Source organism: Janthinobacterium sp. GW823-FHT01H08 (assembly GCF_058797855.1).
Map to the genome: position 1 here is coordinate 741,368 of NZ_CM179504.1, position 113,310 is coordinate 854,677.

At 61.5% G+C, this 113,310-nt stretch carries 113 protein-coding genes, 1 tRNA gene and 1 pseudogene (2 of these 115 only partly in view); 97 read left to right on the forward strand and 18 right to left on the reverse strand.

All coding sequences use genetic code 11. The features are described 5' to 3' along the window. From rplB to dsbD, 26 genes are all read left to right on the forward strand, one after another. Nucleotides 1-805 carry the 3' portion of a 50S ribosomal protein L2 gene (gene rplB, locus AC3RCG_RS03235; RefSeq protein WP_034753198.1) on the forward strand. It extends 23 nt beyond the left edge of the window, so 805 of the gene's 828 nt are visible here — the last part of the coding sequence; the start codon falls outside the window, past its left edge; its stop codon occupies nt 803-805. A gap of 10 nt (nt 806-815) precedes the next feature. After that, nucleotides 816-1,091 carry a 30S ribosomal protein S19 gene (rpsS, locus tag AC3RCG_RS03240; RefSeq protein ID WP_008444295.1) on the forward strand — a complete coding sequence of 92 codons (276 nt, stop codon included), beginning with the start codon at nt 816-818 and terminating at the stop codon, nt 1,089-1,091. Continuing rightward, complete coding sequence (gene rplV, locus AC3RCG_RS03245) at nt 1,088-1,420, forward strand: 50S ribosomal protein L22 (protein ID WP_170840583.1); 333 nt, start codon at nt 1,088-1,090, stop codon at nt 1,418-1,420. Before rpsS ends, rplV begins: the two co-directional genes overlap by 4 nt. 9 nt (nt 1,421-1,429) lie before the next feature. After that, nucleotides 1,430-2,254 carry a 30S ribosomal protein S3 gene (rpsC, locus tag AC3RCG_RS03250; RefSeq protein ID WP_034753199.1) on the forward strand — a complete coding sequence of 275 codons (825 nt, stop codon included), beginning with the start codon at nt 1,430-1,432 and terminating at the stop codon, nt 2,252-2,254. Nucleotides 2,255-2,256: 2 nt separating this feature from the next. Beyond that, a complete protein-coding gene (rplP, locus tag AC3RCG_RS03255) occupies nt 2,257-2,676 on the forward strand; it encodes a 50S ribosomal protein L16 (RefSeq protein ID WP_034753201.1) in 420 nt (139 codons plus the stop codon). Nucleotides 2,677-2,688: 12 nt separating this feature from the next. Next, a complete protein-coding gene (gene rpmC / locus AC3RCG_RS03260) occupies nt 2,689-2,880 on the forward strand; it encodes a 50S ribosomal protein L29 (RefSeq protein ID WP_010394412.1) in 192 nt (63 codons plus the stop codon). After that, nucleotides 2,877-3,149 carry a 30S ribosomal protein S17 gene (rpsQ, locus tag AC3RCG_RS03265; protein ID WP_010394415.1) on the forward strand — a complete coding sequence of 91 codons (273 nt, stop codon included), beginning with the start codon at nt 2,877-2,879 and terminating at the stop codon, nt 3,147-3,149. The genes rpmC and rpsQ overlap by 4 nt, the downstream gene beginning before the upstream one ends. A 253-nt stretch (nt 3,150-3,402) precedes the next feature. After that, complete coding sequence (gene rplN / locus AC3RCG_RS03270) at nt 3,403-3,771, forward strand: 50S ribosomal protein L14 (RefSeq protein ID WP_008444317.1); 369 nt, start codon at nt 3,403-3,405, stop codon at nt 3,769-3,771. A gap of 9 nt (nt 3,772-3,780) precedes the next feature. Next, nucleotides 3,781-4,095, forward strand: a complete 315-nt coding sequence (rplX, locus tag AC3RCG_RS03275) for a 50S ribosomal protein L24 (protein WP_034753204.1) — start codon at nt 3,781-3,783, stop codon at nt 4,093-4,095. 6 nt (nt 4,096-4,101) lie between these two features. Beyond that, complete coding sequence (gene rplE / locus AC3RCG_RS03280; RefSeq protein ID WP_010394421.1) at nt 4,102-4,641, forward strand: 50S ribosomal protein L5; 540 nt, start codon at nt 4,102-4,104, stop codon at nt 4,639-4,641. Nucleotides 4,642-4,643: 2 nt separating this feature from the next. After that, entirely contained in the window at nt 4,644-4,949 is a 306-nt protein-coding gene (rpsN, locus tag AC3RCG_RS03285; RefSeq protein ID WP_010394423.1) for a 30S ribosomal protein S14, read from the forward strand. Between the two features lie 14 nt (nt 4,950-4,963). Then, a complete protein-coding gene (rpsH, locus tag AC3RCG_RS03290) occupies nt 4,964-5,359 on the forward strand; it encodes a 30S ribosomal protein S8 (protein ID WP_034753208.1) in 396 nt (131 codons plus the stop codon). A 10-nt stretch (nt 5,360-5,369) separates the two neighbouring features. Next, nucleotides 5,370-5,903: a 50S ribosomal protein L6 gene (gene rplF / locus AC3RCG_RS03295; RefSeq protein WP_065310145.1), complete on the forward strand. Its 534-nt coding sequence runs from the start codon at nt 5,370-5,372 to the stop codon at nt 5,901-5,903. Nucleotides 5,904-5,916: 13 nt separating this feature from the next. Further along, nucleotides 5,917-6,279, forward strand: a complete 363-nt coding sequence (rplR, locus tag AC3RCG_RS03300; protein WP_010394431.1) for a 50S ribosomal protein L18 — start codon at nt 5,917-5,919, stop codon at nt 6,277-6,279. Nucleotides 6,280-6,288: 9 nt separating this feature from the next. Beyond that, nucleotides 6,289-6,807 carry a 30S ribosomal protein S5 gene (rpsE, locus tag AC3RCG_RS03305; RefSeq protein WP_010394433.1) on the forward strand — a complete coding sequence of 173 codons (519 nt, stop codon included), beginning with the start codon at nt 6,289-6,291 and terminating at the stop codon, nt 6,805-6,807. 10 nt (nt 6,808-6,817) lie between these two features. Beyond that, nucleotides 6,818-6,997, forward strand: coding sequence for a 50S ribosomal protein L30 (gene rpmD / locus AC3RCG_RS03310; protein WP_010394435.1), 180 nt, complete (start codon nt 6,818-6,820; stop codon nt 6,995-6,997). A 30-nt stretch (nt 6,998-7,027) separates the two neighbouring features. After that, nucleotides 7,028-7,459 carry a 50S ribosomal protein L15 gene (rplO, locus tag AC3RCG_RS03315; protein WP_034753211.1) on the forward strand — a complete coding sequence of 144 codons (432 nt, stop codon included), beginning with the start codon at nt 7,028-7,030 and terminating at the stop codon, nt 7,457-7,459. A 32-nt stretch (nt 7,460-7,491) separates the two neighbouring features. Continuing rightward, a complete protein-coding gene (gene secY / locus AC3RCG_RS03320) occupies nt 7,492-8,826 on the forward strand; it encodes a preprotein translocase subunit SecY (protein WP_010394438.1) in 1,335 nt (444 codons plus the stop codon). Between the two features lie 18 nt (nt 8,827-8,844). Next, on the forward strand, nt 8,845-9,063 hold the full coding sequence (infA, locus tag AC3RCG_RS03325) for a translation initiation factor IF-1 (RefSeq protein WP_005663428.1): 219 nt from the start codon (nt 8,845-8,847) through the stop codon (nt 9,061-9,063). A gap of 42 nt (nt 9,064-9,105) precedes the next feature. After that, the gene (rpmJ, locus tag AC3RCG_RS03330; RefSeq protein ID WP_010394471.1) at nt 9,106-9,219 is read left to right on the forward strand and encodes a 50S ribosomal protein L36; all 114 of its coding nucleotides are present in this window, start codon (nt 9,106-9,108) and stop codon (nt 9,217-9,219) included. Nucleotides 9,220-9,233: 14 nt separating this feature from the next. Beyond that, nucleotides 9,234-9,599 carry a 30S ribosomal protein S13 gene (rpsM, locus tag AC3RCG_RS03335; RefSeq protein WP_046681666.1) on the forward strand — a complete coding sequence of 122 codons (366 nt, stop codon included), beginning with the start codon at nt 9,234-9,236 and terminating at the stop codon, nt 9,597-9,599. 17 nt (nt 9,600-9,616) lie between these two features. Next, on the forward strand, nt 9,617-10,021 hold the full coding sequence (gene rpsK, locus AC3RCG_RS03340) for a 30S ribosomal protein S11 (protein WP_010394475.1): 405 nt from the start codon (nt 9,617-9,619) through the stop codon (nt 10,019-10,021). A 258-nt stretch (nt 10,022-10,279) separates the two neighbouring features. Next, complete coding sequence (rpsD, locus tag AC3RCG_RS03345) at nt 10,280-10,903, forward strand: 30S ribosomal protein S4 (RefSeq protein ID WP_010394478.1); 624 nt, start codon at nt 10,280-10,282, stop codon at nt 10,901-10,903. 111 nt (nt 10,904-11,014) lie between these two features. Continuing rightward, a complete protein-coding gene (locus tag AC3RCG_RS03350) occupies nt 11,015-11,992 on the forward strand; it encodes a DNA-directed RNA polymerase subunit alpha (protein ID WP_008444343.1) in 978 nt (325 codons plus the stop codon). A gap of 133 nt (nt 11,993-12,125) precedes the next feature. Then, nucleotides 12,126-12,518 (forward strand): 50S ribosomal protein L17, encoded by a 393-nt coding sequence (gene rplQ, locus AC3RCG_RS03355; RefSeq protein ID WP_034753219.1) that lies wholly within the window; start codon nt 12,126-12,128, stop codon nt 12,516-12,518. A gap of 158 nt (nt 12,519-12,676) precedes the next feature. Beyond that, nucleotides 12,677-14,626, forward strand: a complete 1,950-nt coding sequence (gene dsbD / locus AC3RCG_RS03360) for a protein-disulfide reductase DsbD (RefSeq protein WP_492405547.1) — start codon at nt 12,677-12,679, stop codon at nt 14,624-14,626. A 110-nt stretch (nt 14,627-14,736) separates the two neighbouring features. On the opposite strand, the gene AC3RCG_RS03365 is transcribed toward dsbD, so the two are convergent. After that, entirely contained in the window at nt 14,737-15,270 is a 534-nt protein-coding gene (locus tag AC3RCG_RS03365) for a Spy/CpxP family protein refolding chaperone (protein ID WP_492405545.1), read from the reverse strand. 186 nt (nt 15,271-15,456) lie between these two features. Here AC3RCG_RS03365 and AC3RCG_RS03370 point away from each other — a divergent pair, with 186 nt between their 5' ends. The 5 genes from AC3RCG_RS03370 to AC3RCG_RS03390 all read left to right on the forward strand — a co-directional run bounded on the left by AC3RCG_RS03370 (nt 15,457) and on the right by AC3RCG_RS03390 (nt 23,074). After that, nucleotides 15,457-16,185 (forward strand): response regulator, encoded by a 729-nt coding sequence (locus AC3RCG_RS03370; RefSeq protein ID WP_034753223.1) that lies wholly within the window; start codon nt 15,457-15,459, stop codon nt 16,183-16,185. Next, entirely contained in the window at nt 16,182-17,540 is a 1,359-nt protein-coding gene (locus AC3RCG_RS03375) for an ATP-binding protein (RefSeq protein ID WP_070292329.1), read from the forward strand. The genes AC3RCG_RS03370 and AC3RCG_RS03375 overlap by 4 nt, the downstream gene beginning before the upstream one ends. An 87-nt stretch (nt 17,541-17,627) precedes the next feature. Further along, nucleotides 17,628-18,800 carry an efflux RND transporter periplasmic adaptor subunit gene (locus AC3RCG_RS03380; protein WP_070221701.1) on the forward strand — a complete coding sequence of 391 codons (1,173 nt, stop codon included), beginning with the start codon at nt 17,628-17,630 and terminating at the stop codon, nt 18,798-18,800. Then, nucleotides 18,797-21,907, forward strand: a complete 3,111-nt coding sequence (locus AC3RCG_RS03385; RefSeq protein ID WP_070292331.1) for an efflux RND transporter permease subunit — start codon at nt 18,797-18,799, stop codon at nt 21,905-21,907. Before AC3RCG_RS03380 ends, AC3RCG_RS03385 begins: the two co-directional genes overlap by 4 nt. Nucleotides 21,908-22,225: 318 nt before the next feature. Then, the gene (locus tag AC3RCG_RS03390) at nt 22,226-23,074 is read left to right on the forward strand and encodes a hypothetical protein (protein WP_086139055.1); all 849 of its coding nucleotides are present in this window, start codon (nt 22,226-22,228) and stop codon (nt 23,072-23,074) included. Nucleotides 23,075-23,150: 76 nt separating this feature from the next. On the opposite strand, the gene yihA is transcribed toward AC3RCG_RS03390, so the two are convergent. Next, the gene (yihA, locus tag AC3RCG_RS03395; RefSeq protein ID WP_070221698.1) at nt 23,151-23,888 is read right to left on the reverse strand and encodes a ribosome biogenesis GTP-binding protein YihA/YsxC; all 738 of its coding nucleotides are present in this window, start codon (nt 23,886-23,888) and stop codon (nt 23,151-23,153) included. Between the two features lie 186 nt (nt 23,889-24,074). Between yihA and AC3RCG_RS03400 the strand changes: the two genes are divergently transcribed. From AC3RCG_RS03400 to msrQ, 5 genes are all read left to right on the forward strand, one after another. Continuing rightward, nucleotides 24,075-24,746, forward strand: coding sequence for a c-type cytochrome (locus AC3RCG_RS03400; RefSeq protein WP_070221697.1), 672 nt, complete (start codon nt 24,075-24,077; stop codon nt 24,744-24,746). Between the two features lie 185 nt (nt 24,747-24,931). Further along, complete coding sequence (locus AC3RCG_RS03405) at nt 24,932-27,028, forward strand: cytochrome c biogenesis protein ResB (RefSeq protein ID WP_492405540.1); 2,097 nt, start codon at nt 24,932-24,934, stop codon at nt 27,026-27,028. A gap of 64 nt (nt 27,029-27,092) precedes the next feature. Beyond that, a complete protein-coding gene (gene ccsB, locus AC3RCG_RS03410; protein WP_492405571.1) occupies nt 27,093-28,244 on the forward strand; it encodes a c-type cytochrome biogenesis protein CcsB in 1,152 nt (383 codons plus the stop codon). 84 nt (nt 28,245-28,328) lie between these two features. After that, complete coding sequence (msrP, locus tag AC3RCG_RS03415) at nt 28,329-29,306, forward strand: protein-methionine-sulfoxide reductase catalytic subunit MsrP (RefSeq protein ID WP_070221694.1); 978 nt, start codon at nt 28,329-28,331, stop codon at nt 29,304-29,306. A gap of 9 nt (nt 29,307-29,315) precedes the next feature. Then, entirely contained in the window at nt 29,316-29,969 is a 654-nt protein-coding gene (gene msrQ, locus AC3RCG_RS03420) for a protein-methionine-sulfoxide reductase heme-binding subunit MsrQ (protein ID WP_070312498.1), read from the forward strand. Here the strand turns inward: msrQ and lptM are convergent. Beyond that, nucleotides 29,966-30,148: an LPS translocon maturation chaperone LptM gene (gene lptM, locus AC3RCG_RS03425; RefSeq protein WP_070221692.1), complete on the reverse strand. Its 183-nt coding sequence runs from the start codon at nt 30,146-30,148 to the stop codon at nt 29,966-29,968. The genes msrQ and lptM overlap by 4 nt on opposite strands. Nucleotides 30,149-30,188: 40 nt before the next feature. Here lptM and cyaY point away from each other — a divergent pair, with 40 nt between their 5' ends. After that, nucleotides 30,189-30,518: an iron donor protein CyaY gene (gene cyaY, locus AC3RCG_RS03430; RefSeq protein ID WP_070312499.1), complete on the forward strand. Its 330-nt coding sequence runs from the start codon at nt 30,189-30,191 to the stop codon at nt 30,516-30,518. Nucleotides 30,519-30,655: 137 nt separating this feature from the next. Here the strand turns inward: cyaY and AC3RCG_RS03435 are convergent, their stop codons facing one another. Beyond that, entirely contained in the window at nt 30,656-33,001 is a 2,346-nt protein-coding gene (locus tag AC3RCG_RS03435) for a penicillin-binding protein 1A (RefSeq protein ID WP_492405535.1), read from the reverse strand. A 300-nt stretch (nt 33,002-33,301) separates the two neighbouring features. Between AC3RCG_RS03435 and pilM the strand changes: the two genes are divergently transcribed. From pilM to AC3RCG_RS03490, 11 genes and pseudogenes are all read left to right on the forward strand, one after another. Continuing rightward, entirely contained in the window at nt 33,302-33,934 is a 633-nt protein-coding gene (gene pilM, locus AC3RCG_RS03440; protein ID WP_162995526.1) for a pilus assembly protein PilM, read from the forward strand. Nucleotides 33,935-33,939: 5 nt separating this feature from the next. Beyond that, nucleotides 33,940-34,506: a PilN domain-containing protein gene (locus AC3RCG_RS03445; RefSeq protein WP_162995527.1), complete on the forward strand. Its 567-nt coding sequence runs from the start codon at nt 33,940-33,942 to the stop codon at nt 34,504-34,506. Nucleotides 34,507-34,656: 150 nt separating this feature from the next. Further along, nucleotides 34,657-35,670 (forward strand): pilus assembly protein PilP, encoded by a 1,014-nt coding sequence (locus AC3RCG_RS03450; protein ID WP_492405532.1) that lies wholly within the window; start codon nt 34,657-34,659, stop codon nt 35,668-35,670. A gap of 92 nt (nt 35,671-35,762) precedes the next feature. Continuing rightward, a pseudogene (locus tag AC3RCG_RS03455) lies at nt 35,763-37,088 on the forward strand (type IV pilus secretin PilQ); the annotation flags it as partial. A 112-nt stretch (nt 37,089-37,200) separates the two neighbouring features. After that, nucleotides 37,201-39,411, forward strand: a complete 2,211-nt coding sequence (locus AC3RCG_RS03460) for an Ig-like domain-containing protein (protein ID WP_162995528.1) — start codon at nt 37,201-37,203, stop codon at nt 39,409-39,411. A gap of 102 nt (nt 39,412-39,513) precedes the next feature. Beyond that, nucleotides 39,514-41,133 carry a bifunctional shikimate kinase/3-dehydroquinate synthase AroKB gene (gene aroKB, locus AC3RCG_RS03465; protein ID WP_070292465.1) on the forward strand — a complete coding sequence of 540 codons (1,620 nt, stop codon included), beginning with the start codon at nt 39,514-39,516 and terminating at the stop codon, nt 41,131-41,133. A 2-nt stretch (nt 41,134-41,135) separates the two neighbouring features. Beyond that, entirely contained in the window at nt 41,136-42,287 is a 1,152-nt protein-coding gene (locus AC3RCG_RS03470) for a deoxyguanosinetriphosphate triphosphohydrolase (RefSeq protein WP_070312504.1), read from the forward strand. A 307-nt stretch (nt 42,288-42,594) separates the two neighbouring features. Further along, nucleotides 42,595-43,554: an IS110 family RNA-guided transposase gene (locus AC3RCG_RS03475; protein WP_083289991.1), complete on the forward strand. Its 960-nt coding sequence runs from the start codon at nt 42,595-42,597 to the stop codon at nt 43,552-43,554. A gap of 302 nt (nt 43,555-43,856) precedes the next feature. Further along, nucleotides 43,857-44,567, forward strand: a complete 711-nt coding sequence (gene dsrO / locus AC3RCG_RS03480; RefSeq protein ID WP_492404250.1) for a sulfate reduction electron transfer complex DsrMKJOP subunit DsrO — start codon at nt 43,857-43,859, stop codon at nt 44,565-44,567. 3 nt (nt 44,568-44,570) lie between these two features. After that, on the forward strand, nt 44,571-45,683 hold the full coding sequence (gene nrfD / locus AC3RCG_RS03485) for an NrfD/PsrC family molybdoenzyme membrane anchor subunit (protein ID WP_492404248.1): 1,113 nt from the start codon (nt 44,571-44,573) through the stop codon (nt 45,681-45,683). 10 nt (nt 45,684-45,693) lie between these two features. After that, nucleotides 45,694-48,915 carry a molybdopterin dinucleotide binding domain-containing protein gene (locus tag AC3RCG_RS03490; RefSeq protein ID WP_492404246.1) on the forward strand — a complete coding sequence of 1,074 codons (3,222 nt, stop codon included), beginning with the start codon at nt 45,694-45,696 and terminating at the stop codon, nt 48,913-48,915. Here the strand turns inward: AC3RCG_RS03490 and AC3RCG_RS03495 are convergent. From AC3RCG_RS03495 to mutM, 5 genes are read right to left on the reverse strand one after another with little or no spacing between them, the layout of a single operon-like run. Continuing rightward, entirely contained in the window at nt 48,912-49,526 is a 615-nt protein-coding gene (locus tag AC3RCG_RS03495; RefSeq protein WP_409027368.1) for a response regulator transcription factor, read from the reverse strand. The two genes, AC3RCG_RS03490 and AC3RCG_RS03495, sit on opposite strands and share 4 nt — an antisense overlap. Further along, a complete protein-coding gene (locus AC3RCG_RS03500; RefSeq protein ID WP_492404244.1) occupies nt 49,523-51,325 on the reverse strand; it encodes a sensor histidine kinase in 1,803 nt (600 codons plus the stop codon). The genes AC3RCG_RS03495 and AC3RCG_RS03500 overlap by 4 nt, the downstream gene beginning before the upstream one ends. Further along, nucleotides 51,325-52,488 (reverse strand): A/G-specific adenine glycosylase, encoded by a 1,164-nt coding sequence (mutY, locus tag AC3RCG_RS03505; RefSeq protein WP_492404242.1) that lies wholly within the window; start codon nt 52,486-52,488, stop codon nt 51,325-51,327. Before mutY ends, AC3RCG_RS03500 begins: the two co-directional genes overlap by 1 nt. Before the next feature lie 34 nt (nt 52,489-52,522). Continuing rightward, nucleotides 52,523-54,424 carry a dynamin family protein gene (locus tag AC3RCG_RS03510; protein WP_230506593.1) on the reverse strand — a complete coding sequence of 634 codons (1,902 nt, stop codon included), beginning with the start codon at nt 54,422-54,424 and terminating at the stop codon, nt 52,523-52,525. A gap of 22 nt (nt 54,425-54,446) precedes the next feature. Continuing rightward, entirely contained in the window at nt 54,447-55,283 is an 837-nt protein-coding gene (gene mutM, locus AC3RCG_RS03515) for a bifunctional DNA-formamidopyrimidine glycosylase/DNA-(apurinic or apyrimidinic site) lyase (RefSeq protein WP_070221676.1), read from the reverse strand. A 167-nt stretch (nt 55,284-55,450) separates the two neighbouring features. Here mutM and AC3RCG_RS03520 point away from each other — a divergent pair, with 167 nt between their 5' ends. From AC3RCG_RS03520 to pth, 7 genes are all read left to right on the forward strand, one after another. Beyond that, entirely contained in the window at nt 55,451-57,241 is a 1,791-nt protein-coding gene (locus tag AC3RCG_RS03520) for a tetratricopeptide repeat protein (protein WP_492404239.1), read from the forward strand. Nucleotides 57,242-57,302: 61 nt separating this feature from the next. Further along, entirely contained in the window at nt 57,303-57,953 is a 651-nt protein-coding gene (locus AC3RCG_RS03525) for an outer membrane lipoprotein LolB (protein WP_121668340.1), read from the forward strand. Continuing rightward, nucleotides 57,950-58,834: a 4-(cytidine 5'-diphospho)-2-C-methyl-D-erythritol kinase gene (gene ispE, locus AC3RCG_RS03530; protein ID WP_492404237.1), complete on the forward strand. Its 885-nt coding sequence runs from the start codon at nt 57,950-57,952 to the stop codon at nt 58,832-58,834. Before AC3RCG_RS03525 ends, ispE begins: the two co-directional genes overlap by 4 nt. A 78-nt stretch (nt 58,835-58,912) precedes the next feature. Then, a tRNA-Gln gene (locus tag AC3RCG_RS03535) sits at nt 58,913-58,989 on the forward strand. Nucleotides 58,990-59,139: 150 nt separating this feature from the next. Further along, complete coding sequence (locus AC3RCG_RS03540; protein ID WP_034753270.1) at nt 59,140-60,090, forward strand: ribose-phosphate pyrophosphokinase; 951 nt, start codon at nt 59,140-59,142, stop codon at nt 60,088-60,090. A gap of 165 nt (nt 60,091-60,255) precedes the next feature. Beyond that, a complete protein-coding gene (locus AC3RCG_RS03545; protein ID WP_070221672.1) occupies nt 60,256-60,864 on the forward strand; it encodes a 50S ribosomal protein L25/general stress protein Ctc in 609 nt (202 codons plus the stop codon). A gap of 115 nt (nt 60,865-60,979) precedes the next feature. Next, nucleotides 60,980-61,564 carry an aminoacyl-tRNA hydrolase gene (gene pth, locus AC3RCG_RS03550; protein ID WP_034753275.1) on the forward strand — a complete coding sequence of 195 codons (585 nt, stop codon included), beginning with the start codon at nt 60,980-60,982 and terminating at the stop codon, nt 61,562-61,564. Here pth and AC3RCG_RS03555 read toward each other — a convergent pair whose 3' ends face one another. Next, entirely contained in the window at nt 61,565-62,662 is a 1,098-nt protein-coding gene (locus tag AC3RCG_RS03555) for a serine hydrolase domain-containing protein (RefSeq protein ID WP_070312514.1), read from the reverse strand. Nucleotides 62,663-62,780: 118 nt separating this feature from the next. Here AC3RCG_RS03555 and AC3RCG_RS03560 point away from each other — a divergent pair, with 118 nt between their 5' ends. The 3 genes from AC3RCG_RS03560 (at nt 62,781) to ychF (ending at nt 64,832) form a co-directional block, all read left to right on the forward strand. Beyond that, on the forward strand, nt 62,781-63,356 hold the full coding sequence (locus AC3RCG_RS03560) for a DUF2975 domain-containing protein (RefSeq protein ID WP_121668342.1): 576 nt from the start codon (nt 62,781-62,783) through the stop codon (nt 63,354-63,356). Further along, on the forward strand, nt 63,356-63,589 hold the full coding sequence (locus AC3RCG_RS03565; RefSeq protein WP_034778346.1) for a helix-turn-helix domain-containing protein: 234 nt from the start codon (nt 63,356-63,358) through the stop codon (nt 63,587-63,589). Before AC3RCG_RS03560 ends, AC3RCG_RS03565 begins: the two co-directional genes overlap by 1 nt. 151 nt (nt 63,590-63,740) lie before the next feature. After that, nucleotides 63,741-64,832 (forward strand): redox-regulated ATPase YchF, encoded by a 1,092-nt coding sequence (gene ychF / locus AC3RCG_RS03570; RefSeq protein WP_071325626.1) that lies wholly within the window; start codon nt 63,741-63,743, stop codon nt 64,830-64,832. A 104-nt stretch (nt 64,833-64,936) separates the two neighbouring features. Here ychF and AC3RCG_RS03575 read toward each other — a convergent pair whose 3' ends face one another. Next, nucleotides 64,937-65,788, reverse strand: a complete 852-nt coding sequence (locus tag AC3RCG_RS03575; protein ID WP_492404232.1) for a MipA/OmpV family protein — start codon at nt 65,786-65,788, stop codon at nt 64,937-64,939. Then, on the reverse strand, nt 65,770-66,162 hold the full coding sequence (locus AC3RCG_RS03580; RefSeq protein ID WP_492404231.1) for a hypothetical protein: 393 nt from the start codon (nt 66,160-66,162) through the stop codon (nt 65,770-65,772). Before AC3RCG_RS03580 ends, AC3RCG_RS03575 begins: the two co-directional genes overlap by 19 nt. A 133-nt stretch (nt 66,163-66,295) precedes the next feature. Here AC3RCG_RS03580 and AC3RCG_RS03585 point away from each other — a divergent pair, with 133 nt between their 5' ends. The 3 genes from AC3RCG_RS03585 (at nt 66,296) to AC3RCG_RS03595 (ending at nt 69,564) form a co-directional block, all read left to right on the forward strand. Then, nucleotides 66,296-67,390, forward strand: a complete 1,095-nt coding sequence (locus tag AC3RCG_RS03585) for a type II asparaginase (protein ID WP_121668345.1) — start codon at nt 66,296-66,298, stop codon at nt 67,388-67,390. 130 nt (nt 67,391-67,520) lie between these two features. After that, nucleotides 67,521-68,372 carry an MOSC domain-containing protein gene (locus AC3RCG_RS03590; protein WP_070292352.1) on the forward strand — a complete coding sequence of 284 codons (852 nt, stop codon included), beginning with the start codon at nt 67,521-67,523 and terminating at the stop codon, nt 68,370-68,372. A 34-nt stretch (nt 68,373-68,406) separates the two neighbouring features. Beyond that, nucleotides 68,407-69,564, forward strand: a complete 1,158-nt coding sequence (locus tag AC3RCG_RS03595; protein WP_492404228.1) for a GGDEF domain-containing protein — start codon at nt 68,407-68,409, stop codon at nt 69,562-69,564. 14 nt (nt 69,565-69,578) lie between these two features. Here AC3RCG_RS03595 and AC3RCG_RS03600 read toward each other — a convergent pair whose 3' ends face one another. Beyond that, nucleotides 69,579-71,558: a monovalent cation:proton antiporter family protein gene (locus tag AC3RCG_RS03600; protein ID WP_070221655.1), complete on the reverse strand. Its 1,980-nt coding sequence runs from the start codon at nt 71,556-71,558 to the stop codon at nt 69,579-69,581. 84 nt (nt 71,559-71,642) lie between these two features. Between AC3RCG_RS03600 and AC3RCG_RS03605 the strand changes: the two genes are divergently transcribed. The 8 genes from AC3RCG_RS03605 to AC3RCG_RS03640 all read left to right on the forward strand — a co-directional run bounded on the left by AC3RCG_RS03605 (nt 71,643) and on the right by AC3RCG_RS03640 (nt 78,355). Then, nucleotides 71,643-72,677, forward strand: a complete 1,035-nt coding sequence (locus AC3RCG_RS03605; RefSeq protein WP_070292466.1) for a KpsF/GutQ family sugar-phosphate isomerase — start codon at nt 71,643-71,645, stop codon at nt 72,675-72,677. Beyond that, entirely contained in the window at nt 72,677-73,210 is a 534-nt protein-coding gene (locus AC3RCG_RS03610) for a KdsC family phosphatase (RefSeq protein WP_070221654.1), read from the forward strand. Before AC3RCG_RS03605 ends, AC3RCG_RS03610 begins: the two co-directional genes overlap by 1 nt. A 42-nt stretch (nt 73,211-73,252) precedes the next feature. After that, nucleotides 73,253-73,864: an LPS export ABC transporter periplasmic protein LptC gene (gene lptC / locus AC3RCG_RS03615; protein ID WP_070221653.1), complete on the forward strand. Its 612-nt coding sequence runs from the start codon at nt 73,253-73,255 to the stop codon at nt 73,862-73,864. Nucleotides 73,865-73,889: 25 nt separating this feature from the next. Beyond that, the gene (lptA, locus tag AC3RCG_RS03620) at nt 73,890-74,471 is read left to right on the forward strand and encodes a lipopolysaccharide transport periplasmic protein LptA (protein WP_070221652.1); all 582 of its coding nucleotides are present in this window, start codon (nt 73,890-73,892) and stop codon (nt 74,469-74,471) included. Then, entirely contained in the window at nt 74,471-75,226 is a 756-nt protein-coding gene (gene lptB / locus AC3RCG_RS03625) for an LPS export ABC transporter ATP-binding protein (RefSeq protein ID WP_034753325.1), read from the forward strand. Before lptA ends, lptB begins: the two co-directional genes overlap by 1 nt. Nucleotides 75,227-75,230: 4 nt before the next feature. Next, the gene (locus AC3RCG_RS03630; RefSeq protein ID WP_070221651.1) at nt 75,231-76,709 is read left to right on the forward strand and encodes an RNA polymerase factor sigma-54; all 1,479 of its coding nucleotides are present in this window, start codon (nt 75,231-75,233) and stop codon (nt 76,707-76,709) included. A gap of 69 nt (nt 76,710-76,778) precedes the next feature. Further along, nucleotides 76,779-77,138, forward strand: coding sequence for a ribosome hibernation-promoting factor, HPF/YfiA family (hpf, locus tag AC3RCG_RS03635; RefSeq protein WP_070221650.1), 360 nt, complete (start codon nt 76,779-76,781; stop codon nt 77,136-77,138). Nucleotides 77,139-77,269: 131 nt separating this feature from the next. Continuing rightward, entirely contained in the window at nt 77,270-78,355 is a 1,086-nt protein-coding gene (locus tag AC3RCG_RS03640) for an enoyl-CoA hydratase/isomerase family protein (protein WP_070221649.1), read from the forward strand. Here AC3RCG_RS03640 and rapZ read toward each other — a convergent pair whose 3' ends face one another. The 5 genes from rapZ to ilvA all read right to left on the reverse strand — a co-directional run bounded on the left by rapZ (nt 78,356) and on the right by ilvA (nt 83,695). Continuing rightward, nucleotides 78,356-79,219, reverse strand: coding sequence for an RNase adapter RapZ (gene rapZ, locus AC3RCG_RS03645; protein ID WP_070221648.1), 864 nt, complete (start codon nt 79,217-79,219; stop codon nt 78,356-78,358). 166 nt (nt 79,220-79,385) lie between these two features. Next, complete coding sequence (gene hprK, locus AC3RCG_RS03650) at nt 79,386-80,321, reverse strand: HPr(Ser) kinase/phosphatase (RefSeq protein ID WP_034753337.1); 936 nt, start codon at nt 80,319-80,321, stop codon at nt 79,386-79,388. 36 nt (nt 80,322-80,357) lie between these two features. Further along, nucleotides 80,358-80,840, reverse strand: coding sequence for a PTS sugar transporter subunit IIA (locus AC3RCG_RS03655; RefSeq protein WP_034753339.1), 483 nt, complete (start codon nt 80,838-80,840; stop codon nt 80,358-80,360). 343 nt (nt 80,841-81,183) lie between these two features. Then, on the reverse strand, nt 81,184-82,026 hold the full coding sequence (queF, locus tag AC3RCG_RS03660) for an NADPH-dependent 7-cyano-7-deazaguanine reductase QueF (RefSeq protein WP_070292357.1): 843 nt from the start codon (nt 82,024-82,026) through the stop codon (nt 81,184-81,186). Between the two features lie 130 nt (nt 82,027-82,156). Continuing rightward, the gene (gene ilvA, locus AC3RCG_RS03665; RefSeq protein WP_070221646.1) at nt 82,157-83,695 is read right to left on the reverse strand and encodes a threonine ammonia-lyase, biosynthetic; all 1,539 of its coding nucleotides are present in this window, start codon (nt 83,693-83,695) and stop codon (nt 82,157-82,159) included. A gap of 201 nt (nt 83,696-83,896) precedes the next feature. On the opposite strand from ilvA, the gene AC3RCG_RS03670 reads away from it, so the two are divergent. The 28 genes from AC3RCG_RS03670 to AC3RCG_RS03805 form a co-directional block, all read left to right on the forward strand. After that, nucleotides 83,897-84,388, forward strand: a complete 492-nt coding sequence (locus AC3RCG_RS03670; protein ID WP_492404220.1) for a YqaA family protein — start codon at nt 83,897-83,899, stop codon at nt 84,386-84,388. A 256-nt stretch (nt 84,389-84,644) separates the two neighbouring features. Beyond that, nucleotides 84,645-88,685, forward strand: a complete 4,041-nt coding sequence (locus AC3RCG_RS03675) for a DUF3683 domain-containing protein (protein WP_492404218.1) — start codon at nt 84,645-84,647, stop codon at nt 88,683-88,685. Next, the gene (locus AC3RCG_RS03680; RefSeq protein ID WP_492404216.1) at nt 88,682-89,134 is read left to right on the forward strand and encodes an HIT family protein; all 453 of its coding nucleotides are present in this window, start codon (nt 88,682-88,684) and stop codon (nt 89,132-89,134) included. Before AC3RCG_RS03675 ends, AC3RCG_RS03680 begins: the two co-directional genes overlap by 4 nt. Nucleotides 89,135-89,143: 9 nt before the next feature. Then, on the forward strand, nt 89,144-89,596 hold the full coding sequence (locus tag AC3RCG_RS03685; RefSeq protein WP_492404214.1) for a gamma-butyrobetaine hydroxylase family protein: 453 nt from the start codon (nt 89,144-89,146) through the stop codon (nt 89,594-89,596). Nucleotides 89,597-89,690: 94 nt separating this feature from the next. After that, nucleotides 89,691-90,035 (forward strand): YciI family protein, encoded by a 345-nt coding sequence (locus AC3RCG_RS03690; RefSeq protein WP_492404212.1) that lies wholly within the window; start codon nt 89,691-89,693, stop codon nt 90,033-90,035. 2 nt (nt 90,036-90,037) lie between these two features. Continuing rightward, nucleotides 90,038-91,279: an RNA polymerase sigma factor gene (locus tag AC3RCG_RS03695; RefSeq protein WP_492404210.1), complete on the forward strand. Its 1,242-nt coding sequence runs from the start codon at nt 90,038-90,040 to the stop codon at nt 91,277-91,279. 29 nt (nt 91,280-91,308) lie between these two features. Further along, nucleotides 91,309-92,043 carry a bifunctional demethylmenaquinone methyltransferase/2-methoxy-6-polyprenyl-1,4-benzoquinol methylase UbiE gene (gene ubiE, locus AC3RCG_RS03700; RefSeq protein WP_034753359.1) on the forward strand — a complete coding sequence of 245 codons (735 nt, stop codon included), beginning with the start codon at nt 91,309-91,311 and terminating at the stop codon, nt 92,041-92,043. Nucleotides 92,044-92,074: 31 nt separating this feature from the next. Next, a complete protein-coding gene (locus tag AC3RCG_RS03705) occupies nt 92,075-93,016 on the forward strand; it encodes a Tim44 domain-containing protein (RefSeq protein WP_492404208.1) in 942 nt (313 codons plus the stop codon). A 152-nt stretch (nt 93,017-93,168) separates the two neighbouring features. Next, nucleotides 93,169-93,807, forward strand: coding sequence for a ubiquinone biosynthesis accessory factor UbiJ (locus AC3RCG_RS03710; RefSeq protein ID WP_070292362.1), 639 nt, complete (start codon nt 93,169-93,171; stop codon nt 93,805-93,807). Next, nucleotides 93,804-95,375: a ubiquinone biosynthesis regulatory protein kinase UbiB gene (ubiB, locus tag AC3RCG_RS03715; RefSeq protein WP_070221638.1), complete on the forward strand. Its 1,572-nt coding sequence runs from the start codon at nt 93,804-93,806 to the stop codon at nt 95,373-95,375. The genes AC3RCG_RS03710 and ubiB overlap by 4 nt, the downstream gene beginning before the upstream one ends. Nucleotides 95,376-95,394: 19 nt before the next feature. Beyond that, the gene (locus AC3RCG_RS03720) at nt 95,395-95,997 is read left to right on the forward strand and encodes a methyltransferase (protein ID WP_492404206.1); all 603 of its coding nucleotides are present in this window, start codon (nt 95,395-95,397) and stop codon (nt 95,995-95,997) included. A gap of 80 nt (nt 95,998-96,077) precedes the next feature. Then, entirely contained in the window at nt 96,078-96,386 is a 309-nt protein-coding gene (locus tag AC3RCG_RS03725) for an FmdB family zinc ribbon protein (protein WP_070221636.1), read from the forward strand. Nucleotides 96,387-96,426: 40 nt separating this feature from the next. Next, nucleotides 96,427-97,068 (forward strand): DUF502 domain-containing protein, encoded by a 642-nt coding sequence (locus AC3RCG_RS03730; RefSeq protein ID WP_070292364.1) that lies wholly within the window; start codon nt 96,427-96,429, stop codon nt 97,066-97,068. 69 nt (nt 97,069-97,137) lie between these two features. Further along, nucleotides 97,138-98,934: an aspartate--tRNA ligase gene (gene aspS / locus AC3RCG_RS03735; protein WP_070221635.1), complete on the forward strand. Its 1,797-nt coding sequence runs from the start codon at nt 97,138-97,140 to the stop codon at nt 98,932-98,934. A gap of 84 nt (nt 98,935-99,018) precedes the next feature. Continuing rightward, entirely contained in the window at nt 99,019-99,483 is a 465-nt protein-coding gene (gene nudB, locus AC3RCG_RS03740; RefSeq protein WP_492404203.1) for a dihydroneopterin triphosphate diphosphatase, read from the forward strand. A 19-nt stretch (nt 99,484-99,502) separates the two neighbouring features. Continuing rightward, nucleotides 99,503-99,796, forward strand: a complete 294-nt coding sequence (locus AC3RCG_RS03745) for a hypothetical protein (protein WP_099409257.1) — start codon at nt 99,503-99,505, stop codon at nt 99,794-99,796. Between the two features lie 97 nt (nt 99,797-99,893). Continuing rightward, nucleotides 99,894-100,715: an endonuclease/exonuclease/phosphatase family protein gene (locus tag AC3RCG_RS03750; RefSeq protein WP_070221632.1), complete on the forward strand. Its 822-nt coding sequence runs from the start codon at nt 99,894-99,896 to the stop codon at nt 100,713-100,715. A 9-nt stretch (nt 100,716-100,724) separates the two neighbouring features. Then, nucleotides 100,725-101,888 (forward strand): cardiolipin synthase ClsB, encoded by a 1,164-nt coding sequence (clsB, locus tag AC3RCG_RS03755; RefSeq protein ID WP_492404201.1) that lies wholly within the window; start codon nt 100,725-100,727, stop codon nt 101,886-101,888. Beyond that, nucleotides 101,885-102,274 (forward strand): RNA-binding S4 domain-containing protein, encoded by a 390-nt coding sequence (locus AC3RCG_RS03760; protein WP_070312529.1) that lies wholly within the window; start codon nt 101,885-101,887, stop codon nt 102,272-102,274. The genes clsB and AC3RCG_RS03760 overlap by 4 nt, the downstream gene beginning before the upstream one ends. A 258-nt stretch (nt 102,275-102,532) precedes the next feature. After that, a complete protein-coding gene (locus AC3RCG_RS03765) occupies nt 102,533-103,135 on the forward strand; it encodes a TetR/AcrR family transcriptional regulator (RefSeq protein WP_070312530.1) in 603 nt (200 codons plus the stop codon). Between the two features lie 77 nt (nt 103,136-103,212). Beyond that, nucleotides 103,213-105,003, forward strand: a complete 1,791-nt coding sequence (locus tag AC3RCG_RS03770; protein ID WP_034753387.1) for an acyl-CoA dehydrogenase C-terminal domain-containing protein — start codon at nt 103,213-103,215, stop codon at nt 105,001-105,003. 14 nt (nt 105,004-105,017) lie between these two features. Next, complete coding sequence (locus AC3RCG_RS03775; protein WP_492404198.1) at nt 105,018-107,417, forward strand: 3-hydroxyacyl-CoA dehydrogenase/enoyl-CoA hydratase family protein; 2,400 nt, start codon at nt 105,018-105,020, stop codon at nt 107,415-107,417. A gap of 11 nt (nt 107,418-107,428) precedes the next feature. After that, a complete protein-coding gene (locus AC3RCG_RS03780; RefSeq protein WP_230506575.1) occupies nt 107,429-107,926 on the forward strand; it encodes a PaaI family thioesterase in 498 nt (165 codons plus the stop codon). 69 nt (nt 107,927-107,995) lie between these two features. Next, on the forward strand, nt 107,996-109,192 hold the full coding sequence (locus AC3RCG_RS03785; RefSeq protein ID WP_070221628.1) for an acetyl-CoA C-acyltransferase: 1,197 nt from the start codon (nt 107,996-107,998) through the stop codon (nt 109,190-109,192). Nucleotides 109,193-109,265: 73 nt separating this feature from the next. Further along, entirely contained in the window at nt 109,266-110,045 is a 780-nt protein-coding gene (locus tag AC3RCG_RS03790; protein WP_492404195.1) for an enoyl-CoA hydratase, read from the forward strand. 435 nt (nt 110,046-110,480) lie between these two features. Next, nucleotides 110,481-111,890 carry an HdeD family acid-resistance protein gene (locus tag AC3RCG_RS03795; RefSeq protein WP_492404193.1) on the forward strand — a complete coding sequence of 470 codons (1,410 nt, stop codon included), beginning with the start codon at nt 110,481-110,483 and terminating at the stop codon, nt 111,888-111,890. A gap of 66 nt (nt 111,891-111,956) precedes the next feature. Continuing rightward, nucleotides 111,957-112,559 (forward strand): TetR/AcrR family transcriptional regulator, encoded by a 603-nt coding sequence (locus AC3RCG_RS03800; RefSeq protein ID WP_070221625.1) that lies wholly within the window; start codon nt 111,957-111,959, stop codon nt 112,557-112,559. An 82-nt stretch (nt 112,560-112,641) separates the two neighbouring features. Further along, on the forward strand, nt 112,642-113,310 hold the 5' portion of the coding sequence (locus AC3RCG_RS03805; RefSeq protein ID WP_492404191.1) for an iron-containing alcohol dehydrogenase. It continues 495 nt past the right edge of the window; only the first 669 of its 1,164 coding nucleotides appear in the window; the start codon lies at nt 112,642-112,644; its stop codon lies beyond the right edge, outside the window.

A 113,310-nucleotide genomic window follows, 5' to 3' on the forward strand; every position in this document is an offset into this window, starting at 1 on the left:
AACCTCGCCAGGCCGTCGCGGCATGGTGAAGGTGGTGAATGCCGACCTGTACAAAGGTCGTCCGTTCGCTGCCCTGGTTGAAAAGAAATCCAAGACCGCTGGTCGTAACAACAACGGTCACATCACCACCCGTCATATCGGTGGTGGTCATAAGCAACACTACCGCTTGATCGACTTCAAGCGCACCAAAGATGGTATTCCAGCGAAAGTGGAACGTATCGAATACGATCCAAACCGCACCGCGAATATCGCTCTGTTGTGCTACGCCGACGGCGAACGTCACTACATCATCGCAACCAAAGGCATGGCCGTTGGCGACAGCGTGATGAACGGTTCGGAAGCACCGATCAAATCGGGTAACTGCTTGCCAATCCGTAACATCCCAGTCGGTACCGTGATGCATTGCGTCGAAATGCTGCCAGGTAAAGGTGCCCAAATGGCACGTACCGCCGGCGCTGGCGTTGTGCTGATGGCACGTGAAGGTACCTACGCTCAAGTGCGTCTGCGCTCGGGTGAAGTACGTCGCGTGCACATCGAGTGCCGTGCAACGGTTGGTGAAGTCGGCAATGCCGAGCATAGCCTGCGTAAAATCGGTAAAGCTGGTGCGATGCGCTGGCGCGGTGTTCGTCCTACCGTTCGCGGTGTGGTCATGAACCCGGTCGATCACCCGCACGGTGGTGGTGAAGGTAAAACAGCAGCTGGTCGTCATCCAGTTTCGCCATGGGGCCAACAGACCAAGGGTAAGAAGACACGCAGCAACAAGCGTACTACTTCCATGATCGTCTCGCGCCGCGGCAAGAAATAAGGGGTAGCACATGACACGTTCATTGAAAAAAGGGCCGTTCTGTGACGCCCACCTGGTGAAAAAAGTTGAAGCCGCACAAGCAGCCAAAGACAAAAAGCCAATCAAAACCTGGTCGCGTCGTTCGACAATCATGCCTGACTTCATCGGCCTGACGATCGCGGTGCATAACGGCAAGCTGCACGTGCCGGTTTATGTTTCCGAAAACATGGTTGGTCACAAGCTCGGCGAATTCGCACTGACCCGTACGTTCAAGGGCCATGCAGCTGACAAAAAGGCTAAGAAATAATGGAAACTAAAGCTATCCTCAAAGGTGTGCGCCTGTCGGACCAAAAGGGCCGCCTGGTTGCTGACCTGATCCGTGGCAAGAAAGTTGACGCTGCACTCAACATCTTGCAATTCAGCCCGAAAAAAGGTGCTGCGATCATCAAACGCGTTCTGGAATCCGCTATTGCGAATGCCGAGCACAATGATGGCGCGGACATCGACGAATTGTTCGTGAAAACGATCTACGTCGAAAAGGGCCCGGTCCTGAAGCGCTTCACCGCGCGTGCAAAAGGCCGTGGCGACCGTATTTCGAAACAATCCTGTCACGTTTACGTGACTGTCGGTAACTAAGGAGCCACGATGGGTCAGAAAATTCATCCAACCGGTTTCCGTCTGGCGGTCACCCGTAACTGGGCTTCGCGCTGGTATGCAGGCAACGGTAATTTCGCTGCCATGCTGAACGAAGACTTGAAAGCACGTGCTTACCTGAAAAAGAAACTGAAGAACGCTTCCGTTGGCCGCATCGTTATCGAGCGCCCAGCCAAGAACGCGCGCTTCACGATCTACAGCTCGCGTCCAGGCGTGGTCATTGGTAAAAAAGGCGAAGACATCGAAGTACTGAAGTCCGCGCTGACCAAGATCATGGGCGTGCCTGTTCACGTGAACATCGAAGAAATTCGCAAGCCAGAAATCGACTCGCAACTGATCGCCGATTCGATCGCTCAGCAGCTGGAAAAACGGATCATGTTCCGCCGCGCCATGAAGCGTGCCATGCAAAATGCAATGCGCCTGGGTGCTCTCGGTATCAAGATCATGTCGTCCGGCCGTCTGAACGGTATCGAAATCGCGCGTAAAGAGTGGTACCGCGAAGGCCGCGTGCCTCTGCATACCCTGCGCGCCGATATCGACTACGGTACCAGCGAAGCGTCGACCACCTACGGCATCATCGGTGTCAAGGTGTGGGTATACAAAGGTGACCGCGCGCCTAACGGCGATGCGCCAGTCATCGATACCCCAGCTGACGAGAAGAAAAGCCGCGGCCCACGCCGTGACGATGGCAAGCCAGCTGGCCGTCCACGTCCAGCCGGTGCCGGTGCGAAACCATCCACAGCACCAGGTGCACGTGTGCGTACCGCCGCTAAACCGGCCGCCGCAGCAGCACCAGCTGAGAAAGCAGGAGAATAATCATGCTGCAACCAGCACGCAGAAAGTATCGTAAAGAGCAGAAAGGCCGTAACACCGGTATTTCGCACAGCCGCGGCACCGCCGTGTCGTTTGGCGAATTCGGTCTGAAGGCAGTTGCGCGCGGTCGTATCACTGCGCGTCAAATTGAAGCGGCGCGTCGTGCAATGACGCGTCACATCAAGCGCGGTGGCCGTATCTGGATCCGTATTTTCCCGGACAAACCGATTTCGAACAAACCGGCTGAAGTCCGTATGGGTAACGGTAAAGGTAATCCTGAGTACTACGTCGCTGAAATTCAGCCAGGCAAAGTACTGTACGAAATGGATGGCGTTGATGAAGCGCTGGCACGGGAAGCATTCCGTCTTGCCGCCGCTAAACTGCCACTGGCGACGACGTTTGTCATCCGCCAAGTCGGCCAATAATTGGAGTTGTATATGAAAGCATCTGAACTCCGCGGCAAGGACCAGCCAGCTCTGCAAAAAGAGCTGAATGACCTGTTGAAGGCACAGTTCGGCCTGCGCATGCAAATCGCTACGCAGCAGCTGAGCAACACTTCGCAGCTCAAGAAGGTACGCCGCGATATCGCGCGTGTGAAGACGGTAATGAATCTGAAGGAAGCCAAATGAACGAACCAGTGAAACAGTCGCTCAAGCGCACGCTGATCGGTAAAGTGGTTTCGGACAAGATGGACAAGACCGTTACCGTTCTGATCGAGCGCCACGTAAAACATCCTTTGTATGGCAAGATCATCATGCGCTCGAACAAGTATCACGCGCATGACGAGACCAACCAAGTCAAGGCCGGTGACACGGTCGAGATCCAGGAAGGTCGCCCGATCTCCAAAACGAAGGCATGGACGGTGACACGTGTGGTTCAAGCCGCACCAACCGTTTAAATAAAAACCACCGTTTCGGCGGTGGCTTTTAATTAGTACTTGCAGGCCCGCAAATTGTATGTAATACTTGCGGGCTTCGTTCATGTAACGCCGCAAAGTGTCTGGCCACAGACAGTAGCATTCGCGGTCAGTTGATGTATGAAGGTCATGCACCCAAACAGTGAAGCCCAGCAGGGCGGCTCTGGCGGGACCAAGACTGACCGTGGGTCTACATTGTGTGGATTCTTCGGCTTAAGTTGGGAAAGAGAATACTATGATTCAAACTGAAAGCCGGCTCGAAGTGGCTGACAATACCGGTGCCAAAGAAGTAATGTGCATCAAGGTATTGGGCGGCTCCAAGCGCCGTTATGCTGGCATTGGCGATGTGATCAAGGTAACCGTTAAGGTTGCTGCGCCACGTGGCCGTGTCAAAAAAGGTGAAATTTATAACGCCGTGGTTGTGCGCACCGCTAAAGGTGTTCGCCGCCAAGACGGTTCCCTGGTGAAGTTCGACGGCAACGCCGCCGTTCTGTTGAACGCCAAGCTGGAACCGATCGGTACCCGTATTTTTGGACCTGTCACGCGCGAACTGCGCACTGAGAAGTTCATGAAAATCGTGTCCCTGGCACCGGAAGTCCTGTAAGGAGTCGTAATGGATAAGATTCGTAAAAACGACGAAGTCATCGTTCTGACCGGGAAAGACAAGGGCAAACGTGGTGTGGTACAGCAGCGTATCGATGCTGAACATATCGTGGTTGACGGCATTAACATCGCTAAAAAAGCGACTAAGCCAAACCCGATGACTGGCGTAACTGGTGGTATCGTCGATAAGACCATGCCAATTCACGTGTCCAACGTTGCATTGTTTAATGCAGCGACTGGCAAGGCAGATCGCGTGGGTTTCAAAGAAGTGGACGGCAAGAAAGTTCGCATCTTTAAATCCTCCGGCGAAGTAGTGAAGGCTTAAGAAATCATGGCACGTCTCCAAGAATTCTATAAAGAAAAAGTCGTTGCCGACCTGACCAGCAAGTTTGGTTACAAGTCGGTAATGGAAGTCCCACGCCTGACCAAGATCACCCTGAACATGGGTGTTGGTGAGGCTATCGCGGATAAAAAAGTTCTCGAGCACGCAGTTGCTGACTTGACCAAGATCGCCGGCCAGAAGCCAGTGACCACCAAGTCCCGCAAAGCGATCGCAGGCTTCAAAATCCGTGAAGGTTACCCGATCGGTACGATGGTCACCCTGCGCGGCGCTCGCATGTACGAGTTCCTGGATCGCTTCATTACCGTGGCTCTGCCGCGCGTACGCGATTTCCGTGGTGTGAACGGCCGTGCATTTGATGGTCGTGGCAACTACAACATCGGTGTCAAGGAACAGATCATTTTCCCTGAAATCGAATACGACAAGATTGACGCGTTGCGCGGTATGAATATCAGCATCACGACAACCGCTAAGACCGATGACGAAGCCAAAGCTTTGCTCGCCGCCTTTAAATTCCCTTTCAGGAACTGATCATGGCCAAACTGTCACTGATTAATCGTGAGATCAAGCGTGCTGACCTGGTGGCGAAATTCGCCCCTAAGCGCGAAGCTCTCAAGGCCATCGTCGATGACCAATCGAAATCGGAAGAAGAGCGCTACGAAGCTCGCCTGAAATTGCAGGCGCTGCCACGTAACTCGAACCCGACGCGTCAACGTAACCGTTGCGCCATCACTGGTCGTCCGCGCGGCACATTCCGTAAATTCGGTCTGGGTCGTATCAAGCTCCGTGAATTCGCCATGCGTGGTGAAATTCCGGGTATGACAAAAGCAAGCTGGTAATAGGAGAATATGCAATGAGTATGAGCGATCCTATCGCCGATATGCTGACCCGCATTCGCAATGCACAAGGCGTGCAAAAGACGACCGTGGCCATGCCATCGTCGAAAGTCAAAATTGCGATTGCCAGCGTCCTGAAGGACGAGGGTTACATTGAAGATTTCGCTGTTGCCGAAGCTGGTGGCAAAGCGGAACTGAAAATCGGTTTGAAGTATTATGTTGGCCGTCCCGTCATTGAGCGCTTGGAGCGCGTGTCCCGTCCGGGTCTGCGCGTCTACAAGGGTAAAGACGAGATCCCTGTTGTGATGAATGGCTTGGGTGTGGCGATCGTGTCGACTCCGCAAGGCGTCATGACTGACCGCAAAGCACGCGCTACCGGTGTCGGCGGCGAAGTTATTTGCTACGTGGCTTAAGGAGTTACACATGTCTCGAGTAGCTAAAATGCCTATCGTAGTGCCAGCTGGCGCCGAAGTCGCCATCTCCGCACAAGCGATCACCGTAAAAGGCCCGCTGGGCGTACTTTCCCAGGCCCTCACCGGCCAGGTTAAAGTGGAAAACAATGCAGGAACCCTGAGTTTCGACGTGGCGAACGACAGCCGCGAAGCCAATGCCATGTCCGGCACGCTGCGCGCACTGGTCAACAACATGGTTGTTGGCGTCACCAAGGGTTTCGAGAAAAAGCTGAACCTGGTAGGCGTGGGTTACAAGGCGCAAGCTCAAGGCGACAAGTTGAATCTGTCCCTGGGTTTCTCGCACCCTGTAGTGCATGACATGCCAGCCGGCGTTACCTGCGCAACACCAACCCCGACCGAGATCCTGATTAAAGGTATCGACCGTCAACAGGTTGGCCAGGTAGCCGCTGAAGTTCGTGCTTACCGCTCCCCTGAGCCTTACAAGGGCAAGGGCGTTCGCTATGCGGACGAAGTGGTTAAGCTTAAAGAAACCAAGAAGAAGTAATTAGGGGCTGACGATGGATAAGAAAGAATCACGGCTTCGCCGCGGACGCCAAACCCGCATCAAGATTGCGGAATTGAAAGTAAATCGCTTGTCGGTGCACCGCACCAACCTGCACATTTACGCCAACCTGATCAGCCCGGACGCTAAAGTTCTGGTTTCGGCCTCGACGGCTGAAGCGGAAGTTCGCGCTGAACTGGCAGGCCAATCCGGCAAAGGCGGCAATGCCGCTGCTGCAGCCTTGATCGGCAAGCGCGTCGCTGAAAAAGCGTTGAAAGCAGGGATTACCGAAGTTGCGTTTGACCGCTCCGGTTTCCGTTACCACGGCCGTGTGAAAGCGTTGGCAGAAGCCGCACGCGAAGCCGGTCTGAAGTTCTAAGGATCAATCATGGCAAAAATGCAAGCAAAAATGCAAAGCGACAAGCCGGATGATGGCATGCGCGAAAAAATGATCGCGATCAACCGCGTGACCAAAGTGGTCAAGGGTGGTCGTATCATGGGTTTCGCCGCGCTGACCGTAGTTGGTGATGGCGATGGCCGCGTCGGCATGGGCAAGGGCAAATCGAAAGAAGTGCCAGTTGGCGTGCAGAAGGCAATGGAAGAAGCCCGTCGCAACCTGATCAAAGTACCGCTCAAAAACGGCACCTTGCATCACACGGTTGTTGGTCGTCACGGCGCCTCCAAGGTCCTGATGAACCCAGCTAAGCCTGGTACTGGCGTTATCGCTGGTGGCGCAATGCGCGCTATCTTCGAAGTGATGGGCGTGACGGACGTGGTGGCGAAATCCACCGGTTCGAACAACCCATATAACCTGGTACGCGCTACGCTGGACGGCCTGTCGAAAATGAGCACTGCTTCCGATATCGCTGCCAAACGCGGCAAGTCGGTCGAAGACATTCTGGCTTAAGGTGGACAAAATGACAAACACAGTCAAAGTGCAATTGGTCAAGGGCTTGATCGGTACGCGCGAATCGCATCGCGCTACCGTGCGCGGTCTGGGTCTGCGTCGTGTAAATTCGGTTTCCGAATTGCAAGACACCCCATCCGTACGCGGCATGATCAATAAAGTATCGTATCTCGTTAAAGTTGTCGGGTAAGCCTTCGGGCTTACACGAACGGAGCAAATCATGGAATTGAATACTATTGCACCAGCCGAAGGCGCTAAGCACTACAAGCGTCGCGTCGGTCGCGGTATCGGCTCCGGCCTGGGTAAAACCTCGGGTCGTGGTCACAAAGGTCAGAAATCGCGTTCGGGCGGCTTTCATAAAGTCGGTTTCGAAGGCGGTCAGATGCCTCTGCAACGCCGTCTGCCTAAGCGCGGTTTCAAATCGATGCACGCAACCTTCAAAGCTGAAGTGCGCCTGTCCGATCTGAACAACCTGGCTGTTGGCGATGTCGACATTCTGGTCTTGAAGCAAGCTGGCGTTCTGGGCGTGTTGGCCCGTGACGTGCGCGTGATCTTGTCCGGCGAAATCACCAAAGCGGTGAATTTGAAGGGCTTGAAAGTGTCCGCTGGCGCGAAAGCCGCCATCGAAGCAGCCGGCGGCTCGGTAGCCTGAGTTGACCGCTAACAGCTTGATCGGAGCGAAAATTGGCGACTAATCCACAACTTGCTAAAAGTGCAGCGGCCGGTTTCCCTTGGGGACGGCTCTGGTTTTTGCTTGGCGCATTGGTGGTTTATCGTATCGGTGCTCACGTCCCGGTTCCCGGGATTGACCCGACACAATTAGCCTCGCTGTTCAAGGAGCACGAAGGCGGCGTCCTGGGCATGTTCAACATGTTCTCGGGCGGTGCCTTGTCTCGTTTTACAGTGTTTGCGCTGGGTATCATGCCTTATATCTCGGCCTCGATCATCATGCAATTGCTGTCGATCGTGTCACCGCAGATGGAAGCGTTGAAAAAAGAAGGCGAAGCAGGTCGTCGCAAGATCACCCAGTACACCCGGTATTTCACGGTTGCCCTGGCACTGTTCCAAGCGTTAGGCATTGCAGTCGCACTGGAGTCGCAAGCTGGTCTGGTGTTGGAACCTGGTCTTGCATTCCGCTTCGTGACGGTCGTCACTTTGTTGACCGGAACAATGTTTTTGATGTGGTTGGGTGAGCAAATTACCGAGCGTGGCTTGGGGAATGGCATCTCGATCATCATTTTTGCCGGGATTGCAGCAGGTCTGCCGTCGGCGTTGGGTGGCTTGTTCACTCAGGTGTCGAATGGTTCGATCGGCAGCTTCAGCGCGATTTTCATCGTGATTCTGGTAGCACTGGTAACGTACTTCGTTGTATTCGTCGAACGTGGTCAGCGCAAAATATTGGTCAATTACGCGAAGCGCCAGGTAGGCAACAAGATTTATGGCGGTCAAACCAGCCATTTGCCGTTGAAGCTGAACATGGCCGGCGTGATCCCGCCGATCTTTGCTTCTTCGATCATCTTGTTCCCGGCCACTATCGTGGACTGGTTTTCAAAGGGCGCCGACAACGCTAACCCTGCGGTGCGGTTCTTGAAAGATTTGGCAGCATCGATGGGGCCTGGTGAGCCTATCCATGCGCTGTTGTACGCAGTGGCGATCGTGTTTTTCTGTTTCTTCTATACAGCGCTGGTATTTAACAGCAAGGAAACAGCGGATAACTTGAAGAAAAGCGGTGCGTTCATTCCCGGGATCCGTCCAGGCGAGCAGACAGCCCGTTACATCGACAAGATCCTGACACGCTTGACACTTGCCGGCGCAGTCTACATCACCCTGGTGTGTTTATTGCCGGAATTTATGCAAGCCCAGTGGAAAGTACCATTCTATTTCGGCGGTACTTCTTTATTGATTATTGTAGTTGTCACCATGGATTTCATGGCGCAAGTACAGAACTACGTGATGTCGCAGCAATATGATTCGCTGCTGCGCAAAGCAAATTTCAAGGGCGGAATTCCGACGCGTTAAGCGCGGTAAACATACCGAATGGCAAAAGACGACGTCATACAGATGCAGGGCGAGATTCTTGAGAATCTCCCAAATGCAACATTTCGAGTGAAGCTGGAGAACGGACACGTGGTGCTCGGGCATATTTCAGGTAAAATGCGGATGAACTATATTCGCATTCTCCCTGGAGACAAGGTGACGGTGGAGTTAACGCCGTACGACCTGAGCCGAGCCCGCATTGTGTTCCGTACCAAGTAACACACTGAATCAAACCAAAGAAGCGAAAGAAAGAGCCCCAAAATGAAAGTTCTCGCATCAGTCAAGCGGATCTGCCGCAACTGCAAGATCATCAAGCGCAAAGGCGTAGTCCGCGTAATCTGCGTGGAACCACGTCACAAGCAGCGTCAAGGTTAATCGAGGAATAACAAATGGCACGTATTGCAGGGGTTAATATCCCAAATCATCAGCATACCGTTATCGGCCTGACGGCCATCTACGGTGTGGGCCGTCCACGCGCAGAGAAAATCTGTGCATCGACCGGTGTAGCAACCAACAAAAAGATCAAAGATCTGGATGACAGCGAACTGGAAAAGCTGCGCGATGAAGTAGGTAAATTCATCGTTGAAGGCGATCTGCGTCGTGAACTGTCCATGAACATCAAGCGTTTGATGGATCTGGGTTGCTACCGCGGCATGCGTCATCGTAAGGGTCTGCCTTGCCGTGGCCAGCGTACGCGTACGAACGCACGTACCCGCAAGGGACCGCGTAAAGCCGCTCAATCGCTGAAAAAATAATCCGCTAGGGAATAATTATGGCTAAGTCGCAAAATAACGCCGCATCAGCACGCGTGCGTAAAAAAGTTAAAAAGAACGTCGCTGAAGGCATCGCACATGTCCACGCATCGTTCAATAACACCATCATTACCATCACCGATCGTCAAGGCAATGCCTTGTCGTGGGCTACCTCCGGCGGTGCAGGCTTCAAGGGTTCGCGTAAATCGACCCCGTTCGCAGCGCAGGTCGCCGCGGAAGCCGCTGGTAAAGTGGCTGTAGAGTGTGGCGTCAAGAACCTGGAAGTACGTATCAAGGGCCCAGGTCCTGGTCGTGAATCCGCCGTTCGCGCGCTGAACAACCTGGGCATCAAGATCACCGAGATCCAGGACGTGACGCCGGTACCGCACAACGGTTGCCGTCCACCGAAACGTCGTCGTATCTAAGATAGTGTTGCAGAGGGCGCTTCGGCGCCAGCTGCTTTGCTGTCTGTTGTAACTCAGTACAGTTGTGTGAAAACGCTGGAGCAGGGAGCCGGAAACGGTTATACTGCCCGGCTGTTCTTGCCTGTCAAATTCTGTTTGACGGGTTTTTCGTTTTCAGCCACCGTCTGATTGAAACCAAATCAGACTAGCGCCTAACCGCATCAGTGTGTTTGATCATGCATGTGGCTGGGGCGTTATCATTTAAAAAAAGGAAGTATCGTGGCACGTTATATCGGACCTAAAGCAAAACTTTCCCGCCGTGAAGGTACAGACCTGTTCCTGAAGAGCGCCCGTCGCTCGCTGGACAGCAAGTGCAAACTGGACGTCAAGCCAGGCCAGCACGGTGTCAAATCCGGCGCCCGCACCTCGGACTACGGTAACCAACTGCGCGAAAAGCAAAAAGTCAAGCGCATGTACGGCGTGCTGGAACGTCAATTCCGCCGCTACTTCGCTGAAGCAGACCGTCGTAAAGGCAACACCGGCGAAACGCTGTTGAAGTTGCTGGAAACGCGTCTGGACAACGTTTGCTACCGCATGGGCTTTGGCTCGACCCGCGCTGAAGCGCGTCAATTGGTCAGCCACAAAGCGTTCACCGTGAACGGTATCGTTGTGAACATCGCTTCGTACGCAGTCAAAGTTGGCGACATCGTTGCTGTTCGTGAAAAATCGAAAAAGCAAGTGCGTATCGTTGAAGCACTGTCGCTGGCTGAACAAGTTGGTATGCCTAGCTGGGTTTCGGTTGATGCCAAGAAAATGGAAGGTACCTTCAAGTCCCTGCCAGAGCGTAACGAAATCGCTAACGACGTCAACGAATCGCTGATCGTCGAGCTGTACTCGCGTTAATAGTAGTCAGTAGCAAGATCTCCGCCCACTTTGCTTTTGTAAAGTGGGCGTTTCACTAATGCCATCAGCCTTATCGGTGTAATGAGCCGAGGGTATTGAAAAGGACATTTCATGCAAAACAGTTTGTTGAAGCCACGTATTATCGATGTTGAAGCTCTCGGTGCAGGTCACGCCAAGGTCGTGATGGAACCGTTCGAGCGCGGCTATGGCCACACATTGGGTAACGCGTTGCGCCGCGTTCTGCTGTCGTCGATGGTAGGCTACGCGCCGACCGAAGTGACGATCGCTGGCGTCGTCCACGAATATTCCTCCCTCGATGGCGTGCAAGAAGACGTCGTCGATCTGTTGCTGAACTTGAAGGGTGTGGTTTTCAAAGTCCACAACCGCGATTCGGTAACCCTGACCCTGAAAAAAGAAGGCGAAGGCGCGATCCTGGCCTCCGACATCGACCTGCCGCATGACGTCGAACTGATCAACCCTGACCACGTGATCGCCCACCTGACCGCTGGTGGCAAGCTGGACATGCAGATCAAGGTTGAAAAAGGCCGCGGCTACGTTCCTGGTAACGTGCGTCGCCTGTCGGAAGACACGAACAAGACCATCGGCCGCATCATTCTCGATGCATCGTTCTCGCCAGTGCGCCGCGTATCGTACTTCGTTGAATCGGCCCGCGTTGAACAGCGTACCGACCTGGACAAGCTGATCATCAACATCGAAACCAACGGCGTGATCTCGCCGGAAGAAGCGATCCGCCAGTCGGCCCGCGTCCTGGTGGATCAGTTGAATGTGTTCGCTGCCCTGGAAGGCACGGAAGCTGCCGCCGAAGCGCCATCGCGCGCTCCGCTGGTCGATCCTATCCTGTTGCGTCCAGTCGACGACCTGGAGTTGACCGTGCGTTCGGCAAACTGCCTGAAAGCGGAAAACATCTACTACATCGGCGACCTGATCCAACGTTCGGAAAACGAACTGCTGAAAACGCCAAATCTGGGCCGCAAGTCCCTGAACGAAATCAAGGAAGTGCTGGCATCGCGCGGCTTGACCTTGGGCATGAAGCTGGAAAACTGGCCGCCTGCCGGCCTGGAAAAGTAATTCGTAGTTGTAGCAAACTGCCTGGGACAGGTGTCCCAGGCTTTTATTTTGTAGTACCAAACCGGCCCGCGATGAAGCTTCTGCCTCATTGATCGAAGAGCTGGAATTTAAACACTCACCGAAAGGATTTATCATGCGTCACGGTCACGGCCTCCGTAAACTGAATCGTACCTCGTCCCACCGTCTGGCAATGTTGCGCAACATGACAGTATCGCTGCTGCGTCACGAAGCGATCAAAACCACCCTGCCAAAAGCAAAAGAACTGCGCCGCGTTGTCGAGCCAATTCTGACCCTGGGCAAAACCGACTCCCTGGCAAACAAGCGTCTGGCCTTCAACCGCCTGCGCGACCGTGAAATGGTCGTCAAACTGTTCGCTGAACTGGGCCCACGTTTCGCCAACCGTAACGGTGGTTATGTGCGTATCCTGAAAATGGGTTTCCGCGTCGGCGATAACGCTCCTATGGCGTTCGTTGAACTGATGGATCGTCCAGATACGACCGAAGCAGTTGAAGTTGCTGGCGAGTAATCCCAGTAATTGCATCTGAGAAAGCCAGGCCTAGCCTGGCTTTTTTGTTTTCTGCTGCAGCTATCCTTTCAGCGGTGTACTATTCTTCTTTCGCGCCGGCCCGGCACAAGCGCTGCCTGCTCCGCGCGTCCTCTGTCGAATGGTCGAAAAGGTAGTTCATGTCCCGTTTCCCCTCCAGCGCCTCCGCGCGCGCCGCTCCATTACATCAACTGCTGATCTGGCTTGCCGCCTGTTTACTGCTGGCCATGGCCGTCTTCGGCGCCAGTCATGCCCGCGCTGACGATGAGTTCCTCGATCCGGAACTGGCGTTCAAGTTTTCCGCCCGCATGCAGGATCCGTCCACCATCGCCGTCACCTACGTGATCGCCGACGGCTACTATATGTACCACGAGCGATTCAAGTTCGAGGCCGTGGGCGCCAAGCTGGGCACGCCCGTGTATCCGGCTGGCAAGGTCAAGTTTGACGACACCTTCCAGAAGAATGTGGAAACCTTCCGCAAGACCCTGACCATCACCATTCCCGTTGCGGCGGCCGGGGCGTTCACCCTGAAGGCGACGGGCCAGGGCTGCTCCGACAAGGGCCTGTGCTATGCGCCGCAGGATGCGACAGCCCAGCTGGTGGGCGGGGGCGGCGGCCAGAGCGTGGCGCCCGGCGCCGGCCTGCCGTCGAAATTCGCGTTGCCCGCCGCGCCCGCAGTCGACACGGCGGCCGTCAACGGTCCGCAGGCGCAGGCGTCGCCCGGCGTGTCCGTGCTGAGCATTCCCCAGGCCGATATTATCAGCACGCCAGAGCCGGTAGCGGCGGCGCCCGTGGCGGCAAGCGCCGCGCCCGCGCAAAGCGAGATGGGCAAGATCGAGGCGGCCCTGAAGGGCGGCAAGCTGCTCGTCATCGTGCCCCTGTTCATGCTGCTGGGCCTGGGGCTGGCGTTTACGCCGTGCGTGCTGCCGATGGTGCCGATTTTGTCGTCGATCATCATCGGCGATGGCGCCAAGGTCAGCCGCTCACGCGGCTTGCTGCTGTCGCTGACCTACGCGCTGGGCATGGCCATCGTCTACACGGCGCTGGGCGTGGCGGCTGGCCTGGCGGGTGAAGGCCTGGCGGCGCAACTGCAAAACCCGTGGGTGCTGGGCTTCTTTGCCTTGCTGATGGCGGGCCTGGCCTTGTCGATGTTCGGTTTTTATGAGCTGCAAGTGCCGGCTTTCCTGCAAGGCAAGCTGACGAGCGTATCGAACCAGCAATCGTCGGGCCGCCTGGCGGGCGTGTTCGTCATGGGCGCCATTTCCGCGCTGATCGTGGGGCCCTGCGTGGCCGCGCCGCTGGCAGGCGCCTTGCTGTACATTAGCCAGACGCGCGACGTCGTCATCGGCGGCAGCGCCCTGTTTGCCATGGCCGTGGGCATGAGCGTGCCGCTGCTGCTGGTGGGCGTGTCGGCCGGCACCTTGCTGCCGCGCGCCGGCGCGTGGATGGATGCCGTCAAACGCTTCTTTGGCGTGCTGCAGCTGGGCGTGGCCTGGTGGCTGGTCTCGCCCGTGCTGCCGGGCGCCGTGCAGATGCTGGGCTGGACGGTCTTGTTCGTCGGCTACGGCATGTATCTGCTGGTGGGCAAGAGCGGCGCGCAACACGCCTGGGTGGCCAAGGCCTTCGGCCTCGTGTTTGCCGTGCTGGGCGCGATGCAGCTGGTCGGCGTGGCCAGCGGTGGCCGCGATCCGCTGGCGCCGCTGGCACACCTCGGCGGTGGCCAGGTGCACGCGCAACCGTTTACGCGGGTAAAGACCGTGGCGCAGCTCGATGCGGCGCTGGCGCAGCTGGGTGGCAAGCCGGCCTTGCTGGACTTTTATGCGGACTGGTGCGTGTCGTGCATCGAGATGGAAAAACTGACGTTCGTCGACCCCGCCGTGCGCGCGAAGATGGGGCAAGCCGTGCTGCTGCAGGTGGACGTGACGGCCAATGACGCGGACGACAAGGCCATGCTGAAACGTTTTCAGCTGTTCGGCCCGCCGGGCATCATCATGTTCAACCCGCAGGGGCAGGAAATCGACCAGTCGCGCGTGATCGGCTTCCAGAACGCTGCCACCTTCCTGACTTCGTTGCGCAAGCTCGAGCAGTAGGAGGGGGGACGGGCAGGTCGGGTTAGCCCGTCAGGGCGTAACCCGACGCCACCGCATACGTCAACCATGTTGTCGGATGACGCGGCGTTGCCGCTAATCCGACCTACGATTTACCCTGCTTTCGGATGCTGCTGCATGCCATGGTGGCCACCGCGATGGCCGCCGTGCCGGCCGGCCGGCACGCTGTCATCAAACACTTTCTTTTGCTCCGGCGTCAGTGCGGCATAAAAGGTTTTCAACGAGGCCAGGCGGCTTTCCTGGTCTGCGATGCGTTCCTTCGACATGGCGATCCATTGTTCCATGCGCTCCGGCGCCGACAGCTTGGCCATCGCTTCGTGCCTGGCTTTCCAGTCGCCCATCGGCTTTTTCGGCGCATTGGCGGCCGTGAAGGTGGCCCAGGCCGGTTCCTGCGCAGCCGTCAGCTTCAGCTTGTCATGCAGGCGGGCCTGGTACTTGGCCATGCGTTCGGCCGGGTTGCCACCGCGGTGCTGGCCGCGCTGGCCTTCATGTTGCATCTTGGTGCTGGCCGCAGGCGCGCTGGCGGCCGCTTCCTGGGCGTGGACCGTCAGCGATGCCGCACCCATGCCGAGTACGCTCATGGCGATGATCAAATTCTTGCGCAAGGTTGTCATTGAGGCGTTCATCTGGATTCCTTTGTAAAAGTGAGGGATGTACATGTTGCTGCACATGAAGCCATGTTGGACTCGCCATGTTTCCCCGAAGTGTCCGCTGCCAGACAGTTTGTATCTATATGTTTCTTCGGGTCTTCTATATACAAGACGATACAAATGCGTTGTGCAAGGGCGGGGGAAGTGGGGATAATTCGTACCATGGAACCCACTTCTACAATTCTCATCGTCGACGACGACCGCGATATCCGCAGCTTGCTGGCGGACTACCTGGAAACGAACGCCTACCGCACCCTGGGCGCGGCGGATGGCACGGCCATGTGGAAAATCCTCGATGAAACGCGGCCCGATTTGATCGTGCTCGACTTGAACCTGCCCGGCGACGACGGCCTGACCCTGTGCCGCAAGCTGCGCGCGCAATCGACGGTGCCGGTGATCATGTTGACGGCGCGCAATGAGCCGCTGGACCGTATCCTGGGCCTGGAGATGGGCGCCGACGATTACTTGCCGAAACCGTTCGAGCCGCGCGAATTGCTGGCGCGCATACGCAGTGTCTTGCGCCGCAGCCATGCCATGCCGTCGAACGTCCCGTCGGACAAGGCGCAGCAAATCCGCTTTTCCGGCTGGACCCTCGACTTGACGGCGCGCCACCTGCTCAATCCCAGCGGCCTGGTGATCATGCTGTCGGGCGCGGAATTTCGCTTGCTGCGCGTGTTCCTCGAGCACCCGAACCGCGTGCTCAACCGCGACCAGCTGCTGAACCTGACGCAGGGCCGCGACGCAGACCCGTTCGACCGCTCGATCGATATCCAGATCAGCCGCCTGCGGCAAAAGCTCGGTGAAGATGCCCGCTTGCCGCAAATCATCAAGACCGTGCGCAACGGCGGCTACGTGCTGGCCGGCCAGGTCAATGTGGAGCCGCACGCGTGAAGGCCTTTCTGGGATCGATGACGGGCCGTGTCTTCATGTTTTTGCTGATCGGCATCGTCGCTTCGGCCGCGCTGACGCAGTGGCTGGCCGTGGGCGAACGCCAGCGCGCCATCGAGCAATACCGCGACTACCACGCCGTCGAGCGGGCCGAGCAGCTGGTGATGGCGGCCGACGTGGTGCCGCTGGCCTCGCGCGCCGCGTACCTGAAGGTGGCCAACAAGGGCAGCGTACGCCTGGAATTGCGTCCCGACGTCGAGCATGTGCCGGGCAAGCCGACGGAATTTTCCTCCGCCCTGCAAGCCAAATTGGGCGAAGGCTTCAAGGTCAGCGCGCTGGCCGAACGCCCGGAAGCCTGTGTCAAGCCGCGCCAGTCGCCGGGCATGTTTTCCGCCAAGCCATGGGGCGGTACCTGCGAAAACCTCGACGTGCGCATGCAGGATGGCCACGTGTTGCGCCTGATGGTCTTGCCGCCGCGCCAGCAGCCGCCGTTCAATGAACATAACGACTGGATGACCCTGCTGCCTTTCCTCATCAGCATCGCCATCCTCGCCTACCTGGTCACGCGCATGACCATGCGCCCGCTCAAGCAACTGGCGCAGGCGGCGAAAGACCTCGGTAACGACATCAACCATCCGCCGCTGACCCTGTCGGGCGCCAGCGAGATCCGCCAGGCCAGCGCAGCCTTCAATGCCATGCAGGCGCGTATCCGTCAGCATATTTCCCAGCGTACACAGATGCTCGCTGCCATCACGCACGACTTGCAGACGCCGCTGACGCGCTTGCGCCTGCGCCTGGAAAAAGTGGCCGATACGGAATTGTATGACCGCCTGGTGGGCGACCTGTCGGCCATGCAGAGCATGGTCAAGGAAGGGCTGGACCTGGCCCGTTCGATGGATAGCACGGAAGCGATGCAGGCGCTCGATCTCGATTCGCTGTTGGATAGCGTTTGCTCCGACGCGGCCGATGCGGGCCAGAATGTGACCCTGGCCGGGCAGGCCGGCATGGCCTTGATGGCGCGCCCGATCGCCATGCGGCGCTGCCTGGTGAACCTGATCGACAATGCCGTCAAATATGGCCAGTACGCGCAGGTGACCGTCGAGCGCATCGCCGGCGCGGCGCGCATCCGCATCCGCGATGGCGGGCCGGGGATTGCGCCAGATCAGCTGGCCAAGGTGTTCGAACCGTTTTATCGCATCGAGACCTCGCGTTCGCGCGAATCGGGCGGTACGGGCCTGGGCCTGACCATCGCGCGCAATATCGCCGAGCAGCACGGCGCCACGGTTTTGCTGGCCAATCACGTCGACGGTGGACTGGAAGTCACCCTCATCGTGCCAGAGTATTACGCAGGAAAGTGAGCATTTCCGTGCGACAATATTGTGCTTTAGGCTCCCTGGCACCTACATTCAACCTGCAGCCCCGCGCTGCGACAGCATGACAGAACAATGAAAAAGACTAGTCTGGCAATCCTCGTGGGTGCGGCCCTGTGTATCGGTGGCGGCATCTGGTATTTCAATCATCAGCCGGGCAAAACGGCCGCCGGGCAGGATGGCAAAGGGGGCAAGGGAGGACAGGCGCCGACGACGGTGAGCGTGGTCGCGCCGGTGCGCCAGGATGTGCCGATGCTGCTGCAAGCCAATGGCAGCGTGACGCCGATCAGCAGCGTCGACTTGCATCCGCAGACGACCAGCACGATTACCAAGGTGCACATCCGCGAAGGCCAGTTCGTCAAGCAGGGCGAGCTGATGTTTACGCTGGATGCGCGCAGCGAGCATGCGAACGTCGACAAGGCGCAGGCGCAGGTCTTGCGCGACCGCGCCTCGGTAGCCGATCTCGAACGCCAGCTCAAGCGCAACCAGGATTTGTTGAGCAAGAATTTCATCGCCCAGGGCGCCGTGGACACGCTGCAAAGCCAGCTCGACGCGGCACGCGCCTTGCTGGCCGCCGACCAGGCCGCCTTGCGCGCCGCCCAGGTCGACTCCAGCTACACCGTCCTGCGCGCGCCGCAGGCGGGCCGGGTGGGCGCCATCAATGTCTACGCGGGCAGCCTGGTGCAGCCGGCCACGTCGCTCACCAGCATCACCCAGCTCGACCCGATCGACGTGGTCTTCACCTTGCCGGAAAGCAGCCTGTCGGGCTTGCTGGCGGCGCAAAAGGCGGGTGAGGTACCCGTCACGGCCCTGTTGTCGGACGCGGGCGGCAAGCAGCTCGATGGCAAACTGAACTTTATCGACAATGCCGTCGACCCCGCTACGGGCGTCATCAAGGTCAAGGCGCGCTTCAACAATGGCGGCACCGACCTGTGGCCTGGCCAGTACGTGAATACGCAGCTGACCGTGCGCACGCTCAAGGATGCGCTGGTGATCCCGCAAAACGCCATCATCACGAGTACCGCCGGCACCTTCGTGTACTCGATGGAGGCGGACAACACGGCCAAGATGCGCAAGATTACCCGCGTGTATGCATTCGGACCGAGCGCCGTCGTCACCGGCCTGGCGGGCGATGAAAAAGTCATCGTCGACGGCAAGCAGAACTTGCGCCCGGGTAGCAAGGTGCGCCTGGCGGAAAAACACAAGGCTGCCGACGGCGCCGCCGCAGCGCAGGGCAAGCCAGCATGAACCTGTCCGAACTGAGCATCCGCCGCCCCGTCATGGTGGTGTTGCTGTCCCTCTCCATCATCCTGGCCGGCGTGCTGGCCTATCTGCAAATTCCCGTGGCGGCCTTGCCGAGCTACAACACGCCCGTCATCAACGTCAGCGCCGACCTGGCCGGCGCCAGCCCGGAAACCATGGCCTCGTCGGTGGCTTTGCCGCTGGAAAAACAGTTTTCCACCATTTCCGGCCTCAGTCTGATCACGTCCACGAGCACGCTGGGCAATACCTCGCTGACCCTGGAATTTGACGCCAGCATCAATGTCAACGAGGCGGCCGTCGACGTGCAGGCGGCCCTGCTGCGCGCACAGCGACAGTTGCCGACGGAAATGACGGATTTGCCGTCTTACCGCAAGGTCAATCCGGCCGATGCGCCGGTGCTGTTCATCCAGATGACGTCGCCCTCGCTGAACTTGTCGGATCTCAATGATTATGCGGAAAACCTGATCGCGCCCAGCCTGTCGACCCTGCCTGGCGTCGCCCAGGTCATCGTCAATGGCCAGAAACGCTTCGCCGTGCGCGTGCGCGCCCGTGCCGACCTGATGAATGCGCGCAACCTGACGATGGACGAGCTGGCTGTTGCTTTGCGCACCTCGAACACGAATTCCCCGCTGGGCATCCTTGACGGTCCGAGCCAGACCCTGACTATCCAGGGTAATCCACAAATGATGAAGGCGGCTGATTTTGCCGAACTGATCATCGCCAGCCGCAACGGCCAGCCCGTGCGCCTGAAAGACGTGGCCGAGGTGGAAGACAGCTTTCAATCGATCAAGTCCGTCGGCAGTTTCAACGGCGAGCGCTCGATCAGCCTGATGGTGCAGCGCCAGCCGGACGCCAACACCGTGCAAGTGGTCGACGGCGTGCGCCGTTTGCTGCCGGGCTTCAAGGAGCAATTGCCGCAGTCGATACAAATCAGCCTGGTCAACGACCGTTCGCTGTCGATCCGCGAAGCCATCCACGACGTCAATCTGACCCTGGCGCTGACGGTGGTGCTGGTGGTGCTGGTGATCTTTTTGTTCCTGCACCGCGCGGCCGCGACCTTCATTCCGGCCGTCACCATGCCGATCTCGCTGCTCGGTGCGCTGGCCCTGCTGTACTGGCTCGGCTACAGCCTCGACAACGTGTCCCTGCTGGGCATTACCCTGGCCGTGGGTCTCGTCGTCGACGATGCCATCGTGGTGCTGGAAAACATCGTGCGCCATATCGAGATGGGCAAGAAACCGATACGCGCGGCCCTGGAAGGGGCGAAAGAGATGGGCTTTACCATCATCTCGATTTCCGTCTCGCTGGTGGCCGTGTTCATCCCCATTTTCTTCATGCCGGGCGTGATCGGCTTGCTGTTCCACGAGTTCGCCGTCGTCGTCTCGCTGGCCGTGCTGGTGTCCGCCGTCGTGTCGCTGACCCTGGTGCCGATGCTGGCCAGCCGCTTCCTGCCGGCCGACTCGCGCGAGCACAATGACAGCGACCCCAGTCATGGCGAGAAAACCTTTATCGGCCGCCATTTCGAAGCCGGTTTCACGAAATTGCGCAACGGCTATGTGCATCTGCTCGACAAGGCTCTGGCGCACCGCAATGTGGTGCTGTTCGTTGCCGTGTGCACCTTTGCGCTGACGGTGCTGCTGTACGCGACCATTCCCAAAGGTTTCTTCCCCGAAGAAGACCTGGGCCAGATCCAGGTGAATACGGAAGCGTCGGAAGATATTTCGTCCGCGGCATTGCAGGACTTGCAAGCCCGCGTGGCGGCCGTGCTCAAGGCGGACCCAAGCGTGCAGGACGTGACGTCGTTCGTCGGCGGCGGCAACACGGGCCGCATGTTCATGGTCTTGAAACCGCGCAGCGAGCGCCCGAAAATGCCCGTGGTGCTGGAAAACCTGCGCCGCGCGGCGGGCACCGTGCCCGGCATGGCCGTGTATTTCCGGCCCGTGCAAAACTTGCAGCTGGGCGGGCGCCAGAGCAAGAGCCGCTACCAGTACACCTTGCAAAGCGTCAGTCCCGACGCCCTGAATGACTGGGCGGAAAAGTTCATTGCAGGCATGCGCACCGATCCCGCCTTCCGCGACGTCACCAGCGATTCGCAGATCAAGGGCTTGCAGGCATCGCTCCGGATCGACCGCGACAAGGCCAACCTGCTGGGCGTGCAGATGTCCGATATCCGCACGGCACTGTACAGCGCCTTTGGCGAGCGGCAAGTGTCGACCATCTATTCGTCGGCGGCCAGCTATTACGTGATCCTGGAAGCGGCCACGGCGGACCGCCAGTATGACGATGCGCTCACGCGCGTGTCCGTGCGCAGCAAGTCGGGCGAACTGGTGAAATTGTCGAGCATTGCCTACGTGGAACGCACGATCGGCCCCACCTCCGTCAACCACCAGGGGCAGCTGCAAGCCGTCACCATCGCCTTCAACCTGGCGCCGGACGTGCCGCTGGGGATCGCCACGGGCAAGATCGACGCAATGGCCAAGGACATGAGCTTGCCGGCCTCCATCATCACGCGCTACGGCGGCGACGCGGCCGTGTTCCAGAGCTCGCAATCGAGTCAGATCATCCTCATCATTGCCGCGCTGGGCGTGATCTATGTGCTGCTCGGCGTGCTGTATGAAAGCTATATCCACCCGCTCACCATCCTGGCCGGCTTGCCGTCGGCGGCCGTGGGCGCGCTGTTGACCTTGCGCCTGTTCGGCATGGACCTGACCATGATCGCCATCATCGGCATTTTGATGCTGATCGGTATCGTCAAGAAAAACGCCATCATGATGATCGACTTCGCCCTGCATGCGCAGCGCAACGAAGGGCTGGCGCCGGCAGAGGCCATCCGCCAGGCCTGCATCCTGCGTTTTCGTCCCATCATGATGACGACGGCGGCGGCCCTGATGGGCGCCTTGCCGATCGCTCTGGGCCTGGGCGCCGGCGCCGAGCTGCGCCAGCCGCTTGGGCTGGCCGTGGTCGGTGGCTTGTTGTTTTCACAAGTGATTACCCTGTTCATCACCCCCGTCATCTATTTATTCCTGGACAAGTACAGCGGCACGGGGCCGATGACGGACGAGCAACTGGTGGCGCTCGACAACAAGGCTTGAGCGCATGCGTGACTGATGACCCGTGACCGGCGCCCCATTTCTGCGTGAATGGGGCGCCGGTTTTGTATGGGCAGTGATACATACGGTAACAACCGTCAAGGGATGGCTCGGGTACTCTGGTCAGCGCTGCAAGGAATGTCGCTATCCTGTACGCTTCGGGTTGGAAAGGCCGAGGAAGTGTTCCCAAAAGCAAGGGACTCTGGCACTATGGCTGCCCTGTAATGTTATTTCTTCGCTACACAGAAAGCACGATTCATTTTGCATGACACGACCCATTTGTTGGCTGCCGATTCCGATGTTTGCCCCACCTGCGGGCAAGTGATCCAGCCACCTCCGGCCTACGGGTCCAAGACCAGCACCACGCGCAAGGTTGCGCTCGGCGTGTCGGTCTTGCTGCACGTGCTGCTGGCGGCCTATGTTCTGTTGCGCAGCGACACCATCGAAAAGATTCCGCCGCCGAAGAAGGAAAGCGCGATGGTCTACATCGCGCCGCTGAAGGACAAGCCGCAACCGAAGCCGCAGCCCAAGCCCACACCCAAGCCGAAGGACACGAAAGTGGCCAAGGTGAAACCGCCGCCGGCCCCGAGCAAGCGCGTGGTCACAAAAGACGTGCCGCGCGATAAACCGAAACTGGAAACCTACACGCCGCCGCTGGTGTCGAAAGTGCCGTTGCCGCCGCCGCCCGCTGAAGACATGAGTTCGATGATCGAGCAGCGCCGCAAGCAGCGCGAGGCGCAGAACCCCGCGCCGCCGGCCGAAGAAAGCGAAAACGACCGTGCCATGCGTGTTGCCAAGGCGAATATCGCCGGCGCGCAGGGACGCAATTCCGGCAGCGACCGCGAGGATTCGGGCGGCGTGTTTTCCATCGTCAACCAGACCTCGTTCAGTGCCGAAGTCAAGTTCAAGGGCTGGAACGGCAACTTCAAGCGCAACTGGCTGAAGCAGGAAAAAGTGGAATTGGGCAATGAGCCCGATATCGAAACGGCCATCATCAAGAAGATGATCCAGCTGATCCGTGCCGAAAAGCCCGGCGATTTCGTCTGGGAATCGCGGCGCCTGGGGCGTAACGTCAACCTCAGCGCCCGCGTGGAAGACACGGCCGAGTTGACTGCCTTCCTGCGCCAGGAATTCTTTTCCGAGAAGCGGCCAGGACCGGGACGGCGCTAGGCGCGCGGCGCCCGCGCAAGAAAAAAGGCTGCACCGTGTGAACGGGCAGCCTTTTTTTACGCAGCGTTGATGTCGATCAAGCCGGCTTGTCGGATTCCGGCTCGACGTCGTCTTCCATGTCGATCAGGTCGACCATCTGGGCCGCGCCATCTTCGCTGATGCCGGCCAGTTCCATGATCTTGTCGTTGGCTTCGTCGATGCCGACTCTTTTCAGGGCCGAGAACAGTTGCACGGTGAACGGGAAGCCGACGCCGTCTTCGTCCACATAGCTGTCGAGCTTGGCTTTCGCCTGGCGCAAGGCATTCACGGATTCATTGCGGTTCAGCTTATCGACTTTCGTCAGGATGCAGTGAATCGGTTTACCCGTCGGGGCGAACCATTCCAGCATCTGGATGTCCAGGTCGGTGAACGGGCGGCGCGAATCCATGATCAGGATCAAACCGGCCAATTGTTCGCGGCGCTGCACGTAGTCGCCCAGCAGGCGCTGCCAGTGCAATTTCGCCGAGCCCGATACTTCCGCGTAGCCGTAGCCCGGCAAGTCGACCAGCAGGCATTCGATCTCTTCGACGATGGTGGCATCCTTGCGGTGCTGCGCCACGTGGGCGCCGCCGATGGAGAAGTAGTTGATGTGCTGGGTACGGCCAGGTGTCTTGGAGGCGAACGCCAAGCCTTTCTGATTACACAAGATGTTGATGGCGGTCGATTTACCGGCATTGGAGCGGCCGGCAAAGGCGATTTCCGGCACCGTGGTATCGGGCAGGTCACGCAATTGGTTGACGGTCGTAAAGAAGCGGGCTTGCCAGAGTTTTGACATGGGAGTAGTAAAGCAACAAAAGGGAGCGATAAGGGAGCGATAACGCCAAGAAGCTATTGTACAATAAGGGGTTGTTTATTGTTGCCGGCGTAGCAGCGATGCGGCTTGCGGCCCTGAAAATAAAGCAAAAATCCACAGGGCGCGGCAATGTCCACCACTAATTTCTCACTGTCTCAGGGTGCCTGAATGAATCGTGCGTTTTCACCGTTGTTCAAATCCATGCTGCTCGCTTTGCTGGCTGTATCGGCAACTGCCTCCGCGGTCGAAGCACCAAAACCGGCCGTCAAGGCCGACGCTGCCAAGGGCGCTACCCTGTACGCCGATGGCGATGCGGCGCGCGGCTTGCCTGCCTGCGTCTCCTGCCATGGCGCGGCCGGCAATTCGACCATCACGGTCAATCCGAAGCTGGCCGGCCAGCACGAAAGCTATATCTACAAGCAACTGGTCGACTTCACCACGCCGGAACGCAACCAGCCCGTCATGACGACGTACGCGAAGATGCTCAGCGACGCCGACAAGAAGAATATCGCCGCCTACCTGGGCGCGCAGCTGTCCAAGCCGGGTGCCGCGAAAAACAAGGATACGATTGATTTGGGCAAGAAAATCTACCGTGGTGGCATTGCCTCCAAGCAAGTTGCCGCCTGCGCCAGCTGTCATGGTGCGACGGGCAATGGCATTCCCGTCCAGTATCCGCGCATCGCCGGCCAGCACCAGGATTACACGGTGGCCCAGCTGACGATGTTCCGCAGCACCAAGGCCGATGCCCGCAAGAACAGCGCGCAAATGCACACCATCGCCGCCCGCATGTCGGATGACGAAATCGCCGCCGTGGCCGACTATATCGCCGGCCTGAAGTAAGTTTTCATAGTGGCAAGAGATTGCCAGGCGCAGCAGCGCGCGTGAACAAGGGCGGCCGTTTCCACAGGCTGCCCTTTTTCATGGCAGGGGCCAAACAGGAGTATGCTGCCGCCTTGCGCGGAGAAACACTCTGCTCCATGCCTACATTTCCTTGAAGATTGCATATCCCGTATGAGTATCCACGTATGAGCACTGGCACGACCGGAATCGAGTTAAAGACCCAACGCCGCAGCCTGGCTGAATTCGTCGAGCTGGTCTCGTCGATGCGCTTTGCCATCAGCTTGCTGACCTTGATCGCCGTCGCCTCCATCATCGGCACCGTGCTCAAGCAAAACGAGCCCATGCCCAATTATGTCAACCAGTTCGGGCCGTTCTGGTTTGCCGTCTTCGACAAGCTGAGCCTGTATTCCGTGTATTCGGCCTGGTGGTTCCTCGTCATCATGGGTTTTCTGGTCGCCTCGACCTCGCTGTGCATCGTGCGCAATGCGCCGAAGATGCTCAAGGACATGCGCAGCTGGCGCGAAAACGTGCGCGAGCAATCGCTGCGCAATTTCCACCACAAGCTGGAATGGCAGGCGCCGCTGCCGCGCGCCGTGCTGGCGCAGCAGATGGTGATGCGCCTGAAAGACGCCGGCTACGGGGCCAAGGTGGTCGAGAAGGACAACGCCACCCTGGTGGCGGCCAAGCGGGGTGCGGCGAATAAATGGGGCTATATCTTTGCCCATGGCGCCATCGTCATCATCTGCGTGGGCGGCTTGCTCGATTCGGAAATGCCGATCCGCGTACAGCAATGGTTCTTTGGCAAGACGCCGTTTTCCGGCAGTGGCGTGATCGCCGACATTCCCGCCCAGCACCGTCTGAGCCTGTCGAATCCTACTTTCCGCGGCAACACCATGATCCCGGAAGGCTCGTCGAGCAACACGGCCATCATTCCCCAGGCCGATGGCGTGCTGATCCAGGATCTGCCCATCACCATCCTGCTGAAGAAATTCCACATCGATTTCTACAGCACGGGCATGCCCAAGCTGTTCGCCAGCGATGTCGTCATCACCGACCATGCAACGGGCGAGACGTTCCCTGCAACCATCAAGGTCAACCAGCCGCTTCTGTACAAGGGCCTGGCCCTGTACCAGTCCAGCTTTGAGGATGGCGGCAGCAAGCTCAAGTTGACCGGTTTTCCCATGACGGGCAAGACGACGAAACGCTTCGATATCGGCGGCGAAGTGGGCGGCAGCACGCCGCTCGAGCGCAGCGACGGCAATTCCTACACGGTGGAATGGTCGGGTTTCCGTCCGTTTAACGTGGAAAACCTCAGCGCGGGCCAGGACGTGCGCGCCGTCAACAAGGCGGAAAGTTTCAATGATAAATTCGCCGTCGGCCTCGATAAGCGCCTCGGATCGGCCGCGAAAAACGCCAACAACAAGGATCTCAAGAACGTGGGGCCGTCGGTGCAATACAAATTGCGCGACAAGACGGGACAGGCGCGCGAGTACCAGAACTATATGCAGCCCGTCACGGTCGATGGCACGACGGTGTTCCTGGCCGGCATGCGCGTCAACCCCAGCGACCCGTTCAGCTATCTGCGCATTCCCGCCGACGACAATGTCAGCGTGAATGAGTGGATGCGTTTGCGTGCCGCGCTGCAAGATCCAGCGCTGCGCCAGCAGGCCGCCGCCCGCTATGCGGCGCGCGCCATGCCGCAGGCGAACGCGGAAGCCTTGCGCGGCCAGTTGCAGGAATCGGCGGCGAAAAGCCTGGGCATTTTTGCCGGCAACGGGCAAGAGGGCGGTTTCCTCGCCATTTCTCGTTTCCTGGAGAAAATTCCTGCCGCCGAGCAAGAAAAAGCGGCCGATATCTTCATGAAAATCCTCAATGGCAGCCTGTGGGACTTGTGGCAGGCGGCACGCGCCCAGGATGGCTTGAAAGCCGTCGAGGCCGATGACAAGCACGGCCGCTTCCTGCAGCTGGCCACGAATGCGCTGTCCGACAGCTTCTTCTATGGCGCGCCCGTGTACCTGCAGCTTGACGACTTTACGGAAATCAAGGCCTCCGTGCTGCAGGTGACGCGTTCGCCGGGCAAGAGCGTGGTCTACCTCGGTTGCCTGTTCCTCGTGATCGGCGTATTTTCCATGTTTTATATCCGCGAGCGCCGCCTGTGGGTGTGGATCAAGGATGGCGAGGGCGGCAGCGAGGCCCTGATGGCCATGAGCACGCAACGCAAGACGCTGGATTTTGAAAAAGAATTTGAGAACTTGAAGGCAAAGCTGCCGCAATCGGCGTAAGCTGCGCTGAGTTGGATTGGCTGAGTTTCGGGACGCTTGCGCGTCGCCGGGAATGGAGAAAATGATGGAATTGGCAAACAAGCAAATATATACGCAGGAAGCAGGATTTTTCAAGCGCCTGAGCCTGATCGATTGGCTGTACGGCGCCGGCTTGCTGGCGGCTTCACTGTTCGGCCTGATGCGCTTTGGCGCCTTCATGGATATCTATGAAAAGGCCATCCTGCTGGCCGCGGCACCCACGTTCGCGTGGCTGGGCTGGTACTGGAAGCCCGTGCGCTGGCTGATCCCGCTGGCGGCCGTGCTGTCGCTGTTCGCCATCGAACTGTATAGCGGCCACCTGGAGATGGCGAACCAGAAATTTTTCCTGAAATACATCTTGTCGAGCCAATCGGCCATCCTGTGGATGGGCACCCTGTTCGTGCTGTCGACCCTGTTCTACTGGATCGGCCTGGTGGCGCGTTCGGAATTCGGTTCGTCCGTCGGCTCCCTGCTGTGCTGGGCCGGCGTGGTGCTGGGTCTGACGGGCATGCTGGTGCGCTGGTACGAGTCTTACCTGATCGGCGCCGACGTGGGCCACATTCCCGTGTCGAACCTGTATGAAGTGTTCATCCTGTTTTCCCTGATCACGGCCATGTTCTACCTGTATTACGAGCAGCATTATGCGACGCGCCAGCTGGGCGCCTTCGTCATGCTCGTCATTTCGGCGGCCGTCGTGTTCCTGATGTGGTACACGGTCACGCGCGACGCGGCGGAAATCCAGCCGCTGGTGCCGGCCTTGCAAAGCTGGTGGATGAAGATCCACGTACCGGCCAACTTCATCGGCTACGGCACGTTTGCCCTGTCGGCCATGGTGGCGGCGGCCTACCTGCTCAAGTCGAGCGGCTACCTGGTCGACCGCCTGCCGTCGCTGGAAGTGCTCGACGACGTCATGTACAAGGCCATTTCCGTCGGCTTCGCTTTCTTCACGGTAGCGACCATCCTGGGCGCCCTGTGGGCGGCCGAAGCGTGGGGCGGCTACTGGTCGTGGGACCCGAAGGAAACGTGGGCGCTGATCGTCTGGCTCAACTATGCAGCCTGGCTGCACATGCGATTGATGACGGGCTTGCGCGGCCGCGTCGCCTCGTTGTGGGCGCTGGTGGGCTTGCTGGTGACCACGTTTGCCTTCCTGGGCGTGAATATGTTCCTTTCAGGTCTGCACTCTTACGGCAAGCTGTAATTCATTTTTGCATGACAGAAGCGTCATGAACGGCCCGGAAAAACTGGTGTAAGGTATATCCAATCACCTTTTTCCGGAGCCGCCATGTTGATCAAGCGCAGTCCCAACGGCATTGAGTTGCCGTACTCTTCCGAAATCACGCCGCGCGCCGTGTTTGAATCGCGCCGCAGCTTCATCAAGCAAGTGGCGCTGGGCTCGATGTCCAGCGCGGCCTTGCTGGAAATGGCCAGCCGCGAAGCCTTCGCGCAAGGCACGAATCCCAAGCTGGCAGCCAAACTCAATCCCGCCTATTCGGCGCTGGACAAGCAGACGGCCTATAAAGACGCCACCAGCTACAACAATTTCTACGAATTCGGCACAGACAAGAGCGACCCTGCGCAAAACGCGGGCACCCTGCGCACGCGGCCGTGGACGGTCAGCATCGAAGGCGAAGTGAAAAAGCCGATGACGCTGGACCTCGATGCGTTGCTCAAGCTGGCGCCGCTGGAAGAGCGCGTCTACCGGCTGCGCTGCGTGGAAGGCTGGTCGATGGTGATCCCGTGGGTCGGTTATTCCTTTTCGGAAATCATCAAGAAGGTCGAGCCGACGGGCAATGCCAAGTACGTGGAATTCATCACCCTGGCCGACAAGAAGCAGATGCCGGGCGTGGGCAGCCGCGTACTGCAGTGGCCCTATACGGAAGGCTTGCGCATCGACGAAGCGAACCATCCGCTGGCGCTGCTGACCCTGGGCATGTACGGCGAAACCTTGCCGAACCAGAACGGCGCGCCCGTGCGCATGGTCTTGCCGTGGAAATATGGCTTTAAATCGGCCAAATCCATCGTCAAGATCCGTTTCGTCAAGGAACAGCCGCGCACGTCCTGGAATCTGTCGGCGCCGTCCGAATACGGTTTTTATTCGAACGTGAACCCGAACGTCGATCATCCGCGCTGGTCGCAGGCGTCCGAGCGGCGCATCGGCGAAGACGGTTTTCTCGCGCGCAAGCGCAAGACCCTGATGTTCAACGGCTACAACGATGTCGCTTCCTTGTACGCGGGCATGGATCTGAAGAAGTTCTTTTAAGGAAAGACCATGGCCCTCAATCCCTCGACCAGGCAGTTGTCGCTGCTGAAAAGCCTGATCTTTTTGCTGGCGCTGCTGCCGTTCGCACGCATGGTCTGGCTGACGTACACGGGGCAACTGGTGGAGCCGCTGGAATTCATCACGCGCGGCACGGGCGACTGGACCCTGTATTTCCTGTGCATCAGCCTGGCGGTGACGCCCTTGCGGCGCCTCACCCAATGGAATTGGCTGATCAAGCTGCGGCGCATGCTGGGCCTGTTTGCGTTTTTCTACGCGGCGCTGCACTTCACCACGTTTTTATGGTTCGATCACTTTTTCGATCTGCAGGAAATGTGGAAGGATGTGCTCAAGCGGCCGTTCATCACGGTGGGCTTTATTGCCTTTGTGTTGCTGATTCCGCTGGCCGTGACGAGCACGAACGGCATGGTCAAGCGCCTGGGCGGCAAGCGCTGGCAGTGGCTGCACCGGTTGATCTATGTGATCGCGCCGCTCGGCATCCTGCACTTCTGGTGGATGAAGGCGGGCAAGCACAATTTCGCGCAACCGATCCTGTTCGGCTCTATCGTCGCGCTACTGCTGTTAATCCGCGTGGTTTTTGCCTGGAATAAGCGTGTCAAAACTGCCAGGGCGGCGCATGCCGCCGCCCCGGTGCGCTCCGTTTAGGTCGCCGGCACGATGACGGGCGGCGGCGGCACGGGGGCCGGTTCGACGGGGCCTTTGGCCGGTGCGCCCTTGGCCGCTGGCGGCTTGGGCAGATACAGGGGGCCGGGCTGGCCGCAGCCGGCCAGGACGCTAGAAACCACAATGGCGATGCCGATATAAAACGCTGAGGATGACTTCACGATTAGAATCACGGTTTGATTAAGATCTTTGGAGTGTAGCATGAGCGAATCGGAATTCCTGGCCCTGGCCGAAGCCACCCTGACCCAGATCGAGGCGGCACTGGACCGGCTGAACGATGAAGACGTGCTCGACGTCGAATGCAGCCGCAGCGGCAATGTGCTGGAAATCGAATTCATCGACAACGGCACGAAAATCATCGTCAACAGCCAGGCTCCCATGCGCGAAATGTGGGTGGCCGCCCGTTCCGGCGGTTTTCATTACAAGCGCGTGGGCGACGAGTGGATCAACACGCGCGACGGCTCGGAACTGTTTACGGCCTTGTCCGGCATGGCCAGCGAGCAGGCGGGCGCACCGGTGGTATTGAAGTAATTGTTTTAGCCGCGCGCAATAAAAAGGGCAGCCTGCATGGGCTGCCCTTTTTGCTTGCGTAATCCGACAACATTTGGCGCCGGCGTGGTGTCGGGTGACGGCCTGCGGCCTAACCCGACCTACTCCATGCGCTGCCGTCAGAACAACTCGTTCTTCACGGCTTCTTTCGCCTTTTCTTCTTCCGGCGTACCGCGCGCCGCGCCTTCCAGGCTGCCGACGCCCGTGCCCGGCGGATTTTCCGCATAGTAGTACTCATCGCCCACGCGGATCAGGCCTTCCGGCACGGCGCGCTCCTCGACGGGAATGCTTTTCAGGGCTTTCGCCATGTAGCTGATCCAGATCGGCAAGGCCAGGCCGCCGCCCGTTTCCCGGTTGCCCAGGTTGCGCGGCTGGTCGTAGCCGATCCAGGCGATGCCCACCAGCTTGGCCTGGTAGCCGGCGAACCACGCATCGATGGAATCGTTGGTCGTGCCCGTCTTGCCGGCCAGGTCAGGGCGCTTCAGGGCCATGGCCTTGTTTGCCGTGCCGAAGCGTACGACGTCGTTGAGCATGCTATTCATCATGAAGGCATTGCGCTCGTCGATAACGCGGTTGGCTTCCTCGCCCGCCAGGTCCGGCTTGGCTTGCGACAGGACATTGCCGTCGCTGTCGGTCACCTTGGCGATCAGGTACGGGTTGATCTTGTAGCCGCCGTTGGCGAACACGGCGTAGGCGCCCGCCATCTGCAGGGGCGTCACGTTGCCGGCGCCCAGTGCCAGGGTCAGGTACGGCGGGTTCTTGTCCGCGTCAAAGCCGAAGCGCGTCGCGTATTCCTGGCCATACTTGGCGCCGATCTTGTGCAGGATGCGGATGGAAATCATGTTCTTCGATTTCATCAAGCCCTTGCGCATGGTCATCGGGCCATCGTATTTGCTGTCGTAGTTCTTCGGTTCCCACGCCTGGCCGCCCGTCTGGCCCGCGTCGAACGAGATGGGCGCATCGTTGATGATGGTGGCCGGCGACAGGCCCCGTTCCAGCGAGGCGGAATAGATGAAGGGCTTGAACGCGGAACCGGGCTGGCGCCACGCCTGCGTGACGTGGTTGAACTTGTTGCGGTTGTAATCGAAGCCGCCCACCATAGCGCGGATGGCGCCGTCCGTGGTGCTGGCCGAGATGAATGCCGATTGCACTTCCGGCATCTGCGTCAGGACCCAGGCGTTGTTTTCCTGCATGACGCGGATCACGGCGCCGCGCTTGATGCGGCGGTTCGGCGCCGCTTTTTCCGACAGCCAGGCCGCACCGAAGGTCAGGCCGGGGCCGGTAATGGTGATTTCCTCGCCGGCCGAGGTGACAGCCTGCAACGATTTGGGCGATGCTTGCAGCACCATGGCGGCGATGATGTCGTCGCTGTCCGGGTGGTCGGCCAGTTCCGTCTCGATCGCGTCATCGGCTTCGGCCTTGGTCTTCGGAATATCGATATACGCTTCCGGGCCGCGGTAGCCGTGGCGTTTTTCGTAATCCATGACGCCCTTGCGCAAGGCGATGTAGGCGGCGTCCTGGTCGGCCTTGGTGATGGTGGTGTAGACGTTCAGGCCGCGCGTATAGGTGTCTTCCTTGAATTGCTCGTAGACCAGCTGGCGCGCCATTTCCGACACGTATTCCGCGTGCACGCCGAAGGCGCTGCTGTCGGTTTTCACTTTCAGCTCTTCATTTTTCGCTTCTTCGTACTGCGCCGGCGTGATGTAGCCCAGCTGCGCCATGCGCTGCAGAATGTATTGCTGGCGCATGCGCGCGCGTTTCGGATTGACGACGGGATTGTAGGCGGACGGCGCTTTCGGCAAGCCGGCCAGCATGGCCGCTTCGGCCACGGTGAGGTCCTGGATATTCTTGCCGAAATAGATTTGCGCGGCCGAGGCGAAGCCGTAGGCGCGCTGTCCCAGATAAATTTGGTTCATATACACTTCGAGGATCTGGTCCTTGCTGAGGTTTTTCTCGATCTTCCATGCCAGCAAGACTTCATACGCCTTGCGTTTCAAGGTCTGTTCGCTGGACAGGAAGAAATTGCGCGCCACCTGCTGCGTGATGGTCGAGGCGCCTTGCTTGGCGCCGCCCGTCAGGTTGTGCAGGGCCGCACGGGTGATGCCCAGGTAATCGACGCCGCCATGCTCATAGAAGCGGTCATCTTCGATGGCCAGCACGGCTTTCTTCATGACATCGGGAATATCCTTGATGTGCACCATGTTGCGCCGTTCCTCGCCGAACTCGCCGATCAGCACACTGTCGGACGTGAACACGCGCAGCGGCATCTTGGGCTTGTAATCGGTCAAGGTATCGAGCGCCGGCAGGTTCGGATAGGCCATGGCCAGGCCGAAGACCACCAGCAACACGCCGACGATGCCCAGGCCCAGCAGCGATGCCAGGGCCATCAGCAGGAAACGTTTGGGTTTGCTGCCCTTGGTGGGCGGCTTCGAGCCAGCGGGGCCAGCGGATTTTGAAGATGTCATGCGTCGTATGTCTTTCGGTTAATTATGCCGGCCAATTATAAGCGAGCTTGCCGGGGTGGCAGCGCGCCGTGGCGCTTGCCGGGGGAGTGTTGAAACTTGCCGATACTCTATATAAGCGTGTATTGGCCCGCTGGCAACCAGGATTTGGTAACAATTATCCTGCGCCAGATCACGGCCCCGCCAGATAGGCGCCGCGCGCCGCAGACACCAGCGTGAAATCCGTTTACAAGCCAGCGCTGCCGGGACTAGGCTTGCGGATGGCAGGACTTCCTTCCACGCTGACGTTTCTCTATGAAAAACATGTCCATCAGCAGTCTTCTTGGCACCGGCTTGCTGGGCCTCGACATCGCGGACGACGCCGTGCGTGTGGTCGAGTTGATACGCCGGCGGGGAACACTGGCGTGCCGGCATTGCGGCAGCGCCGCGCTGGCGGCAGGAGTAATGCGTGAGGGCATGATCGAAGATCTGCAGGGCCTGGCTGCCGCCGTGCGCCTGGCATGCCGCGACAGTGGCAGCGGCTGCACGCGCGTGGCGCTGGCCATGCCGGCCACGGCCCTGATCACGCATGCGATCCGCCTGCCTGCCGGATTGCCGGAGGAACAACTGGAAATCCTCGTGGAACTGGAAGCGGGACAATACATGCCGTTTGCGCTGGAAGACGCCAACCTGGATTTTTTCATTCTCGGCCCTGCGCCGCCGCTTGCCGGCCAGACCGGCAGCGAGATCGACGTGCTGCTGGTGGCGGCGCGGCGCGCCAGCGTGCAGCGCCGTCTCGATGCGGCCAAGGCGGCCGGCTTGACGCCCGTCATTATGGATAGCGAGGCGCTTGCCTTGCAGGCGGCGCTCGCGCAGGGCGGCTGGCAAGCCTTGCCCGGCGGCGGCCTGAACTATCAACTGGCCTGGGGCCTGGCCATGCACCGGTACGCCCGATGAAGGCCGTGGCGGAAGTGCCATGCATCAATCTTTTGCCGTATCGCCAGGCGGCACGCCGCAGGCGTATTCAGCGGCTGCTGTGGCAATTGGCCGGCGGGGCGCTGTTGGGATTGCTGACGGCCTTGGCGGCGGGCGCCTGGCTGCAGCACCAGCTCGACGTGCAGTTGCACCGCCAGGAGGGCTGGCGCCATGCCATGCAGCAAGTCAATACGGTCCTTGTCACAGGCAAGCGCGTGCAGGGCGAGACGGCGGCCCTGCTGCTGCGCCAGCAAGCCATTGCTAGTCTGCAAGCGCAGCGCAATGCCTGGGTACGCATGCTGGCGGCCCTGGCCCAGGCGATGCCGTCTGGCGTCGCCCTGCACAGTGTGCGCCAGGAAACGGCGATGGTGCGCCTGCAAGGGCAGGCCGTTTCGCAGGAAAAGGTCGCGGCACTATTATTGGCGCTGGAGCAGGCCGCGCCCTGGTCCCGGCCGGAAGTGATGGAAGTGCGCGGCGCGGCCGATGGCGCCGTGGAATGGACGATACGGCTGGCTTTGGCACCCGCTGGACAATCTTGGAGCCTATCCCAGTAGGGAGCGTCTTTTGCAGGCAGCACATCAGGAGCGCGGACAAGGCGCGAGGAGGACGCGTGGCGAGCCACGCGACGACTCCCCGCTTCTGAGGGGCGCTTGCAAGAGATGTATTCATCTACTGGGATAGGCTCTTAGTCGTGGAGGTTGATCATGCTGAGCTTGAAGACCGCGTCACTGTGGCCGCTGCCGGCGCGCCTTGCTTGCGCTGCGCTGGCCGGCATGCTGGTGGCTGCCCTGCTGCATGCCACATGGCTCGATGGACTGATGGCTGCAGTGCGATTGGCGCACAGTGAGGAAGCCCGCTTGCGCGCCGATTATCTGGCGGCGCAGGCCAGGGCAAAGCAGTTGCCGCAGTGGCGTGCAGAGCAGCGTCAGGCCGGCGCCGAGTTGGCCCTGCTGGAACAGCAACTGCCTGACCAGCAGGCGATGGCGGCGCTGTTGACGGACATTAATGCCGCCGGCCGGTCGCGCGGGCTGCAATTTTCACTGTTCAAGCCGGGCGCGGCGCGGCCGCAAGCGCCGTATGTCGCCTTGCCGATCACGATACAGTTGCGTGGCGGCTACCACGCCATGGGCGCGCTGCTGGCAGACCTGGCGCGCCTGCCGCGCATCGTCACGGTGCATGCGCTGGCCTTGACCCTTGGCAAGGATCGCTTGCTGACCCTGGATGCCGTGCTGCAGGCGTATCGTTTGCCCGAAGCGGGGGAGCTGGCGGCGCAAGCGGCATTGCCTTCAAAGGGCAGTGCGCCGGCATGGCGCCAGCTTGCCGCTGTCGCGCCGCATCCCTACGAGGCGGCGGCCCTGGCCGATCCATTTAATGCCTTGCCGCCTGCGCCCGGACAGCGTGGGGGCGTGGCGGGGCCGGACCCGCGCCGCGTGCGCGAGCCGCTGGAAAGCGTGGCCTTGCCTGCCATCACCATGGTCGGCAGCGTGCAACAGGACGGGCGCCTGAACGCGCTGCTGCTGGCGGGCCAGCGCGTGTACCGGGTGGCCGTTGGCCAGTATCTGGGACAAGACCACGGTGTGGTGACGGGCATCAGTGAACAGGCCGTGCAGTACCGTGAATTGCTGCGCGAGGCAGATGGCCCCTGGCGCGAGCGGCGCGGCAGCCTGGCCTTGCAGGTGACAGGGGCGAAGGCCAGCCTGCCCGAGGCGGCGCCATGAGGCCGCTCCGCATGCTCGTGGCCGCCATGCTGTGTCTGCATGCCGGTGTCCTTGCCCAGGAGGCGGTGGTGCAGGTGACGGCGCCGCGTCTGTATGCGGGCGATAAAATCTCCGTCGATTTCCAGAACGTGGGCGTGCGCGCGGCCTTGCACATCCTGGCCGATGCGTCCGGGCAAAACATCATCGCCAGCGACAGCGTGGCGGGCAATGTAACCCTGCGCCTGCGCGACTTGCCGTGGGACCAGGCGCTCGACGTGCTGCTGCAGGCCAAGGGCCTGGACATGCGGCGCAATGGCAACGTGCTGTGGATCGCGCCGCGTGAGGAAATCCTCGCGCGCGAAAAACTGGAGCTCGAAACGCGCGCGCAGATCGCGGAACTCGAACCCTTGCAATCAAACATCTTCCAGCTCAATTACCAGAAGGCTGAAGCGTTCCGCGCCGTGTTCGGCCTGGACGCGGGGGAAGGGCGCAGCCGGCTGCTGTCGCGCCGTGGCAGCGTGCTGATCGAGCCGCGCACGAATCAGCTGTTCGTCACCGACGTGCCGGCGCGCCTGGAGCAGATCCGTCAGCTGATCGCCAAGACGGATATTCCAACCCGACAAGTCATGATCGAGGCGCGCATCGTCGAGGCGAACGACAGTTTCAGCCGCAACCTGGGCGCGCGCCTCGGTTTTACGGACCAGCGGCTGGCGGCGGGCCAGGTGCCCGGTTTTTCGCTGGGCGGCAGCGGACGCCGCGCGGCCATCGGCGGCACGTATCAGGGCGTGGGCGAGGCGACGGGGCAAACGGTGGCGGGCAGCGGCGCCTTCGTGCCGAACACGCAATTCGTCAACTTGCCGGCCGCCAGCATCAATGGCTTGCAGCCGGCCAGCTTCGCCCTGAGCCTGTTTTCGGCGGCCGCCAACCGCTTTCTGAACCTGGAGTTGTCCGCGCTGGAAGCGGACGGCAGGGGCAAGATCATTTCCAGCCCCCGCGTGGTGACGGCCGACAAGGTGCTGGCGCTGATCGAGCAGGGCATCGAACTGCCGTACCAGGTGGCCACCAGCAGCGGCGCCACGTCGATCACGTTTCGCAAGGCGAACCTGCGTCTGGAAGTGACGCCGCAAATCACGCCCGACGGCAACGTGGTGCTGGAAGTGGACGTCAACAAGGACAGTGTGGGCCAGGAAACCCGCTCCGGTTTCGCCATCGACACCAAGCACGTGCGCACGCAAGTGATGGTGGAAGATGGCGGAACCGTGGTGCTGGGCGGTATTTATCAGCAATCGGAGCGGGGTACGGACAGCAAGGTGCCGCTGCTGGGCGACATCCCCGTGTTTGGTGTTTTTTTCCGCAGCACGGGCCGCAGTCAAGAAAAAACGGAACTGATGGTGTTTATTACGCCGAAAATAGTGGCAGATCGGCCAGCAACACGTTAATGTCACATCTTTACGTTTAAGTAACAATGCAAACGAAAGCGGACTGATGGCGACTATGCGGAATTTTTCTTTTGGCAATACTTCTTGGAGTAGGGTATCGAATTGGCTGGTCATGCTGGCGCTGGGCTCCTTGCTGGCCGCCTGCGGCGGCGGCGGCGGTGATCCGACCCTCGATGGCGGCAGCAGCGGCGGCACGACGGGCGGCGTGGCCGCGACGGTCATGGTGAGCCTGTTGAACGCCGCTGGCCAGCCTAGCAATGCATTGAGCAGCACGACGCCGCTGACGGCCAAGGCGCTCGTCAACGATAAAAATGGCGTTCCTATCAGCAATGCCGTGGTCACGTTTTCGGCCGACCCCGCGCTGGTAACGTTGTCATCGACCAACGGCACGGCGCTGACCGACGCCAAGGGCTATGCCAGTATCACCGTCTCGGCCTTGAATGCGACGGTCACCGGTGCCGGCAAGCTGACGGCCACTGTCGCGGCAGGCACCGCTATGGTCACCGGCGACGCCAGTTATGAAATCAAAACGGCCCAGGCATCGGGCGCCAAAATGACACTGGCGCTGCTCAATGGCGGCAGCGCCAGTAACGCGCTGTCGAGCGCCATGCCGCTGACGGCCAAGGCGTTGGTGACCGATTTGAACGGAAAACCGATCAGCGACGTGTTGGTGGCATTCTCGACTGACAATACCATGGCAGTGATGTCGCCATCGGTAGGGACGGCACTGACCGATGCGACAGGTACGGCCAGCGTAACGCTGCGTCCTTTCAGTCTGTCGGCCAGCGGCGCCGCCACGTTGCGGGCGACCACGACGGCCAATGGTGCCGTTGCCAGCAGCCAGATCAATTATGTGCTGGGAGCCACCGACCTGAGTGCGGAGAACATGCGGTTTTCGCCCGCCAGCATCCCGGCCTATGGCACCACCAACGTCACGGTTGATGTCATGGCTGGCACCAGCCTGTACACAGGATCAGGCCAGACGGTAAATTTCAGTTCGACTTGCGTGCAGGCCGGCAAGGCTAGCGTGACCAGCGGCGTGCCGGTAGTCAATGGCAAGGCCACAGCTGTTTTCCGCGACCTGGGTTGCAATGACTACGATATGGTCAATGCCACAGTGGCGGGCAGCGCTTCCATGTATCACGCGACGCTGCCGATCGGCCGCGTCGCGCCGGCATCGGTACAATTTTCCAGCGTCAGTCCGGTAGGAAAATCGATCGTGATTCAAGGGCAGGGCGGCATAGCGCGCACGGAAATGGCTACGCTCACTTTCCGCGTATTCGATACTTTCAACAAACCTCTGGTCGGCCAGGAAGTGACGTTTTCGTTGTTGAACGGCCCTGGCATGACGCTCAATAAAGTGAAAGACACCACGGATGCCAATGGTGACGTCATCACCACCGTGAATTCCGGCAACACCCCGACCACCTTCCGTGTTAAGGCCAGCCTGGCCTCTGGCATTTCCACCTTGTCCGATTCCATCCTAGTAACGACGGGTTTGCCTGTGCAAACGGCGTTTTCGCTCAGCTCCGTCAAGTCTAGCGTGGAAGGCTGGTCGTATGACAGCCCCTTAGGCACCCCTGCCACGACCGTCACTATCTTGCTGGCAGACCAAGCGGGCAACCCTGTTCCTGACGGCACGCCGGTGGTATTTCAGAGCAATTTGGGCGCCATCGGCTCGTCCAGCATGGGCGGCTGCACTACCATGAATGGTGGCTGCTCGGTCGACTTCCGCAGCCAGAACCCGCGTGTGGCGACCAATCCACCTGTCACGCCCTGCAATGATGTCAGCAATGGCGGCACGGCCGACAGCCTGTGGCCCGGTCTTGCTACCGTCTGCGCCAGCACTTCGGACGGCAACAAGACGTTGTTCGCGAAGATCGCCATCTTCCTGAGCGGCAGCCGTCCCGAGAATGTCATGCTGTTCGATCAGTCGGCCCAGGTAAGCCTGGATCGCAGCACCTATGATCTTGGAAGCGTTTCAGCCGCTGCAGTGCGTCAATTCAGCTTGAGATTCAGCGATTTGCATCAAAACCCCATGCCCTCTGGGACCACGGTCGCGATTACGAATATGATCAATGGCGTTGGATCCATTACTCCGGACAGCATACAAAATATCTATCCGCACAACACGCTTGGCGTGGATGACCGTACCGGAGGCAACATTCAAGGTAACCAGGGAGGCCGGCATGCCGTTACAATTAACAGTCTGACGCCGACAAATTGTGTAGCGAATGTGGTCAGCACGTTTAATGTAACAGTGACGACGCCGCTGGGTAACGCCACCAGTTACCCGTTTAGACTGACATTCTCCTGTCCTTGACGTAAGGGGAAACGGGCGCCGTAGAGGCGGCGCCTGCTTATTTTCTGATTGATATAAAAAGTGTCCGAAATTTCCAACAGTAATATCTTTCTTGTCGGCCTCATGGGCGCAGGCAAAACCACGATCGGGCGCATCCTGGCCCGCAAGCTGGGCTTGCGCTTTGTCGATTCCGACCACGAAATCGAGGCACGCACGGGAGCGACCATCCCGTGGATCTTCGAGATCGAGGGCGAGGCCAGCTTTCGCCGGCGCGAGGCCGAGGTCATCCGCGACCTGAGCGCCCAGGAAGGGATCGTCATGGCCACGGGCGGCGGGGCGATCCTCAACGCCGACAGCCGCGCCTACCTGAAGGAGCGGGGCACGGTCGTGTACCTGCGCGCCAGCGTCAGCAACATCCTGGCGCGCACCAGCCACGACAAGAACCGCCCCCTGCTGCAGACGGCCGACCCGCGCAAGAAGCTGGAAGAATTGACGGCGCAACGTGAGCCCCATTACATGGAAGTGGCCGACATTGTGATCGACACGGGCCGTCCTAACGTACAATCGATGGTTCAGACCATCCTGATGCAGCTGGCCAGCCTCGAGTGCGAGGCCTCGCCCAACTGCGTCATTCATGCAGAGCCTTCGATGAACGAGCAATCCAAAATGTTGTTGAGCGTAGACCTCGACGAACGCAGTTATCCGATCGCCATCGGTCCCGGCCTGCTGGCCGACGCCGATGCGCTGCTGCGCCATATCAGCGGCCACAAGGTGGCCATCGTCACCAATACCACCGTCGCGCCCCTGTATCTGGGCCGCCTGCAGGCGGCGCTGGCCAGCGATGGCCGCGAAGTGATCTGCATCGTCCTGCCGGACGGCGAAGAATATAAAAACTGGGCCAGCCTGATGCAGATCTTCGATGCGCTGCTGGCCAATAAATGCGACCGCAAGACCACGCTGGTGGCGCTGGGCGGCGGCGTGATCGGCGACCTGACCGGCTACGCGGCGGCCAGCTACATGCGCGGCATCGGCTTCGTGCAGGTGCCGACCACCCTGCTGGCGCAGGTCGATTCTTCCGTCGGCGGCAAGACGGGCATCAACCACCCGCTGGGCAAGAACATGATCGGCGCCTTCTACCAGCCGCGCGCCGTGATCGCCGACACCTCGACCCTGGAAACCCTGCCGGCGCGCGAGCTGTCGGCGGGCCTGGCCGAAGTGATCAAGCATGGCGCCATCATCGATGCCGCGTTTTTCGACTGGATCGAAGCGAACATGGACAAGCTGATGGCGCGCGACAAGGGTGCGCTCGCCTATGCGATCGCCCGCTCGTGCGAAATCAAGGCCGACGTCGTGCGTCAGGACGAGCGCGAAGGCGGCTTGCGCGCCATCCTGAACTTCGGACACACCTTCGGCCACGCCATCGAGGCGGGCCTGGGCTACGGTCACTGGCTGCACGGCGAAGCCGTCGGCTGCGGCATGGTGATGGCGGCCGACCTGTCCTGCCGCATGGGCTATATCGACCAGGCGGCCGTCGAGCGCGTGCGCAAGCTCGTCGCCGCCGCCGGCCTGCCGGTGAAAGCGCCGGACCTCGGTGTCGAGCGCTGGCTGGAACTGATGGAAGTGGACAAGAAGAACGAGGGCGGCGCCATCAAGTTCATCCTGTTGAAACCCTTGGGCAGCCCGTGCATCACGTCCGCGCCGCACGAACTGGTGCTGGCCACCCTGGCCGCCGGAGTGCAATAGCCATGACGCCGGAAGACGCCCTCGCCCAAGGATGGCTAGCCCCCTATGCCGCCCATTCGGCACAGGGGCAGGGACGTCGCTTTGCCGAGGCGGCGCACGCCTCGCGCAGCCAGTTCCAGCGCGACCGCGACCGCATCATCCATTCCTCGGCTTTCCGCCGCCTCGAATACAAGACCCAGGTTTTCCTCAATCACGAGGGAGACCTGTTCCGCACGCGCCTCACGCACAGCCTGGAAGTGGCACAGGTGGGCCGCTCCATCGCGCGCAACCTGCGCCTGAACGAAGACCTGGTCGAAGCCATCGCGCTCGCGCATGACCTGGGCCACACGCCGTTCGGCCACGTGGGCCAGGACGTGCTCAACGAGTGCATGCAGGCGCACGGCGGCTTCGAGCACAACCTGCAAAGCCTGCGCGTGGTCGACACGCTGGAAGAGCACTACGGCGCCTTCGATGGCTTGAACCTGATGTTCGAGACGCGCGAAGGCATATTAAAACACTGCTCGCTCGCGCATGCGCGCGAACTGGGTCCCGTGGCGCAGCGCTTCATCGACCGCACGCAACCGACCCTGGAAGCGCAGCTGACCAACCTGGCCGATGAAATCGCCTACAACAGCCACGATATCGACGACGGCCTGCGCTCGGGCCTGATCACCATCGCCCAGCTGGAAGAAGTGGAATTCTTCGGCCGCCTGTGGCGCGACGTGCAGCAGGCGTTTCCCGGCCTGTCGGGCCGGCGCGCCATCTACGAAACCCTGCGCCGCCTGATCACGGCCCTGGCCGACGATCTGATCGTCACGTCGAATGCCCTGATCCTCGACGCCGCGCCGCGCGACGTCAGCGAAGTGCGCGCCAGTCCGCCGCTGATCCGTTTTTCGGACGCCATGCGCAAGGATGCGACGGAGCTGAAGCGCTTCCTGCGCGCGAACCTGTACCGCCACTACCAGGTCAACCGCATGCGCGTGAAGGCCAGCCGCATCGTGCGCGAACTGTACGACAGCTTCATGGCCGAACCGGCCCTGCTGCCGCCCGATTATCAGGTCAACGGCGATGATGTGACTAAGCAGGCGCGCAAGATCGCCGACTATATCGCCGGCATGACGGACCGCTACGCGATCCGCGAGCATCGCCGGCTGTATTCGCTCGACGAGCTGTAACGGTCACTGCGTGGACTGACATGCCCGCGCGACGCTTCATGTCGGGTTACGCCGTGCCGGCTAACCCGACCTTGTATTATTCCCCTCATGCCGTTCGTGGTATTGCGAACGGTATCGACCGCTGTCAAAATCTTGGTAGGCATATCAAGACCGGGTAACTGGATGCCGTATCCGCCCTTAGGCCCCGAGCCAGCTCCGTAGATCTCGCACCAGTTACCCATCCTCCATGTCAAGATCGGACAGTATCTTTGGCACCGGCATGCCGGTTAGCCCGCATTTGCAAGGTAGATCGCAAGAGGACCACAGCATGTTTAATTTAGGAATCGACGTTGCCAAGGCCAAGCTCGACTGCGCGCTGCGCCTGCCCAACGGCAAGCATCGTAACAAGGTTGTCGAGAACAACCGTCAAGGATTCACCGCGCTCCACGCATGGCTGCTGAAGCATGCTGCCGGCAGCCCCAGGGTGTGCATGGAAGCGACGGGCACGTATTGGGAAGGGGTTGCCGAATATCTCGCTGGACTTGGCATGGTGGTCAGTGTCATCAATCCAGCCCAGATCAAGGCCTTCAGCGCTTCACGCCTGGTGCGCACCAAGACCGACAAGGTCGACGCACAGCTGATCGCCGACTTCGCCCATGAACGCCAGCCAGAGCCCTGGCAGGCGCCATCGCCGGCCGAGCAATCGCTGCGCGCGCTGGTGCTGCGCCTCGATGCCTTGCAAGCGATGCGCCAGCAGGAAAGCAACCGGCTTGAAGTGGCGCGCGCGGCGGTACGCCAGGGTATCGAGGATCATATTGCCTGGCTCGACGCCGAGATCAAGGCGCTGATCCTGGCGATCCGCCGTCATATCGATGACGACCCGGATTTACGCGGCAAGCGCGAATTGCTCGATAGCATCCCTGGCCTGGGCGAGCGCACGATTCCCGTGCTGCTGTCCTACTACGCCAATCCTGAGCGCTTCGACAGCGCCAAGCAGGCGGTGGCGTTTGCGGGCCTCGATCCGCGCCAGCACGAGTCAGGTTCCAGCGTGCGTGGCAAGCCACGCATGTCGAAGGTCGGCCACAGTTTCCTGCGCAAGGCACTGTACATGCCGGCCATGGTGGCAGTGCATAAGACGCCTTGGGGCAAGCGCTTCGGTCAGCGTCTGCGTGACGCCGGCAAAGCGCCCAAGCTGATCATCGGCGCCATGATGCGCAAGCTGGTGCACGTGGCATTCGGCGTGCTCAGGTCGGGAAAAATATTTGATCCGGCCTTGCACGCCGCTTGACGGGGATAACAGTATCTACCGATGCAAGCGGTCATGGGGAATCTGACGTAGGTCGGATTAGCGCAGCGTAATCCGACATGTCTGCGCGATACCACGACACTTCATGCCAACAATGTTGTCGGATTACGCGCTGGCGCGCCTCGGCGGCCCCGCTAATCTGACCTACTCCGCATTGTCGATCCTGTCAATTGGCATGATCATCTAGGTCCCCGCACGATCACCCCAATATCCGTACGGCAACTTCTTTTCTATCATGGCAGCAAGTCAACAAGGGCTTGCCGCCCATCGTCAAGGAGAGTGTCATGATCGAATCGCGCCGCAGTTTCTTGCGCGCCTTGCCCGCCGTTACCATCGGGGCGGCCATCGCGCCGCTACCAGGCAAGGCCGCCACCAGGGGCGAAGGCGGCCAGCGCTGGGCGATGGTGGTCGATGTGCAGAAATGCATCGGCTGCCAGGCGTGCACCGTCTCCTGCATCATGGAAAACGCCGTGCCGGAAAACAGCTTTCGCACCGTCGTCTCGACCTATGAAGTCAAGGAAGAGAACCGCTGCGGCACCTACATGCTGCCGCGCCTGTGCAACCACTGCGCCAATCCTCCCTGCATCCCCGTCTGTCCCGTGGGCGCCACCTTCCAGCGCAAGGATGGCGTCGTCGTCGTCGACGGCAACCGCTGCGTGGGCTGCGCCTACTGCGTGCAGGCCTGCCCCTACGATGCGCGCTTCATCAACCACGAGACGGGCAAGGCCGACAAGTGCACGTTCTGCGCGCACAGGGTCGATGAAGGCCTGCTGCCGGCCTGCGTGGAAACCTGCGTGGGCGGCGCGCGCATCTTCGGCGACCTCAATGATCCGGACAGCATGGTGCATCAGCTGCTCAGCGAGAACAAGGTGAAGGTGCTCAAGCCTGAACAGGGTACCCAGCCCCACGTGTTTTACCTGGGACTGGACACGCGCTTCGCCGGCCACGTCGAGGGCGAAGCGACACTTTGGCAACCGAGCAAACACGGGAAATAAACCATGGACAGCCACATCACCGAAATTGTCAACGTCACGCGCGAAGCGGCATGGCTGCCGTGGGCGGTGCAGTATTTTTTCCTCATCGGCCTCAGTTACGGCAGCTTCATGCTGACCCTGCCGTACTTCGTCTTCGGTCGCAAGGCGTATGAACGCCTGGGGCGCATCGCGCTGCTCGCGTCCCTCGTCTGCGGCATGACGGCGCCCGTGGCGCTGCTGGCCGACTTGCACGGGCCGGGCCGCTTCTACCATTTCTACATTTACTTCCAGCCGCAGTCGTGGATGTCGTGGGGTTCGTTCTTCATTCCCCTGTATCTGGGCTGTCTGATGCTGTACGCGTGGCTGGCGCTGCGCGGGGACTTCGCCACGCGGGGGCAGGGTCGGGACCGCCTGGCCTTTGCCTATCGCCTGCTGGGACGTGGAGGCGCCGCATCGCGCCAGGCCATCATCACCGCCGCCGCCTTCACCTTGCTGGCCGCCTTCGTGGTGGGGCTGTACACGGGCATGGAAGTAATGGTGGTGCGCGCCCGTCCACTGTGGTTCACGCCGTTCCTGCCGGCGCAATTTGCCGCCACGGCCTTTGTCGGGGCGGTAGGCCTGGCGCTGTTGTTCAACCGTTTCCTGCCGGGCCGCGACATGGCGCTGGAAGTGTCCTTGAACCGCGCGCTGGCGCTGTCGCTGGCGCTGGTGCTGGCATTGGGCGGCGGCTGGCTGTTCGTCAGCCTGTCCGGCGTAAGCGCCAGCCACAGCATGGCCTTTACCCAGGTGGCGGGCATGCCGCAATGGCAGTTCACGGCAGTCTGGGCCGTGCTGTCGTCGATCGTGCCGATGGCCCTGGCCATCTGGCGTCCCGCCACGAGTGGCCTGGTCAACGGCCTGATCGCGCTGCACAGCGCCTGGATGATGCGCTGGACGATTTTCATCGGCGGGCAGAACATCCCGAAGACGGGCGCGGGCCTGTACGACTACCACCTGCCGATGGGGAACGACGGCTTGATGGGGATTATCGGCACGGCCGGCCTGTGGATCGCGCTGCTGTTGCTGATGCTGGAATTTTTGCCATGGGCTGGACGCGTCGTTGCTGCACGCAGCCGTCCCGCCATGGCCACGCACTGAGGAGTCAACAATGAACGATCAAATACACAACGACGACCGCAACGACGTCCCTGAAGACGAAAAAGAAAAACGCCGCAAGCTGCTGCGCTACGGCGCCATCGGCGGCGGGCTGGCCGCCTTTGCCTCCAGCTTTTCCACCACGGCCGGCCGCATGGTCGACCACGCGCTGGGCAAGGACAAACCCGTACAGCGCTTGCACGGCAATTCGCTGGCGCCCGAGTTTTCCGTCGACACGGCCACGGGCAAACTGACGGTCAATCCCGACCAGCAGGTCAGCTACACCATGTGCATGGGCTGCACCACGTTTTGCGGCGTGCGCGTGCGCCTGGATAAAAAAAGCGGCAAGGTGCTGCGCGTGGCGGGCAATCCGTACAGCCCCCTGTCGGCCGATCCGGCGCTGCCGTACCAGACCCCGATACGCGACAGCTTCATTTCCCTGTCGCGTTTCGAGGAAAAGGGCTTGAAGGGACGTTCCACCGCTTGCGGCCGCGGCAACGGCGTGCTGGAACAGATGGAGTCGCCTTTCCGCGTGCTGGCGCCCATGAAGCGCGTGGGACCGCGCGGCGGCGGCCAGTGGGAGCCGATCGCCTTCGACCAGTTGGTCAAGGAAGTGACGGAAGGCGGCGACCTGTTTGGCGAAGGCCACGTGCAGGGCTTGCGCGCCTTGCGCGAGCTGGAAAAACCGATCGATCCGGCGCAGCCGGAACTGGGTCCGCAAGTCAATCAGGTGGGCCTGATGTGCAGCACCGACGATGGCCGTCTGGCGTTCGGCACGCGTTTTTTCAAGCAGTCGTACGGCAGTCTGAACCTGGTCAACCACGGCTCGTATTGCGGCGGCGCCTACCGCAGCGGCTCGGGCGCCATGTTCGGCGACATGAAGAAAATGCCGCATGCGAAAGTGGACCTGGAAAACACGGAGTTCTGCATCTTCGTCGGCACGGCGCCCGGCAATGCGGGCAACCCGTTCAAGCGCCAGGGCACCTTGATCGCGAAAGCCCGTTCGGGCAAGCGCGATTTCAGCTACGTCGTCGTCGACCCCGTGCTGACGAATGCGGACAGCCTGGCCGCGGGCGACCGCAGCCGCTGGGTGCCGATCAAGCCGGGCACGGATGGCGCGCTGGCCATGGCCATGATCCGCTGGATCATCGAGCACGAACGCTATGACCGCAACTTCCTCGTGCAGCCGAACCTGAAGGTGGCGGAAGCGGCAGGCGAAGCCGCCTGGTGCAACGCCACGCATCTGATCATCAGCGAGAAGGGCCATCCGCGCGACGGCCGCTATCTGCGCGCGTCGGACATCGGCGCGGTGGAACTGGCGGAAGAGGAGCGCTACAAGGATGGTGACGCGTTCTGCGTGATCGACGCGGCCACGCAAGCGATCGTGCCGCACAATGCCGCCAAGGGCGAAGCGCGCCTGTTCTTCGACGGCCCGCTGGACGTGGCTGGCGCGCCGCTGCACCTGAAGACGGCCATGACGATGCTCAACGAAGAAGCGCAGCGCCACAGCATGGAGGACTATTCCAGCGCCTGCGGCATCCCGCTTGACATCATCGAAGGCCTGGCGCGGGAACTGACCAGCCACGGCAAGCGCGCCGCCGTCAATGCGCACGGCGGCATGATGTCGGGCGCAGGTTTCTATAACGCGTATGCGCTGGTCATGCTCAATACCCTGATCGGCAATTTGAACCGCAAGGGCGGCACCCTGATCAACGGCGGCAGCTTCAAGGATGCGGGCCCCGGCCCGCGCTACAACCTCGAAAGTTTCGACGGCGAGATCAAGGCGACGGGCATGCCGATCGGGCGCAATGTGCCGTATGAAAAAACCTCGGAATTCAAGCTGAAGAAGGAAGCGGGCAAGGCGTATCCGGCCAGGGCGCCGTGGTATCCGAACGCGCCCGCGCTGGCCACCGAATGGCTCACCAGCGCCATGAACGGCTATCCGTACACCCTGAAGGCGCTGATCCTGTGGAGCTGCAATCCCGTCTACGGCATCACGGGCTTGCGCGCGCAGATCGGCAAGGAGCTGGCCGATCCGAAGAAGATTCCCCTGATCGTCGCCATCGACCCCTTCATCAATGAAAGCTCGGCGTTTGCCGACTATCTGCTGCCCGATACCTTGCTGTATGAAAGCTGGGGCTGGGCCGGCGCCTGGGGCGGCATGCCCGTCAAAATGAGCACGGCGCGCTGGCCCGTGGTCGAGCCGCGCGTGCAAAAGACGCCGGACGGCCAGAGCATCTGCATGGAATCGTTCTTCATCGCGCTGGCCAAAACGATGGCCTTGCCAGGCTTCGGCACGGAAGCCCTGCAGGACATGGAGGGCCAGCGCTTCCCCCTGCAGCGCGCGGAAGACTGGTATCTGCGCGGCGGCGCCAACATCGCCTGGCAAGGCAAGACGGCCGTGCCGGAGGCGAGCGACGACGATATCGCGCTGTCCGGCGTGGCGCGCATCCGCCCCGAACTGGAGCGCACCCTGAAGCCGGAAGAGTGGCGCAAGGTGGCCTTCATGCTGGCGCGGGGAGGGCGCTACCAGAGCTATGGCGAGATGTTCGGCCTGCGCCTGCCGCCGCCAGCGAATGCCAAGGCATCGGCGGCTGCCGCACCGGTCGTCGACGAGACGCCGTATCCGCAGGACTGGTCCACGCACCGCTACCTGAAACCGATGATGCTGTACAACGAGGGCCTGGGCGTGAGCAAGAATAGCCTGAGCGGCAAGCGTTTCCCCGGTACGCCCGCCTGGAGGGTGGCGGCGTTTGCCGACGGCACACCCGTGCGCAAAACCTACCCTGCCAGCGAATGGCCGTTCGAGTTGATCAGTTTTAAATCGGCGCTGCAGAACTCGTACAGCATCGGTGCGCGGCGCTTGCGCGGCATCCATCCGGACAACCCGGTCGCCGTGCATCCCGACGATGCGGCGCGCCTGAAGCTGGAAAATGGCGACCAGATTTATCTGGAGACGCCGGGTGGCAAGGCCAGGGCCACGGTGATGCTGCGCCATGGCGTGCAGCGCGGCGTGATCGCCGTCGAACACGGTTTCGGTCACAAGGAACACGGCGCGCGCGCCCACCGCATCGGCAAGCTGCGCCAGCCCGACGAACCGGCCATCGGCGCGGGCATCAACCTGAACGACCTGGGGCTGACGGATCCGAGCCGCGGCGACAAGAACGTGTTCGTCGATCCCGTCTCGGGCACGTCGGTGCGGCAGGGGCTTCCTGCCCGCATCGTGCGGGCCTAGATTTGCCCACCCGCCATCAGCAGCCGGGCTACCTCGGCTGCTGAATGCAGGCCCAGTTTCTCCATCGCGTTATGGCGGTGCACCTGCACCGTCTTGTCGCTGATGCCCAGCTCGCGGGCGATGACTTTCGAGGCCTTGCCTTCGGCCATCAGCAGCGCCACTTCGCGCTCGCGCGCGGTGAGCCTGGCCAGCGCCGTTTGCGCCGTATTCGCGCTGGCGGCGCTGCGGCTTTCTTCCACGCTGCGGGCCACGGCCCGGCTGACGGCATCGAGCAGCACCTGGTCCTTGCACGGCTTTTCCAGAAAATCGCAGGCGCCCGCCTTCATCGTCTGCACGGCCATGGCCAGGTCACCGTGGCCGCTGAGGAAAATCACGGGCAGGGAGATCGCATGGCGCGACAGCTCCTGTTGCAGTTCCAGTCCGCTCATCAGCGGCATGCGCACGTCGAGCAGCAGGCAGCCCGGCACATGGCCCTCGTAGCGCTGCAGGAAGTCGCGCGCCGATTCGAACGTCTGCACTTGCCAGCCGGCCGAATCGAACAGATAGGCCAGCGAGCGGCGCATGGCGGCGTCGTCGTCGACGACAAAGATGATCGCATCGCTTTCGTTCATGGTGTTTCCTTATCTACTTCCATATGCGTATCTTCGGGCAGGCGGAACCAGACCGTCAAGCCTGGCGCATCGGCGTTGGCGTGGGCCGACAGGCTGCCGCCGAACGACTCGATGATGCTTTTGCTGAGGGACATGCCCAGCCCCAGGCCTTCGGCCTTGGTGGTAAAGAAGGGCTCGAACAGGCGCGCCATCTGCGCCGCATCGAGGCCGCAGCCGGCGTCGCGCACGGCCACCGTGCAGGCGCCGTTTTCGCGGTGCAGCAGCACGCCGATCGGGTGCTGCGGATGGTCGTTTTCCACCTGCGCGTCGAGCGCATTTTTCAATAAATTGAGCAGCACCTGCTGCACTTGCTGCGGGTCGGCCAGCACGCGCGGTGCAGCGCTGGCCGCCTCGTGACGCCAGCTGATGTTCGCTTGCGGATGGGCCGCGCGGAACAGCGATACCGCCTGCTCCACGGCGTCGGCCAGCGCGAAGGCCGTGCTGTGCGCGGGACGCTTTTGCGCCATCGCGCGGATGTGCCGGATGATGGCGCCCGCGCGCTCGCTTTGCGTGGCGATTTCCTGCGCGCCGTCGAGCAAGGGCGCCGCGTCGAGCCGTCCCGCCGTGATGCGGCGCGCCATGCCGCGCGCGAAATTGCCGATGGCCGCCAGCGGCTGGTTCAATTCGTGCGCGATGGCGCTGGCCATTTCGCCCAGGATGGCCAGGCGCGCCGTGTGGTCGAGCGTGGCCTGGCGCTGGCGCGCCTGTTCTTCCAGCGCGCGCTGCTGGTGCTGCGCCGCGCGCAATTGCTCCGTGCGCCGGCTGACCAGGTATTCCACGCGCACCGTATGCACGGCCCAGGCCACCAGCAAGGCCAGCACCAGCAGCATCCAGCCCCAGTAGCGGCGCAGGGCCGTCTCGAACGTCAGCTTGTTCAAATAGGCGTAGGGGCCGATGCGCAGTTCGCGGAACAGTTCATCGACGATCTGGTAATCGCTGGGCACCGTCCAGCTGTAGCCTTCGCTGGTGCGCGGCATGGCCAGCAGGGCCTGCGCCACTTTTTTTGCCAGCGGGGGCGGCGTCTGGCGCAGGGCCACGAAGGGCCAGTCCGGATACAGCCGCGACGAGCTGGCGCAGCGAAAACCGGGAATCGGACGCGTGGTGATGACGCGCAGTTCCTCGGCCCGCACTTCGCCGCGCGCCACCATCTGTTCCAGCAAACAGGTGCGCACGATGCCGGCGTCCATGCGGCCAGCACGCACGGCCTCGACGATCTGCTGCGAAGGAAAGCCGCTGTAGCGCAGGCTGGCAAAATCGTGCGCGGGATCGATGCCCGCTTCCTGCAGTTCGCGCGCGGCGATCTGGTAGCCGCCAAACGCGTCGGGCGCCACCGCCATCACGTTCTTGCCTGCCAGGTCGGCCAGGTCGTGCAGCGGCGACGCGCTGCGCACGACGATGGCCGAGCCGATGGCCTGGCGCGGCGAGTCCGTCCAAGGCGACTCCAGCGTGGCGATGCGGCTGGCGCCGTCGCTGTGTTCGAGCGCCACGTAGTGGCCGCTGCTGGTGATGGCAAAGGCGATGGCCTGCGACTGCACGGCGCGCGTCAATCCCGCCTGGTCGTAGTCGGCCAATGTAAAACGGATGCCGGGGATGCTGGCCTGCAGGTGGCGCGTCACGTACGACCAGTCCTGCTGCACGGCGTCGCCGCCCTTGTAGGCGAGCACGCCTATTCTCACCTCTGGTACCTCCGGCAGCGCGTCAGCCGCTTGCGCGCCGTGCAGGCACAGCGCCGCCAGCGCCAGTGCTACAAGCCTGCGCACTAGAACATGCTGCGCTGCGCCGCGCGCGCATCGCCGAACAGGTCCAGCAGCAGTTTCTTGATCGGTGCGGGCAGCGGCGCGTCCGCGATCTTCGCGCCGTCGTACCAGACGTGCGTGGACTCTCCGGCCAGCGCCAAACGGCGCGCCAGGGTGATGTGGCAGGGGACGATGTGCAGCTTGTAGTGGGTAAACCCGTGCACGATGGGCAGCAGCCGTTCCTGGGTCTCGATTTCGCCGAACGGCGCCACGGCGCGCGCCAGGGCCTGCTGGCTTATCTCGCGCGGTGCGACTTCATCGGCCAGCACGTGGCCATCGAGTTCCGGCAGCGACAGCAAGCCGCCCCAGATGCCCGAGCCGGGGCGCTGCTCCAGCAGCACCTGGCCGTCGTCGATGATGACGAGCATGACGGCATGTTTTTCCGGACTGGTTTTCTTCGGCTTGCGTACAGGTAAGTCTTTGACCCGATGGGTGGCGTAGGCCACGCAGCGCGGCTGCAGCGGACAGCGGCCGCAATCGGGGCTGCTGCGCGTGCACAGGGTGGCGCCGAAGTCCATCAAGCCCTGCGTGTAGGCTTCGATACCTGTTTCAGGCAGCAGCGCCTCGGCGCGGCGCCACATGGCTTCCTCGACCCGTTTTTCGCCGGGATAGGCGTCGATGCCGAAGGTGCGCGCAAACACGCGCTTGACGTTGCCGTCCATGATGGCCGCGCGCGTGCCGCTGGAAAACGCGGAAATGGCGGCCGCCGTCGAGCGGCCGATGCCGGGCAGCTCGGCCAGTAGCAGCGGGTCGCTGGGGAACACGCCGTCGTATTCGGCCACCACGCGCTGCGCGCACTTGTGCAGGTTGCGCGCCCGCGTGTAGTAACCGAGGCCGCTCCACTGCGCCATCACGTCTTCCACCGGGGCTGCGGCCAAATCGCGCAGGGTGGGGAAGCGTTCGAGGAAGCGCGCGTAGTAAGCGAGTACGGCGGTGACCTGCGTTTGCTGCAGCATGATTTCGGACAGCCAGATCAGGTAGGCGTCGCGCGTGTTTTGCCACGGCAGCGCATGGCGGCCATGCTGCTTTTGCCAGGCGATGACGGTGGCGGAAAAAGTCGGGTCGACGTAATCTTCCAAAGGTGCCGCGCCCGTGGCGGGCGAGAGCGGATGCAGCAGACGTTTCATGCAGGATTCCAGGGTTGTATTCAGTGCGTAGGGTTCATGCGGCGCTGGCCGTGCGCAAGGCGGCCAGCAATTGCGCCAGCTGCGCCTTGTCGCGTTCGAGCGCCGCCAGGCTCGCTTCGAAGCCGGCGATTTTCTGTTCCAGGCTGCCCGTGGCGTCGTGGATGCGCTGGATCGAGGCAAAGCGCAGTTTCAGCTGTTCCTTGTACTCGACGATCTGCGCTTCGAGCGGCGCCATGATGACCTTCAGCCAGGCGCTGGCGTCGTCGTTGGCGTTGGTGAAACTGCGGCGCACGCGCGAGGCGATGGTGTCGAAGAATTTTTCCATCAGCACGACGCGGCTGGTGGTCAGCAGGGTCGCCGTGCCGAACTGCTTATGGTAGACGGCTTCGATGTCGGCGATCTCCTGGCGGTAGCGGGCCAGCGAAAACGGCATCGGCAAGGCCAGCGCCAGGCCATGTTCGGAAGCGAATTTGCGGTACATCACGTTCATCATTTCCGTGATCTCGGCCGTCTTGCCTTCCGAACGGTCGAGGTTCTGGCCGATGCGCTCGAAATACTGGCGCACGGCTTCGCGCAGGCCCGTGAAAAAGCGGCTGCGCTGCATGGCGGCGCGCACGCCGTCGATATCGTCGCGCACGATGTCCATGCCCAGGCTCGTGTACAGCTCCGTCGACAGGCGGGTAAACACGGCGCGCGTCGCCTGCAGCTTGAACAGGCTGCTGTCGAATTCCTTCTTCTCGATGTCGATGCGCCGCATCATGTGGGCGATCACGCTCTGGTTCTTGCCGCGCAGGCTGTGCAGTTCGTGCAGTTGCTCGGCGATGCCGCGCGCGCGGGCCGCCGCCTGCACCTGCTGCGCCGCTTCGATGGCGTCCAGGTCGAACGCCAGCTGGCGCCGGATGATGTCCTTGCGCGCGGGGATCAGCTCCTCGAACAGGGCCGTCTCCAGCGCCTGCAGGCGGCTTTTTTCCAGCAGCGCCGCATCGTGGTTGATCTTGCCCACCAGGGCCTTTTGCGCCGAGACGGGGAATACCTGGCCCGCGTCCAGCGTCAACAGGTGCGCCACGCTGGCCTGCTGGCGTTCGATCGCCTGCGCCACCTCGGCATCGCCGCGCAATTCATCCCACATGCTGTCGATCTTGTTGAGCACCACCAGGCGTCCCGCGCCGGCGCCGATATGGTTGCGCCACACTTCGATGTCGCTGCGCGTGACGCCCGTGTCGGCCGCCAGGATGAACAGCACCGCGTGCGCATTCGGGATCAGGTTCAGGGTCAGTTCCGGCTCCGTGCCGATGGCGTTCAAGCCCGGCGTGTCGAGGATGACCAGGCCCTGTTTCAGCAGCGGATGGGGGAAGTTGATGATGGCGTGGCGCCACATGGAAATTTCCACCTGGCCGTCCTCGTCGAGCATGGCGGGAGCGTCCGCATCGCCGGCGTCATACAGGCCGTAGCGCGCCGCTTCTTCCACGCTGACTTTTTTCGTCAGGCTGACCTGGCGGATGGCTTCCTGCATGTCGTCGCCCGCTTCGATATTCAGGGGCAGGACGGTCCAGGCGGCGGGCAGTTCGCGGTAGTCGCTGGTCGACAGGTTCTGCGCGCGCGTCTCGATGGGCAGCAGCCGGATCGATGGCGGCCAGGCCGCGTCGTACAGCAGCTCGGTGGGGCACATGGTGGTACGGCCCGCGCCCGAGGGCAGGATGCGCTGGCCATAGCCGGCAAAGAAGATGGCGTTGATCAGCTCGGATTTGCCGCGCGAGAATTCCGCCACGAAGGCGACGGATAAACGGTCATCGAGCAGGCGGGAGCCACAGCGCGCCAGGCGCAGCGCGGAGGCGCCGTCGACCAGGCCCGCCGCGCTGGCGGCTTGCCGGTATGCCTGCAAGGCGGCCTGCACGTCCTGCCGCCATGCGCTGTATTGTTCCAGGTCTCTGACCATCTGGCTCCCTCTGTGAGTGTGCTTACTTTTGACAATTCACGCAGTAAAACGTGGAACGCTGTCCCTGCACGATTTGCCGGATCGGCGCGCCGCAGACGCGGCAGGGCTTGCCCGCGCGGTTGTACGTGAAATACGTCTGCTGGAAGTAGCCGGACTGGCCGTTCACGCCGATGAAGTCGCGCAGGGTGCTGCCGCCTTGCACGATGGCTTCGGCCAGCACGTCGCGGATCGCCTGCGCCAGTTTCTCGTAGCGGGCCAGGCCGATGCGCCGGGCCGGCGTCTTCGGGTTGATCCCCGCGCGGAACAGGCTTTCGGAACAATAGATATTGCCCACGCCGACGACGATGTCGCCCGCCATCAGCACCTGCTTGATGTTGGTGCCCTTGTTGCGCGTTTTTTCGAACAGCAGCTGGCCCGTGAAGCCGCCTTCGAGCGGCTCCGTGCCCAGCCCGCGCAGCAGCGCGTGGCCGTCCAGCGGGCCGTCGGCCTCGTCGTGCCACAGCACGGCGCCGAAGCGGCGCGGGTCCGTCATGCGCAGCACCTGGCTGCCGCCGTCCGCGTCCTCCACGACGAGGTCGAAATGGTCGTGCTTTTGCGCCTGCGTCCCCGTCGGCAGCACGCGCAGGTGGCCGGACATGCCCAGGTGGATGATCAGGGTGCCGTGGCGGAAGTGGATCAGCAGGTATTTGCCGCGCCGCCCCGTCAGGCCGATGGTTTGCCCCGACAATTGTTCGCCCAGGGCAGGAGGGAAGGGCCAGCGCAGGCCGTCGCGGCGCAGCACGACGGAGCGCACGGCGCGCCCTTCGAGGTGGGGCGCGACACCGCGCCGTGTGACTTCGACTTCTGGCAATTCTGGCATAGGGCTCGAATGGTTGAAAACCGGGTAAAAAACAGGCGGCTTGCCGGCTGAGGGCTGGCTCTGGCAGGCTACGCCGCCACGACGCATATATTTCGTTACATACGTGAAGTACGCGATAGCCGCGTTGGGCGTAGAATCAAACTTTGCCGTTTAGCCAGGATCAGCCTTTGAAAAACGCTTTCGCCATTGTAACCTTGTCCGCCCTGATGGCCACGCATGCCATGGCACAGACGCCTGTCGCCCCCGCCGATGCCGCGGCCAGCCCCTCTGCGTCTGCGCCCGCCGCGCCGCAGGAGCCGGACGCCAGCTCCAAGGAGGGGCCCGCCGGCGATGAGCTGCCGAAGGTCGAATTGAGCAGCGACTTGCTGTACAAGCTGACCAAGGCCGAGATGGAATTCAAGAGCGGCCAGTGGCAGGGGCCGTACGTGACGATGATGGTGGCGGCGCAGCAGACGCGCGATCCGCGCCTGGCGCGCCGTGCTTCCGAAATGGCGCTGGCCGCCAAGCAGGGCAGCGAGGCGCTGGCGGCCATCCGCCTGTGGCGCGAGCTGGCGCCAGACTCGGACGAGGCGACGCAGTTCTTCCTCGGCTTTGTCGTGTTGACGGACAAGATCGAAGAAGCGGAACCGATTTTCGCCGAACGCCTGGCCAATGCGCCGCAAGGCGCACGGGGCGTGGCCCTGTTCCAGATGCAGCAGATTTTGTCGCGCTCGAATGACAAGCTGTATGCCTATTCGATGGTGACGCGTTTGGTGCAGCCTTACCTGGACATGTTCGAAGCGCACCTGGTGCTGGCGCAGGGCGCCCTGTCGATCGGCGAGCGTGACCGTGCCATCGGCGAAGCGAACAAGGCGCTGGCGATCAAGCCAAACTCCGAGCTGGCCGTGCTGACCCTGGCGCAAGTGACGGGCGAACCCGAGGCGGCAGGCAAGGTGCTGGCCGCTTTCCTGCAAAAGAATCCGGATGCCGTCGAAGTGCGCGGCGCATACGCGCGCCTGCTGGTCGAACAGAAGCAGCTGGAACCGGCGCGCGAGCAGTTCCTGCTGCTGCTGAAAAGCGCGCCCGATAACGTGGGCGCCCTGTATGCGCTCGGCATCGTGGCGCTGCAGCTGGAAGACACCAAGGGCGCGGAGCAGTACTTCAAGCGCTTCCTGGCCGTGCTCGAAAAATCTCCCGGCGACACGCGCGATCCGTTCAAGGCCCTGATGATACTGTCGCAGATCGCCGAGACGCGCGGCGACACGGCGGGCGCCATCGCCTGGCTGGACAAGGTCGACAACAGCGCATCAAGCGGCTATGTCGAGGCGCGCTTGCGCCGCGCCCAGCTGATCGCCCGCGGCGGCAATCTCGATGCGGCGCGCAAGGCGCTGACGGAAATCGAAACGGACGATCCGGCAAGCCAGGCGCAGGTGCTGCTGGTCGACGCGCAATTCCTGCGCGACGCCGGCTATGTGCAAAGCGCCTACACGGTGCTGGAAAACGCCTTGCTGCGCTTCCCCGACAATCCGGAGCTGCTGTACGACTACGCCTTGCTGGCCGAGCGCATGGACAAATTCGAGCGGATGGAGGCCAGCCTGCGCCGCGTGATGGCGCTGGCGCCCGACAACCAGCACGCGTACAACGCGCTCGGTTATTCGCTGGCCGAACGGGGCCTGCGCCTCGAGGAAGCCCATGCGCTGATCGAAAAAGCCTTGCAGATGGCGCCGGGCGACCCGTTCATAATGGACAGCATGGGCTGGGTGCAATTCCGCATGGGTAACCTGGCCGCCGCGGAAAACGCGCTGCGCCGCGCCTATGCCGTGCGCAGCGATCCGGAAATCGCCGTCCACCTGGGCGAAGTGCTGTGGCAAAAGGGCGACAAGGCCGAAGCGCAAAAACTGTGGCGCGAGGCGCAAGGCAAGGACCCGAAAAACGAGGCGCTGAAAAGCACCTTGGCGCGCCTGAATGTCAGTTTGTGATTGAATCGATTATCTCAACTATAAAAAACCAGCGCCATGGCGCTGGTTTTTCCTTGTACCCATGTTAAAAAAACTGCTTCCCCTCACACTCGTCTGCCTGTCACTCTCGGCCTGCTCGACCCTGAGTTCCCCATTCTCGTCAGGCGCCGCGCCATCCGCCAACACCGTCGCGCCCTACCGCGAACAGGTGGAGCTGACGGGCCGCCTGAACGTCGTGTACCAGAAAGATGACAAGCCCGAATCGGCCACCGTCAATTTCAACTGGCAGCAGACGGCGCAGCGCACGGACGTGACCCTGTATTCGCCCGTCGGCAGCACGCTGGCGACGATTGCCGTCACGCCGCGCGAGGCCGTGCTGACGCAAAGCGGCAAGGCGCCGCGCAGCGCGCCCGATGTCGACACCCTGAGCGCGCAGATGCTGGGCTGGTCCTTGCCCGTGTCGGGCTTGCGCGACTGGCTGCAAGGGTATGCCGTGGGCGCCGACGGCAAGCGCTTCGTCGCTTCGCCGGCCAACGACAGTGTGACGACGAAAGACGGCTGGCGCTTGCGCTATGTGTCGTGGCAAGAAGTAGGGCAAAATGCGGCCGACAATACACCGGGCGCCTTGCCCCAACCGCGGCGTATCGATGCCGAACGCAATGCCAGCGCGCAGGCCGATGCCGTGTCGCTGCGCATCGTCCTCGATCCCGCCCCATCCGCACCAGCACCATGACATTGACTACCCTGAATAACTGCCCGGCTCCCGCCAAGCTGAACCTCTTTTTGCACGTCAACGGCCGCCGCGCCGATGGCTACCATCTGCTGCAGACAGTGTTCCAGTTGCTCGACCATGGTGACACCCTGCACTTCGCGCTGCGCGACGACACGGCGATTGTCCGCGTGACGGAGCTGGCCGGCGTGCCGCAGGAGCAGGACCTGATCATCCGCGCCGCCAGGCTGCTGCAGGCCGAAGTGCTGCGCCGCACGGGGGCCTTGCCGCGCGGCGTCGATATCGCCATCGACAAGGTGCTGCCCATGGGCGGCGGCTTGGGTGGCGGCTCGTCCGACGCGGCCACGGCGCTGATGGCGCTCAATCGCCTGTGGCAGGCCGGTTTGACGCGCGAGGAACTGATGGCGCTGGGCTTGCCGCTGGGCGCCGATATCCCGTTTTTCATCTTTGGCGAAAACGCCTTTGCCGAAGGCGTGGGCGAAGCCTTGCAGCCCGTCGCCACGCCCGCATGCTGGTATGTGGTGATCGAGCCGGGCGTGCAAGTGCCGACCGCCGCAATTTTTTGCGCGGAAGGCTTGACGAGAAATACCGAACCCGTCACAATAGCGGACTTTTCCAGGTACCTCGCAGAAGGAAACGATGCGGGCGGGTTTGGAAAGAATGATTTACAGCAAGTGGCATGCAGTCTTTTCAAGCCGGTAGCAGATGCGGTAGAATGGCTGGGTGCTTACGGTGAGGCCAGGATGACTGGTTCCGGTGCTTGTGTATTTAGTGCGTTTGGCAGTCAGGAAGAAGCGGATGCGGTGCTCAGCAATGTGCCACCAGTCTGGGGCGCCTGGAAGGCAAAAGCGCTGAATCGCCACCCGATGCTCACCATGTTGTAGAGAGTAAAAAAAGATTTTGCTTAGCGTCAAATAGTCGGTATAATACTGGCCAACATGACGGCAAGCAGTCAGTAACGTAGGGGAATCGCCAAGCTGGTTAAGGCACTGGATTTTGATTCCAGCATGCGAAGGTTCGAATCCTTCTTCCCCTGCCACCATTTCACCGTAGTCTGTCGATGCGAAGTTGGCGTCCAGTGCGGGAAAAAGCAGATGTGCCGCCACGCGGCATATTCTAAACAATGACTGACCGGGCCTATGCCCGGTTAGTGCTTTTCAAGACTTCTTTATCACCTCTTGGGACTCCCATGGCTTACGAAAACCTGATGGTTTTTACCGGCAACGCGAATCCAGCGTTGGCAGAGGGGGTCGCAAAAAACCTCGGCATTCCTCTCGGTAAAGCAAACGTTTCGAAATTCTCCGACGGCGAAGTAATGGTCGAGATTAACGAAAACGTACGCGGCAAGGATGTTTTTGTTTTGCAATCCACCTGTGCTCCAACCAACGACAGCCTGATGGAAATCATGCTGATGGTTGATGCCTTGAAACGTGCTTCCGCTGGCCGCATCACCGCCGCGATTCCTTACTTCGGCTACGCCCGTCAAGACCGCCGTCCACGCTCCGCGCGTGTGGCGATTTCGGCCAAGGTGGTGGCGAACATGCTGGAAGAAGCCGGTGTCGAGCGCGTCCTGATCATGGACTTGCACGCTGACCAGATTCAAGGTTTCTTCGATATCCCAGTCGATAATATTTACGCTTCGCCAATTTTGCTGGGCGACCTGCAAAAGAAAAACTACCAGGATCTGCTGGTGGTGTCGCCGGACGTCGGCGGTGTGGTACGTGCGCGCGCCCTGGCAAAACGCCTGGGCTGCGACCTGGCCATCATCGACAAGCGCCGTCCAAAAGCGAACGTGTCCGAAGTGATGAACATCATCGGTGAAGTCGAAGGCCGCAACTGCGTGATCATGGATGACATGGTCGACACGGCAGGCACCCTGACCAAGGCTGCCGAAGTGCTCAAAGAGCGCGGCGCGAAAAAAGTCGTGGCGTATTGCACGCACGCGGTGCTGTCGGGCCCGGCGATCGACCGTATTTCGGCCTCGCCGCTCGATGAGCTGGTCGTGACCGACACGATCCCCCTGTCCGAAGCGGCCCTGGCCTGCGGCAAGATCCGTCAATTGACGTGCGCGCCGCTGCTTGCCGAGACGTTCAAACGCATCATCAAGGGTGACTCCGTCATCTCGCTGTTCATCGATTAATTCGGTAAGAGCAGCAACAGACGTAATGCCTGCGGCGCGACCGGCTTTTGCCTGTTGCGCCGCAGTGTTTTAGTTTTCGGGGTGTTTACACCCATTTTCGAGGATTCCTGGTCGCGGGAGTCCTCATAACACAAGGCGCAAGCCTTGTTCTTCTTGGAGTTTCACATGAAAGTTATCGCATTTAAACGCGAATTGCAAGGTTCCGGAGCGAGCCGCCGCCTGCGCATTTCCGGCCAAACCCCTGGTATCGTCTACGGTGGCGCTGAAGCCCCGGTGCTGATCTCGCTGGATCACAACGCTCTCTACCACGCGTTGAAAAAAGAAGTGTTCCACTCGTCGATCCTGGATCTGGAAATCGACGGCGTTTCCCAGCAAGTTCTGTTGCGCGACTTCCAAGTCCACGCATACAAACAACTGGTTCTGCACGCTGACTTCCAGCGCGTTGACGCTAAGCAAGCTATCCACGTAAAAGTGGCGCTGCACTTCGTAAACGCTGACGTTTCCCCGGCAGTCAAACTGCACGGCGCGACCATCAGCCACGTAGCCAACGAAATCGAAGTTTCGTGCCTGCCAGGCCAACTGCCAGAATTCATCAACGTTGACCTGTCGAACATCGACGTCGGTCACTCGCTGCACGTTGGCGACCTGGTCCTGCCAGCTGGCGTGACCGCTGTCACCCACGGCGCCAACCTGACCATCGCTACCGCTTCGGTACCGGCTGGCCACGTTGCTGCTGAAGCTGAAGCCGCTGCTGCTGAAGCCGACAAGAAGTAATTTTGCCGCCGCAGCAATGCGGTAGTCGCAAGGAAAAACCCGCCAGGTTCGCCGCGCGGGTTTTTTTCTGCCTGTTTTCACCGATAATGCTTTCTTTTACATTGCAGACACAGCCATGCCCATACGCCTGATCGTCGGCCTCGGCAACCCGGGACCCGAATACGAACAAACCCGCCACAATGCCGGCTTCTGGCTGGTGGACAATCTTGCCAACAGCCTGCCCGGTACGCGCCTGCAGCGCGATTCGCGCTACAACGCCATGCTGGCGAAAACGTCGATTGGCGGCAACGAAGTCTGGCTGCTCGAACCGCTGACCTTCATGAACCGCTCGGGCCAGTCCGTGGGCGCGCTGGCGCGCTTTTTCAAGATCGCCGCCGATGAAGTGCTGGTCGTGCACGACGAACTCGATTTGATGCCCGGCATTGCGCGCCTGAAAAAGGGCGGCTCGGCCGGTGGCCACAATGGCTTGAAAGACATCACGGCCGCGCTGGGCACGCAGGATTACTGGCGCTTGCGCCTGGGCATCGGCCACCCGCGCACCCTGAGCCTGCAGCAGCAGGTGGCCGACTTCGTGCTGCACCGCCCGCGCCGCGAAGACCAGGAGCTGATCGAGCAGGCGATCGACAAATCCCTGCAGGTCATGCCGCAGATCGTCGAGGGCAAGTTCGAGGCGGCGACGATGAAGCTGCACACCGCGTAATTATTTTCCCGCCTTGCCGAAGCCGGCCATGATGGTTTTCGCCATCTGCTGCTGGCTGGCCTGGGCGCTGCTGCCGTCGCCCGCGTTGGCGGCGATCAGCAGGCCGTCGCCGCTGCCGGGCGCCAGCGCGATCAGCGCGTGCCAGTAGCCGTTCGAGCCCAGGTGGGTGAGTACACGCTGCGGCGCCTGGGGCGGGAAGTGCATCACGCCCCAGCCCAAGGCCGCATGCGTGTCGCCCTGCGCCGTGTGCAGCAAGACATACGTTTCCTTCTTGAGCAGCTTGCCCTTGCCCTGCTCGCCATGCAATTGATCGAGCGCAAACTTTGCCCAGTCGTGCATGCTCAGGTGAATTTCCCCATCGGGTGCCATCATCAGCGGATTGCTGGCCATCAAGCCGGCGATCGGCTTGCCTTCCTTGTGGCCCAGGTTCTGTCCGCGCACGGTGGGGCCGAAGGCGGCCCGCATGCCCAGCGGGCCGAACACTTCCGCCTGCATCAACTCCTCGTACGTCTTGCCCGTGACACGCTCGGCGATGGCGGCGGCGATCATGGCGCCGCTGTTCGAGTAATGCGATTCGCCGCGCGGCGCGGCCACGGGCGCGTCCGCCAGCGCGCGCTGCGCGTACTCCAGGCGCAGCAGCGGCAAGGGGCGCGTGTCCGTGTAGGTGGCATTGATCCATGTCTCGTCCGGATTGGGCGGCAGGCCGGCGCGGTGCGACAGCAGATCCATCAGGTTGACGTCGCGGTACTCGGCGCGCATGCCGGCACTCAGCGCGGGCAGCATGCTTGACAGCGGCGCGTCCCACGACAGCAGGCCCCGTTCCACCAGCCGCGCGATCAGGGTCACCGTCATGGCCTTGCCGTCGGAGCCGATATTCCACACGTCGTCGGCACGCACGGCGTCGTTGCCGTCATTGGCCCGCACGCCCGCCTGCGCCTGCGCCTCGATCTTGCCGTCGCGAATGACAAGGATCGCCATGGCCGGCACGCTCTTGTCGGCCAGCGCCTGTTGCAGCATGGCGTTCAAGTCATGGGCGCGGGCGGCGCCGCTGAGCAGCAAGGTGGTGCTGCAAACGAGTGCGGCAAGCAGGGTTTTCATGGAGTCTCCAGTCGATAGGGTGAGGTGAATATGTTAAAATGGTCGCAAAACATGATTTAATTATTGTTTTACGATAATTTATTCTAACCACACTTGACACTTTCGTATACTTTTAAAGATGAAAAAAAATCCAACGGGGCCGGCGGCGCTGAGCCGGCGCGTGCGCTACGGCGTTTCGGGATTCTTTGTGTTGTACCTGCTGCTGACGGTGCTGGGCTGGCTGGCGCCTGCGCCGGCCGCGCAAGGCAGCCTGGGCGGCGCCGGCATGTATGAACTGTTGCTGCAATTGCAGAGCCAGCCATTCGAGCGCCTGGCCGCCATGCCCCTGTGGCAGCGGGGACTGGGTCTGGCGCTGGCCTTGCCGGCCTTGTGCGTGCTGGGCGATGCCGTGCGCCAGCTGGCCCTGGTCTTGCGCCAGTTCGAACAGGGCGTGTATTTCACGCCGCAGGTGGCGCGGCACTTTCGCCGCTTTGCCGGCGGCTTGCTGCTGGGAACGGTACTGACTTTGCTGGAACCGACCGTGCGCGGCATGCTGTTTGGCTTGCTGGAAGAGGGAACGCGCCAGTTGCGCCTGGTTATCGACATCACGGGCGGCGACCTGTGGACCTTGCTGCTGTGTTCAGTTTTCTTTGCGCTGGCGCAAATCCTGCATGAAGGCCAGAGATTGGCCGATGAAAACAGCGGGTTCATCTGATGGGTATCGTCGTGCGCCTCGACCTGGTACTGGCCAGGAAAAAAGTGAAATCGAAGGAACTGGCTGCCTTTATCGGCATCACGGAGCAGAACCTGTCCCTTCTAAAATCGGGCAAGGTGCGCGGCGTGCGTTTCGATACCTTGTCGAAAATTTGCGAGATGCTCGAATGCCAGCCCGGCGACATCCTGGAATTCGATGCGTCGCAGCCGGATGACGGGGATGGCGACAGTTAAGGTCGCCAGGGCGGTTTTTTTGAAGAGTAGGGTGCATAGAGGTACAATTGACCCCTAGAGCATGAATACAGCAAGATTATCCAGAAAACGCCCGCAACGGCCGTTTTGCACCAGCCGCTTGCCGGCAATATTGATTATTTAAAGGTTTTCCATGAGTCTCCAATGCGGTATCGTCGGCTTGCCGAACGTCGGCAAGTCCACCCTGTTCAATGCACTGACGAAAGCCGGTATCCCGGCTGAAAACTATCCGTTCTGCACCATCGAGCCGAACGTCGGCGTCGTCGAAGTGCCGGATCCGCGCATGGATGCGCTGGCCGCCATCGTCAAGCCGGAACGCATGGTCAACGCCATCGTGGAATTCGTCGACATCGCCGGCCTGGTGGCCGGTGCATCGAAGGGCGAGGGCCTGGGCAACCAGTTCCTGTCGCACATCCGCGAAACGGACGCCATCGTCAACGTCGTGCGCTGCTTCGAAGATGACAACGTCATCCATGTGGCCGGCAAGATCAACCCGCTCGACGATATCGAAGTCATCCAGACCGAACTGGCGCTGGCCGACATGGGCACCGTGGAAAAAGCCATCCATCGCGAAAACAAGAAAGCCCGCTCGGGCGACAAGGACGCGGCCAAGCTGCTGGCCATCATGGAACGCATGATGCCGTACCTGAACGATGCCAAGCCCGTGCGCGCCATGGGCCTGGACGCCGACGAAATGGAACTGATCAAGCCTTTGTGCCTGATCACGGCCAAGCCGGCTATGTTCGTGGCCAACGTCTCCGACACGGGCTTCACGAATAACCCGCTGCTGGACCAGCTGACGGCGTATGCGCAATCGCAAAACGCCCCCATCGTCGCCATCTGCGCGGCGCTGGAAGCGGAAATCGCCGACCTGGACGACGCCGACAAGGGCGCCTTCCTGGCCGACATGGGCATGGAAGAGCCGGGCCTGGACCGCCTGATCCGCGCCGGCTACAAGCTGCTGGGTCTGCAAACCTACTTCACGGCGGGCGTGAAGGAAGTGCGCGCCTGGACCATCCCCGTGGGCGCCACGGCGCCACAGGCGGCCGGCGTGATCCACACCGACTTCGAACGCGGCTTCATCCGCGCGCAAACCATCGCCTATGACGACTTCATCGCCTACAAGGGCGAAGCGGGCGCCAAGGAAGCGGGCAAGATGCGCGCCGAAGGCAAGGAATACGTGGTCAAGGACGGCGACGTGCTGAACTTCCTGTTCAACGTCTAAATCCCGGCAGGTCCCGTACGGGGCGAACATGAACCCTGCAAGTCATTGATTTGCAGGGTTTTTTATTGCCCGGATGGCCAGCATGTCTGCCATCGGCTGGTTCTCTAATCGTCGTGGCCCCGTGCCAGGCTGTCTGAGCGCTGCCACGTCCACATCAGGCCGATGCCGGCCGAGGTGCCGCTGTTCTGGCGCAACAGGGGACTGGCGCGGTTGGCGGCGCCCGTGTAATTGTCGTAGCGTAAAAATGCAAAGGCGCGCCAGTCCCGGTGCAGCCGGTACGAACCGCCCAGGCCCAGGCGCGTGAGCATCAGCCCGCTTTTGGCCGCATACGCGGGGCGCCCATCGGTGGCAAACGCGGGGCTGACGCCATACAAGTAATCGTTGATGGCGGCATTGCCCAGCACGGCGCCGACGCTGGCATCGACATGCCATGCCTGCCGCTCGCCTTGCAGCGCGTACACGAGGCGCGGTTCGAACGTGGCGCCCTGGCGGCGCAGGCCGCCGCGCGCTTCGATGACGGCGCGCAAGGGTAGTTCCAGGCCAAGGCGGCTGTGCTGCGTCGGCTCGGCCAGCTTGATTTTCAGGCGCGGGCCAAATTCCACCAAGGTGCCCAGGTCGGGCATGCCGCGCCGGGCCGGCACGTCGCTGGAGCGGGCCGGCAAGGACAGGGCAAAACCGATATCGAAGTCGAGGCGATCCGTATCGAGCAGGCGCGCGCCCACGCCGGAACGGTCGGCGCGCAATACTTTCCCGCGATAAATCAGATAGGGCAGGACCAGGCTGCGCGTCGAGCGTTCGCTGGCGCCAGGATAGGCGGGCGTGACGGCCGTGCCGCCGAAGACGCCCGCTTCCCATAGGGGGAGCGCCGGCTCGGCTGCGCACGCGGACGCCATGCCGGTAAAGAGGGTGGATGCTGCCAGCAAGGTGCGCGCGACGTTCATGGGGGAACTGGGCAAGGTTTGCCGGCCTGTAGCGATGCCAGCGCCTTGTCGCTGAGGGCGCTCGATGTACGGGCCTGCTTTTCCAGCGCGTTAGCCTGGCGGAAATGAAATGCGGCCGCATCGTAGCGGCAGGCGGCGCTGGCGGCGCGTCCCGCTTCGTGGTGCAGCCGCGCCTGCCAAGCTGCATCGCCATGGCCCAGTTCGGCATTCTCGGCCGCGGCCGCGTAGTTGCGCATGGCTTGCACCCAGTCGCCCTGGCCAGCGGCTTCACGTCCCCACTGCTCCTGCTGCGCCGCCGCGCGCAGTTCGACCTGCGTGGAGCAGGCGCCCAGCGCCATCAGGACGAACGGCAGGACGAGGCAAGAGCGGAAGGACGGGAGTGTGGACATGGCGCCACTGTAGCGCATGGGAAGGCGCGCACGTTTGCGCAGAACGCGTCAATCGGGACTTTTTTGCCGCACTGATGACATATAATTTGCACACGACTTTGTTATCTTTGACACATCACCGAACAGGAGCACCATGTTTTCACGCAAATTCCATTCTTGTGCACAGCTGATGCTGGCCACCTTGCTGATGGGCTTTGTTGCCGCGTCCCCCGCACGCGCGCAGCAGGCGGCCGTCAAATTGCCGAATGTGGTGATCCTGGCCACGGGCGGCACCATCGCCGGCAGCGGCGCCGACAGCACCACCACCGTCGGCTACACCTCGGCCACCGTGGGCGTCGAGCGCCTGATCGCGGCCGTGCCGGAATTGAAGAAAGTGGCGAATGTGAAAGGCGAGCAAGTGTTCCAGATCGCCAGCGAAAGCATGGGCAACAGCCACTGGCTGGCCCTGGCCAAGCGCATCAACGTGCTGCTGGCCTCGAACGATGTCGATGGCGTGGTCGTCACGCACGGCACCGACACCATCGAGGAAACGGCGTATTTCCTGAACCTGACCGTGAAAAGCCACAAGCCGGTCGTGGTGGTGGGCGCCATGCGTCCCTCGACCGCCATCTCGGCTGACGGTCCCATCAACCTGTACAACGCCGTGATGCTGGCCGGCAGCAAGGAAGCCGTGGGCAAGGGCGTGCTGGTGGCCTTGAACGACCAGATCAACGCGGCGCGCGAAGTGACCAAGACAAACACGTCCACCACCGACACGTTCAAGTCGCCGGAACTGGGCATGCTCGGCTACATCCAGGGCAGCAAGCCTTTCTTCTATCGCCAGTCGACGCGCAAGCACACCCTGGAATCGGAATTTGACATCAGCAAGCTCGACGCTTTGCCCCAAGTGGACATCGTCTACGGCTATGCCAACATGAACCGTGTCGGCATGGACGCCTTCATTGCCGCCGGCGCCAAGGGCATCATCCACGCGGGCGTGGGCGATGGCAGCGTGGCCGCGCAAATGAAGCCGGCCCTGGTGGAAGCGCGCCAGAAGGGCGTGCTGATCGTGCGTTCGAGCCGCGTCGGCCAGGGCATCGTGGCGCGCAATGGCGAAGCCAACGACGATGAACTCGACAGTGTCGTATCCGACACCCTGAACCCGCAAAAAGCCCGCATCCTGCTGATGCTGGCCTTGACCAAAACCAACAGCACGCAAGAAATCCAGCGTATTTTCTACACGTATTGATCATGACCGCGCCAGATTCAGCCTCATTGGCTGAATCTGGCTGATTTACGCTTGCCCGCTTTGCTGCCATACTTCGCTTCTGAATAATTTCCTGGCAGAAGCAGCAACACTGTTCCTTCTCCCCCTGTCCATGGCTATCCTGTCCGACATCATCCTGTATCCGATCAAATCGTGCGCCGGCATCCATTTGCGCGAGGCGGTCCTGACGCGCTCAGGGCTGATGAGCGAGCACGTGTTCGACCGCGAATGGATGGTGGTGGACCCGCAGGGCCGCTTTCTGACCCAGCGCGAGCATCCGCGCATGGCGCTGATCGTGCCATCCATCAAGGCCAGCACGCTGGAATTGCGCGCGCCGGGCATGCTGCGCCTGGAAATCGAGCTGGGCTTGCCGCATCCGCAACTGGCACCGATGCTGGAGGTGCAGGTGTGGGACGATACCGTGCGCGCCTACGATTGCGACGAGGTGACGGCGACATGGTTTTCCCAGGCCATCGGCGTGCCGTGCCGCCTCGCGCGCTTTCACCCGGACGTGGTGCGCGCCACGAGCACCAAATGGACGGATGGCGTTGCCGCCTCGACCATGTTTGCCGACGGCTACCCGGTGCTGATCGCGGGTGCCGCCTCGCTGGCCGATGTCAACGACAAGCTGCGCGCCGCCGGCCGTGAACCGCTGCCGATGAACCGCTTCCGGCCCAACCTCGTCATCGGCGATATCGGCGCCTTCGAGGAAGACTACGCCGCGTTCCTGCAATTGGGCGCGACGACCTTGAAACCCGTCAAGCCGTGTTCGCGCTGCCCGATCCCGTCGGTGGACCAGGCCACGGGCGTGCCCGGCCCGGATCCGCTCGACGTCATGCATGGCTATCGCGCCAAGCCCGAACTCGACGGCGCCATCTGCTTCGGCATGAACGCCATCGTCACCGAAGGCGGTGATGAGCGTATCGTGGTGGGGCAGGACATCGGTTTCGAACTGGCATTTTAAGCATGGCGCCCGTACACAAGGGTTTAAGGTTTCTATGAATCAAGCAATACCGCCGGACCCGCGCATTGCCAGCCTCGAAGCCGAAAACCAGGCCTTGCGCGCGCGCATGGCTTTCCTGCTGGAACAGGTCGAGCGCAACCACGACATCATGTGCCGCCACCAGGCGTTCGACCTGGAAATCGTCAGCGCGTCCACGTTTCCCGAGTTGATCGGCACCATTTTCCGCACCTTGCCCGTGATTTCCGACCTCGACGGCGTCACCTTGAGCCTGCTCGACGAGGATGACGATATCGTGCTGGTGATGGAAAAGCTGGGCGTCGATTTCAGCGCCTTCCCACAGTTGCTGTTCGTGCATGCCGTGGCGGAGCTGGGGTTTACGTCGCCGGTGCCGGCGGCCGAGGGCGAAGCGGCCTTGCCGCCATCGCCGTTGCTCGGTGCCTTCGACGCGGCCGTGCATGGCCCGCGTTTTCCGCAGATCGCATCTCTGCGCAGCGTGGCGCTGGTGCCCTTGTTGCGCAACAAGCGCCTGATCGGCAGCCTGAACCTGGCCAGCAGCGACGTGACGCGCTTTACGCCCGCGCTGGGCACGGATTTCATCAAGCACATGGCGTCCATCATCGCCATTTGCCTGGAAAACGTGATCAGCAATGAAATGCTCAAATACATCGGCTTGACCGATTCCCTGACGGGCGTCTACAACCGCCGCTATATCGACCGCCGCCTGCTGGAAGAAATCGCCCGCGCGCGGCGCCAGAATTATTGCATCTCATGCATGTATATCGATATCGACCATTTCAAGCTGTTCAATGACAAGCATGGCCACCAGGGCGGCGATGAAGTGCTGCGCGAAGTGGCTACGCGCATCCGCACGGAATTGCGCCGCTCCGATGCGCTGGGCCGCTTCGGCGGCGAAGAATTCGTCGTGCTGCTGATCGACGCCGACCTCGACAGCGCAACGTTTGTTGCCGAACGCATCCGCGCCAGCATCGCCGGCACCATGTTCGACTTGCCGGGCAGCGCGCAAGCGTGGGTCAGCGTGTCGATCGGCGTGGCCAGTCTGGACGCGGACGCGGCGCTGCTGCCGATCGAAACGGTGGCGCAGCAACTGGTGGCGCACGCCGACCAGGCCCTGTACCAGGCCAAGGCCGATGGCCGCAACAAGGTCGTCAGCTGGCAGCCGCAGAGCAGCTGAGCAAGATCGGCTGATTATTTCAATAGCAAGGTTTCGGCTTTGGCCACGGCGTCGGCCGTGCCGCGCAGCACCACCACGTCGCCGCTGGCCAGCTGCGTCTCGGGGCTGACATCGAGGCTGCCGCGGCCGCGGCGGATGGCCGTCACAAACGCGCCGCAGCCGGCCACGTCGATCGCACTCAAGGGCAAGTCCACGCAATGCGCGCCTTCGCTGACGGTGACCGTATGCAGGCGCTCCAGTTCGGCATCGTCGCCCGCGTCGCTGGAACCGTGGAAGTAGCCGCGCAGGGACGCATAGCGCTCCTCGCGCGCCGCCTGCACCCGGTGCACCACGCGGCGCAGGGGCACGCCCATCATGATGAGCGCGTGCGAAGCGAGCATCAGGCTGCCTTCCATCAATTCCGGCACGACTTCGGCCGCACCCGCGCTTTTCAGCTGGTCGAGGTCGGTATCGTCGTGGCTGCGCACGATGACGGGCAAGGTCGGCGCCATTTCTTTGAGTAAATGTAATAACTTCAGTGCCGAGGGGGTATTCGCATACGTGATCACCACGGCGCTGGCCCGGTAGATGCCGGCCGCCACCAGGCTTTCACGCCGGCCCGCGTCGCCATATGAGACGTGGGCGCCGGCCAGCTGCGCTTCCTGTACCCGTTCCGGGTCCAGGTCCAGCGCGTGGTATTCGATCTTTTCCTCCGCCAGCAGGGTGGCCAGGCTTTGCCCGCTGCGCCCGAAACCGGCGATCAGCACGTGTTTCTGCGAAGCCATCGTGCGCGTGGCGATCTTCGTCAGGGCCAGCGATTGCATCATCCAGTCGTTGGCGGCCAATTTCATGACGATGGCGTCCGACTTGGCGATGAGGAAGGGCGCCACCAACATCGACAGCACCATCGAGGCCAGCACCACCTGTACGACGAACGGGTCCATCAGCTTGATGCCGCCGGCCAGATTCAGCAGCACGAAGCCGAACTCGCCCGCCTGCGCCAGCGCCAGGCCCGTGCGCAATGACACGCCCGTCGATGAGCCGAACAGCCGGGCCAGGCCCGCGATCAGGGTGAATTTCAGCAGCACGGGGCCGCACAGCAAGAGCAGGACGAGCCACCAGTTGTCGAGCACCACGCGGATATTGAGCAGCATGCCGACGGTGATGAAGAACAGGCCCAGCAGCACGTCGCGGAACGGTTTGATATCCTCTTCCACTTGGTGCTTGAATTCCGTTTCGGAAATGAGCATGCCGGCCACAAACGCCCCCAGGGCCAGCGACAGCCCGGCGCGCTCCGTGATCCAGGCCGCGCCCAGGGTGATCAGCAGCAGGTTGAGCATGAACAATTCTTGCGAGCGGCGCTTGGCGACGATGGTCAGCCAGCCGCGCACCATCTTCTGGCCGAGGAACAGCAGCAAGATCAGCACGACCAGGGCCTTGCCGCCGGCCCAGGCCAGGGTTTCGGCCAGGTTGTCCGAATCGCGCGTGAGGGCGGGAATCAGGATCAGCAGGGGCACGACGGCCAGGTCCTGGAACAGCAGGATGCCGATGATCTTGCGGCCGTGCTCGCTTTCGAGTTCCAGCCGCTCCGTGAGCATTTTCGAGACGATGGCCGTCGACGACATGGCCAGCGCGCCGCCCAGGGCGAATGCGGCTTGCCAGCTCAGGTGGATGTAGGCGGACAGGTAGCGCCCGACGAACCAGCCGAAGACGACGGTGGCGATGATGGTGGTGACCACCTGCGCCATGCCTAGGCCGAAAACGATGCGCCGCATGGCGAGGAACTTGGGCAAAGAAAACTCGAGCCCGATGGAAAACATCAGGAAGACGACGCCGAACTCGGCCAGGGTATGGCTGGCCTCGTTTTCCGCCGCCAGGCCCAGCGCATGGGGGCCGATGACGATGCCGACGGCCAGGTAGCCGAGCATGGGCGGCAAATGCAACATTCTGAAAGCGACCACGCCCAGCACGGCGCTGCCGAGTAACATCAGGGTCAGTTCAAGCGAGGAAAACATGGGTTGCCCGGTACGGTCAATGGAAATCGTTGTTTGTTGTGACTGGCAAGTTTTTTGCTTTCCTAATTCGTTTATACTTTGGGCATGAGTGTAACCCATGAAAAAACAATGCTGAAAGCTTTTGATCGAATTGACATGCAAGCGACGACCGAGCGCGCCGTCGCGCTGGCCCGCACCACCTTGCAGATCGAGTCCGACGCCATCAATGCGCTGCACGCGCGCCTGGCCACGGACGACAGCGTGGGCCGCGCCGTGGCGCTGCTGCTGCAGTGCAAGGGACGTGTCGTCGTCTCGGGCATCGGCAAGTCCGGCCATATCGCGCGCAAGATTGCCGCCACCCTCGCTTCCACCGGCACGCCGGCCCTGTTCGTGCATCCGGCCGAAGCGGCCCATGGCGACCTGGGCATGGTCACGTCGGACGATGCTTTTATTGCCATCTCGTACTCGGGCGAGTCGTCCGAACTGATGGCCATCATGCCCGTCGTCAAGCGCATGGGGGGCGTACTGATTTCCATGACGGGTAAACCGAATTCCAGCCTGGCCCAGCTGGCCGATGTGCACCTGGATATTTCTGTTGAAAAAGAGGCTTGTCCGCTGAATCTGGCGCCGACGGCCAGCACCACCGTCACCCTGGCTCTGGGCGATGCGATCGCCGTGGCCTTGCTCGACTTGCGCGGCTTCAAGGAAGAAGATTTCGCCCGCTCGCACCCGGGCGGCGCCCTGGGCCGCCGCCTGCTGACGCACGTGCATGACGTCATGCGCAGCGGCGAACGGGTGCCGAAAGTACCCGTGGACGCCTCGCTGCTGCAGGCGCTGGAAGAAATGACGAAGAAGGGCATGGGCATGACGGCCGTCGTCGATGCGGACAACCGCCCCGTGGGCGTGTTTACGGATGGCGACTTGCGCCGCATGTTCGAGCGCGTGCAGGACTTCACGCAAGTGGCGATCCGCGACGTCATGCATGCGCAGCCGCGCAGCATCGCGCCCGAACGCCTGGCTGTCGATGCCGTGGCCGTGATGGAACAGTTCCGCATCAACCAGATGCTGGTCGTCGATGCCGACGGCAAGCTGGTGGGCGCCCTGCATATCCATGATCTGACGCAAGCGAAGGTGATCTGATGGAGAGCGTAGCGGACAACCTGGCGCGCGCGGCCAAGGTCAAACTGATGATCTTTGACGTCGACGGCGTGCTTACCGACGGCAGCCTGCATTTCGGCCCCGATGGCGAAATGATGAAAACGTTTAATGTGTATGATGGCCTGGGCATCAAGCTGCTGCAGGAATCCGGTGTGCAGACGGCCATCATCAGCGCGCGCCGCTCGGCCATCACGGCACGCCGCGCGCAAGACCTGGGCATTACCCATGTGCACCAGGGTGGTCACGACAAGCTGACGCCGTTTCGCGAACTGCTGGCGCTGACGGGCTTGACGGAAGAGCAATGCGGCTACATCGGCGACGACGTCATCGATGCGCCCATCCTGCGTCGCGTGGGCTTTGCCGTCAGCGTGCCGGGCGGGCGTCCGGAAGCGCAGGGCCTGGCGCACCATGTGACGCAGGCTGGTGGCGGCCGCGGCGCGGTGCGCGAAATCTGCGAATTCCTGCTGCGCGCCCAGGACAACTATGCGCGCGTCATGGCGCCGTTCCTGGAGTGAGGTGCGCCTTGCCGCCAGTGACCTATGAAAGAGTGAAACCCTATGCGTAAGCCAGGAGGCGCCCATCGCTGGCGCATGATTTTTACCCTGCTGGGCGCGGTCGTCGTCGCGCTGGCCAGCTTTTGGCTGCTTGAAGTGATGAACAAGAATGGCCAGGACATCAAGGCCAGCAAGAATTTGGGTGAACCCGACTATTTCATCACCAATTTCAGCCTGGTGCGCATGGACTTGACGGGTAAGCCCAGCTATATCGTGTCGGGCAACAAGCTCACGCATTATCCGGCCGACGATTCGTCCGATATCGACCAGCCCTTCGTGCGCAAGCTGACGCCGGGCATGCCGCCGTTGAACATGAATGCGGAACTGGCGCATATCGACCAGGACAATACCCGGCTGCAACTGCACCGCAAGGTCGTGATCGACCGCGTGGCCAGTCCGAAGGCGCAGAACCTGACGGTCAGGACGGAAGCGCTGACGGTGTTTCCGGACGAAGAAAGAATGGAAACGGACGTGCCTGTCGATATCCTGACGGGCGCCTCGCGCATCAATGGTATCGGCATGAAGGCCAATAACGCCACCGGCGTGGTGGAAGTGCAGAATGCCTTGCGCATGGTCCTCCCGCCGAAACCGCGCCCGGCCGCGGCGGCAAAATGACAGAATGAAACAAGGAAACCATACTATGAAGAACATCTTGCTGTTGAGCGTATTTTCTCTGGCCCTCATGGGCGTGGCGCATGCCGAGAAGGCCGATTCCGAGAAGGAAGCCGTCATCACGGCGCGTAGCGGCCACGTCGATGACGTCAAGCAGATTCGTACCCTGACGGGCGACGTCGTGCTGGTCAAGGGCACGCTGACCATGAAGGCGGGCCGGGCCCTGATCACGGAAGACCCGCAAGGCTACCAGTTCATCACTTTCTGGGCCGATCCCGGCAAGCTGGCCACGTTCCGCCAGAAGCGCGATGGCGCCGGCGACCTGTGGGTCGAAGGCGAAGCGGAGCGCGTGGAATACGACAACAAGACGGAAGTGGTAAAGCTGTTTTCCAAGGCCAAGCTGACGCGCCTGGAGGGCACGAAAGTGACGGACGTGGCCAATGGCGCCTTCATCTCGTATGACAGCCGCAAGGAAGTATTCAAGATGGAAAATTCCGACAGCGGCACCAGCACCTCCGACGGCGGCAGCGTGCGCATGGTGATCCAGCCGAAGACCAAGGCGCCCGCGGCGGAGAAAGCGCCTGCCACACCTGTGCCAGGAACGAAATAATGGACAATACCCGTTGCGGCAGCACCCTGATCGTTCGCGGACTGCAGAAAACCTATGGCAAGCGGCAAGTCGTGCATGATGTCTCGCTGCAAGTCGAATGCGGCGAAGTGGTGGGGCTGCTGGGCCCGAACGGCGCCGGCAAGACCACCTCGTTCTACATGATCGTCGGCCTGGTGCCGTCGGACGGCGGCAGCATCGACATCAGCGGCGTGGACATTTCCAGCCTGCCGATCCACCGCCGCGCACAGATGGGCCTGTCGTATCTGCCGCAGGAGGCGTCCGTGTTCCGCAAGCTGACGGTGGAAGACAATATCCGCGCCGTGCTGGAAATCCAGACCGTCGAAGGCCGTCCTTTGAAGAAGGCCGAGATCGAGGAACGCCTGGATAAACTGCTGGCCGACTTGCAGATTGAAAAGTTGCGCGAGAACCAGGCGCTGTCCCTGTCGGGCGGCGAGCGCCGCCGCGTGGAAATCGCCCGCGCCCTGGCCACCGATCCCCGTTTCGTGCTGCTCGACGAACCGTTCGCCGGCGTCGATCCGATCGCCGTGATCGAGATCCAGCGCATCGTGCGCTTCTTGAAGGAGCGCAATATCGGCGTGCTGATCACCGATCATAATGTGCGCGAGACGCTGGGTATTTGCGACCGTGCCTACATCATCAACCAGGGCTCGGTACTGGCGTCGGGGCGCCCCGACGACATCATCGCGAACGAGTCGGTACGCCGGGTCTATCTGGGCGAACACTTCCGCATGTAAGCCAATGAAACAATCATTGCAGCTGCGCACTTCGCAGCATTTGGCACTGACGCCGCAGTTGCAGCAATCGATACGCCTGTTGCAATTGTCTACTCTGGAATTGCACCAGGAACTCGAGCAACTGTTGACGGACAATCCCTTGCTCGAGCGCCTCGACGATCCGCTCGACCGTTCGCTGCGCCTGCTGTCCGACGGGGCCTTGAGCTCCACGGCCGCGCCGGCCGAAGCGCCGCCCCAGCCGCCAGGCCAGGAGGCGCCCGCGGCGCCGGCCGAAGCGGAAACCTTTGACGGCGAGGCGGGCGAGGGCCCGGCCGCCGCGGATGGCGGCGACAGCGACTGGAGCGAAGCGAGCCGGGGCAAGGCGCCCGACGACGAAGATTCCCGCCCGCAACTGGAGGCCCATCACTGCACCCTGCGCGAACACCTGATGGAGCAGATGCGCGTGACGGTGCTCGAATTGCGCGACCGCGCGCTGGTCGAGCTGATCATCGACGCGCTCGACGACAATGGCTACCTGGAAGAGTCGCTCGACGACATCCTGGCGCGTCTGCCGGAAGAGCTGGAAATCGATGCCGACGAGATGCGCACGGCCTTGTCGCTGCTGCAAAGTTTCGATCCGCCCGGCGTGGGCGCGCGCAATGCGTCCGAATGCCTGGCGCTGCAAATCAAGCGCTTGCCGCACATTGCCATGGTGACGCGGCGCATGGCCCTCGTCATCGTGGAAAAGCACCTGGCCTGGTTTGCCCAGCGCGATTTCAACAAGCTGAAAAAAGCCCTCGATTGCGACGATGAAGACTTGCGTGAAGCGCAGACGGTAATTCGCCAGTGCAACCCGCATCCGGGCGCCGTGTTCGCTGCGGACGTGTCCGATTACGTGGTGCCCGACGTCGTCGTCAAGCGCGCGCGCAATGGCTGGCAAGTGACCCTGAACAACGACGTCATGCCGCGCCTGCGCGTCAACGCCATGTACGCCAACTTGCTCAAGCAGGGCAAGGGCGAGGGCGCCATGGGTGCACAGTTGCAGGAAGCCAAGTGGCTGATCAAGAATATGCGCCAGCGCTTCGACACGATTCTGCGCGTGGCGCAGGCGATAGTAGAAAGACAAAAGAACTTTTTCTCGCATGGGGCCGTTGCCATGCGCCCCCTTGTGCTCCGTGAAATAGCTGATACACTGGGTTTACACGAGAGTACTATCTCGCGGGTAACAACTCAAAAGTACATGCTGACCCCGCACGGCATGTTCGAGTTGAAATATTTCTTTGGTAGCCACGTCGCCACCGAAGCGGGGGGCGAAGCGTCATCGACGGCGATACGGGCATTGATCGTGCAACTGACAGGAGCAGAAGACCCTAAAAATCCTTTATCCGACAGTAAGATTGCGGACATGCTGGGGGAACAAGGCATGGTGATTGCGCGACGTACTGTTGCCAAATACCGGGAAGCGTTAAAAATTCCGCCAGTGAGCCTGCGTAAGTGTTTGTAAGTTTTTTTCGGTTCCTCTGCGGGCCGGATACGATGGACCGCACGAACCCGATCATCTTTAGGAGTGTGTATGAATCTCACCATCAGCGGACATCATCTCGAAGTGACACCAGCCATCCGTGAATACGTACAAACGAAGCTGGAGCGCGTGAAACGTCATTTCGATCAAGTTATCGATATCGCCGTGATTCTGACCGTGGATAACCTCAAAGAGAAAGAAAAACGTCAAAAGGCCGAAGTCAACCTGCGTCTGAGTGGCAAAACTGTCTATGTGGAAAGCCTGGCGCACGACCTGTATGCCGCGATCGATACCCTGATCGACAAGCTCGATAGGCAAGTGATGAAATACAAAACCAAAGTGCAAGGGCACGGTAAAGAGGCGATCAAGCATCTGCCAGACAGTTCGGAAGAAGAATTCGCCCCCGCCTAAGCGGCCCGCGACTTTCAACCGGCTGTGATCAACTAAGGGCGCACATTGCGCCCTTTTTTGCGTCCAGCGAAACGCAATGTTCGCCGCGCAGGCGCTAGAATGTTTGCACTTTCACTTCTTTCCTGCCTGCCATGAGCGACCTCGTCCAGATTTCCATCCGCCACCGCACGGGCCACATCGTGCTCGACCGTCCGAAAGCCTTGAATTCCCTGTCGCTGGAGATGGTGCGCGCCCTGAGCGCGGCCTTGCTGGCCTGGCGCGACGATCCGCAGGTGGACGCCGTCGTGATCCGCTCCAGCAGCGAAAAAGCCCTGTGCGCGGGTGGCGACATCCGTTTCTTTTACGACGCGGGCCTGGCCACGCCGCAGGGCGGCAGCGCCTTGCTGGAAGATTTCTTTACGGAAGAATATGCTTTAAATCATCTGATTCACTTCTACCCGAAACCGTATATCGCCGTCATGGATGGGGTGGTGATGGGCGGCGGCATGGGCGTGGCGCAAGCGGGGCCCGGCAACCGCCTGCGCATCGTCACGGGCCGCACGCGCATGGCTATGCCGGAAGTCAATATCGGCCTGTTCCCCGACGTGGGCGGCAGTTACTTTTTATCCCGTCTGGCGGGTCAGCTGGGCCTGTACCTGGGCTTGACGGGTTTGACGATCAACGCGGCCGACGCCCTGTACACGGGCCTGGCCGACGTGTATCTGCCCGAGGCGCAGATGGGGGCGCTGCTGGCCCTGTTCGAGTCCACGCCGGGCGAAGGCTTGCCGGTCGCCATCAAGGCGCTGGCGGCGCCTTTCCAGGCCGAGGCGGGCGCTTCCCCCCTGGCCACGGCGCGCGCGGCGCTGGACCGCCACTTCAGCGCGGGTTCGGTGGCCGCCATCATGGCCTCGCTGGCGCAGGATGACGGCGCGTTCGCGGCGAAGGCGCTGGCGGCCATGCGCCTGCGCTCGCCCTTGATGATGTCGGTGACCCTGGAGTTGCTGCAGCGGGGCGCCCACCTGGGCGTGGCCGATTGCCTGCGCATGGAGCGCACGGTGGTGCGCCACAATTTCGAACATGGCGAAGTGCTCGAGGGCGTGCGCGCGCTGGTGGTCGACAAGGACAATACCCCACGTTGGCAGCCTGCCAGCCTGGACGAGGTCGACGCGGCCATGGTGGCGCGCTTCTTTGCGCCCGTCTGGCCGGCGCAAGCCCATCCGCTGCGCCACCTCGACTGATTAAGAACGCTCGCGGTGGCGCAGCACGACTCTTTCTTTGGGGCCGAAATACTGCGCCAGCCGTTCCGCCATGTACACGGAGCGGTGCTGGCCGCCCGTGCAGCCCAGCGCCACCGTCAGGTAGCTGCGGTTGTCGGACTTGAACGACGGCAGCCATTTTTCGATGAAGGCGCGAATGTCGGCCAGCAGCTCCAGCGCGCTCGGTTGCGCGTCGAGGAAGGCGATCACGGGCGCGTCGCGGCCGTCGAGCGGGCGCAGGGCCAGGTCGTAATAGGGATTGGGCAAGGCCCGCACGTCGAAGACGAAATCGGCATCGAGCGGCACGCCCAGCTTGAAGGCGAACGATTCGAAGAACAGGGTCAGCGGCGCGCGCTCTGAGGCGACGATATCCTTGATCCACGCGCGCAGTTTGTTGGCGCTCAGTTCCGAGGTATCGATCACATGGCCCAGCTGTTCGATGGCCGACAGGCGTTCGCGTTCTTCCGAGATGCACTCGATCAGGGTGCGGCGGCTGGCCGGATTCTGGTTCGGACGCAACTCGTGCGACAGCGGATGGCTGCGCCGCGTTTCCGAGAAGCGCGCCACCAGCGAATGCGTGGTGGCTGTCAGGAACATGACCTTGACGTCATGCCCCTGGTCGCGCAACAGCGCGACATTGTGCGGCAAGCTGACGAGCGATTCGGCGCTGCGCGCATCGACGGCGACGGCCAGTTGCGGCGTGCCTTCGTCGAGCAAGGTTTGCACCAGGCTCGGCAGCAAGGCCGGCGGCAGGTTGTCGACGCAATAGTAGCCGGTATCTTCCAGCACATTGAGCGCGACGGATTTACCGGAGCCGGATATTCCGGTGATAAGGACGATATGCATAGCCCGATCATACAATAAAGACCGGCACCGCGCTCCCGATGCAATTATCTTTACAAATTATTGCAATTTGGGCTGTGATATTTCTTTGCTGCACGCGCCAACAATGCTGTCGGATTACGCGGGGCCTTGCCCCACCTCGGCGGCCCCGCTAATCCGACCTACGTTGTTAATCGCCGCTCATTGCCAAACGTTGCCGCTCCATGAACTCCTGCAAGGTATCGATGCCGCGCAGTTGCAGAATCGTGTTGCGCACGGCCGCTTCCAGCAGGACGGCGATGTTGCGGCCGGCGGCGACGGGGATGACGACCTTGCGCACGGGCAGACCGAGTACGTCTTCCGTGGGAAACAGGAAAGGCAGGCGCTCGACTTCCTCTTCCAGCGCGTTGCGGCGCACCAGATGGACGATCAGTTTCAGGCGCATCTTGCGGCGCACGGCCGTTTCGCCAAAGATGGCCTTGATGTCGAGCAAGCCCAGGCCCCGCACTTCCAGCAGGTTTTGCAGCAGGGGCGGGCAGCGGCCTTCGATCATGTTCGGCGCGATGCGCGAGAATTCGACGGCGTCGTCGGCCACCAGGCCGTGGCTGCGCGAAATCAGCTCCAGCCCCAGCTCGCTCTTGCCCAGGCCCGAATCGCCCGTGATCAGCACGCCCACGCCCAGCACGTCCATGAACACGCCATGCATGATGATGCGCTGCGCCAGTTTTTTCGACAGGTAGACGCGCAGAAAGTCGATCACTTGCGCGGCCGGCAGCGGGGTGGAGAACAGGGGGATGTTTTGCTCGTCGCAGATGGCGAGGATGTCGGGCGGCGTTTCCAGCCCTTGCGCGATGATCAGCGCGGGCGGACCGCCGGCGATCAGTTCGCCGATCACGTGGGTACGCGTGTTGACCTTCAGGCGCTGATAGTAGTTGATTTCCTGGTGACCGAAGACCTGGATGCGGCCCGGATGGATCAGGTTCAAGTGGCCTACCTGGTCGGCGGCCGACGAGACGTCGCCCGAGATCAGGCGCTCGCCGCCGGGGAAGCCGGCGAACCAGCCCAGTTGCAGACTTTCACGATTATCGTCGTACAGGCGTTGTATCGTCAGCGGCGTTTGCAACATGGCAGTCTTCTTCAGGAGTGGAGGAATACCTGAAGTTTAACCCGCCGCTTGCAGACTGGGTTGCCAATTGACGATGCGCGAATGCACGGATTTCGGTTCCGGATCCGTGGCCAATGCCGTACGGAAGGCGTCATCGGAAAACATTTCGGCGATTTCCGACAGGATTTCCAGATGTTGCTGGGTGACATGATCGGGAATCAGCAGGAAAAACAGCAGATTGACGGGCTTGCCATCGGGCGACTCGAACGGAATCGGTTCGGCCAGGCGCACGAAGGCGCCCAGCGGCGATTTCAAGGTCTTGCTGCCCTTGACTCTGCCATGCGGCACGGCCACGCCATGACCCAGACCCGTCGAGCCCAGACGTTCGCGGGCAAACAGATTGTCCGAGACGGTAGAGCGGGCGATGCCGTAATTGTTTTCGAAGATCAGGCCGGCTTGCTCGAAGGCGCGCTTCTTGCTGGAAACTTCCAGATCCAGCAGGACGTTTTCGAGGGATAATATTTTGCTAAGATTAGTCATGACACTCAATGAAATGGTGCAATGCGCAGAGGGCTTGCGAGCCGAATTATAGGCCTGTTTTCGCGGCCTGTAACGCCAATTCTCAACAGTATACGTCCGCTGCGGGCGCAGTGGGCGCTACAGCCAATGTGACCATCATTTTAGCAAAAAAATAACATCGGCGTGTATCGGCTATTTCTTGATTAAAAACACGCGGCGCGCCGGTTTTTCCGCCGCCGAATGCCGATTTTCCGATTTTTCAGCGTCTTTGACATGCTCTGCGGCACTACTGCAACGTTGTTTTAAAACACAGCCAACATTCCTGTTGGCATGGTTTTGGGGTGTTGCGCGGTGTTGCCTAGCGTTACTGGCGCGCGTTGCGCAGATTGCCCGGCATCGCTCCCGTGCTGAAGTTGCTGCGCCAGGGATTGATGTCGAGGCCGCCGCGGCGCGTATAGCGCGCATACACGGACAGTTTTTGCGGTTTGCACTGGCGCAAGATATCGACAAAGATGCGCTCCACGCATTGCTCGTGGAATTCATTGTGTTCGCGGAAACCGATCAGGTAGCGCAACAGGCTTTCCTGGTCGATCTGCGGCCCCGCATACGCGATCTGCACGCTGCCCCAGTCGGGCTGGCCCGTCACCAGGCAATTCGATTTGAGCAAATGTGACACCAGTTTTTCTTCCACGGGCGCCTCATCGAGCGCCGCCTTCAACAGCAGCGGCGAGGGCGTGTATTGCGTGATTTCCAGGTCCAGACGGTCGAGCAGCACGCCGTCGAACTCGCCCATTTTGAGCTTGCCGAAATCTTCCTGCAAAGTCAGTTCCACTTGCACGGGCGCGCCGAAACCGTTCGACAAATCCTGCTTGAGCACTGCCAGCAGGGCTTGCGGGCTGTCCAGCTTGGTCTGGTTGAACGAGTTCAGGTAGAGCTTGAACGATTTCGATTCGATGATGTTGGGCGAATCGGCCGGCGCGCTGACCTTGGCAATGGCCACCTGCGGCTTGCCGCGCTGGTTCAGCCACGACAGTTCGTAGGCGTTCCAGATATCGAGGCCGAAAAACGGTAATGTACCGTGCAGTTCCAGCTCGTCGCGCTTGCCCTGGCGCGGAATCGGAAACAGCAGTTCCGGCGCGTAATCGGTGCGGTAGGCGGAGCTTTTGCCCAGCGGGGATTGTTCGGCGAGGTCGTTGGTGGTGGTCATGGTGGCGTGGCTACAAATTCTGTGAAGGGTGAATGGTAGCTTATTTCAACCCAACGGCAAGGACCGGGGTCAGACCCGACGGGGGAATGCGCCCGGTGGGATGCATTCCGATCGCGAAGCGACTGACCTGTTATTGCCCGAGGAACAGCTTATACACGGGATTGCTGCTCTCATCCCAGTAACGATACCCGAGGGTATCGAGGAAGCGGGCGAATTCTCCCATTTCATCGGGCGGCACTTGCAGGCCGATCAGGATGCGGCCCACGTCGCCGCCCTGGCTGCGGTAATGGCACAGGGAAATATTCCAGTTCGGCGCCATGCTGTCGAGGAAGCGCATCAGCGCGCCCGGGCGTTCGGGGAATTCGAAGCGGTACAGCAGCTCGTCCTGCGCCAGCCGGCTCTTGCCGCCCACCAGGTGGCGGATGTGCGACTTGGCCAGTTCGTCGTGGGTCAGGTCGAGGGTCTTGAATTCGTGTTCCTCGAAGGTCTTCGCCAGCACGCTGGATTCATGCCTGTCGGCAATTTGAATGCCGACGAACACGTGCGCGGCTTTTTCATCGCTGATGCGGTAGTTAAATTCCGTCACGTTGCGCGCGCCAATGAGCGAACAGAAACGCTTGAAGCTGCCCCGCTGTTCGCGCATGGTAACGGCGAACACGGCTTCGCGGAATTCGCCCAGTTCGGCCCGTTCCGCCACGAAGCGCAGCCGGTCGAAATTCATGTTCGCGCCGCTGGCGATGGTGACCAGGGTTTCATTGTTGACGGGGTGCTTGGTCAGGCTGGCCCGTTCCACGTAGGCCTTGGCGCCGGCGATGGCCAAGGCGCCGGACGGCTCCAGAATACTGCGCGTATCCGTAAACACATCCTTGATGGCGGCGCAGATGGCGTCCGTGTCGACGGTGATGATTTCATCGACATACGCCTGCACCAGGCGGAAGGTTTCCTCGCCGGCCAGGCGCACGGCCGTGCCGTCGGCGAACAGGCCCACGTCGTTCAGGGTCACGCGTTCGCCTGCCTTCAGCGAGCGGGCCATGGCGTTCGAGTCGACGCTTTGCACGCCGATGATCTTGATGTCGGGGCGAATCTGTTTTACGTAGGCAGCAATGCCGGCGATCAGGCCGCCGCCGCCGATGGGGGCGAAGATGGCGTGGATGGGGCCGGCGTGCTGGCGCAGGATTTCCATGCCGATCGTGCCCTGGCCGGCGATCACGTCCGGGTCGTCGAACGGGTGCACGAAGGTCAGCTTCTGTTCCTTTTCCAGAGTCAGCGCATGGTTGTAGGCATCCGTGTACGACTCGCCGTGCAGCACCACTTCCACGTTCACGCCGCCGCGCCCCTTGACCGCCTCGACCTTCACCAGCGGCGTGGTAGTGGGCATGACGATGACGGCACGGCAACCCATGCGGGCGGCCGACAGGGCCACGCCCTGGGCATGGTTGCCGGCCGAGGCGCAAATCACGCCGCGCTTGCGTTCCGCTTCGCTGAGCTTGGACATCTTGTTATAGGCGCCGCGAATCTTGAAGCTGAACACGCTTTGCATGTCTTCGCGCTTGAAGTAAATCTGGTTGTTCAGGCGCTGCGACAGGGCAGGGGCCAGTTCCAGCGGCGTTTCGGTGGCGACGTCATAGACGCGGGCGGTCAGGATTTTCTTGAGGTAGTCGATGTTCATAGTCTGCAAGCAAGTGATTCTGGGCCAGAAAGGGTCTGGAGCGTGTCTGTCGATAGCGGCGGCGCGGCGGCGGATAGCCTGGCGACAATAATGCTCTGTGGAACTGCGGGCGGGTCTGCCTTTGCCAGCCGGCGCGATGTGTGCGGCGCCCAGGCTGCTCTTCATTATAATGGAGAGCCTTACCGCATCGCGAAGTGTTCCATGATCGAATCCGCAATCGCCTGGCTGCTGCAGCTGATCGCAGCACCGGAAGTCGGGCTGACATCGGTCTTTCTGATCAGCTTTATTTCCGCTACCCTCTTGCCGCTCGGCTCGGAGCCGGCCGTGTTTGCCGTGATCAAGGCCAATCCCGCGCTGTTCTGGGCCGCCATCGGCGTCGCCACCCTGGGCAATACCCTGGGCGGCATCGTCGACTACTGGATGGGCTACCGGGCCAAGCAGGCGTTCGCCAAGGAGCGCGATACGCGCTGGTTCCGCTGGCTGGCCCGCTATGGCGCCAAGACCATGCTGCTGGCCTGGCTGCCCCTCGTGGGCGATCCCCTGTGTACCCTGGCGGGCTGGCTCAAGTTGCCGTTCTGGCCCAGCGTGGCCTATATGGCCATCGGCAAGTGCGCACGCTACCTGACCATGACAGGCTTGCTGCTCTACGTCCCCGATGGTGTTTGGCACCAGATCGGCCAGATGCTGGCTTGAATGGGACGGCCTGCAACGCCAGTTTGCCCCATTTCGTGCAGTTCGATAGTTCGCAGCAGGGTCTGATTTTTGGTATTTTTTCGTTGAAAATTCGTGGAATCTGGTTTTTTATTCGGCAATGGAGGGCTTTTCCATATTTGCTATGGTGGCGGATGCGGTGCTTAAACCTTAGGCTGCCTAAGGCTGTTCCCGCATGGTGCGGCGCAATAAGATAAAATGGGTCTTTAGGGTCCAGTCCACATCGTCACCACACTCCATGAACGCTCCCGCACAAATCCAAGCTTTACTGGCAGAAACGCCGAATGGTCCCGCAGCAAGCCGCCTGCGCGAAATCCCGTATAACTACACGTCGTTTTCCGATCGCGAGATCGTCATACGCCTGTTGGGGGAGGACTCCTGGCGCCTGCTCGACGAGCTGCGCGGCGCCCGCCAGACGGGCCGTTCGGCCCGCATGCTGTACGAGGTGCTGGGCGATATCTGGGTCGTGCGCCGCAACCCCTATCTGCAGGATGACTTGCTCGACAATCCGAAGCGCCGCCAGGGCTTGATCGATGCCCTGCATCACCGCCTGGCCGAAGTCGACAAGCGCCGCCTGTCCATCGATGCGGCCGGCGGCGACGTGGCCGCCAGCGGCGAGACGCCGGAAGTGGCGCAGGCGCGCAGCCATAACGTCGAACTGCTGCTCAAGGCCGCCAGCAAGGCCGTGGCCGACTTTGGCGATGAATTCCGCAAGACCTACGACTTGCGCAAGCGCACGGTCAAGGTGCTGGGCCGCTACACGGAAAAACACAATGTGCGCTTCGACGGCATGACGCGCGTGTCGCACGTGACGGATGCCACCGACTGGCGCGTGGAATACCCGTTCGTCGTGCTCACGCCCGACACGGAAGAGGAAATGGCCGGCCTGGTCAAAGGCTGTATCGAGCTGGGGCTGACCATCATCCCGCGCGGCGGCGGCACCGGCTACACGGGCGGCGCGATTCCATTGACGCCGATGTCGGCCGTCATCAACACGGAAAAACTGATCACCCTGGGCGCCGTGGAAATGACGGTCTTGCCTGGCTTGACGCACGAATACGCGACGATCAATTCGGGCGCTGGCGTGATCACGAACAAGGTCTCGGAAGCGGCGGAGAAGGCCGGTTTCGTGTTTGCCGTCGACCCCACCTCCGCCCACGCCTCTTGCATCGGCGGCAACGTCGCCATGAATGCGGGCGGCAAGAAAGCCGTGCTGTGGGGCACGGCGCTCGACAACCTGGCCTCGTGGCGCATGGTCGACCCGAACGGCGACTGGCTCGACGTCACGCGCCTCGACCATAACCTGGGCAAGATCCACGATATCGCGCTGGCACGTTTCCAGCTGGAATGGCGTCACCCGAGCACGCGCGACGCGACAAAACCGAACGCGCCGTTCAAGACGGAAATCCTGGAAATTCCTGGCCGTAAATTCCGCAAGGAAGGCCTGGGCAAGGATGTGACGGACAAATTCCTCGCCGGCTTGCCGGGCATCCAGAAAGAAGGCTGCGACGGTCTCATTACGTCGGCGCGCTGGATTCTGCACAAGATGCCGAAGTTCGCCCGTACCGTCTGCCTGGAATTCTTCGGCCAGGCGCGCGACGCGATTCCGTCGATCGTGGAAATCAAGGATTACCTCGACGGCTTGCCGGCGAAAGGCGAGCAATACACGAGCATCCGCCTGGCGGGTCTCGAACACCTGGACGAGCGCTACCTGCGCGCCGTCGGCTACGCCACCAAGTCGAAGCGGGGCGTGCTGCCGAAGATGGCCCTGTTTGGCGACATCGTCGGCGACGATGAAAACGCCGTCGCGCAAGCGGCGTCGGAAGTGGTGCGCATCGCCAACACCCGCGTGGGTGAAGGTTTTGTGGCCGTCAGCCCCGAAGCGCGCAAGAAATTCTGGCTTGACCGCGCCCGCACGGCGGCGATCGCCAAGCATACCAATGCGTTCAAGATCAATGAAGACGTCGTCATTCCCCTGAACCGCATGGGCGAATACACGGATGGCATCGAACGCATCAATATCGAGCTGTCGATCAAGAACAAGCTGCAACTGGCGGACGCCCTCAGCGAATTCTTTGCCAAGGGTAACTTGCCAATCGGCAAGAGCGACGATGCGTCGGATGACCGCGTGGACGACGCTGAAATGCTGGGCGACCGCGCTGAGCAGGCGCAGCAGTTGCTGGCGCAAGTGACGGCGCGCTGGACCTATCTGCTGGCCCAGCTCGACCGTCCGCTGGTCGACGTGAAGGGCGAACTGGCCGAACTGGGCATGGAGCGTTTGCTGCCCGTGTTCGATGCGCGCCTGGAAACGCAGCCGAACGCCACCCTGTTCGACGTGGTACAGGACCGCACCGTGCGCATCACGTGGAAGCAGGAAATTCGCGCCCAGCTGCGCCAGATCTTCAACGGCGCCGCCTTTAAACTGATTCTCGACGAGGCCACGGCCATTCACGCGCGCATTTTGCGTAGCCGCGTGTTTGTCGCGCTGCACATGCATGCGGGCGACGGCAACGTGCACACGAACTTGCCCGTCAACTCGGACAACTACGAAATGCTGCAGGACGCCCACGAAGCCGTGGGCCGCATCATGATCCTGGCCCGCTCGCTCAATGGCGTCATTTCCGGCGAGCACGGTATCGGCATCACCAAGCTGGAATTTTTGACGGAAGAAGAGATCGGCGACTTCCGCAGCTACAAGCAGCGCATCGATCCGGAAGGCCGTTTCAACAAGGGCAAGCTGCTGAACCTGCCGGGCATGGGCGCCGACTTGCGCAATGCCTACACGCCATCGTTCGGCCTGATGGGCCATGAGTCGCTGATCATGCAGCAAAGCGATATCGGTGCCATCGCCGACAGCGTCAAGGATTGCTTGCGTTGCGGCAAGTGCAAACCCGTGTGCTCGACCCACGTGCCGCGCGCCAACTTGCTGTACTCGCCGCGCGACAAGATATTGGCGACCTCGTCCCTGATCGAAGCCTTCCTGTACGAAGAGCAGACGCGCCGCGGCATTTCCATCAAGCATTGGGAAGAGTTCGAGGACGTGGCCGACCACTGCACGGTCTGCCATAAATGCGTCACGCCTTGCCCCGTGAACATCGACTTCGGCGACGTGTCGATGAACATGCGCAATTTGCTGCGCAAGATGGACAAGAAGAGCTTTAATCCGGGCACCAAGGCGACGATGATGTTCCTCAACGCCACCGATCCCGTGACCATCAACGCCACGCGCAAGGTCATGATCGGCTGGGGTTACAAGGCGCAGCGCCTGGGCCACGATCTGTTGAAGAAATTTGCCAAGAAGCAAACCAAGGCGCCGCCGCCATCGACGGGCAAGCCGCCCGTCAAGGCGCAGGTGATCCACTTCATCAACAAGAAGATGCCGGGCAACCTGCCGAAGAAATCGGCGCGCGCGCTGCTCGACATCGAAGACGACAAGGTCATCCCGATCATCCGCAATCCGAAGACGACGACGGCCGATACGGAAGCCGTGTTCTACTTCCCCGGCTGCGGTTCGGAACGGCTGTTCTCGCAAGTGGGCCTGGCCACGCAGGCGATGCTGTGGGAAGTGGGCGTGCAGACGGTCTTGCCGCCTGGCTACCTGTGCTGCGGTTATCCGCAGCGGGGCGCGGGCGAGTTCGACAAGGCCGAGAAGATGATGACGGACAACCGCGTCCTGTTCCACCGCATGGCCAACACGCTCAATTACCTGGACATCAAGACGGTGCTGGTGTCGTGCGGCACCTGCTACGACCAGCTGGCCACCTACCAGTTCGAGAAGATTTTCCCTGGCTGCCGCATCATGGATATCCATGAGTATTTGCTGGAGAAAAACGTCAAGCTGGAAGGCGTGAACGGCACGCGCTATATGTACCACGAGCCATGCCACAATCCGATGAAGCTGCAGGAATCGGGCAAAACCATCAACTCCCTGATCAGCACGGTCGATAACGTGAAGATCGAGAAGAATGACCGTTGCTGCGGCGAATCGGGCTCGCTGGCCGTCACGCGCCCTGATATTTCCACGCAAGTGCGTTTCCGCAAGGAAGAAGAGATGGTCAAGGGCGCCGACAAGCTGCGCGGCGATGGGTTCACCGGCGACGTCAAAATCCTCACCAGCTGCCCGTCGTGCCTGCAAGGCTTGTCGCGCTACAATGACGATTCGGGCACGACGGCCGACTACATCGTCGTCGAGATCGCCAAACACTTGCTGGGAGAGAACTGGATGCCGGATTACGTGAAACGCGCCAATGACGGCGGCATCGAACGGGTGCTGGTGTGACGTCCTCGACCTGCGATCTGTGCAACTTGCTCGATGGCTTTGCCAAGAAGCAGGGCTGTGAGGTCTTGCTGTGGCGCAGCGAGCGCCTGTCCGTGGTGGCCGTCGACGACCCTGCCTACCCCGGGTTTTGCCGCGTGATCTGGAACAAGCACGTGAAGGAAATGACGGATTTGACGCCAGGCGAGCGCAATTATGTGATGGAAGTCGTGTGGCAAGTCGAGCTGGCCGTGCGCGAAGTGATGGCACCGGAAAAGGTCAATGTGGCCAGTTTCGGCAACATGACGCCGCATGTGCACTGGCACGTGATTCCCCGCTACCGTGACGACGCGCATTTCCCGCACCCCAGCTGGGCAGTCGTGCAGCGCGAGACGGCGCCCGAAGTACTGGCCGCGCGCCGCGCCCTGTTGCCGGCCTTGCGCGAGGCCATCATTCAACGTTTATCCGCATAAAGTATCGTCATGACCGAAAAAGCAGCAACACCCCAACCGACCGGCTTGACCGTGCACAACCAGTCGCGCGTGCTCGACGTGGCTTTCGACGATGGCAGCACATTTGCGCTGCCGTTCGAATACCTGCGCGTGTACTCGCCCTCGGCCGAAGTGCAGGGCCATGGCAAGGGCCAGGAAACCTTGCAATTAGGCAAACGCCTGGTCGGCATCACGGGCCTGGAACCGGTCGGCAACTACGCCGTGCAGCCTACCTTCAGCGACGGCCACAATTCCGGCCTGTACACCTGGGCTTATCTGTACAAGCTGGGCGCGGAACAAGCCACCTTGTGGCAAGCCTACCTTGACCAGCTGGCGGCGGCCGGTTACCCCGGCGACAGCGGCCGCGACGCCAAGGCCGACATGACCGTCAAGCAATCTTCCGGCGGCCACGTGCATGGACCCAGCTGCGGCCATAAGCATTAATTAAAAATAATGCGGTAATCTTGTCGGATTGCCGCCGCCCCATTCGTCGTATGAATGCCCGCGCTTGCGGGCATTTTTCTTTGGAGAAGAGACTATGGAATACATGATCCTGATCTACGCCGATGAATCCCGTTATGCATCCATGCCGGAAGGGCAGATGGCCAGCCTGATGGCAGACTTTGCCAGCTACACGCAGGCGCTGGAAGCGGCCGGCGTGCTGCGCGGCGGGGCCGAGCTGGCGCCGGTGGGCAGCGCCACCTGCGTGCGTGTGCAAAATGGCAAGCCCGTCATCACGGATGGGCCGTTCGCGGAAACCAAGGAGCAGCTGGGCGGCTACTATCTGCTGGACTGCGCCCACCTGGACGAAGCGCTGGCCTGGGCCGGGCGTTGTCCGGCGGCTTCCCTGGGCACGATCGAAGTGCGGCCCGTCACGGCTTGACCATGGCCGGCGACGCCGTTACGGCCGTCGAGCACGTCTTTCGCCAGGAAAAGGGCAGGGTGCTGGCCGGCCTGATGCGGCGTTTCGGCGACCTGGGCCTGGCGGAAGATGTGCTGCAGGAAGCGTGCCGCAAGGCCCTGGAACTGTGGCCGCGCACGGGCATCCCCGACAATCCTGCCGCCTGGCTCAGTGCCGTGGCGCGCAACGCGGCTCTCGACCACGTACGCCGGGTGGGCAAGAGCGTCAGCGATGCCGACGCCCAGCTGTCCTGCCTGCAGGCTGCCGTGGTGGAAGAAACGCAGGCCATCGAGGATGACCGCTTGCGCCTGCTGTTCATCTGCTGCCATCCCGCGCTGGCGCCCGAGGCGCAGGTGGCGCTGGCCCTGCGCACCCTGTGTGGCCTGTCCACAGGCGAGATCGCACGCGCCTTCGGCGTGGCGGAAACGGCCCTGTCGCAGCGCTTGTTGCGCGCCAAACGCAAGATCGCCGAAGCCCGTATCCCTTTCGAGTTACCGCCGGAACAAGAGCTGCAGCCGCGGCTGGCGCAAGTACTGCACGTGATTTACCTGGTGTTCAGCGAAGGCTATTGCGCCAGCGGCGGCGACACTTTGCTGCGCGCAGACCTGTGCGCGGAAGCGCTGCGCCTGGGGCGCCTGCTTGACAGCCTGCAGCCCGACCAGCCGGAAGTGCAGGGCCTATTGGCCCTGATGCTGCTGCAGGCGTCGCGCGGCCCGGCCCGCCTCTCGCCAGGCGGTGAACTGCTGACCCTGGAAGAGCAGGACCGGCGCCTGTGGGATGACGCCCTGATTGCCGAGGGGCTGGCCGTGCTGGCACTGGCCTTGCCGGCGCGCGCGCCAGGGGCGTATCAGCTGCAAGCCGCCATTGCCGCCTTGCACGCGCAAGCGCCCACGGCCAGCGGGACGGACTGGCGCCAGATCAGCGCCCTGTATGGCGCCTTGCTGCGGCACAAGCCGGAACCCATGATCTTGCTCAACGCCGTGATCGCCTGCGCCATGGCGCACGGCGCCGCACACGGGCTGGCCTGGCTGGCGCGGCTCGAAGCCGTTCCCAGCCTTGTCAACTCGCATTATCTGCACGCGGCCCGGGCCGACTTGCTGCGCCGCCAGGGCGACCGGCCGGGGGCGCTGGCGGCGTATGCGCGGGCGGCCATGCTGGCTGAGAATGCAGTGGAAAGGCAATACCTTCTCCGGCGTCACGGGGAAATGCGCCTGCCGCTTGTATAATGCTCCCAAGTTCAAACAGACTGCCTACCATGACCAATACGACCCATTTCGGATACAAAACAGTTGCAGAAGACGACAAAGTGCGCGAAGTCGCCAAGGTGTTCCATTCCGTCGCTGCCAAATACGACGTGATGAACGACTTGATGTCGGGCGGGCTGCACCGTCTGTGGAAGACGTTTACCATCGCCAACGCGGGCGTGCGCCCCGGTTTCAAGGTGCTCGACATCGCCGGCGGCACGGGCGACCTGTCGAAGGCGTTCGCCAAGCAGGCGGGTCCTACGGGCGAAGTCTGGCTGACCGATATCAATGAATCGATGTTGCGCGTGGGCCGCGACCGCCTCTTGAATCGCGGCTTGCTCACCCCCACCTTGTTGTGTGACGCGGAAAAACTGCCATTCCCCGATAATTATTTCGACCGCGTCAGCGTGGCCTTCGGCCTGCGCAACATGACGCACAAGGACGTGGCGCTGGCGGAAATGCGCCGCGTGCTGAAACCGGGCGGCAAGCTGCTGGTGCTGGAATTTTCCAAGGTGGCGGCACCGCTGCAAAAGCCGTACGACCTGTATTCGTTCTCGGTCTTGCCGTGGTTCGGCCAGAAAATCGCCGGCGACGCGGAAAGCTATCGCTACCTGGCCGAATCGATCCGCATGCACCCGGACCAGGAAACCTTGAAGACCATGATGGAAACGGCGGGCCTGGAACGCGTGCAGTACTACAATTTGACGGCAGGCATTGCCGCTTTGCACACAGGTATCAAGATGTAATGCATCAACGTTGGTGATTTTAGGAGATGGAATGAAATTGAAGAAATTTATGGTCGGCATGATGCTGGCCGCGGCCACGGTATCCATGCTGGGCGAGGCGCTGGCCCGTCCCATGGGCGGTGGCCGTTCGTTTGGCCGCCAGTCGCAAAACGTGGGCCGCCAGGCGCCCGCACCTGCGCCGACCCCGGCACCGGCCGCCGCGCCGCGCCAGGCGCAACCGGCTCCTGCCCCCGCACCGGCGCCTGCCGCCAAGGCACCGAGCCGCTGGAAGGGTTTGCTGGGCGGCGCCTTGCTGGGCCTGGGCCTGGGCGCCTTGCTGTCGCACTTTGGCCTGGGCGGCGCCCTGGCCAGCATGATCAGCACCCTGCTGATGGTGGCTTTGCTCGCTGGCGTGGCCTTCTTCATCTACCGCATGGTGCGCGGCAAGCGCGACAACAATACCAGCGGCAATGCACCGTTCGCCGGCTTCGGCAACCAGCCTGCGCCGGCCGGCAACGTGCCGGACATCGGCTCGCGCATCCCGCCGCTGCCGCCGCTGCAGCCCGTTTCGTCCGGCGTCGGCCTGGACAAGCCGGCACCGGCTGCCGCGCCATGGGGCGTACCAGGCGACTTCGACAAGGAAGCCTTCCTGCGCCACGCGAAAAGCAATTTCATTCGCCTGCAAGCGGCCTGGGACAAGGCCGACGTCAACGATATCCGCGAATTCACGTCGCCGGAAGTGTATGCGGAACTGCGCATGCAAATCCAGGAGCGGGGCGCGCAGCCGGACTTCACGGACGTCGTCACCATCGATGCCGAACTGCTCGGTATCGAGACGAGCGTCAACGATTACCTGGCCAGCGTCAAATTTACGGGCCTGATCCGTTCGGCGCCGGGCGCGGCAGCGGAACCGTTCGCGGAAGTGTGGAATATGTCGAAACCCGTCAGCGGCAACAGCGGCTGGGTCCTGGCAGGCATCCAGCAATTGAATTAATTGTCAAAACTTGCTGAATAATGGCTTAAGTTCATGCGGAATGCATGATGCTTGACAGATATTTCCTGCTGAACTGGTAAGATCGAAACCGCCCGCGTTGTTGTACGGGCGGTTTTTCATTTTTAGGGGCGCGTTTGGCGCGCAGGCACACGATGGCACCACTTTCCGATCTTTCCCTGATGACGCCCGTCATCGCCACTATCAACCATTTGCTGGCGCAAGAGCCGTGGGCGCGCCAGCAGCTGGCCGTGCACGCCGGCAAGCTGGCCTGCATCGACACGGGCGCCGTGGCCTTGCGCCTGCGCGTCGACAGCGCCGGCATGCTGGAGGCGGCACCGGCGGACGTAGTTGCCAATGTGACCATCCGCGTGAAATTGTCCGATGTGCCGCTGATCCTGCAAAACCGCGAGCGGGCGTTTTCCTACGTCAAGATCGAAGGCGATGCCGAGTTTGCCAATGCGATTTCGCAATTGAGCAAGGGTTTGCGCTGGGAAGCCGAGCACGACCTGGAAAAGGTCGTCGGCCCCATGCTGGCCACGCGCCTCGTTTCCGGTGCGAAAGATGCCGCCGCCTTTGTGCGCACGGGCCAGCAAAAGCTGGCGGAAAACGTGGCCGAATATTTTCTCGACGAACAGCCGATGCTGATCCGTCCTTCCACCCTGCAAGAGTATTCCGCTGGCGTGACGCGCGTGCGCGATGACGTCGAACGCCTGGCTAAGCGCCTTGCCCGGCTGGAAAAGGCGGCCGCCGCCGTCCAGCCGCAGTCCTCCTCACCGGATTTGTCTACATGATATTGAAATTCCTGCGCCTGTTTAAAATCATCCGTGTTTCCATCAAGTACGGTCTGGATGAGATAGCGATTTCTGGTCTGCAAGTTCCCCGCACCGCCAAATTGATCGACACCCTGATTTTCTGGCGCGACCTGTCGTCGCCGCGGGGCTTGCGCCTGCGCCTGGCGCTGGAAGAGCTGGGCCCGATTTTCGTCAAATTCGGCCAGGTGCTGTCGACCCGGCGCGATTTGATGCCGCCCGACATCGCCGAAGAACTGGCGCGCCTGCAAGACCGGGTGCCGCCGTTCGATTCCGACCTGGCCATCGCGCAAATCACCAAGTCGCTCGGTGCGCACCCGGATCAACTGTTTGCCCGCTTCGAGCGCGAGCCGGTGGCGTCCGCATCTATTGCCCAGGTGCACTTTGCCACTTTGAAAGACGGCCGCGAAGTGGCCGTGAAGGTCTTGCGTCCAGGCATGAAAAAGCTGATCGACGAAGATGTGGCCCTGATGCACATCGCCGCCGACTGGACCAGTCGCCTGTGGGCCGACAGCAAGCGCCTGAAGCCGAAAGAGGTGGTGGGCGAGTTCGACAAATACCTGCACGACGAGCTGGACCTGATGCGCGAGGCGGCCAACGCCAGCCAGCTGCGCCGCAACTTCGCCAACTCGGACTTGCTGCTGGTGCCCGAAATGCACTGGGATTATTGTTCCAGCAGCGTCATCGTCATGGAGCGCATGTACGGCATCCCCGTGTCGCAGACCGAGCGCCTGGTGGCGGCCGGCGTGGACTTGCGCAAACTGTCCAGCGATGGCGTGGAGATTTTCTTCACGCAAGTGTTCCGCGACGGCTTTTTCCATGCTGACATGCACCCAGGCAATATTCTCGTGTCGATCGCGCCCGACTCGTTCGGCCGCTACATCGCGCTCGACTTCGGCATCGTGGGTACCTTGAATGACTACGACAAGGATTATCTGTCGCAAAACTTCCTCGCCTTCTTCCGCCGCGACTACAAGCGCGTGGCCGAGGCGCACATCGAATCGGGCTGGGCGCCGAAGGACACGCGCGTCGACGAGCTGGAAGCGGCCGTGCGCGCCTGCTGCGAGCCGATCTTCGACCGCCCGCTGAAGGATATTTCTTTTGGGCAAGTATTGCTGCGGCTGTTCCAGACCTCGCGCCGCTTCAACGTGGAAGTGCAGCCGCAACTGGTGCTGCTGCAAAAGACCCTGCTCAATATCGAAGGCCTGGGCCGCCAGCTCGATCCGGAACTGGACCTGTGGCAAACGGCCAAGCCCTACCTGGAAAAATGGATGAGCAACCAGGTGGGGCCGCAAGGCTTCATGGAGCGCTTGCGCGCCGAGGCGCCCCGTTATGCGCACATTTTCCCGCAACTGCCGCGCTTGCTGCACCAGGCCTTGACCGTGCATGGCGAACCGCGTGAAAACGACGTGGAACTGATGAAAACCTTGCTGGCGGAGCAACGCCAGACGAACCGCTTGCTGAGTTTTATCGTGTACTTTGTCGGCGCCTTCGCCCTCGGCGCGCTGGGCTTGCAAGTGTTCATGCGCTGGCATCAACTGCCGTTTTAACTGGATCAGGACGTAAGTGATGGCTGACTTCCACAACCGCGACCCGCTCTCGCCCGCCTTCTGGGACGAGCGTTTCGAAAAGCAATTCACGCCCTGGGACCAGGGCGGCGTGCCGTCGCGCCTGCGCAGCTTCGTGGCCGGCAGTCCGGCGCCGCTGCGCTGCCTGATTCCCGGCTGCGGCTCCGCCTATGAACTGGTCTTCATGCTCGACCAGGGCTGGGATGCCACGGCCATCGACTTTGCGCCGGCCGCCGTGGCCGCCGCGCGTGCCCAGCTGGGCGAGCGGGCAGGGCAGGTGGTGGAAGCGGATTTCTTTGCCTGGCAGCCCGAGGCACCGCTGGACCTGATCTATGAACGGGCGTTTTTGTGCGCCATGCCGCGCGCCATGTGGCCGCAAGTGGCGGCCCGCTGGGCGCAGCTGCTGGCGCCGGGCGCCATGCTGGCCGGTTACTTTTTCTTTGACGACAACGCCAAGGGGCCGCCGTTCGGCATTTCGCGGGAGAAACTGCAGGAATTGCTGGTGCCGCATTTCGACTGCCTGGCCGATGAGGCCGTCGACGATTCCATCGCCGTCTTCGCCGGCAAGGAGCGCTGGATGAGCTGGCGCCGCCGGGCGGACTGAAGCGGGCGGGGCATTTTCCGCTGGCGACAAAGGAAAAGCTTTATAATTCAGGGTTTTTGAAGTTTTTTCTCGGAGTAGAGATGCCGATTTACGCTTACCGTTGTGACGAGTGTGGTTTTGCCAAGGATGTCTTGCAAAAGATCTCCGATCCAGTACTGACGGTGTGCCTGTCGTGCGGCAAGCCCAGTTTCAAGAAACAATTGACGGCCGCCGGTTTCCAATTGAAGGGCACTGGCTGGTACGCGACCGATTTCCGCGGAGGTACGGCGCCCACCACGGCCATTCCGACGGGCCCGGCCGATAACGCCAAGCCTGCCCCGGCCGCCGAGAGCGCGCCTGCCGCTGCGCCTGCGCCCGCTCCTGCTGCCACCGCGCCGAAAGCGGACTGAAAAGCGCGCCGCGCCGATACGATCCATTACCGAGAAACTGATGCGTAAATACTTTATTACCGGATTACTGATTTTGGTGCCCCTGGCCATTACGGCCTGGGTGCTGAATCTGGTCATCAGCACGATGGACCAGTCGCTGTTGCTGGTGCCCGGCAGTACGCAGCCCAGCGTCTGGTTCGGCCACAAGATTCCCGCGCTGAGCACCATTCCCGGCCTGGGCACGGTATTGACGGTGCTGATCGTGTTCTTCACGGGCTTGCTGACGAATAACCTGGTCGGCAATTACGTGGTGAAACTGTGGGAAAAATTGCTGCAACGCATACCCATCGTCAATTCCCTGTATTCGAGCGTCAAGCAAGTATCCGATACCCTGTTTTCCCCGTCGGGCAATGCCTTCCGCAAGGCCGTGCTGGTGCCGTATCCGCACCAGAACTCCTGGACCATCGCTTTCCTGACGGGCGTGCCGGGCGGCGATGCGGCGAACCACCTGGTGGGCGACTATGTCAGCGTGTATGTGCCGACGACGCCGAACCCGACCTCAGGCTTTTTCCTGATGATGAAGCGCAGCGATGTCGTCGAACTCGACATGAGCGTCGATGCGGCGCTCAAATATATCGTCTCGATGGGCGTGGTGGCGCCTGCGGAAGTTGTTGCTGTACCGGCCCCGGCAGCCAAAGAATAAAGGCAGGCGTCCCATGCGGGACGTGGCCGGATTGAACACTCACTAACCTGAACTGAGAATTTTATGTCTATGCGTACTGAATACTGCGGCCTCGTTACCGAAGCCATGCTGGGACAAACCGTCAGCCTGTGCGGCTGGGTACATCGCCGCCGTGACCACGGCAGCCTGATTTTCATCGACTTGCGCGACCGCGAAGGCCTGGTGCAAATCGTCTGCAACCCGGAACAAGCGGAGATGTTCAAGGTCGCCGAAGCCGTGCGCAACGAATTCTGCCTGCGCGTGACGGGCGTCGTGACCAACCGTATCGAAGGCACGATCAACAACAACCTGAAGTCGGGCAAGATCGAAGTGGTCTGCTCGGAGCTGGAAGTGCTGAACCCGTCCGTGCCCGTGCCGTTCCAGCTGGACGACGACAACCTGTCGGAAACGACGCGCCTGACGCACCGCGTGCTGGACCTGCGCCGCCCGCAAATGCAAAACAACCTGCGCCTGCGCTACAAGGTGACGATGGAAGTGCGCAAGTACCTCGACGCGCTGGGCTTCATCGACATCGAAACGCCGATGCTGACCAAGTCCACGCCAGAAGGCGCGCGCGATTACCTGGTGCCGTCGCGCGTGAACGCGGGCAGCTTCTTCGCCTTGCCGCAATCGCCACAGTTGTTCAAGCAACTGTTGATGGTCGCCAACTTCGACCGTTACTACCAGATCACCAAGTGCTTCCGCGACGAAGACTTGCGCGCCGACCGCCAGCCTGAATTCACGCAGATCGATTGCGAAACCTCGTTCCTGACGGAACAGGAAATCCGCGACCTGTTCGAAGACATGATCCGCGTCGTCTTCAAGAACACCCTGAACATCGACCTGCCGAACCCGTTCCCGGTGATGGATTTCGCCGAAGCGATGGGTCTTTACGGTTCCGACAAGCCGGACATGCGCGTCAAGCTGGCCTTCACGGACTTGACCGAAGTCATGAAGTCGGTCGAGTTCAAGGTCTTCAACGGCGCCGCCAACATGAAAGGCGGCCGCGTGGTGGCCCTGCGCGTACCGCAAGGCGGCAGCATGCCCCGTTCGGAAATCGATGCCTACACGCAATTCGTCGCCATCTACGGCGCCAAGGGCCTCGCTTACATCAAGGTCAACGAGAAAGCCAAGGGTCCTGAAGGTCTGCAGTCGCCGATCGTCAAGTTCCTGCCTGCCGACGTGCTGGCCACGATCCTCGAGCAGACGGGCGCGCAAGACGGCGACCTGATCTTCTTCGGCGCCGACAAGGCGAAAGTCGTCAACGACGCCATCGGCGCGCTGCGCGTGAAAATCGGTCACAGCGAGTTCGGCAAGAAAGCCGGCCTGTTCGAAGACGTGTGGAAGCCATTGTGGGTGGTCGACTTCCCGATGTTCGAGCACGACGAAGAAGCGGACCGCTGGACGGCGACCCACCATCCATTCACGGCGCCGAAAGACGGCCATGAAGACATGCTGGAAAGCGATCCGGGCGCCTGCATCGCCAAGGCCTACGACATGGTCTTGAACGGCTGGGAACTGGGCGGCGGTTCGATCCGTATCCACCGCGAAGAAGTGCAGTCGAAGGTGTTCCGCGCGTTGAAGATCGATGCGGAAGAAGCGCAGCTGAAGTTCGGCTTCCTGCTCGACGCCCTGCAATACGGCGCGCCACCGCATGGCGGCCTGGCATTCGGCCTGGACCGTATCGTGACCATGATGACGGGTTCCGAATCGATCCGCGACGTGATCGCCTTCCCGAAAACCCAGCGCGCGCAAGACTTGCTGACCCATGCGCCGTCGGAAGTGGACGAGAAGCAATTGCGTGAACTGCACATCCGTTTGCGCAGCGCCGAGCCTAAAGTAGTGTAATGAAGCATGCGGCTGCCCCGGCGGCCGCTGTTTGATCCACTATGCAAAAAAAGGCGCTGTCGTGGCGCCTTTTTCATTGTTGATATGACTCATAAAATTCCTGTTTCCGTGCTGGTCGTCATTCATACGGCTGACCTTGACGTCTTGCTGATCGAACGCGCGGGCCAGCCCGGCTTCTGGCAATCGGTGACGGGTTCCGTCGATGCCGTCGACGAACCGCTGCTGCAGACGGCCGCGCGCGAACTGTGCGAGGAGACCGGCATCGTTGCCGATGGATGCGATATCGTGCTGCGCGACTGGAACTTGTCGAATGTGTACGAGATCTATCCGATCTGGCGCCACCGCTACGCGCCCGGCGTGACGCGCAACACGGAACACGTATTCAGCGTGCAAGTGCCGCGCGACATCGCCATCACCCTGAGCCCCCGCGAACACCTGCAATACGCGTGGCTGCCCTACCTGGCGGCGGCCGACCGTTGTTTCTCGTCGTCCAACGCGGAAGCGATTCTGCAATTGCCGGCCATGACGGGCCTGGCGCACCATCGTTGATCTCATTCGAAAGCCTTGCATGTTGAACTGGTTTAATCTCTCCCTGCAACAAAAACTGGCCGGCACATTCTGCCTGGCGCTGTGCCTGGTCGTGATTGTGGCGGCCAGCCTGTACACGCCGCCCGAACGCACGCCGCCCGTCGGCTTGCCGCTGATGGTGGTGGGACTGCTGTTGCATCCCGGTATGTTTAGCAAGGGCAAGCGCACGGTGGCCTGGCGCGGCGCACCGTTGCTGGTCAAGGTGGTGTGGTCCGCCGGCATCGCGGCGGCCGGCGTCAGTGTCGCCAGCGGCCTGGCGCGCATGTTTGCCTGAGCCAGGCGAGGCCGAAGGCGAGCCAATCGAGGCATTAGGTGCGCACGCGCACCTACGCTGGCGCCGCGCGGGGCCCGTCTGGGAGTAGAATCCATGCATGAAAATCCGCGTAGCAACTTATAATATCCACAAGGGCGTCTCTTCCGTGCGGGGCTTGCCCAGAGTCCACGCATTGAAGCAGGCGATCGCCCTGTTCCATGCCGATGTCGTCTTCCTGCAAGAGGTGCAAGGCAAGCACGACCGCAATGCGGCCCGCTTTGGCGCCGAGAAAAATGGCCACAAGCATTGGCCGGAAGCGTCGCAGCATGAATTCTTTGCCGGCGCCGAGCACCATTCCGCCTACGGCATGAATGCCGTGTACGACCATGGCCACCATGGCAACGCCTTGCTCAGCAAATTTCCCATCGCCTCGCAAACCAACCATGACGTGTCCGACCATGCCTACGAGCAGCGCGGCATCCTGCATTGCGTGCTCAAGACGCCGCAGGCCGACGTGCATTGCTACGTGGTCCACCTGGGCCTGTTCGAATCGGGGCGGGGACGGCAGACGCAGGCGCTGATCGATGCCGTGATGGAATCGGCGCCGAATGGCGAACCCGTCATCATCGCGGGCGACTTCAACGACTGGCGCAACACGCTCAGCGACAAGCTGCGCAATGCGCTGGGCGTGGTGGAAGTGTTTGACCAGCGTGCATCGAACTCGGCCCTGGGTGACCTCGTGCGCACCCTGGCGCGGCGCCAGACGAAAACACCCGTCCCCGTACCGGCACGCACCTTTCCCGCCGCCTTGCCGTGGTTCCGCCTGGACCGCATCTATGTGCGCGGTTTCCACGTGGAAGGCGCGCAAGTGATGCATGGCACCCTGTGGGCAAAATTGTCGGACCACGCGCCGATAGTTGCCGCTTTGAAACTCGCGTAGACTGCCGGCATGCGCACAGTCAATTTCATCGCCCACAACGACATCAAGCTGCTGTATTGCGGCACCGATTACTTTCCCGCGCTCATAGCGGCCATTGACGGCGCGCGCTCGGAAGTCTATTTCGAAACCTATATCTTTGCCGATGACGCCACGGGCACCCTGGTGCTCGACGCCCTGAAACGGGCGGCTGCGCGCGGCGTGCTGGTGTGCATGATCACGGACTGGTTCGGCACGGGCAACCGCCGCGTCAAGGCCATGCATGCGCAGCTGGAAGCGGCCGGCGTGCACCACCGCATCTTCAATCCCTGGTTCCGGCGCGGCATCACGCGCACGCACCGCAAGATCTGCGTCGCCGATGGCGAGATCGCCCTGGTGGGCGGCATCAATATCAACGACGACATGTTTTGCGACTACGATCACAGCATCAGCCTGGAAGCGCCGCGCTGGGATTTCGCCGTGCAGGTGAAGGGGCCGCTGGTGGACGCCATCCATGAAGAGGTGCAGGCGCAGTGGGCGCGCCTGGGCAAGATGAACCTGGTGCGGCGTATCAAGCTGTACCGCAAGATGCGCATCGTCAGCAAGGAGCTGGCGAAAAACCCCGTCGTGGCCGGTTTTGTCGTGCGCGACAACCTGCGCAACCGCCGCACCATCCAGCGCGCCTACCTGCAGGCGCTGGGCCAGGCGAGGAAAAGCGTGATGCTGGCCAACCCGTATTTCGCGCCCGGTCACAAGCTGCGCCACGCCCTGGCCCAGGCGGCCCAGCGGGGCGTCGACGTGGTACTGCTGATCGGCGTGGGCGAATTCCGCATGCAAGATGCTGTGGCGCACTCGTTTTACCCGAAACTGCTGGCTGCCGGCGTGAAAATCGTCGAATACCGCAAGACGCAGCTGCACGCCAAGGTGGCCGTCGTCGACGACGACTGGGCGACGGTGGGTTCGAGCAATATTGACGCGCTGAGCCTGTTTTTGAACCAGGAAGCGAACGTGGTGATCAAGGACGTGGCCTTCGCGCAAAGCCTGCGCCAGCATATCGAGCAAGGCGTGGCCGACGGCATCGTGATTCACCAGGACGACTTCAAGCACATCGGTCGTTTCCGGCGCATCGGCTATGAAGCCGCCTTCCTCGTGTACCGGCTGGTGATGCGCATTTTTTCAGTAGGCAAGTACGCATGAACGAGATGACAACGGTCAGGCTGGACAAATGGCTGTGGGCGGCGCGCTTCTTCAAGACGCGCTCGCTGGCCAGCGAAGCCGTCGACACGGGCAAGGTCAAAGTGGGCGGCGAGCGCGTGAAACCGGCGCGCAGCGTGCGCGTGGGCGACGAGCTGGCCATCGACAATGGCGCGGAGACGTGGGAAGTGGCCGTGCTGGGCCTGTCCGACAAGCGCGGCGCGGCACCCGTGGCGCGCCTGCTGTATGAAGAAACGCCGGCCAGCATCGCCCGCCGCGAGCAGCTGGCCGAGGAGCGCAAGCTGTTCCGCGAGCCGGGCACCACCATCAAGGGGCGGCCGACCAAGCGCGACCGCCGTCAACTGAGCAAGGCTGGCGGCCTCGACTGAGGCGCGATTGTTACTATAAGGCAAGGGCGCACGGCGCTTTTGCCGTTTGAAACCGATACAAACACGCAGTCAGAAAATGCTGCGCTGCACCAATAGAACGCCGGCTCTAAAGTTCCCGTTTGACTTTTACGTGGTAGTGGATAATAGTACGAGCGTTCGGATTTTTTCGAAGCGTGCTTTTTTTTTACCCTCGCTTCAGTCCGCCAAATCGGCAACATCACTTTTAGAACGGACATCTTGAATACTTCAGTCAAATTCATGCGCAAGGGCGAGCTGACCCGTGCAGCCATCCTCGACGTGGCGCTGGACCTGTCCAGCCGCGACGGCCTGGAGGGCCTGACGATTGGGCTGCTTGCGGACAAAATGAACATGAGCAAGTCGGGCGTGTTTGCCCACTTCGGCTCGCGCGAGGACTTGCAGATGGAAGTGCTGAAGCTTTATCACTATCGTTTCGAGCAAGAAGTCTTTTTCCCCAGCATGAAAGAACCACGCGGCATCCAGCGCCTGCAATCGATGTTTGCGCGCTGGGTCAAGCGGGTCAGCGTGGAAATCGCTTCCGGCTGCATCTATATCAGTGGCGCCGTCGAGTATGACGACCGTCCCGGTCCCATCCGCGAGGCCCTGGTGGCCATGGTGCGGGCCTGGCAGGGCGCGCTGCTGCGCTGTGTCGAGCAATCGATCGCCACGGGCGACCTGAAAGCGGACACGGACGCCCAGCAGCTGGTGTACGAGATGTATGGCCTGATCCTGGCCCTGCATCACGACGCGCGCTTCCTGCGCGTGCCGGGCAGCATCGAACGGGCGCAAGCGGGATTTGTCCGCCTGCTGGCGTCGTACCAGAATTGCGCCACAAGTAAATAAGCCGTCAGGCAGTATCCGCAACAACGCACACGCACTACAAGTACAACACTTTAGCTAATCGCCTTCAGGAGAAAATTATGGGTCAATACGTCGCGCCAATCCGGGATATGCAATTCGTCCTGCATGAGTTCCTGCAAGTGGAAGAAGAACTGAAGCAAATGCCGTCGTACGCCGACGTCGACGCCGACATCATCAACCAGGTGCTGGAAGAGGGCGGCAAATTCACCTCCGAAGTATTGTTCCCGCTGAACCACTCCGGCGACCGTGAAGGCTGCCACCACGACCCCGTCACGAAAAGCGTGACCACGCCGAAAGGTTTCAAGGAAGCCTACAAGCAGTACGTCGAAGGCGGCTGGGCGGCGCTGGCTTGCGATCCGGAATACGGCGGCCAGGGCTTGCCTGTCGTGCTGAACAATTCGTTCTATGAAATGCTGAACTCGTCGAACCAGGCCTGGTCCATGTACCCGGGCCTGTCGCACGGCGCCTACGAGTGCCTGAAGGAACACGGCACCGACCACCAGAAGGAAGTCTACCTGCCGAAGCTGGTGTCGGGCGAATGGACGGGCACCATGTGCCTGACCGAACCGCACTGCGGCACCGACCTGGGCCTGCTGCGCTCGAAAGCGCTGCCTGAGGCGGACGGTTCCTGGACCATCACCGGCAACAAGATCTTCATCTCGGCCGGCGAGCACGACATGGCGGAAAACATCCTGCACCTGGTGCTGGCCCGCGTGCCGGACGCGCCGGAAGGCTCGAAAGGCATTTCGCTGTTCCTGGTACCGAAATTCCTGCCGAACGCGGATGGCACGGTCGGCGAGCGCAACCCGATCACCTGCGGCGCCATCGAAGAAAAAATGGGCATCCACGGCAATTCGACCTGCCAGATGAACCTGGACGGCGCCAAAGGCTGGATCATCGGCCAGCCGAACAAGGGCCTCAACGCCATGTTCGTCTTCATGAACGCGGCCCGCCTGGGCGTGGGCATGCAGTCGCTGGGCCTGACGGAGATCGCCTACCAGAACGCGCTGATCTACGCCAAGGACCGCACGCAAATGCGTTCGCTGTCCGGCATCAAGAACCCGGAACTGCCGGCCGACCGCATCATCGTGCACCCTGACGTGCGCCGCATGCTGCTGACGGGCAAAGCCTACGCGGAAGGCGCGCGCGCCTTCACCTCGTACGTGGCGCTGCAGATCGACCGCGAACTGCACCACCCGGACGCCGACGTGCGCAAGGAAGCGGCCGACGAAGTGGCGCTGCTGACCCCCGTCATCAAAGCCTTCATCACCGACAACGCCTGGATCGCCACCTCGGACGCGATGCAAGTGTTCGGCGGCCACGGCTACATTTCGGAATGGGGCATGGAGCAGTATGTGCGCGACGCGCGCATCAACATGATCTATGAAGGCACGAACACGATCCAATCGCTGGACCTGCTGGGCCGCAAGATCCTGGGCGACAACGGCGCCAAGCTGCGCAAGTTCGGCGAAAAAATCAAGGCTTTCGTCGAAGACAACGGCACCGATGAAGCGATGAGCGAATTCGTCACGCCACTGGGCGACCTGGGCGACAAAGTCACCAAGCTGACCATGGAAATCGGCATGAAGGCCTTCCAGAATCCGGACGAAGTGGGCGCGGCCTGCGTGCCTTACCTGCGCGTCGTCGGCCACATGATCTACAGCTACCTGTTCGCGCAGATGGCCAAGATCGCCCTCGAAAAAGAATCCAGCGGCGACAAGTTCTATACCGCCAAACTGGCTACCGCACGTTTCTACTTCGCCCGCTTGCAGCCTGAGACGGCAACCCTGATCCGTCAGGCGCGTTCCGGTTCGGCCAACCTGATGGCACTCGACGCAGACCTGTTCTAAGACTTGAGGAAAATATGACCAATTTCATCGTTAAAAAAGTAGCCGTCCTCGGCGCCGGCGTGATGGGTGCGCAGATCGCCGCCCATTGCATCAACGCGAAAGTGCCGGTCGTGCTGTTCGACCTGCCGGCCAAGGAAGGTCCAAAGAATGGCATCGTGCTGCGCGCCATCGAGAACCTGAAAAAACTGTCGCCTGCGCCGCTGGGCAACAAGGATGACGCCGCGCTGATCCAGGTGGCCAACTACGAAGACAACCTGGACTTGCTGGCCGGTTGCGACCTGATCATCGAAGCCATCGCCGAGCGCATGGACTGGAAACACGATCTGTACCAGAAGGTGGCCCCGCACATCGGCCCGAACGCGATCTTCGCCTCGAACACCTCGGGCCTGTCGATCACCAAGCTGGCCGAAGGCTTCGACGCCGACCTGAAATCGCGCTACTGCGGCGTGCACTTCTTCAACCCGCCGCGCTATATGCACCTGGTCGAGATCATCCCGACCGCGTTCACCAAACCCGAGATCGCCGACCAGCTGGAAGGCTTTTTGACCACCACCCTGGGCAAGGGCGTGGTACGCGCCAAGGATACGCCGAACTTCATCGCCAACCGCGTGGGCGTGTTCGGCATCCTGGCCATCGTGCACGAAGCCGAGAAATTCGGCCTGTCCGTGGACGTCGTCGATGACCTGACCGGCTCCAAGCTGGGCCGCGCCAAGTCGGGCACTTTCCGCACGGCGGACGTGGTCGGCCTGGACACCATGGGCCATGTGATCAAGACCATGCAGGACTACCTGCCGAACGACCCGTTCGCCGCCGTCTACAAGACGCCGGCCGTGCTGGCGCAGCTGGTGGAAAAGGGCGCGCTGGGCCAGAAGAGCGGCGCGGGCTTCTACAAGAAGGTCGGCAAGGAAATCCAGCGCCTCGACTTCGCCACCGGTGAATACGTGGCCGGCGGCGCCAAGGCCGCCGACATCATCGCCCGCATCCTGAAGGAAAGGGATCCGGTCAAGAAGATGAAGGCGCTGCGCGAATCGACGAATCCGCAAGGCCAGTTCCTGTGGGCGATCTTCCGCGACGCCTTCCACTACATCGCCATCCATCTGGACACCGTGGCCGACAACGCGCGCGACATCGACTTCGCCATGCGCTGGGGCTTCGGCTGGAACGTGGGCCCGTTTGAAACGTGGCAGGCATCGAACTGGCTGCAAGTGGCCAACTGGGTCAAGGAAGACATCGACGCCGGCCACGCGCTGTGCAACGCGCCTTTGCCTGCCTGGGTATTCGAAGGCCCGGTCGCTGAAAAAGGCGGCGTGCACACGCCGGAAGGTTCGTACTCCGCCGTGTCGAACAGCTTCGTGCCACGCTCTAACCTGTCCGTCTACGACCGCCAGCAGTTCCGCGCGCCGGTCCTGGGCAGCGGCGCCATCGACGGCAAGACCGCCGGCACCACCGTCTTCGAAGACGAATCCGTGCGCGTCTGGCATACGGGCGACGACGTCCTGATCATCTCGTTCAAGACGAAGATGCACGTGATCGGCGAAGGCGTCATCAATGGCCTGAAACTGGCCCTGGCCGAAGCGGAAAAGAACTTCAAGGGCCTGGTGATCTGGCACGCGGACGCAGCCGAAGGCGGCGCCTTCTCGGCCGGCGCCGACCTGCAATCGGCCCTGCCGGCCTTCATGCAAGGCGGCGTGAAAGCCGTCGATCCGATCATCGCCGAACTGCAGAACACCTTCATGTCGCTGAAGTACGCGAACGTGCCGGTGATCGCCGCGGTCGCCGGCCTGGCACTGGGCGGCGGTTGCGAGCTGGCGCTGCACGCATCGAAGCGCGTGGCCTCGATCGAGTCGTATATCGGCCTGGTGGAAGTGGGCGTGGGCCTGATTCCTGCCGGCGGCGGCTTGAAGGAAGCGGCGCAGCGCGCCTACAAGGAAGCCAAGGGCAACGACATCCTGCAATTCCTGAAAACGGGCTTTACCAATGCGGCCACCGCCAACGTGTCGAAATCGGCGCTGGAAGCGAAGAAGATGGGCTACCTGAAGGAAGACGACGTGATCGTGTTTAACGCCTACGAGCTGCTGCACGTGGCCAAGGTCGAAGCGCGCGCCATGTTCGACGCGGGCTTCCGTCCGGCGCTTCCTTCGCTGATCCAGGTCACGGGCCGTTACGGCTGGGGCACCATCAAGGCGCAGCTGGTCAACATGCGCGACGGCGGCTTCATTTCGGCGCACGATTTCAAGCTGGGCGAGATGATCGCCGAGATCGTATCGGGCGGCGACGTGGACCAGGGCAGTTTCGTCAGCGAACAGTGGCTGCTGGATATGGAACGTAAGGCATTCCTGGAGCTGTTGAACCATCCGAAAACCCAGGAACGGATCATGGGCATGATGCAGACCGGTAAGCCGGTACGCAACTAAGCACAGCGTCGATGACGATCCTGTCCCTCGTATTTAAAGTACTGCTGCGCGTGAGGCCAAGCATGGTGTATGACCGTATCAAACAACAGATGATGGACACCTTGCCCTTCGTGCGGCTGCTGGGGATCAGCATCGACGAGATCGGCGCCGGCACCTCGAAGGTGTCGCTGCCGGACGATCCCAAACTGCATAATCACCTGGGCACGCAGCACGCGGGCGCCTTGTTTACCCTGGCCGAAACGGCGTCCGGCGCGGCCATGGCTGGCGGCTTCGCCGAGCTGATACTGGGCTTGCGCCCGGTGGCCAAGGAGTCGCGCATCGCCTACCAGAAGGTGGCCCGGGGTGCGACGCGCGCCGAAGGCCGCGTGCCGGGCGACCTGGCTGCCTTGAAGGCGCAGCTGGCGCAGGATGGCAAGGTGGCGTTTCCCGTGGCAGTCGATATTTTCGATGCCGAAGGCACGCTGGCGGCACAGGTGACGGTGGACTGGTATCTGTCGCAGAAGCGCTAAGCGGCAACCTGACTACCCCCGGACATTCGACAGAACACGAACCTCGTTCAACATCTTTGAAAGAACAAAATGAGCAAACAACTTCAAGACGCCTACATCGTCTCTGCAACCCGCACCCCGATCGGCAAGGCGCCGCGCGGCATGTTCAGAAACACCCGCCCGGACGACCTGCTGGTGCGCGTGCTGCAATCGGCCCTGGCGCAAGCGCCTGGCCTCGACCCGGCATTGATCACCGACGCCATTATCGGCTGCTCGTTCCCGGAAGCGGAGCAGGGCTTCAATATCGCGCGTAACTCGGTGCTGCTGGCCGGCTTGCCGAAAACCGTCGGTGGCGTCACCGTCAACCGTTACTGCGCCTCGGGCATCACGGCCATCGCCATGGCGGCCGACCGCATCCGCGTGGGCGAAGCCGACGTGATGATCGCCGGCGGCATCGAATCGATGTCGATGGTGCCGATGATGGGCCACCACCCATCGATGAACCTGGACATGTTCAGCGACGAGAACATCGGCATGGCCTACGGCATGGGCCTGACGGCCGAAAAAGTGGCGCAGCAATGGAAAGTGTCGCGCGAACAGCAGGACGCGTTCTCCGTCGAATCGCACCGCCGCGCCATCGCCGCGCAGCAAGCCGGCTTCTTCAAGGCGGAAACGACGCCAGTGGAAATCATCACGCGCACGCCGAACCTGGCTACGGGCCAGGTGGACGTATCGCGCCGCACCGTCGACACTGACGAAGGCGCACGCGCCGATTCGTCGATGGAGTCGCTGGCAAAACTGAAACCAGTGTTCGCCGCCAAGGGCACCGTCACGGCCGCCAACAGCTCGCAGATGTCCGACGGCGCCGGCGCGCTGCTGATCGTCAGCGAGAAGATTTTGCGCGAACATAACCTGACCCCGCTGGCGAAATTCTCCTCGTTCGCCGTGCGCGGCGTGCCGCCGGAAATCATGGGCATCGGTCCGAAATTTGCCATTCCAGCAGCGTGCGCCGCCGCCGGCATCACGCAAGACCAGCTGGACTGGATCGAGCTGAACGAAGCGTTTGCCGCACAGGCATTGGCCGTCATCGGCGACCTGGGCCTGGATCCATCGAAGGTCAACCCGATGGGCGGCGCGATCGCCCTGGGCCACCCTCTGGGCGCCACCGGCGCCATCCGCGCCGCGACCGTGATCCATGCACTGCAGCGCACCAAGCAGAAGTACGGCATGGTGACTATGTGCGTAGGCGCCGGCATGGGCGCCGCCGGAATTTTTGAACGCGTCTAAGTTCGACGGGCTAAAGCAATAAAACAGGGCGCTGCGGGATTACCCCGGCGCCCTTTATCTTTTTGGAGACGACATGGATATTTTGTGCAGCAAGAGCGAGGGCATTCTGACCCTGGAATTCAACCGCCTGGAACGCAAGAATGCGATCACGGGTGCCATGTACCAGACCCTGGCCGACGCGCTGGTGGCGGCAGAGACGGACGACGCCGTACGCGCCATCCTGATCTGCGGCAAGCGCGAGATTTTCACGGCTGGCAACGACCTCGATGACTTCATGAAGACGGCGCGTCCGAAGGATGGCTCGCTCGACCATGACCGTCCCGTGTTCCAGTTCATGCGCGCCCTGTACGGCAGCAGCAAGCCCGTGGTGGCGGCCGTCTCCGGCCCCGCCATCGGCATCGGCACGACCTTGCTGATGCACTGCGACCTGGTCTACGCGGCAGACAACGCCAGCTTCTCGATGCCGTTCACGCAGCTGGGCCTGTGCCCGGAATTCGGCTCCAGCCTGCTGCTCACGCAACTGGCCGGCTACCCGCGCGCGGCGGAAAAGCTGATGCTGGGCGAAGCGTTCCCGGCCAGCGAAGCGCTGGAAATGGGCCTGGTCTCGAAGGTCGTGCCCCTGTATGACTTGATGACCTTCGCGCAAGGCCAGGCGGCCAAGCTGGTGGCCCTGCCGGCGGCCTCGATCCGCGCCACCAAGCGCCTGATGAAGCAAAGCCGCATGGAACCGATGAAGGCGGCCATCGCCGAGGAAAACAAACTGTTCAGCGCCATGCTGGGCGGCGCCGAGGCGAAGGAAGCGTTTACGGCCTTCTTTGAAAAGAGGAAGCCGGATTTCAAGAAGTTCGCCTAAGGCAGGGTCTGACATCGCGTCGGACCTTCACCATCTGATGCGGAAATGACGATCGACAATGAGAATGCGGTGGCCGGTCAGCGCGAAAACGACCACGTTTACAGCCGCTGCCGCAACTCATTGAATATAAAAGAAGTTTCTCAGCTGCGCCCCTGCAACGGGGGCTGGTCTTGACGTCGCGGCGAGCCTGATTGAAAACAGGGCCCAATAACGATTGCTTGGTGCGGCTACGGCTGCCGACAAGCAAACCTGACATTTTTATCTTTTATGATACTTTCCTGATGAATTTCATGTTTTATGCTAATGCATGGATTGCGACAGTTTCCATTCTCAAATGATGTGAAAGTTCATCGTCATGTATTTTCACGGCCATGACGACCAGTTGACGCGTATTGTCCGGGTATTGCTGCTGCAGGTAAAACAGGAGGAGCATTCATGATTCGATTGGTGTTGCTGTTATTGGGCGTTGAATATCTACGCAAGCGCTGGCGCAGTATCCTGCTGATCGGATTGATATGGCTGCTCGCAGGCCTGGTCATCTTTATTGACGCGCTCGACAATGCGATGTACTTCCCGATCAATTTTTTTGCTTACCTGTTCCTGGTCGAAGGTCTGGCAACGCTGGCTGTGGCATGGACTGGCGTCGGCGGACAGCGCATCTTGCGCTACGTGAAAGGCTACGCCGTGGTGCTGGCGGCGATGCTGATCTTCGCCGGTCACCACCATGGCAATTTCCTGTTATCGATGATTTTTGGAACGCTTTTTCTCGCCGACGGACTGATACAGTGCGTCTCTGCCTACATGGTCCGCTATCGGCGCTGGCGCGTGGCGTTTTCCTGGGGCCTGGCCGAGATTGCGCTGGCAATCTTCTTTTATCAGCCATACCCGACGCATTATGTTGGAACACTACCGTATTGCCTGGGCTTGTTTCTGATGTTTGGCGGCGCCAATTTGATGGGGCTGGCAAGCCGTGTTCGTCGCATGAGCGGTAATCCGGCCCTGTTGGAATCGGCGCATTCCGCAGTCCAGCCGGATGAACACCTTGCTTCTGCATATACCCAAGTGGAGTGGGACGGTCCTCCAGCGGAGCATGAACAGGCGCTGACGGTGCATGTCTGGACGCCTGCCGGTTCAGCCAGGTCGCCGACCCAACATTATCCGATTGTCGATCGCTATATCGCCGCAGTCGATGTCAACGGCGTGATCTCTACCGGGCATGCGGCATTGGAATCGCCGGAAGGTATTTATATCAGCCTGTATCCGCGCACAGAGATCGACCGTTCGCCGGACGATTTCGGGCGCCTGCTGCGCGCCACCCGGGAGAATGACGTGCCGGGCGTATTCCAGCCGGATTATGCGACAGAATCCAAGGCATGGTGCCCGTCCACCGTTCAGGTCCGTATCCGGAATTACGACCCGCGCCAGCTGCAGGCTTTCTGGCGACAGTATCGCTGCGACGAGACTTACAATCTCACGCATCGTAATTGTTCCAGTACTGTTGCCCGGGCATTGGAGGCGGCGATCGACGGCGCCGTTGGCCGCCTGTACGGGGATCGCGCAGGCTGGAGAGTGTTTTTCCGCATCCTGGCGACGCCGGAGTTGTGGGTAGCCGCCCAGATCCGCAAGCGTGCCGTGACGATGGCGTGGACGCCCGGGTTGACGCTCGATTATTCCAGGGCGCTCAGCATGCTGGCCGATCCGCGTCCATTCGCCTGGTGGAAATTGGCGAGGGCCGCCTTCAACAGGATGGCGCAATTGCGCCGCGAATGGCGTGCCCAGGACCATGGCGCCATCGATCTGCGCGAGAATGCTGGTGAAGACGCCATGCGTGACAAGCGCGCGTAGTTCGCCGTCGCTGCATTGAAATAGACGGATCTAGACGACTGGTCTAATTGTGCTACAATGCCCCGCATGAAAGCTGAATACACCGACGTGCGCCAGCACATTATCGACCAGGGCAAGGCCATCATCACGCGCAAGGGTTTTGCCGGCGTGGGGCTGAACGAGATTTTATCGGCCGCCGACGTGCCCAAGGGCTCGTTCTACCATTACTTCAAGTCCAAGGAATTGTTTGGTGTAGCGATGCTGGAAGACTACGTAACGCGCTACCTGGACGAAATGGAGCGCGTGCTGGGCCAGCCCGGCCGGAACGCGGCGCAGTCGCTGATGGCGTATTGGGCCAGCTGGACCAGCGACAGCCTCGATGGCAGCGGCTGCGACTGCCGTTGCCTGGTGGTCAAGCTCAGCAGCGAAGTGGCGGACATGTCGGAACCGATGCGCGTGGCGCTGCTTGGCGGCACCGACCGCATCATCGCCAGGCTGGCCCTGGCCATCGCGCGGGGCAGGGTGGACGATACGCTGCCATCGGTGGCCGACCCGGCGCAGATGGCCGCCACCTTGTACCAGCTGTGGCTGGGCGCGGCCATGTTGACCAAGCTGCGGCGCGACGCCAGCGCCTTGCAAACGGCCTGGCGGGCGACCCTGGCCATGCTGCAGCTGCCGCCGGATCAATAAGGGCGCCAGGTACGCGGATGACAGACATCCGCGTTTTTTTGAGCCGCATTCTAGACGACCAGTCTAATAATAAAGGAGCAGCATGAAGAATTTTGAATTCCACAACCCGACCCGTATCGTCTTCGGTCTTGATACCGTCATCAAATTGTCCACGCTGGTGCCGCACGATGCGCGCGTGCTGATCTTGTACGGCGGCGCCAGCGCGGAAAAGACGGGCACCCTGGCCGAAGTGCGCACGGCTCTTGCGCTGGGCCAGCGCACGGTGCAGGAGTTTGGCGGCATCGAACCCAATCCCAGCTATGAAACCCTGATGCGCGCCGTGGCCCAGGTGCGCAGCGAGAAGCTGGACTTCCTGCTGGCCGTCGGCGGCGGCTCCGTGATCGACGGCACCAAGTTCGTCGCCGCGGCCGCCCTGTATGACGGCGAGCCGTGGGAAATCGCCGAGCGCGGCGGCGCCAACGTGCAGCGCGCCCTGCCGTTCGGCACGGTGCTGACCTTGCCGGCCACCGGGTCGGAAATGAACAGCGGCGGCGTGGTGACGAAAAAAGCCACGCATGCCAAGCTGAGTTTTCGCAACCCGCTGCTGTACCCGCAGTTTTCCGTGCTCGACCCCGGCAAAACGTTTACCTTGCCGGCCACGCAGGTAGCCAATGGCCTGGTCGACGCCTTTGTCCATACCACGGAGCAGTATCTGACCTATCCGGTGCAGGCGAAGGTGCAGGACCGCTTTGCCGAAGGCTTGCTGCAGACC

Coding starts and splice junctions, on each gene's coding strand:
- AC3RCG_RS03790 (WP_492404195.1), top strand. CDS start 109,266: ATGGATATTTTGTGCAGCAAGAGCGAGGGCATTCTGACCCTGGAATTC.
- rpsC (WP_034753199.1), top strand. CDS start 1,430: ATGGGTCAGAAAATTCATCCAACCGGTTTCCGTCTGGCGGTCACCCGT.
- infA (WP_005663428.1), top strand. CDS start 8,845: ATGGCAAAAGACGACGTCATACAGATGCAGGGCGAGATTCTTGAGAAT.
- queF (WP_070292357.1), bottom strand. CDS start 82,026: ATGACCACCACCAACGACCTCGCCGAACAATCCCCGCTGGGCAAAAGC.
- rplQ (WP_034753219.1), top strand. CDS start 12,126: ATGCGTCACGGTCACGGCCTCCGTAAACTGAATCGTACCTCGTCCCAC.
- AC3RCG_RS03490 (WP_492404246.1), top strand. CDS start 45,694: ATGAACGATCAAATACACAACGACGACCGCAACGACGTCCCTGAAGAC.
- AC3RCG_RS03670 (WP_492404220.1), top strand. CDS start 83,897: ATGATCGAATCCGCAATCGCCTGGCTGCTGCAGCTGATCGCAGCACCG.
- aspS (WP_070221635.1), top strand. CDS start 97,138: ATGCGTACTGAATACTGCGGCCTCGTTACCGAAGCCATGCTGGGACAA.
- AC3RCG_RS03565 (WP_034778346.1), top strand. CDS start 63,356: ATGGGTATCGTCGTGCGCCTCGACCTGGTACTGGCCAGGAAAAAAGTG.
- cyaY (WP_070312499.1), top strand. CDS start 30,189: ATGAGCGAATCGGAATTCCTGGCCCTGGCCGAAGCCACCCTGACCCAG.
- AC3RCG_RS03750 (WP_070221632.1), top strand. CDS start 99,894: ATGAAAATCCGCGTAGCAACTTATAATATCCACAAGGGCGTCTCTTCC.
- dsbD (WP_492405547.1), top strand. CDS start 12,677: ATGTCCCGTTTCCCCTCCAGCGCCTCCGCGCGCGCCGCTCCATTACAT.
- rplN (WP_008444317.1), top strand. CDS start 3,403: ATGATTCAAACTGAAAGCCGGCTCGAAGTGGCTGACAATACCGGTGCC.
- AC3RCG_RS03610 (WP_070221654.1), top strand. CDS start 72,677: ATGGAGAGCGTAGCGGACAACCTGGCGCGCGCGGCCAAGGTCAAACTG.
- lptC (WP_070221653.1), top strand. CDS start 73,253: ATGCGTAAGCCAGGAGGCGCCCATCGCTGGCGCATGATTTTTACCCTG.
- AC3RCG_RS03760 (WP_070312529.1), top strand. CDS start 101,885: ATGAACGAGATGACAACGGTCAGGCTGGACAAATGGCTGTGGGCGGCG.
- AC3RCG_RS03590 (WP_070292352.1), top strand. CDS start 67,521: ATGGCTATCCTGTCCGACATCATCCTGTATCCGATCAAATCGTGCGCC.
- AC3RCG_RS03525 (WP_121668340.1), top strand. CDS start 57,303: ATGTTAAAAAAACTGCTTCCCCTCACACTCGTCTGCCTGTCACTCTCG.
- AC3RCG_RS03600 (WP_070221655.1), bottom strand. CDS start 71,558: ATGTTTTCCTCGCTTGAACTGACCCTGATGTTACTCGGCAGCGCCGTG.
- ychF (WP_071325626.1), top strand. CDS start 63,741: ATGAGTCTCCAATGCGGTATCGTCGGCTTGCCGAACGTCGGCAAGTCC.
- AC3RCG_RS03595 (WP_492404228.1), top strand. CDS start 68,407: ATGAATCAAGCAATACCGCCGGACCCGCGCATTGCCAGCCTCGAAGCC.
- pilM (WP_162995526.1), top strand. CDS start 33,302: ATGTCCATCAGCAGTCTTCTTGGCACCGGCTTGCTGGGCCTCGACATC.
- rpsM (WP_046681666.1), top strand. CDS start 9,234: ATGGCACGTATTGCAGGGGTTAATATCCCAAATCATCAGCATACCGTT.
- AC3RCG_RS03785 (WP_070221628.1), top strand. CDS start 107,996: ATGAGCAAACAACTTCAAGACGCCTACATCGTCTCTGCAACCCGCACC.
- nudB (WP_492404203.1), top strand. CDS start 99,019: ATGACTCATAAAATTCCTGTTTCCGTGCTGGTCGTCATTCATACGGCT.
- rpsN (WP_010394423.1), top strand. CDS start 4,644: ATGGCCAAACTGTCACTGATTAATCGTGAGATCAAGCGTGCTGACCTG.
- AC3RCG_RS03400 (WP_070221697.1), top strand. CDS start 24,075: ATGAATCGTGCGTTTTCACCGTTGTTCAAATCCATGCTGCTCGCTTTG.
- rpmC (WP_010394412.1), top strand. CDS start 2,689: ATGAAAGCATCTGAACTCCGCGGCAAGGACCAGCCAGCTCTGCAAAAA.
- ccsB (WP_492405571.1), top strand. CDS start 27,093: ATGGAATTGGCAAACAAGCAAATATATACGCAGGAAGCAGGATTTTTC.
- rpmJ (WP_010394471.1), top strand. CDS start 9,106: ATGAAAGTTCTCGCATCAGTCAAGCGGATCTGCCGCAACTGCAAGATC.
- AC3RCG_RS03540 (WP_034753270.1), top strand. CDS start 59,140: ATGGCTTACGAAAACCTGATGGTTTTTACCGGCAACGCGAATCCAGCG.
- AC3RCG_RS03460 (WP_162995528.1), top strand. CDS start 37,201: ATGCTGGCGCTGGGCTCCTTGCTGGCCGCCTGCGGCGGCGGCGGCGGT.
- rplR (WP_010394431.1), top strand. CDS start 5,917: ATGGATAAGAAAGAATCACGGCTTCGCCGCGGACGCCAAACCCGCATC.
- aroKB (WP_070292465.1), top strand. CDS start 39,514: ATGGGCGCAGGCAAAACCACGATCGGGCGCATCCTGGCCCGCAAGCTG.
- hprK (WP_034753337.1), bottom strand. CDS start 80,321: ATGTTGCAAACGCCGCTGACGATACAACGCCTGTACGACGATAATCGT.
- ilvA (WP_070221646.1), bottom strand. CDS start 83,695: ATGAACATCGACTACCTCAAGAAAATCCTGACCGCCCGCGTCTATGAC.
- rplX (WP_034753204.1), top strand. CDS start 3,781: ATGGATAAGATTCGTAAAAACGACGAAGTCATCGTTCTGACCGGGAAA.
- AC3RCG_RS03780 (WP_230506575.1), top strand. CDS start 107,429: ATGACGATCCTGTCCCTCGTATTTAAAGTACTGCTGCGCGTGAGGCCA.
- AC3RCG_RS03470 (WP_070312504.1), top strand. CDS start 41,136: ATGACGCCGGAAGACGCCCTCGCCCAAGGATGGCTAGCCCCCTATGCC.
- rpsH (WP_034753208.1), top strand. CDS start 4,964: ATGAGTATGAGCGATCCTATCGCCGATATGCTGACCCGCATTCGCAAT.
- rplF (WP_065310145.1), top strand. CDS start 5,370: ATGTCTCGAGTAGCTAAAATGCCTATCGTAGTGCCAGCTGGCGCCGAA.
- AC3RCG_RS03685 (WP_492404214.1), top strand. CDS start 89,144: ATGACCGAAAAAGCAGCAACACCCCAACCGACCGGCTTGACCGTGCAC.
- AC3RCG_RS03725 (WP_070221636.1), top strand. CDS start 96,078: ATGCCGATTTACGCTTACCGTTGTGACGAGTGTGGTTTTGCCAAGGAT.
- AC3RCG_RS03675 (WP_492404218.1), top strand. CDS start 84,645: ATGAACGCTCCCGCACAAATCCAAGCTTTACTGGCAGAAACGCCGAAT.
- AC3RCG_RS03800 (WP_070221625.1), top strand. CDS start 111,957: ATGAAAGCTGAATACACCGACGTGCGCCAGCACATTATCGACCAGGGC.
- AC3RCG_RS03690 (WP_492404212.1), top strand. CDS start 89,691: ATGGAATACATGATCCTGATCTACGCCGATGAATCCCGTTATGCATCC.
- AC3RCG_RS03450 (WP_492405532.1), top strand. CDS start 34,657: ATGCTGAGCTTGAAGACCGCGTCACTGTGGCCGCTGCCGGCGCGCCTT.
- AC3RCG_RS03365 (WP_492405545.1), bottom strand. CDS start 15,270: ATGAACGCCTCAATGACAACCTTGCGCAAGAATTTGATCATCGCCATG.
- ubiB (WP_070221638.1), top strand. CDS start 93,804: ATGATATTGAAATTCCTGCGCCTGTTTAAAATCATCCGTGTTTCCATC.
- clsB (WP_492404201.1), top strand. CDS start 100,725: ATGCGCACAGTCAATTTCATCGCCCACAACGACATCAAGCTGCTGTAT.
- AC3RCG_RS03380 (WP_070221701.1), top strand. CDS start 17,628: ATGAAAAAGACTAGTCTGGCAATCCTCGTGGGTGCGGCCCTGTGTATC.
- AC3RCG_RS03710 (WP_070292362.1), top strand. CDS start 93,169: ATGGCACCACTTTCCGATCTTTCCCTGATGACGCCCGTCATCGCCACT.
- rpsS (WP_008444295.1), top strand. CDS start 816: ATGACACGTTCATTGAAAAAAGGGCCGTTCTGTGACGCCCACCTGGTG.
- rpsE (WP_010394433.1), top strand. CDS start 6,289: ATGGCAAAAATGCAAGCAAAAATGCAAAGCGACAAGCCGGATGATGGC.
- dsrO (WP_492404250.1), top strand. CDS start 43,857: ATGATCGAATCGCGCCGCAGTTTCTTGCGCGCCTTGCCCGCCGTTACC.
- mutY (WP_492404242.1), bottom strand. CDS start 52,488: ATGAAACGTCTGCTGCATCCGCTCTCGCCCGCCACGGGCGCGGCACCT.
- AC3RCG_RS03770 (WP_034753387.1), top strand. CDS start 103,213: ATGGGTCAATACGTCGCGCCAATCCGGGATATGCAATTCGTCCTGCAT.
- AC3RCG_RS03795 (WP_492404193.1), top strand. CDS start 110,481: ATGATTCGATTGGTGTTGCTGTTATTGGGCGTTGAATATCTACGCAAG.
- lptB (WP_034753325.1), top strand. CDS start 74,471: ATGGACAATACCCGTTGCGGCAGCACCCTGATCGTTCGCGGACTGCAG.
- mutM (WP_070221676.1), bottom strand. CDS start 55,283: ATGCCAGAATTGCCAGAAGTCGAAGTCACACGGCGCGGTGTCGCGCCC.
- AC3RCG_RS03745 (WP_099409257.1), top strand. CDS start 99,503: ATGTTGAACTGGTTTAATCTCTCCCTGCAACAAAAACTGGCCGGCACA.
- AC3RCG_RS03585 (WP_121668345.1), top strand. CDS start 66,296: ATGTTTTCACGCAAATTCCATTCTTGTGCACAGCTGATGCTGGCCACC.
- msrP (WP_070221694.1), top strand. CDS start 28,329: ATGTTGATCAAGCGCAGTCCCAACGGCATTGAGTTGCCGTACTCTTCC.
- hpf (WP_070221650.1), top strand. CDS start 76,779: ATGAATCTCACCATCAGCGGACATCATCTCGAAGTGACACCAGCCATC.
- AC3RCG_RS03475 (WP_083289991.1), top strand. CDS start 42,595: ATGTTTAATTTAGGAATCGACGTTGCCAAGGCCAAGCTCGACTGCGCG.
- AC3RCG_RS03350 (WP_008444343.1), top strand. CDS start 11,015: ATGCAAAACAGTTTGTTGAAGCCACGTATTATCGATGTTGAAGCTCTC.
- AC3RCG_RS03640 (WP_070221649.1), top strand. CDS start 77,270: ATGAGCGACCTCGTCCAGATTTCCATCCGCCACCGCACGGGCCACATC.
- rplO (WP_034753211.1), top strand. CDS start 7,028: ATGGAATTGAATACTATTGCACCAGCCGAAGGCGCTAAGCACTACAAG.
- rpsQ (WP_010394415.1), top strand. CDS start 2,877: ATGAACGAACCAGTGAAACAGTCGCTCAAGCGCACGCTGATCGGTAAA.
- AC3RCG_RS03765 (WP_070312530.1), top strand. CDS start 102,533: ATGCGCAAGGGCGAGCTGACCCGTGCAGCCATCCTCGACGTGGCGCTG.
- msrQ (WP_070312498.1), top strand. CDS start 29,316: ATGGCCCTCAATCCCTCGACCAGGCAGTTGTCGCTGCTGAAAAGCCTG.
- AC3RCG_RS03630 (WP_070221651.1), top strand. CDS start 75,231: ATGAAACAATCATTGCAGCTGCGCACTTCGCAGCATTTGGCACTGACG.
- AC3RCG_RS03545 (WP_070221672.1), top strand. CDS start 60,256: ATGAAAGTTATCGCATTTAAACGCGAATTGCAAGGTTCCGGAGCGAGC.
- AC3RCG_RS03495 (WP_409027368.1), bottom strand. CDS start 49,526: ATGAACGAAAGCGATGCGATCATCTTTGTCGTCGACGACGACGCCGCC.
- AC3RCG_RS03405 (WP_492405540.1), top strand. CDS start 24,932: ATGAGCACTGGCACGACCGGAATCGAGTTAAAGACCCAACGCCGCAGC.
- AC3RCG_RS03605 (WP_070292466.1), top strand. CDS start 71,643: ATGAGTGTAACCCATGAAAAAACAATGCTGAAAGCTTTTGATCGAATT.
- AC3RCG_RS03435 (WP_492405535.1), bottom strand. CDS start 33,001: ATGACATCTTCAAAATCCGCTGGCCCCGCTGGCTCGAAGCCGCCCACC.
- pth (WP_034753275.1), top strand. CDS start 60,980: ATGCCCATACGCCTGATCGTCGGCCTCGGCAACCCGGGACCCGAATAC.
- AC3RCG_RS03720 (WP_492404206.1), top strand. CDS start 95,395: ATGGCTGACTTCCACAACCGCGACCCGCTCTCGCCCGCCTTCTGGGAC.
- AC3RCG_RS03385 (WP_070292331.1), top strand. CDS start 18,797: ATGAACCTGTCCGAACTGAGCATCCGCCGCCCCGTCATGGTGGTGTTG.
- AC3RCG_RS03705 (WP_492404208.1), top strand. CDS start 92,075: ATGAAATTGAAGAAATTTATGGTCGGCATGATGCTGGCCGCGGCCACG.
- rpsK (WP_010394475.1), top strand. CDS start 9,617: ATGGCTAAGTCGCAAAATAACGCCGCATCAGCACGCGTGCGTAAAAAA.
- ubiE (WP_034753359.1), top strand. CDS start 91,309: ATGACCAATACGACCCATTTCGGATACAAAACAGTTGCAGAAGACGAC.
- AC3RCG_RS03555 (WP_070312514.1), bottom strand. CDS start 62,662: ATGAAAACCCTGCTTGCCGCACTCGTTTGCAGCACCACCTTGCTGCTC.
- rplE (WP_010394421.1), top strand. CDS start 4,102: ATGGCACGTCTCCAAGAATTCTATAAAGAAAAAGTCGTTGCCGACCTG.
- AC3RCG_RS03655 (WP_034753339.1), bottom strand. CDS start 80,840: ATGACTAATCTTAGCAAAATATTATCCCTCGAAAACGTCCTGCTGGAT.
- nrfD (WP_492404248.1), top strand. CDS start 44,571: ATGGACAGCCACATCACCGAAATTGTCAACGTCACGCGCGAAGCGGCA.
- yihA (WP_070221698.1), bottom strand. CDS start 23,888: ATGTCAAAACTCTGGCAAGCCCGCTTCTTTACGACCGTCAACCAATTG.
- AC3RCG_RS03370 (WP_034753223.1), top strand. CDS start 15,457: ATGGAACCCACTTCTACAATTCTCATCGTCGACGACGACCGCGATATC.
- AC3RCG_RS03580 (WP_492404231.1), bottom strand. CDS start 66,162: ATGTCCACACTCCCGTCCTTCCGCTCTTGCCTCGTCCTGCCGTTCGTC.
- AC3RCG_RS03775 (WP_492404198.1), top strand. CDS start 105,018: ATGACCAATTTCATCGTTAAAAAAGTAGCCGTCCTCGGCGCCGGCGTG.
- rapZ (WP_070221648.1), bottom strand. CDS start 79,219: ATGCATATCGTCCTTATCACCGGAATATCCGGCTCCGGTAAATCCGTC.
- AC3RCG_RS03730 (WP_070292364.1), top strand. CDS start 96,427: ATGCGTAAATACTTTATTACCGGATTACTGATTTTGGTGCCCCTGGCC.
- AC3RCG_RS03510 (WP_230506593.1), bottom strand. CDS start 54,424: ATGGTCAGAGACCTGGAACAATACAGCGCATGGCGGCAGGACGTGCAG.
- lptA (WP_070221652.1), top strand. CDS start 73,890: ATGAAGAACATCTTGCTGTTGAGCGTATTTTCTCTGGCCCTCATGGGC.
- AC3RCG_RS03560 (WP_121668342.1), top strand. CDS start 62,781: ATGAAAAAAAATCCAACGGGGCCGGCGGCGCTGAGCCGGCGCGTGCGC.
- rplP (WP_034753201.1), top strand. CDS start 2,257: ATGCTGCAACCAGCACGCAGAAAGTATCGTAAAGAGCAGAAAGGCCGT.
- ispE (WP_492404237.1), top strand. CDS start 57,950: ATGACATTGACTACCCTGAATAACTGCCCGGCTCCCGCCAAGCTGAAC.
- rpmD (WP_010394435.1), top strand. CDS start 6,818: ATGACAAACACAGTCAAAGTGCAATTGGTCAAGGGCTTGATCGGTACG.
- AC3RCG_RS03695 (WP_492404210.1), top strand. CDS start 90,038: ATGGCCGGCGACGCCGTTACGGCCGTCGAGCACGTCTTTCGCCAGGAA.